The sequence below is a fragment of the Myxococcus sp. MISCRS1 genome (genome assembly GCF_026626605.1).
Classification (GTDB): domain Bacteria; phylum Myxococcota; class Myxococcia; order Myxococcales; family Myxococcaceae; genus Myxococcus; species Myxococcus fulvus.
Window position 1 is genome coordinate 5,314,654 of sequence record NZ_JAPNKB010000001.1, and the last position, 113,712, is coordinate 5,428,365.

95 protein-coding genes and 1 pseudogene (1 of these 96 only partly in view) are annotated in these 113,712 nt (G+C 70.4%); 42 read left to right on the plus strand and 54 right to left on the minus strand.

Annotated features, from left to right (window positions below; translation table 11 throughout):
- Window positions 1-1,194, minus strand: partial view of a tRNA uridine-5-carboxymethylaminomethyl(34) synthesis enzyme MnmG gene (mnmG, locus tag OWM54_RS21070; protein WP_267698625.1) — the 5' portion only. 657 nt of this gene lie to the left of the window's left edge; the window shows 1,194 of its 1,851 coding nt (coding positions 1-1,194); the start codon lies at window positions 1,192-1,194; its stop codon lies off the left edge, out of view.
- 823 nt (window positions 1,195-2,017) lie between these two features.
- On the opposite strand from mnmG, the gene OWM54_RS21075 reads away from it, so the two are divergent.
- Together OWM54_RS21075 and OWM54_RS21080 are read left to right on the plus strand one after the other, a co-directional pair.
- Window positions 2,018-3,238 carry a multidrug effflux MFS transporter gene (locus OWM54_RS21075; RefSeq protein WP_267698626.1) on the plus strand — a complete coding sequence of 407 codons (1,221 nt, stop codon included), beginning with the start codon at window positions 2,018-2,020 and terminating at the stop codon, window positions 3,236-3,238.
- 438 nt (window positions 3,239-3,676) lie between these two features.
- Window positions 3,677-3,832, plus strand: a pseudogene (locus OWM54_RS21080) (ClpX C4-type zinc finger protein); the annotation flags it as partial.
- Between the two features lie 129 nt (window positions 3,833-3,961).
- Here OWM54_RS21080 and OWM54_RS21085 read toward each other — a convergent pair.
- Window positions 3,962-6,790 carry a M16 family metallopeptidase gene (locus OWM54_RS21085; protein WP_267698627.1) on the minus strand — a complete coding sequence of 943 codons (2,829 nt, stop codon included), beginning with the start codon at window positions 6,788-6,790 and terminating at the stop codon, window positions 3,962-3,964.
- Between the two features lie 266 nt (window positions 6,791-7,056).
- Here OWM54_RS21085 and OWM54_RS21090 point away from each other — a divergent pair, with 266 nt between their 5' ends.
- The gene (locus tag OWM54_RS21090; RefSeq protein ID WP_267698628.1) at window positions 7,057-7,845 is read left to right on the plus strand and encodes a hypothetical protein; all 789 of its coding nucleotides are present in this window, start codon (window positions 7,057-7,059) and stop codon (window positions 7,843-7,845) included.
- An 86-nt stretch (window positions 7,846-7,931) separates the two neighbouring features.
- A complete protein-coding gene (locus tag OWM54_RS21095) occupies window positions 7,932-8,576 on the plus strand; it encodes a metallophosphoesterase family protein (RefSeq protein WP_223784200.1) in 645 nt (214 codons plus the stop codon).
- On the opposite strand, the gene OWM54_RS21100 is transcribed toward OWM54_RS21095, so the two are convergent.
- On the minus strand, window positions 8,573-9,538 hold the full coding sequence (locus tag OWM54_RS21100) for an aldo/keto reductase (protein WP_267698629.1): 966 nt from the start codon (window positions 9,536-9,538) through the stop codon (window positions 8,573-8,575). The two genes, OWM54_RS21095 and OWM54_RS21100, sit on opposite strands and share 4 nt — an antisense overlap.
- 254 nt (window positions 9,539-9,792) lie before the next feature.
- Between OWM54_RS21100 and sppA the strand changes: the two genes are divergently transcribed.
- Together sppA and OWM54_RS21110 are read left to right on the plus strand one after the other, a co-directional pair.
- The gene (sppA, locus tag OWM54_RS21105) at window positions 9,793-11,586 is read left to right on the plus strand and encodes a signal peptide peptidase SppA (protein WP_267698630.1); all 1,794 of its coding nucleotides are present in this window, start codon (window positions 9,793-9,795) and stop codon (window positions 11,584-11,586) included.
- Between the two features lie 347 nt (window positions 11,587-11,933).
- A complete protein-coding gene (locus OWM54_RS21110; RefSeq protein ID WP_223784202.1) occupies window positions 11,934-12,989 on the plus strand; it encodes a general secretion pathway protein GspE in 1,056 nt (351 codons plus the stop codon).
- 12 nt (window positions 12,990-13,001) lie between these two features.
- Here the strand turns inward: OWM54_RS21110 and OWM54_RS21115 are convergent, their stop codons facing one another.
- The 8 genes from OWM54_RS21115 to rpmH all read right to left on the minus strand — a co-directional run bounded on the left by OWM54_RS21115 (window position 13,002) and on the right by rpmH (window position 18,834).
- Window positions 13,002-13,613, minus strand: coding sequence for a Uma2 family endonuclease (locus OWM54_RS21115; protein ID WP_267698631.1), 612 nt, complete (start codon window positions 13,611-13,613; stop codon window positions 13,002-13,004).
- A 78-nt stretch (window positions 13,614-13,691) separates the two neighbouring features.
- Entirely contained in the window at window positions 13,692-15,086 is a 1,395-nt protein-coding gene (mnmE, locus tag OWM54_RS21120) for a tRNA uridine-5-carboxymethylaminomethyl(34) synthesis GTPase MnmE (RefSeq protein ID WP_267698632.1), read from the minus strand.
- Between the two features lie 70 nt (window positions 15,087-15,156).
- Entirely contained in the window at window positions 15,157-15,384 is a 228-nt protein-coding gene (locus OWM54_RS21125; protein ID WP_015353650.1) for a hypothetical protein, read from the minus strand.
- Window positions 15,385-15,392: 8 nt separating this feature from the next.
- Window positions 15,393-16,163, minus strand: coding sequence for a hypothetical protein (locus tag OWM54_RS21130; RefSeq protein ID WP_267698633.1), 771 nt, complete (start codon window positions 16,161-16,163; stop codon window positions 15,393-15,395).
- The gene (gene yidC, locus OWM54_RS21135; protein WP_267698634.1) at window positions 16,160-17,983 is read right to left on the minus strand and encodes a membrane protein insertase YidC; all 1,824 of its coding nucleotides are present in this window, start codon (window positions 17,981-17,983) and stop codon (window positions 16,160-16,162) included. Before yidC ends, OWM54_RS21130 begins: the two co-directional genes overlap by 4 nt.
- A gap of 48 nt (window positions 17,984-18,031) precedes the next feature.
- Window positions 18,032-18,250 (minus strand): membrane protein insertion efficiency factor YidD, encoded by a 219-nt coding sequence (yidD, locus tag OWM54_RS21140; protein ID WP_046717246.1) that lies wholly within the window; start codon window positions 18,248-18,250, stop codon window positions 18,032-18,034.
- The gene (gene rnpA / locus OWM54_RS21145) at window positions 18,247-18,669 is read right to left on the minus strand and encodes a ribonuclease P protein component (RefSeq protein WP_046717247.1); all 423 of its coding nucleotides are present in this window, start codon (window positions 18,667-18,669) and stop codon (window positions 18,247-18,249) included. Before rnpA ends, yidD begins: the two co-directional genes overlap by 4 nt.
- Window positions 18,670-18,681: 12 nt before the next feature.
- Complete coding sequence (gene rpmH / locus OWM54_RS21150) at window positions 18,682-18,834, minus strand: 50S ribosomal protein L34 (protein WP_015353655.1); 153 nt, start codon at window positions 18,832-18,834, stop codon at window positions 18,682-18,684.
- A gap of 521 nt (window positions 18,835-19,355) precedes the next feature.
- Between rpmH and dnaA the strand changes: the two genes are divergently transcribed.
- Together dnaA and OWM54_RS21160 are read left to right on the plus strand one after the other, a co-directional pair.
- Entirely contained in the window at window positions 19,356-20,708 is a 1,353-nt protein-coding gene (dnaA, locus tag OWM54_RS21155; protein ID WP_046710218.1) for a chromosomal replication initiator protein DnaA, read from the plus strand.
- A 78-nt stretch (window positions 20,709-20,786) separates the two neighbouring features.
- Window positions 20,787-22,523 (plus strand): HEAT repeat domain-containing protein, encoded by a 1,737-nt coding sequence (locus OWM54_RS21160; RefSeq protein ID WP_267698635.1) that lies wholly within the window; start codon window positions 20,787-20,789, stop codon window positions 22,521-22,523.
- An 11-nt stretch (window positions 22,524-22,534) separates the two neighbouring features.
- Here OWM54_RS21160 and OWM54_RS21165 read toward each other — a convergent pair whose 3' ends face one another.
- Window positions 22,535-23,014 (minus strand): DUF2267 domain-containing protein, encoded by a 480-nt coding sequence (locus OWM54_RS21165; RefSeq protein WP_267698636.1) that lies wholly within the window; start codon window positions 23,012-23,014, stop codon window positions 22,535-22,537.
- Between the two features lie 114 nt (window positions 23,015-23,128).
- Window positions 23,129-23,929 (minus strand): hypothetical protein, encoded by an 801-nt coding sequence (locus OWM54_RS21170; RefSeq protein WP_267698637.1) that lies wholly within the window; start codon window positions 23,927-23,929, stop codon window positions 23,129-23,131.
- A 198-nt stretch (window positions 23,930-24,127) separates the two neighbouring features.
- Between OWM54_RS21170 and OWM54_RS21175 the strand changes: the two genes are divergently transcribed.
- On the plus strand, window positions 24,128-25,534 hold the full coding sequence (locus OWM54_RS21175) for a M16 family metallopeptidase (RefSeq protein WP_267698638.1): 1,407 nt from the start codon (window positions 24,128-24,130) through the stop codon (window positions 25,532-25,534).
- Entirely contained in the window at window positions 25,534-27,048 is a 1,515-nt protein-coding gene (locus OWM54_RS21180; protein WP_267698639.1) for an insulinase family protein, read from the plus strand. Before OWM54_RS21175 ends, OWM54_RS21180 begins: the two co-directional genes overlap by 1 nt.
- A gap of 293 nt (window positions 27,049-27,341) precedes the next feature.
- On the opposite strand, the gene OWM54_RS21185 is transcribed toward OWM54_RS21180, so the two are convergent.
- From OWM54_RS21185 to OWM54_RS21250, 14 genes are all read right to left on the minus strand, one after another.
- Window positions 27,342-27,638, minus strand: a complete 297-nt coding sequence (locus OWM54_RS21185) for a hypothetical protein (protein WP_046710224.1) — start codon at window positions 27,636-27,638, stop codon at window positions 27,342-27,344.
- A gap of 143 nt (window positions 27,639-27,781) precedes the next feature.
- Complete coding sequence (locus tag OWM54_RS21190) at window positions 27,782-29,500, minus strand: alkaline phosphatase D family protein (RefSeq protein ID WP_267698640.1); 1,719 nt, start codon at window positions 29,498-29,500, stop codon at window positions 27,782-27,784.
- 122 nt (window positions 29,501-29,622) lie between these two features.
- A complete protein-coding gene (locus OWM54_RS21195; RefSeq protein ID WP_267698641.1) occupies window positions 29,623-30,627 on the minus strand; it encodes an alpha/beta fold hydrolase in 1,005 nt (334 codons plus the stop codon).
- A 152-nt stretch (window positions 30,628-30,779) separates the two neighbouring features.
- A complete protein-coding gene (locus OWM54_RS21200; protein ID WP_141325262.1) occupies window positions 30,780-32,015 on the minus strand; it encodes an MFS transporter in 1,236 nt (411 codons plus the stop codon).
- 538 nt (window positions 32,016-32,553) lie between these two features.
- The gene (locus tag OWM54_RS21205; RefSeq protein ID WP_267698642.1) at window positions 32,554-34,431 is read right to left on the minus strand and encodes a CapA family protein; all 1,878 of its coding nucleotides are present in this window, start codon (window positions 34,429-34,431) and stop codon (window positions 32,554-32,556) included.
- Between the two features lie 103 nt (window positions 34,432-34,534).
- Complete coding sequence (locus tag OWM54_RS21210; RefSeq protein WP_223749496.1) at window positions 34,535-35,041, minus strand: DoxX family protein; 507 nt, start codon at window positions 35,039-35,041, stop codon at window positions 34,535-34,537.
- Window positions 35,042-35,173: 132 nt separating this feature from the next.
- Window positions 35,174-35,746 carry an imm11 family protein gene (locus tag OWM54_RS21215; RefSeq protein WP_223749495.1) on the minus strand — a complete coding sequence of 191 codons (573 nt, stop codon included), beginning with the start codon at window positions 35,744-35,746 and terminating at the stop codon, window positions 35,174-35,176.
- A 17-nt stretch (window positions 35,747-35,763) separates the two neighbouring features.
- A complete protein-coding gene (locus tag OWM54_RS21220) occupies window positions 35,764-37,104 on the minus strand; it encodes an AHH domain-containing protein (protein WP_267698643.1) in 1,341 nt (446 codons plus the stop codon).
- 109 nt (window positions 37,105-37,213) lie between these two features.
- A complete protein-coding gene (locus OWM54_RS21225) occupies window positions 37,214-37,990 on the minus strand; it encodes a tRNA1(Val) (adenine(37)-N6)-methyltransferase (protein ID WP_223749493.1) in 777 nt (258 codons plus the stop codon).
- A gap of 60 nt (window positions 37,991-38,050) precedes the next feature.
- Window positions 38,051-39,919: a PHB depolymerase family esterase gene (locus OWM54_RS21230; protein WP_267698644.1), complete on the minus strand. Its 1,869-nt coding sequence runs from the start codon at window positions 39,917-39,919 to the stop codon at window positions 38,051-38,053.
- Window positions 39,920-40,400: 481 nt separating this feature from the next.
- Complete coding sequence (gene gshB, locus OWM54_RS21235; protein ID WP_267698645.1) at window positions 40,401-41,366, minus strand: glutathione synthase; 966 nt, start codon at window positions 41,364-41,366, stop codon at window positions 40,401-40,403.
- 72 nt (window positions 41,367-41,438) lie between these two features.
- A complete protein-coding gene (locus tag OWM54_RS21240) occupies window positions 41,439-43,067 on the minus strand; it encodes a protein kinase domain-containing protein (RefSeq protein WP_420715339.1) in 1,629 nt (542 codons plus the stop codon).
- A 663-nt stretch (window positions 43,068-43,730) separates the two neighbouring features.
- A complete protein-coding gene (locus tag OWM54_RS21245; RefSeq protein WP_141325271.1) occupies window positions 43,731-44,027 on the minus strand; it encodes a hypothetical protein in 297 nt (98 codons plus the stop codon).
- A gap of 21 nt (window positions 44,028-44,048) precedes the next feature.
- Window positions 44,049-44,339: a hypothetical protein gene (locus OWM54_RS21250; protein WP_141325272.1), complete on the minus strand. Its 291-nt coding sequence runs from the start codon at window positions 44,337-44,339 to the stop codon at window positions 44,049-44,051.
- Between the two features lie 462 nt (window positions 44,340-44,801).
- Here OWM54_RS21250 and OWM54_RS21255 point away from each other — a divergent pair, with 462 nt between their 5' ends.
- A complete protein-coding gene (locus OWM54_RS21255) occupies window positions 44,802-46,991 on the plus strand; it encodes a tenascin-X (RefSeq protein ID WP_223749489.1) in 2,190 nt (729 codons plus the stop codon).
- Here the strand turns inward: OWM54_RS21255 and OWM54_RS21260 are convergent.
- The 7 genes from OWM54_RS21260 to OWM54_RS21290 all read right to left on the minus strand — a co-directional run bounded on the left by OWM54_RS21260 (window position 46,970) and on the right by OWM54_RS21290 (window position 55,793).
- A complete protein-coding gene (locus tag OWM54_RS21260; RefSeq protein WP_267698646.1) occupies window positions 46,970-48,355 on the minus strand; it encodes a DUF4166 domain-containing protein in 1,386 nt (461 codons plus the stop codon). The genes OWM54_RS21255 and OWM54_RS21260 overlap by 22 nt on opposite strands.
- Window positions 48,356-48,564: 209 nt before the next feature.
- Window positions 48,565-49,770 carry an SRPBCC family protein gene (locus OWM54_RS21265; RefSeq protein ID WP_267698647.1) on the minus strand — a complete coding sequence of 402 codons (1,206 nt, stop codon included), beginning with the start codon at window positions 49,768-49,770 and terminating at the stop codon, window positions 48,565-48,567.
- Between the two features lie 583 nt (window positions 49,771-50,353).
- Complete coding sequence (locus OWM54_RS21270; RefSeq protein ID WP_267698648.1) at window positions 50,354-51,817, minus strand: tetratricopeptide repeat protein; 1,464 nt, start codon at window positions 51,815-51,817, stop codon at window positions 50,354-50,356.
- Window positions 51,818-51,964: 147 nt separating this feature from the next.
- Complete coding sequence (locus tag OWM54_RS21275) at window positions 51,965-52,666, minus strand: head GIN domain-containing protein (RefSeq protein ID WP_223749486.1); 702 nt, start codon at window positions 52,664-52,666, stop codon at window positions 51,965-51,967.
- A 76-nt stretch (window positions 52,667-52,742) separates the two neighbouring features.
- The gene (locus tag OWM54_RS21280) at window positions 52,743-53,057 is read right to left on the minus strand and encodes a PEGA domain-containing protein (protein ID WP_267698649.1); all 315 of its coding nucleotides are present in this window, start codon (window positions 53,055-53,057) and stop codon (window positions 52,743-52,745) included.
- Window positions 53,050-55,290, minus strand: coding sequence for a serine/threonine-protein kinase (locus OWM54_RS21285; RefSeq protein WP_267698650.1), 2,241 nt, complete (start codon window positions 55,288-55,290; stop codon window positions 53,050-53,052). Before OWM54_RS21285 ends, OWM54_RS21280 begins: the two co-directional genes overlap by 8 nt.
- A 77-nt stretch (window positions 55,291-55,367) precedes the next feature.
- Window positions 55,368-55,793: a helix-turn-helix domain-containing protein gene (locus OWM54_RS21290; RefSeq protein WP_267698651.1), complete on the minus strand. Its 426-nt coding sequence runs from the start codon at window positions 55,791-55,793 to the stop codon at window positions 55,368-55,370.
- 203 nt (window positions 55,794-55,996) lie between these two features.
- On the opposite strand from OWM54_RS21290, the gene OWM54_RS21295 reads away from it, so the two are divergent.
- Window positions 55,997-56,350: a hypothetical protein gene (locus OWM54_RS21295; RefSeq protein ID WP_267698652.1), complete on the plus strand. Its 354-nt coding sequence runs from the start codon at window positions 55,997-55,999 to the stop codon at window positions 56,348-56,350.
- A gap of 190 nt (window positions 56,351-56,540) precedes the next feature.
- Entirely contained in the window at window positions 56,541-58,436 is a 1,896-nt protein-coding gene (locus OWM54_RS21300; RefSeq protein WP_267698653.1) for a ribonuclease R family protein, read from the plus strand.
- A 14-nt stretch (window positions 58,437-58,450) separates the two neighbouring features.
- Here the strand turns inward: OWM54_RS21300 and OWM54_RS21305 are convergent, their stop codons facing one another.
- On the minus strand, window positions 58,451-59,209 hold the full coding sequence (locus tag OWM54_RS21305; protein WP_223749482.1) for a hypothetical protein: 759 nt from the start codon (window positions 59,207-59,209) through the stop codon (window positions 58,451-58,453).
- A 197-nt stretch (window positions 59,210-59,406) separates the two neighbouring features.
- Entirely contained in the window at window positions 59,407-59,904 is a 498-nt protein-coding gene (locus tag OWM54_RS21310) for a YkgJ family cysteine cluster protein (RefSeq protein ID WP_223784220.1), read from the minus strand.
- Window positions 59,905-60,488: 584 nt separating this feature from the next.
- Between OWM54_RS21310 and OWM54_RS21315 the strand changes: the two genes are divergently transcribed.
- Window positions 60,489-62,528, plus strand: a complete 2,040-nt coding sequence (locus tag OWM54_RS21315; protein WP_267698654.1) for a PilZ domain-containing protein — start codon at window positions 60,489-60,491, stop codon at window positions 62,526-62,528.
- An 84-nt stretch (window positions 62,529-62,612) separates the two neighbouring features.
- Here OWM54_RS21315 and OWM54_RS21320 read toward each other — a convergent pair whose 3' ends face one another.
- Complete coding sequence (locus tag OWM54_RS21320) at window positions 62,613-65,582, minus strand: M36 family metallopeptidase (RefSeq protein ID WP_267698655.1); 2,970 nt, start codon at window positions 65,580-65,582, stop codon at window positions 62,613-62,615.
- 280 nt (window positions 65,583-65,862) lie between these two features.
- Complete coding sequence (locus OWM54_RS21325) at window positions 65,863-66,846, minus strand: NYN domain-containing protein (RefSeq protein WP_223784221.1); 984 nt, start codon at window positions 66,844-66,846, stop codon at window positions 65,863-65,865.
- Between the two features lie 246 nt (window positions 66,847-67,092).
- Here OWM54_RS21325 and OWM54_RS21330 point away from each other — a divergent pair, with 246 nt between their 5' ends.
- Window positions 67,093-67,575: a hypothetical protein gene (locus OWM54_RS21330; RefSeq protein WP_267698656.1), complete on the plus strand. Its 483-nt coding sequence runs from the start codon at window positions 67,093-67,095 to the stop codon at window positions 67,573-67,575.
- Window positions 67,576-67,649: 74 nt separating this feature from the next.
- Here OWM54_RS21330 and fba read toward each other — a convergent pair whose 3' ends face one another.
- The gene (gene fba / locus OWM54_RS21335) at window positions 67,650-68,744 is read right to left on the minus strand and encodes a class II fructose-bisphosphate aldolase (protein WP_141326145.1); all 1,095 of its coding nucleotides are present in this window, start codon (window positions 68,742-68,744) and stop codon (window positions 67,650-67,652) included.
- Window positions 68,745-68,858: 114 nt separating this feature from the next.
- Window positions 68,859-69,635 (minus strand): HAD family hydrolase, encoded by a 777-nt coding sequence (locus tag OWM54_RS21340; RefSeq protein WP_267698657.1) that lies wholly within the window; start codon window positions 69,633-69,635, stop codon window positions 68,859-68,861.
- A 206-nt stretch (window positions 69,636-69,841) separates the two neighbouring features.
- Here OWM54_RS21340 and OWM54_RS21345 point away from each other — a divergent pair, with 206 nt between their 5' ends.
- The 6 genes from OWM54_RS21345 to OWM54_RS21370 all read left to right on the plus strand — a co-directional run bounded on the left by OWM54_RS21345 (window position 69,842) and on the right by OWM54_RS21370 (window position 75,805).
- On the plus strand, window positions 69,842-71,155 hold the full coding sequence (locus OWM54_RS21345; RefSeq protein WP_223749474.1) for an aspartate aminotransferase family protein: 1,314 nt from the start codon (window positions 69,842-69,844) through the stop codon (window positions 71,153-71,155).
- An 18-nt stretch (window positions 71,156-71,173) separates the two neighbouring features.
- Window positions 71,174-72,211 (plus strand): zinc-dependent alcohol dehydrogenase, encoded by a 1,038-nt coding sequence (locus tag OWM54_RS21350; protein WP_267698658.1) that lies wholly within the window; start codon window positions 71,174-71,176, stop codon window positions 72,209-72,211.
- Window positions 72,212-72,231: 20 nt separating this feature from the next.
- Window positions 72,232-72,870, plus strand: a complete 639-nt coding sequence (locus OWM54_RS21355; RefSeq protein ID WP_223784227.1) for a hypothetical protein — start codon at window positions 72,232-72,234, stop codon at window positions 72,868-72,870.
- Window positions 72,871-72,936: 66 nt separating this feature from the next.
- Window positions 72,937-73,854 (plus strand): carbohydrate kinase family protein, encoded by a 918-nt coding sequence (locus OWM54_RS21360; protein ID WP_223784228.1) that lies wholly within the window; start codon window positions 72,937-72,939, stop codon window positions 73,852-73,854.
- Window positions 73,855-73,880: 26 nt separating this feature from the next.
- Window positions 73,881-74,756 carry an SDR family oxidoreductase gene (locus tag OWM54_RS21365; RefSeq protein ID WP_267698659.1) on the plus strand — a complete coding sequence of 292 codons (876 nt, stop codon included), beginning with the start codon at window positions 73,881-73,883 and terminating at the stop codon, window positions 74,754-74,756.
- Window positions 74,757-74,764: 8 nt separating this feature from the next.
- Complete coding sequence (locus OWM54_RS21370; protein ID WP_267698660.1) at window positions 74,765-75,805, plus strand: hypothetical protein; 1,041 nt, start codon at window positions 74,765-74,767, stop codon at window positions 75,803-75,805.
- Between the two features lie 11 nt (window positions 75,806-75,816).
- Here the strand turns inward: OWM54_RS21370 and OWM54_RS21375 are convergent, their stop codons facing one another.
- On the minus strand, window positions 75,817-76,569 hold the full coding sequence (locus tag OWM54_RS21375) for a pyridoxine 5'-phosphate synthase (protein ID WP_267698661.1): 753 nt from the start codon (window positions 76,567-76,569) through the stop codon (window positions 75,817-75,819).
- Window positions 76,570-76,716: 147 nt separating this feature from the next.
- Here OWM54_RS21375 and OWM54_RS21380 point away from each other — a divergent pair, with 147 nt between their 5' ends.
- The 8 genes from OWM54_RS21380 (at window position 76,717) to OWM54_RS21415 (ending at window position 84,767) form a co-directional block, all read left to right on the plus strand.
- Window positions 76,717-76,896: a hypothetical protein gene (locus OWM54_RS21380; protein WP_267698662.1), complete on the plus strand. Its 180-nt coding sequence runs from the start codon at window positions 76,717-76,719 to the stop codon at window positions 76,894-76,896.
- A gap of 116 nt (window positions 76,897-77,012) precedes the next feature.
- Complete coding sequence (locus tag OWM54_RS21385; RefSeq protein ID WP_267698663.1) at window positions 77,013-77,834, plus strand: hypothetical protein; 822 nt, start codon at window positions 77,013-77,015, stop codon at window positions 77,832-77,834.
- Window positions 77,835-77,839: 5 nt separating this feature from the next.
- The gene (locus tag OWM54_RS21390; protein ID WP_267698664.1) at window positions 77,840-78,151 is read left to right on the plus strand and encodes a hypothetical protein; all 312 of its coding nucleotides are present in this window, start codon (window positions 77,840-77,842) and stop codon (window positions 78,149-78,151) included.
- Entirely contained in the window at window positions 78,144-79,205 is a 1,062-nt protein-coding gene (locus tag OWM54_RS21395; protein ID WP_223749465.1) for an iron-containing redox enzyme family protein, read from the plus strand. Before OWM54_RS21390 ends, OWM54_RS21395 begins: the two co-directional genes overlap by 8 nt.
- An 11-nt stretch (window positions 79,206-79,216) precedes the next feature.
- Complete coding sequence (locus tag OWM54_RS21400) at window positions 79,217-82,321, plus strand: peptidase domain-containing ABC transporter (protein ID WP_267698665.1); 3,105 nt, start codon at window positions 79,217-79,219, stop codon at window positions 82,319-82,321.
- Window positions 82,308-83,552 carry an HlyD family efflux transporter periplasmic adaptor subunit gene (locus OWM54_RS21405; RefSeq protein WP_267698666.1) on the plus strand — a complete coding sequence of 415 codons (1,245 nt, stop codon included), beginning with the start codon at window positions 82,308-82,310 and terminating at the stop codon, window positions 83,550-83,552. Before OWM54_RS21400 ends, OWM54_RS21405 begins: the two co-directional genes overlap by 14 nt.
- A 126-nt stretch (window positions 83,553-83,678) precedes the next feature.
- Window positions 83,679-84,140 (plus strand): helix-turn-helix domain-containing protein, encoded by a 462-nt coding sequence (locus OWM54_RS21410; protein ID WP_223749463.1) that lies wholly within the window; start codon window positions 83,679-83,681, stop codon window positions 84,138-84,140.
- Window positions 84,141-84,179: 39 nt separating this feature from the next.
- Complete coding sequence (locus OWM54_RS21415; protein ID WP_267698667.1) at window positions 84,180-84,767, plus strand: PIN domain-containing protein; 588 nt, start codon at window positions 84,180-84,182, stop codon at window positions 84,765-84,767.
- Window positions 84,768-84,776: 9 nt separating this feature from the next.
- Here OWM54_RS21415 and OWM54_RS21420 read toward each other — a convergent pair whose 3' ends face one another.
- The 3 genes from OWM54_RS21420 to OWM54_RS21430 form a co-directional block, all read right to left on the minus strand.
- Window positions 84,777-85,772, minus strand: coding sequence for an ABC transporter substrate-binding protein (locus tag OWM54_RS21420; RefSeq protein WP_267698668.1), 996 nt, complete (start codon window positions 85,770-85,772; stop codon window positions 84,777-84,779).
- Between the two features lie 67 nt (window positions 85,773-85,839).
- Window positions 85,840-86,619 carry an ABC transporter permease gene (locus OWM54_RS21425; RefSeq protein WP_223749460.1) on the minus strand — a complete coding sequence of 260 codons (780 nt, stop codon included), beginning with the start codon at window positions 86,617-86,619 and terminating at the stop codon, window positions 85,840-85,842.
- A 3-nt stretch (window positions 86,620-86,622) separates the two neighbouring features.
- On the minus strand, window positions 86,623-87,522 hold the full coding sequence (locus OWM54_RS21430) for an ABC transporter ATP-binding protein (protein WP_223749459.1): 900 nt from the start codon (window positions 87,520-87,522) through the stop codon (window positions 86,623-86,625).
- A gap of 214 nt (window positions 87,523-87,736) precedes the next feature.
- Here OWM54_RS21430 and OWM54_RS21435 point away from each other — a divergent pair, with 214 nt between their 5' ends.
- Window positions 87,737-88,087, plus strand: coding sequence for a hypothetical protein (locus tag OWM54_RS21435; protein ID WP_223749458.1), 351 nt, complete (start codon window positions 87,737-87,739; stop codon window positions 88,085-88,087).
- A gap of 55 nt (window positions 88,088-88,142) precedes the next feature.
- A complete protein-coding gene (locus OWM54_RS21440) occupies window positions 88,143-89,810 on the plus strand; it encodes a serine/threonine protein kinase (protein WP_267698669.1) in 1,668 nt (555 codons plus the stop codon).
- A gap of 118 nt (window positions 89,811-89,928) precedes the next feature.
- Here the strand turns inward: OWM54_RS21440 and OWM54_RS21445 are convergent, their stop codons facing one another.
- Entirely contained in the window at window positions 89,929-90,582 is a 654-nt protein-coding gene (locus tag OWM54_RS21445) for a tetratricopeptide repeat protein (RefSeq protein WP_267698670.1), read from the minus strand.
- Between the two features lie 113 nt (window positions 90,583-90,695).
- Window positions 90,696-91,268, minus strand: coding sequence for a hypothetical protein (locus OWM54_RS21450; protein ID WP_267698671.1), 573 nt, complete (start codon window positions 91,266-91,268; stop codon window positions 90,696-90,698).
- A 188-nt stretch (window positions 91,269-91,456) separates the two neighbouring features.
- On the opposite strand from OWM54_RS21450, the gene OWM54_RS21455 reads away from it, so the two are divergent.
- From OWM54_RS21455 to OWM54_RS21465, 3 genes are all read left to right on the plus strand, one after another.
- Entirely contained in the window at window positions 91,457-92,548 is a 1,092-nt protein-coding gene (locus OWM54_RS21455) for a glucose 1-dehydrogenase (protein WP_248543870.1), read from the plus strand.
- Between the two features lie 12 nt (window positions 92,549-92,560).
- On the plus strand, window positions 92,561-94,417 hold the full coding sequence (locus tag OWM54_RS21460; protein ID WP_223784239.1) for a glycoside hydrolase family 15 protein: 1,857 nt from the start codon (window positions 92,561-92,563) through the stop codon (window positions 94,415-94,417).
- A gap of 93 nt (window positions 94,418-94,510) precedes the next feature.
- Entirely contained in the window at window positions 94,511-95,698 is a 1,188-nt protein-coding gene (locus OWM54_RS21465; RefSeq protein ID WP_267698672.1) for an L-dopachrome tautomerase-related protein, read from the plus strand.
- A gap of 54 nt (window positions 95,699-95,752) precedes the next feature.
- Here OWM54_RS21465 and OWM54_RS21470 read toward each other — a convergent pair whose 3' ends face one another.
- Window positions 95,753-96,187, minus strand: a complete 435-nt coding sequence (locus OWM54_RS21470) for a DUF6209 family protein (RefSeq protein ID WP_141327666.1) — start codon at window positions 96,185-96,187, stop codon at window positions 95,753-95,755.
- Between the two features lie 134 nt (window positions 96,188-96,321).
- On the opposite strand from OWM54_RS21470, the gene OWM54_RS21475 reads away from it, so the two are divergent.
- Window positions 96,322-97,452: an App1 family protein gene (locus OWM54_RS21475; RefSeq protein ID WP_267698673.1), complete on the plus strand. Its 1,131-nt coding sequence runs from the start codon at window positions 96,322-96,324 to the stop codon at window positions 97,450-97,452.
- Between the two features lie 327 nt (window positions 97,453-97,779).
- Here OWM54_RS21475 and ppk1 read toward each other — a convergent pair whose 3' ends face one another.
- Window positions 97,780-99,936, minus strand: a complete 2,157-nt coding sequence (gene ppk1, locus OWM54_RS21480; RefSeq protein ID WP_223749447.1) for a polyphosphate kinase 1 — start codon at window positions 99,934-99,936, stop codon at window positions 97,780-97,782.
- 183 nt (window positions 99,937-100,119) lie between these two features.
- On the opposite strand from ppk1, the gene OWM54_RS21485 reads away from it, so the two are divergent.
- From OWM54_RS21485 to OWM54_RS21495, 3 genes are all read left to right on the plus strand, one after another.
- Window positions 100,120-100,653, plus strand: a complete 534-nt coding sequence (locus OWM54_RS21485) for a hypothetical protein (RefSeq protein ID WP_267698674.1) — start codon at window positions 100,120-100,122, stop codon at window positions 100,651-100,653.
- A 63-nt stretch (window positions 100,654-100,716) separates the two neighbouring features.
- On the plus strand, window positions 100,717-101,205 hold the full coding sequence (locus OWM54_RS21490; protein WP_223749445.1) for a Fur family transcriptional regulator: 489 nt from the start codon (window positions 100,717-100,719) through the stop codon (window positions 101,203-101,205).
- Between the two features lie 224 nt (window positions 101,206-101,429).
- The gene (locus OWM54_RS21495; protein ID WP_267698675.1) at window positions 101,430-102,983 is read left to right on the plus strand and encodes a sensor histidine kinase; all 1,554 of its coding nucleotides are present in this window, start codon (window positions 101,430-101,432) and stop codon (window positions 102,981-102,983) included.
- 6 nt (window positions 102,984-102,989) lie between these two features.
- On the opposite strand, the gene OWM54_RS21500 is transcribed toward OWM54_RS21495, so the two are convergent.
- The 4 genes from OWM54_RS21500 to OWM54_RS21515 all read right to left on the minus strand — a co-directional run bounded on the left by OWM54_RS21500 (window position 102,990) and on the right by OWM54_RS21515 (window position 107,005).
- Complete coding sequence (locus OWM54_RS21500) at window positions 102,990-103,895, minus strand: MBL fold metallo-hydrolase (RefSeq protein ID WP_267698676.1); 906 nt, start codon at window positions 103,893-103,895, stop codon at window positions 102,990-102,992.
- A gap of 155 nt (window positions 103,896-104,050) precedes the next feature.
- Window positions 104,051-104,530: a cupin domain-containing protein gene (locus tag OWM54_RS21505; RefSeq protein WP_267698677.1), complete on the minus strand. Its 480-nt coding sequence runs from the start codon at window positions 104,528-104,530 to the stop codon at window positions 104,051-104,053.
- Window positions 104,531-104,647: 117 nt separating this feature from the next.
- On the minus strand, window positions 104,648-105,583 hold the full coding sequence (locus tag OWM54_RS21510) for a TIGR02266 family protein (protein ID WP_267698678.1): 936 nt from the start codon (window positions 105,581-105,583) through the stop codon (window positions 104,648-104,650).
- A 69-nt stretch (window positions 105,584-105,652) separates the two neighbouring features.
- Window positions 105,653-107,005 (minus strand): RtcB family protein, encoded by a 1,353-nt coding sequence (locus OWM54_RS21515; RefSeq protein ID WP_267698679.1) that lies wholly within the window; start codon window positions 107,003-107,005, stop codon window positions 105,653-105,655.
- Between the two features lie 397 nt (window positions 107,006-107,402).
- On the opposite strand from OWM54_RS21515, the gene OWM54_RS21520 reads away from it, so the two are divergent.
- Complete coding sequence (locus OWM54_RS21520) at window positions 107,403-107,744, plus strand: hypothetical protein (protein ID WP_194869587.1); 342 nt, start codon at window positions 107,403-107,405, stop codon at window positions 107,742-107,744.
- Window positions 107,745-108,198: 454 nt separating this feature from the next.
- On the opposite strand, the gene OWM54_RS21525 is transcribed toward OWM54_RS21520, so the two are convergent.
- Window positions 108,199-109,767, minus strand: coding sequence for a tetratricopeptide repeat protein (locus OWM54_RS21525; RefSeq protein WP_267698680.1), 1,569 nt, complete (start codon window positions 109,765-109,767; stop codon window positions 108,199-108,201).
- Window positions 109,768-110,032: 265 nt separating this feature from the next.
- Here OWM54_RS21525 and OWM54_RS21530 point away from each other — a divergent pair, with 265 nt between their 5' ends.
- From OWM54_RS21530 to OWM54_RS21540, 3 genes are all read left to right on the plus strand, one after another.
- Window positions 110,033-110,947, plus strand: a complete 915-nt coding sequence (locus OWM54_RS21530) for a sigma-70 family RNA polymerase sigma factor (protein WP_267698681.1) — start codon at window positions 110,033-110,035, stop codon at window positions 110,945-110,947.
- 109 nt (window positions 110,948-111,056) lie between these two features.
- A complete protein-coding gene (locus tag OWM54_RS21535) occupies window positions 111,057-111,356 on the plus strand; it encodes a pilus assembly protein N-terminal domain-containing protein (protein ID WP_141333045.1) in 300 nt (99 codons plus the stop codon).
- 60 nt (window positions 111,357-111,416) lie between these two features.
- Window positions 111,417-112,877: a protein kinase domain-containing protein gene (locus OWM54_RS21540; RefSeq protein ID WP_267698682.1), complete on the plus strand. Its 1,461-nt coding sequence runs from the start codon at window positions 111,417-111,419 to the stop codon at window positions 112,875-112,877.
- A gap of 13 nt (window positions 112,878-112,890) precedes the next feature.
- Here the strand turns inward: OWM54_RS21540 and OWM54_RS21545 are convergent, their stop codons facing one another.
- Window positions 112,891-113,640, minus strand: coding sequence for a DUF4142 domain-containing protein (locus OWM54_RS21545; RefSeq protein ID WP_223784245.1), 750 nt, complete (start codon window positions 113,638-113,640; stop codon window positions 112,891-112,893).
- Between the last annotated feature and the right edge of the window lie 72 nt (window positions 113,641-113,712).

Genomic DNA, 113,712 nt, shown 5'->3' on the forward strand with positions numbered 1-113,712 from the left:
CAGCGCCGCGTTGAGCCCCGCCCACAGGCCCTGGAAGGCGGCCTCCTCGTAGCCGGAGGTGCCGTTGAGCTGCCCCGCGAAGTACAGGCCCGCGACGGACTTGGTCTCCAGCGTGGGGTGCAGCTGCGTGGGCGGCGAGTAGTCGTACTCCACCGCGTAGCCGAAGCGCACGACCTCCACCTTCTCCAGCCCGGGGATGGTGCGCAGGAAGTCGAGCTGCACGTCCGCGGGCAGGCTGGTGGACAGCCCCGCCGGGTACACGAGCGGGGAGTCCGGCCCCTCGGGCTCGAGGAACACCTGGTGCCGCTGGCGGTCCGCGAAGCGCACCACCTTGTCCTCCAGCGACGGGCAGTAGCGCGGGCCCCGGCCGACAATCTCCCCCTGGTACAGCGGCGAGCGGTGCAGGTTGTCGCGCAGCACCCGATGCGTCTCGAGCGTCGTCTGCGTCATGCCGCACGTCACCTCGCGCTGACGTGGGAACGGCACTCCGGAGGCCTGCTCCACGCGCGTGCGCCAGGAGAACGGGCGCGGCGGGAAGTCACCGGGCTGCGGCTCCACGCGGTCCCAGTCGATGCTCGCGCGAGCGAGCCTGGCCGGCGTCCCCGTCTTGAAGCGGCCCAGCGTGAAGCCCAGGCCGCGCAGCGAATCCGACAGGCCCTTGGCCGCGTCATCCCCGAGCCGTCCGCCGACCTCCTTCTTCTCGCCCACGTGCATCAGCGCCTGGAGGAACGTGCCCGTGGTGAGCACCACCGCGGACGCGGCCACGTCGGTGCCGTCGCCCATCCGCACGCCCGTCACCCGGCCACCCTCCGTCACCAGCGCGGAGACCTCTCCCTCGCGCACGGTCAGGTTCGGGGTGTGGAAGAGGACGTCCTGCATCAGCGCGGCGTACTGCTCGCGGTCGCAGAGGATGCGCGTGGCCTGGACCGCGGGGCCCTTGGAGGCGTTGAGTATCTTGAAGTGCGTGCCGGCCAGGTCCGCCACGCGGCCCATCTGTCCGCCGAGCGCGTCCAGCTCGCGCACCAGGTGGCCCTTGGCGGTGCCGCCCACGGCGGGGTTGCAGCTCATCACCGCGGAGCGCTCGCGCTTCAGGGTGACTGCCAGCGTCGAGAGGCCCAGCCGCGCGCACGCGAGCGCCGCCTCGCTGCCGGCATGGCCCAGGCCCACCACGATGACGTCGTACCGGAGTCCCATCGCTCACGAGGGTCGCCGGAGGGCCACCGGGCCTGACCGGGCCCGAGCATTCCGTCATGGCGCCCCGAGCACCCTGGCTCCGGGCGCGCCGCGACCGTGCGTGTCCGTATGTCTCCGGCGGACGCCCTTGGCAAGCAAAGGGAAGGTTTACGGGAGCGCGCGAGGCGGGCAGTGGGAGGGGTTGAGGAGCTGCCTGCCTCGCGCGCACCGGCCATCCTCCGTGAGGTTCAGTCCCGTACGACGGGCTTCCCCCCTCGGCCTGGATGGCGAATCCAAGAATGTCGGGCGGGCCTCCTCTCGGCACGCCGGTCCTGCTGCCAAAGCGCCTCGCGTCCCCGCGCGGTCGCTCCAAGTCCCCCTCTTCACGAGGCGGGCCCATGCCCCCTCGGTGGTTCGTCGCCCCTACTGGCGTCGCACACACGGAGGGCGGGCCTTGGCCGTGCGGTGAGGGCGCTACGGAGAGCTCGAGTCTCTTGGGAGGCCCTGCTCCCCCGTGTGCGCGACGGGGATATGAATAACCGGAGGGTCTGACATGCCGGCTTCCGCCGGGCGGGGCTCCTGGGGGTGGAGGTGGGAGGCGGGCGCTTCCCCGGAAGCCGGCCCTTGGGAGGCTGGGATTGTTCGCGGCGGGGAACACACCGTTGACGGTGGGGAGTGCTGGTCAGCCGACGTCCACGCCGCTATCCACACCGCTCACGATGAAGCCGCTCCGAAGTCCTCCCCGACACGTCGTCCCCCGCGCCGCGCGCGAGCGACCGTGCGAGGCCCGGAGCCCCGATGGACGCGCACGCCCCACGAGGGCGCGCCTCACGCTCGAGTTGGCATGAACCCGCTCACCAAGAAGTCGCCCCCTTCGGGCACGCTGTCGATGGAGCTGCTGCTGGGGACGCTCACCGCGTTCGCGCCGCTGTCCATCGACATGTACCTGCCGGCGCTGCCGCGCATCGCGGAGGACCTGCACTCGTCGGCCTCGGTCATCCAGCTCACGCTCGCCTCGTGCTTCGCGGGGCTGGCGCTGGGGCAGCTCTTCACGGGGCCGCTCATCGACCGATTCGGGCGCACGCGGCCCTTGTACGTGGGGCTGGCGGTGTACGTGCTGGGCTCGCTGGGCTGTGCGCTCGCGCCCTCGGCGACGGCGTTGGTGGCGATGCGCTTCTTCCAGGCGTTGGGTGGGGCGGTGGCGCTGGTGGCACCGCGCGCGGTGGTGCGCGACCTGTGGTCCGGCGCGGACGCGGCGCGGACGATGTCGCGGTTGATGTTGGTGGTGGGCGTGGCGCCGGTGCTCGCGCCGCTGTTGGGAGGGCTGGTGCTCCAGTACACGAGCTGGCGCGCCATCTTCGTGTTGCTGGCGGGCATCGGCGTGGTGGCGCTGGTGGCCACGATGCGGGTGTTGCCTGAGACGGCGCCCGCGCACTCGGGGCCGCGCAGCGTGCGCTCGCAGTTGGGGGCACTCTTGAAGGACGCGGACTTCGTCGGCCCGGCGCTCGCGGGCGGCTTCGCGTACGCGGGGATGTTCGCGTACATCGCCGGGTCGCCCTTCGTGTTCATCACGCTGCATGGTGTTCCGGAGCAGGACTTTGGTTGGTTCTTCGGCGCCAACGCGGTGGGGCTGGTGGCCATGGCGCAGCTCAATCGCAAGCTGCTCGGCGTCATCCCGTTGCACCGGATGCTGCGTCTGGCATTGACGTGGTGCTGGCTCACGGCGCTGGTCGTCCTCGCCGTGACGTGGAGCGGGGCAGGAGGCCTGTGGGGACTGGCGGCGGCGCTGTTCCTGTTCGTCCCGACGATTGGCCTGGTGGGACCCAACTCGGTGGCCATCGCGCTGGAGCGGCATGCCGCGCACGCGGGGCTCGCGTCCGCGCTCCTGGGCGCGCTCCAGTTCGCCGCGGCGGCCACGGCGTCGTGGGCGGTGAGCGCGCTCGATGACGGCACCGCGCGTCCCATGGGCGGGGTGCTGGCGGCGGCGGCGACGCTCGCGTGGCTGTGCGCGTTCCTGCGGCACCGCTCGGGCGCGGCGAAGCCCGAGCCCACCGTGGCGGCGTGAGCCCGTAGCCCGCACGGGACACGGGCCGCCCGAGAGAAAGCCTCACCTGAAAAGGCTAACGTCGCGTGTGGACCGCCGGGTTCCCGCACCGACGTGGGTCCGCTCCTCCATCCGCCTCGCGGGAAGAGGTGCCAGTTCATGGACAAGAAGGACAGGCTCGACCGCTCGTGTCTGCCGGAGGGCGTCTCATTCGACCGCAAGGAGGGGCTCTATGCGGTGCTCGGTCCGGAGGACCGGGTGGTGCATCTGGGAATCTACGAGGACGGGCAACGCAAGCCCGGGACCTGGGCCCTGGATGTGGCACCGGATGGGAGCTGGGCCCGCGTGGAGAGGAACACGGTCCACGAATGGGACCGCTCCGCTCCGGGCCTTCCCTATGACGAGGAGAAGTCACTGGCGGCCTGGGGTGTTCCGTGGCTCCGCACCATCGCCAGCGAAATGCAGGGACCGCGTCCCGGCATCAACCTCCAATGCTCGTTCTGCGAGAAGTACTTCCGCGAGGTGAGGCATCTCATCGCGGGCATCAACGTGAAGATCTGCGACGAGTGCGTGGGCCTGTGCAACGACATCATCCAGAAGGAGAAGCAAGACGCCTCGAAATAGGACGGTGTCGAGGTCCGACTCCACGCCGTTCCTGATTCACGCCACGCGGACATGAAAAACCCCGAGGCGCCGTGCTGGCACCTCGGGGCGGGTGACGCGAGAGAGCGCGTCGTCAGGTCATCACTGCGCGACCGGGACCTTGGCCTTCTTCTCCGCGCCGACGAAGTCACCGGACTTCACCTGGGTGACCTTGGTCCAGTCCACGTGGCGCGCCATGGCCTGGCGCACGTCCTCCGGCTTGAGCTTCGCGAGCTTCTGCTCCAGCTCCGCGTCGAACGCGAGCGTGCGGCCCAGGTACAGGTAGCTGGCGAGCCTGCGTGCCAGGCCCCCGTCCTGCGCGCGTCCCGCCTGACGGTACTCGAGCAGACCCGCGCGGGCCTTCTCGAGCTCCTCGGCGGAGTAGCCCTTCTGCAGCGCGCTGGTCACCTCTTCACGCATGGCCAGCTCCAGCCGCGACGCGTTCTCCGGCGCGTAGATGGCGTACGTGATGAACGTGCCCACCGCGTCGATGTCACCGGGGTTCAGGCTGCTGGCGACGCCGTAGGACAGGCCATCCTTCTGACGGATGCGCGTGGCCAGCCGCGAGTTGAGGAAGCCGCCGCCCAGCACGAAGTTGCCGAGCATGAGCGCGGGCCAGTCCTCGTCCTGGTCACGCAGTTGCAGCGTCTGTCCCGCGTAGTAGTACGCGTTCGCCTTGTCCGGCGTCTCCAGGACCAGGGCCTTGGCGCCCACGTCGTTGAACACCTCCGGCACGCGCTGGTACTGCGTGGGGCTCTTCCAGCCGCCGAAGAGCTTGCTCGCGACGCCCGTCAGCTCCTTCGGCTCGAAGTCACCCACCACGGCCAGCTCCGCGTTGGAGCCGCCATAGAACTGCTTGTGGAAGGCGCGCGCCTGCTCGAGCGTGGTGTTCTTCGCGCCCGCGATGCGCTCGTCGAGCGTGGGCACGTAGTACGGGTGGCCCTTCGGGTAGTGGCCCGACAGCGTGCGCCAGAAGGCGATGCTGCCCTGGGTCTCCGGCTCGCTGCGCTGGGCCTCCAGGTCCGCCAGGCGCTCCTGCTTGAGCAGCGCGAACTCCTTCGCGTCGAACGCGGGCTGGCGCAGCACCTCCGCCACCAGCTCCAGCACCTTGGGGAGGCTGGCGCGCGGGCACTCGATGTTGGCCGTGGCTCCGGACAGGCCACCGTCCACGCTCACGCGGGCCTTGAGCTTGTCGAGCTCGTCCTGCAGCTGCGAGCGCGTGCGCTTCTGGGTGCCGCGCATCAGCATGCGGCCCGTGTACGCCGCCGCGTCCGCCTTGCCGCGCAAGCTGGCCTCGGTGCCCCAGTGGAAGGACAGCGACGCGTTCACCATCTCGCCGCGCGTCTTCTTGGAGAGCAGCGCGTACTTCATGCCGCCGGGCAATTCACCGCGCTGCACGCGCGCCTCCACGTTGGCGGGGGAGGGGTCGAACGCCTCGCCCTGCGTCACGGCGGCGCGGCCCTTGTAGCCCTCCAGCACCTTCGCCAGGTCCACCGGCGCCGGCATCTCCGAGCGATCCGGCTTCGCCGTCGGCACGAACGAGCCCATCGTCCGGTTGGAGGACTTGAGGTACGTGGTGGCGACGCGGGTGACGTCCTCGGGCTTCACCGCCTCGATGCGGTCGCGGTGCAGGAACATCAGGCGCCAGTCGCCGGTGGCGGCCCACTCGGACAGGCCGATGGCGGCGCGCTCGGAGTTGTTGAGCGTCAGCTCCATGATTTTGAGGAGCGTCGTCTTCGCGCGGGTGACCTCCTCCTCGGTGAAGGGCTTGCGAGCGGCCTCCTCCACATTCTTGATGAGCGCCTCGCGCGCGGGGCCCAACGGCTGGCCTTCGCGCAGCTCCGCGCTGAAGCCGATGACGCCCGGGTCGCGGAACTGGAGGTTGTACGCGGACACCTTCGCGACCTTTTTGCCCTCCACCAGCGACTTGTAGAGCCGGCCCGAGGGGTTGTGCCCCATGGCGAGCGTCAGCACGTCGATGGCCGCGAAGTCCGGGTGGGCGCCCTCGGGTACGTGGTACACGCTGGCGAGCATGGGGTTGTCGCCCACGCGGCGCAGCGTCACCTCGCGCTCGCCGTCCTGGGTGGGCTCGGCGGTGTACGTGGCGGGCACGGGCTCGGCGGGCTTCTTCAGCTTGCCGAAGGTGTCCTGGATGTAGCCCAGCGCCTTGGCCTCGTCGAAGCGGCCGGCGACGACGAGCAGCGCGTTATCCGGGCGGTAGTACTTCCGGTAGAAGGCCTGGAGCCGGTCGATGGGGACGTTCTCCAAATCCGAGCGCGCGCCGATGGTCGACTTGCCGTAGCTGTGCCAGATGTACGCGGCGCTGAGCACGCGCTCCTGGAGGATGCTGCCCGGGTCGTTCTCACCGGACTCGAACTCGTTGCGGACGACCGTCATCTCGCTGTCGAGGTCCTTCTTCGCGATGAAGCTGTTGACCATGCGGTCGGCTTCGAACGAGAGCGCCCACTGGAGGTTCTCGTCGGTGGCGGGCAGGGTCTCGAAGTAGTTGGTGCGGTCCAGCCACGTGGTGCCGTTGGGCCGGGCGCCGCGCTCGGTGAGCGCCTGGGGCACGTTCTTCGTGGTGGGCGTGCCCTTGAACAGCAGGTGCTCGAGCAGGTGCGCCATGCCCGTCTCGCCGTAGCCCTCGTGCTTGCTGCCCACGAAGTACGTCACGTTCACGGTGACGTTGGGCTTGGTCGGGTCGGGGAAGAGCAGCACGCGCAGGCCGTTGGGCAGGCGGTACTCGGTGATGCCCTCCACGCTCGTCACGGGAGAGAGCGAGCCGGCCTTGGGGGCGGGGGCAGCGGCCTTCGCGGCGGGGGCGGGGGCCTTGGCGGCGGAAGGGGAGGGGGCAGGGGCTTGGGCCCAGACGGGCTGGCTGGCCACCAGCATCAGGGGCGCCAACAGGGAAAGCGGGGTACGACGCTTCATGCGGTCCTCGCGGGTCTTCAGGAAGTGCACGGCGCTTCTAACCCGGCACACCCCCTCCGCCATCCCGGAAGCCAGCACTTCCTCCAGGAAGGCGTCCTCGGTGTGACAGGCGAGGGGGCGCGCTCCGGGGGTTCGCGGCGGGTTCGTCGCGATTTCCGGTGACTACCCTTGAGGTTGTCTACCGCTTTTCCTCCATGTCAGGTTGGCTTGGTAGGGTGCCTTCCACCTGGAAAGCGACATGGGGTCGCTCGAAGGAGGACGTCGAGATGGCGCGCAATGACGGTGGGGGACTGGGGCCGATGTACCAACGGGAGATGGAGGAGTTGAGGGAGCGCCTGCGCAAGGCGCATGAGGAGTCGCTCGCGGCCATCGCGAAGCTGTCGCAGCACATGGACAGGACGCGGGTGAACCTGGACGCGCTGGACCGGAGCCACGCGGACTTCAGGCAGTCATTCCAGGCGGTGCAACGGGAGTACGGCGAGCTGAGGGAGATGGTCCACGAGCATCACGTGGTCATCGGGGAGACGCGACAGGAAGTCAGCGGACTGAAGGGCGACGTCGGCGGGCTGCAGCAGGACGTCAAGGAGATCCGGGTCGACGTCCATGAACTGAAACAAGACGTGGCTCTGCTCAAGCAGAGGGTGGAGGCCTTGGAGGTGAAGGTCCACGCCCTCGAGCGGAAGATGGAGGTCGTGCATGCACGACTGGAGGGCATCGACAGAAGGCTCGATGCCATCGACTCCCGACTCGGCATCCTGGAGACCGGGTGTCAGGCCATGGAGGTCAAGCTCCAGCGCTCGGACCGCCTCTTCGAGGAGATGAACGAGCGCATGGACCTCTTCTCCCGGGACCTCCGCGTCGTGCGCGCGGGCTTCGAGGAGTCCGTGGAGACGCTCGCGAAGCTCGCCGCGACCATGGGCATCAACGCCTCGGAGATGCGCCGGGGGTTGTTCCACGTCAACGAGAAGGTGTCCCGGCTCTCGGTGGAGCAGGACACCACCAACAAGCGCCTCCAGGCGCACGAGAGCATCCTGACGAAGCTGCTCAAGAACTGACCCCGCGATGACACCGTGAGGGGAACTCCACGCGGTTCCCCTCACGTCGGTGTAGCGTCGCCCCTCAGGTCCGCAAGGGGCGACGCATGAAGCTGGTGCTCATCTCCGATACGCATCGACGACACGAGGAGCTCGAGGTCCCCGTGTGCGACGTGCTCATCCACGCGGGTGACTTCTCCCGCCGAGGCAAGCAGGAGGAGCTGGAGTCCTTCCTCGGCTGGTTCTCCCGCTGTCCGGCACGAGAGAAGGTGTTCGTCGCCGGCAACCATGACTTCATCTGCGAGCGCGACCCGCAGCTGACGCGGAGGCTCGCGCACGAGGCGGGAGTGCACTACCTCGACGACGAGGAGGTGCTCGTCCGAGGCCTGCGCGTCTGGGGCTCACCGGTGACGCCCCGCTTCGGCGGCATGGCCTTCAACCGCGAGCGCGGCGCCGACATCCGCACGCACTGGGACCTCATCCCCGAGGGACTCGACGTGCTCGTCACGCACGGTCCTCCCAAGTGCCTGGGGGACCGCACGTTCCTCGGCGCGCACGTGGGCTGCGAGGACCTGCTCGCCCGCGTGAAGCAGGTCCGTCCGCGCCTCCACGTCTACGGCCACATCCACGAGTCCCCAGGCGAGCAGTCCCTGCCCGACGTGCCGACTCGCTTCCTCAACGTGTCCAACTGCCACCTGCACCCCTTCGGCATCCGTCCACCCGTCGAGGTGGAACTCGACGCGCTGTCCTAGGACGCGCGCTGTCCTCGGAAGAAGTCCTCGATTTCGCGCACCTCGTCCGTGGTGAGGCGGAAGTCCCCGGCCTGGATGAAGCCATCCACCTGCCCGGCGCTGCGCGCGCCGACGATGGCGCCCGTGACGACGGGGTTTCGCAGCGTCCACGCGATGGCCACCTCCGCGGGCGAGCGTTCATGTCGCGCTCCCACCTTCCGGAGCAGCTCCACCAGCTCCAGGTTGCGCGTCAGCTTCGGCTCCTGGAAGTCGGAGCTCTTGCGGCGCCAGTCGTCCTGGGGGAAGGCCGCCACGCGCTCGCGGGTCATCGCACCCGTCAGCAGGCCGGAGGCCATGGGCGAATAGGCGATGACGCCGATGCCGTGCTGCTCACAGAAGGGCAGGGTGTCCTTCTCGATGTCGCGGTGGATGAGGGAGTAGGGCGGCTGGAGCGACGTCGGCGGCGCGATGCCCCGGATGCGCTCGAGCTGCTTCGCATCGAAGTTGCTCACGCCCGCCCAGCGAATCTTCCCCTCGCGCTTCAGGGCCTCCATCGCCTTCCAGCCCTCTTCAATCTCCTCCAGCGACTCCACCGGCCAGTGGAACTGGTACAGGTCGATGGCGTCCACCTTCAGCCGGCGCAGCGAGGCCTCACACTCGCGGCGCACCGAGTCCGCCTTGAGCACCTTGGAGATGCGCCCCTGCGCGTCCCAGACCATGCCGCACTTGGTGAAGACATACGGCCGCTGACCCCGGCCCTCGAGGGCGCGCGCGACCACCTCTTCCGAGTGCCCCAGTCCATACACCGCGGCGGTGTCTATCCAGTTGATGCCCGAGTCCAGCGCGCGCCGGATGGCCTCTATGGACTTCGCGTCGTCCTGCGAGCCCCAGCCGAACTGCCAACCGCCCCCTCCAATGGCCCAGGCCCCGAAGCCCAGGGGGGTGATGTCCAGGTCGGATGACCCCAGCTTCCGCGTCCGCATGCGCTCCTCCCATTCTCGTACGGGCCCACACCCGAGGCTGGGCAGCCTGTCACCTCGGGGCCCCTGGAAGAATGGGGATGCGCGGCCCGGGACGCGCGGGTCCGGGACGAGCGCCCCGTCGCCCGGCCCCTGGAATGTCGCTCGGACGGCGGGGTGACACGAAGCGGCGTGCAAGCATCGGCGCGCTGGCCCGTTAAGTAGTAAGGACCGCTGCAGGATTCGAGTCCCTTGCGCGGACCAGGAGCTTCCCTCGGATGAAACGCTTTCTCATCGGCGCGCTGGCCTTCATCGGCGCGATGTCCGTCCTCTTCGTGATGGGCCTGGTGGCCCTGGTGGTGCTCGCGTCCTCGAGCCGCCCCAGCGTGCCGTCCAACCTCGTGCTGGAGCTGGACCTGTCGCAACCGCTCGCGGAGAACGTCTCCGCCGACTCGCTGGCCGGGGCCTTCGGCGAGGACCCGCTCACCGTGCGCGACGTGGTGGACGCGCTGGAGAAGGCGGGCGAGGACTCGCGGGTGAAGTCGCTGGTGGTGCGCGTGGGCACCAGCCCCGGCAGCCCCGCGACGACGCAGGAGGTGCGCGACGCGGTGAAGGCGTTCCGCGCCAAGGGCAAGAAGGCCATCGCCTACACGGACTCGTTCGGCGAGGAGGGCAACGCGACGGGCGCGTACTACTTCGCGTCGGCCTTCGATGAAATCTACATGCAGCCGTCCGGCAGCGTGAATGTCATCGGCCTCGCGTTCGAGACGCCCTTCGCGCGCGACGCGCTGGCGAAGCTGGGCGTCAAGCCGCGCTTCGACAAGCGCTACGAGTTCAAGAACGCGGTCAACAGCTACACGGAGCAGGGCTACACGCCCGAGCACCTGCTGGCCACGGAGCGCTTCGCGGGCAGCCTCTACGGGCAGATGGTGCGCGGCATCGCCGAGGGGCGCGGGCTGAAGGAGGAGGAGGTGCGCGCGCTCATCGACCGGGCGCCGCTGCTCGCGCCGGAGGCGGTGGACGGCAAGCTGCTCAACGGGCTGCTCTACCGCGACGAGGTCTACGCCGCGCAGAAGGCCGCCGCGGGCGAGGGCGCGGAGCTGTTGTACGTGAAGAAGTACCTGGAGCGCGCGGGCCGGCCGAACACCACGGGCGACACCATCGCGCTCGTCTACGGCGTGGGCACCATCTCGCGCGGCCGGAGCGACTCCAGCCCGTTCGGGGAGCAGGCGCTCGGCGGCGACAGCGTGGCGGCGGCGCTGCGCAAGGCGGCGCAGGACTCGCAGGTGAAGGCCATCATCTTCCGCGTGGACAGCCCGGGCGGCAGCTACGTGGCCAGCGACACGGTGCGCCGCGAGGTGCAGCGCGCTCGCGAGGCGGGCAAGCCCGTCATCGCCACCATGGGCACGTACGCGGCCAGCGGCGGCTACTACTTCGCCATGGACGCGGACAAGATTGTCGCCCAGCCCGGCACGCTCACGGGCAGCATCGGCGTGTACACGGGCAAGTTCGTCACCGACGGCTTCTGGGAGAAGCTGGGCGTCAACTTCGACACGGTGGCCTTCGGGAAGAACGCCACGCTGGCCAGCTCGGACGCCGACTACACGCCGGAGCAGCAGGCGCGCGTGGACGCGGAGCTGGACCGCATCTACACGGACTTCACCACGCGCGCGGCGAGCGCCCGGAAGATGCCGGTGGAGAAGCTGCAGGGCCTGGCCAAGGGCCGCGTGTGGACGGGCGAGGACGCGCTGGAGAACGGGCTGGTGGACGCGCTCGGCGGCTACCCCAAGGCGCTGGAGCTGGCGCGCGAGGCCGCGAAGCTCCCCGCGGACGCCAAGGTCCGGGTCGAGGAGTACCCGCGCAAGAAGAGCCCCGCGGAGGTGCTGTCCTCCATGCTGGGGGAGACGGGCGACAACAGCGACGACGACGCCTCCGCCACCACGTCACTCTCGACGCCGTGGGCGCCGCTGGTGGAGGCCACGCGCGTGGTGCACGAGGTGGGCGTGCGCATGGGTGTCTTCGCACCCAAGCGTGGCTCGCTCCACGCGCCGATGCCCCAGACGCGCTGGTAGTCGTCCGCGACACGTCAGGACATGTCCGCGCGTGCCTCATGGACGCGCGGGCGTGATGCCTGGACGCCTGGCCCCGAGGTGCGTGAGTCCTTCCCGCCTCGGCGCGTCTGCCCGTCACCGCGACAGACCTTTCGTGGACGTGCTCCGTTTCAATTCGAGACGTGACGGCGCGTCATGACAGGTGGGGCATCGGGCCCCTTCCTTGCAGATGTCGCGGACGTGGAACCATCTGTCGCGGCGGAGGAAGCCGCCCGGGTGGTGCGGGCGTAGAGAACACTCAAGTTTCCGGGACGCATGCGTTCCCAGGGGCAGGGGGCCGCCGTGGGGGGCCTGAGGAGCAAGGCATCATGAAGAAGCGACTGGGGGACATCCTGCTCGAGCGCGGGATGATGGATGCGCTGCAGCTCCACTCCGCGTTGGCGTACCAGCGCAAGTGGGGAGTTCCGCTCGGGCAGGTGGTGGTGGACCAGCGCTTCTGCACGGCGCGGCAGGTGTTGGAGGCGCTGGCGGAGCAGGTGGGGATGCAGACGGTGGATTTGGACGCGCAGCCTCCCGAGGCGGCCCTGGCGCGCCTGATTCCCGAGCGCGTGGCGGAGACACACCGCGTGGTGCCGCTGCGGCTGGAGGGACACGCGCCCCGGGACACGCTGGTGGTGGCCATCGCCGCGCCGGCGAGCCTCGCGTCGGTGGACGCGGTGAAGAGCGTGACGGGGCGGACGCGGGTGGTGGCGAGGCTGGCCACGGACGCATCCATCCGCCGCGCCATCGGCCGGATGTACCGGGGTGAGACGGAGAACGCGCCCCGTCGTCCTGGCATGGAGGGCTTCTCCCTGCCGGAGGCGGACGAGCAGATGCCCATGGTGCTCAGCGGCAGCATGGCGGAGCTGACGAACATGGCGCCGCCGGTGGTGCCCTCCGAGGGTGAGCTGCCCTTGTTGTCCTCGCTGGAGGAGGAGACGGCGCGGCCCCGGCCCGTGGTGGCGGCGGTGCCCCGGCCTCGCACGCCGTCCCAGACGAAGCTGCCCACGGTGACGGCGGCGCCCGCGGAGGCGCTGGCGCAGGTGCTGGTGTACGGCTGGGGCGCTCAGGCGGCGTCGGGGCTGGTGCGGGTGCTGACGGGGGCGGGCTTCACCGCGCGGGTGGCGAGCACCGAGGAGCTCCTGGCGTCGAGCGAGGCGCAGGTGGTGGTGGCGCCGCTGCCGTCGCTGGAGGCGCTGGGCCGGAGGGTGGGCGCGCAGGTGGTGGCCGCGGGCAAGACGCCCGAGGTGGACCTGCCCCGGGCGCAGGCGGTGGGAGCGCGGGGCTTCGTGGCCGCGCCCGTGGACGCGGAGCTGCTGCTCAGGACGGTGCGTCGACTGGCCAGTGCGCCCGTCGACGCCACGTTTCTCAGGCGCGCCAGCTGAGGCGCGCGGACCTCACGGCACCGCGGAGAACATCGCGGAGACGTTGCCCAGGGAGGACTCGGGGAGCCACAGCGACTCGAGCTCCACGGGGGCGGAGGTGAAGGGCTCGGCGCGCACGAGCGCGTCCGAGTCGTAGCAGCCGGTGAGGAGCCAGCCTCGCTTGACGCGCTGGTAGGTCTCCAGCGTGCGCGCGGCCGGGTCCACCAGCCAGACGTGGGAGACGCCCTGGCGCGCGTAGAGGGGCAGCTTGCGCGTGCGGTCCAGGGCGACGGTGGACGGGGCGAGCACCTCGCAGACCCAGTCCGGCGCCAGGGTGAGGAAGGGCACGTCCGGGTCGAGGGGGGACGACACCCGGTCGCGACGCCAACCCGCCACATCGGGCACGAGCACGTCGGGCCCCAGGCGCAGCTCGGGGGCGCGCAGGAAGCACCAGCGTCCGCTGCCACCCCGGCGCCGGTCGAGTTGCTCACCCAGCTCCACGCCCAGCATGAAGGCAGCGCGGGTTTGAGCGGGCGTCAGCCTGGGAGAAGCCACGAGCTCCTCGTCCAGTATCTCTCCGACCCAGCCCGCGGGCAGGGCCTGGAGCATGGAGTGGTTCGCCAGGTGGATGATGCCTTCCGTCACAGCGCCTCCGAAAGTGCGGCGGTTGAGGGCGGCATTCTAGGGAGGGGTCTGACACGGCCTGGGCCGTGCGCCGGTGCGTCACTTTCCGATGCAGAACCGCTGGAAGATTGCGTCGATGAGCGCCTCGGAAGCGGAGGTTCCGGACACTTCACCGAGGGCTTCCAGGGACAGGGCCACCTCGCCGGAGACGACCTCCAGGGTGGACAGGCGCGACGCGGACTCCGCGCGGGACAGCGCCTCGGAGGCGCGACGCAGGGCATCGGCGTGACGCTCCGACACGAGGGCGACCGCCGAGGGCGTGCCGCCGCCCCACAGTCGTGAGAGGAGCGCTTCACGCAGGGTGTCCACGCCCTCGCCCGTGAGTCCGCTGACGCGGAGGCGGGGTGGGGTGCCCTGCGACGTGGACCTCGAATCGTCCGAGCGCCCATCCACGACGCGCACCTCGGGCATCGCCGAGGACCGCGCCTCGACATCGCACTTGCCGTCGACGCGCAGCACGGGCGTGGCACCGGTCTCCGCGAGCCAGCGCTCCGCATCGGCCTCGGCCGTCCCCGGCGGAAGCACGAGCACCGCCAGGTCCACGCCCGAGAGCAGCTCCCGCGTGCGCGCGATGCCGAGCGCTTCCACGCGCCCCGGCGTCTCTCGCAGGCCCGCGGTGTCGAACAGCGTCACGCCCAGGCCGCTCCACTCGACACGGGCCTCCAGCGCATCGCGCGTCGTCCCGGGCTCGTCGTCCACGAGCGCACGCGCCTCGCCCACCAGCCGGTTGAACAGCGTGGACTTGCCCGCGTTCACCGGCCCGAACAGCGCCACGCGCGCGCCACGTCGCACCAGTCGGCCATGGCCCGCCTCGGCCATCAGCGCGTCCGCCTGCGCGCGCAGCGCCTGGACGCGCGAACCCGCGTCCTCGTCCGCGCCCTCGGCCTCGTCCGGGAAGTTGAGCACGCCCTCCAGGTCCGCGTGCAGCGCGCGCAGCGGCTCCTCCAACGCACGAACCCGCTCACTCAGCGCCCCGGACAACCCAGCCGCGGCCGCGCGCACGGCGGACTCCGAGTCCGCGGCCACCAGGTCCGCCACCGCCTCCGCACGCGTCAGGTCGATGCGCCCATTCAAGAACGCCCGCCGGGTGAACTCCCCCGGCGTCGCCAGCCGCGCGAGCCCATCCTCCAGCGCGCGCGCCAGCAGCAGCTGCAACAGACGCGGACTCCCATGCGCCTGCAGCTCCACCACGTCCTCGCCCGTGAACGACGCCGGCCCGCGGAAGTACAGGAAGAGCCCCTCGTCCAGCGCCCGCCCTGCCGCGTCCACGAAGGCCGCGAGGTACGCGTGGCGCGGCGTCGGCTCCGCGGGGATGCCCGGCGCCAGCCGACGGCCCACTTCCAGCGCGGCGGGACCCGACAACCGGAGGATGCCCACGGCCCCCGCGGTGGGCGCGGTGGCCAGGGCGACGATGGTGGGGGAGACGGACGTCATGTCAGCGGAAAACCGGCGCCGTTCGGCACGCTGACGGGGACTCGCATCCCCGGCAGCGCTCGAGCCAGACCTACCGAGGCCCCATCGGGGGCGTGGAGCCACGGGCGGCCTTCTCGACGGCCTCGCGGTTCTCCTCGATGTACTTCTCCACGGCCGCGTCCTCGATGTCCAGGTCCCGGAGCACGCCCGGGTAGACGAAGCGGAAGGCGGGGGACTCCTCATCGCCGCGCAGGCGGAAGCTCATCTTCAGCACCGCCGCGCCGTACAGCTTGTCCTTGAGACCCTTCGCCTTGCCCATGCACGCCCTCACTCGTCGAAGTCGTCCTCGTCATCGTCCGGCAGCAGGCTCCGCTTGGGCAGCGGCGCGGGCTTCTCCGGCGTGAACACCACTCGGCGGTTGCGGCCCTCACCCTCGGCCGCGACCTTCAACCCCACCACTCCTTCTACCGCCTTCAGCACCCGCGCGCGGTCGTCCTGCTTCATCGCGGCGAGCGCGTAGAAGCGCCCCAGGCTGGCGGACTTCTCCGCGAGCTTGCGGACCGCCTCTCGCAGCGCGGCATCCTCTTCGACCGCCAGCGTCCGCTCGTCCCCGTCCGCCTGCGCCTTGGGCGCCGCCCCACGCTGCGCCGGAGCCTGCTTGTCCGCCCCACGCTGCTTGGCGGGAGGGGGAGGCTGCGCCGCCTGCGCCTTGGGCGCTGGAGCCGCCGCCTGCTGCGCGGGGGCCTTCTCCGCCGCGGCCTGAGCCTGCTGCGGCTCGCGACGCTGCCGGGGCTCCGGGTGCGCGCCACAGCCCAGCACCACCCAGCGCCGGTCGACGCCCGGGCGGTGCAGCATCTTGTTGAGCAGGAACTGGAGCGAATCCAGCACCTGGCTGCGGCGGCCCTGCTCGACGCCGGGCGGAGGCCCCGCTTCGAAGTGCAGCGCGACGGACAGGCTGCCGTCCGCCGCGTCCTGCATGTCCAGGCGGGCCGGGAAGCCCATCAGGCCCAGGATGTCACCGAGGAGCTTCTCCACGCGGGGGCGCAAATCCGCGCCCCCGGCGACGGGAGCCTGCTGGGAAACCGGCTGCTCGCTCACTTGCGCTTTCCTCCCGCTGTCGCCACCGCCGGCGTACCACCCCCGGCCTGCGGCTTGTTGCGGTCCAACCACTTCCTCAGCCCGTACTGCTGCGCGATGGAGAAGATGTTGTTGGTGAAGATGTAGAGCGACAGACCCGCCGGGTACTGCAGCAGCGTCAGCGTGAAGATGCCGGGCACGAACCAGGTCATGATTTTCGCCTGGGTCGCATCCATCATCTGCGGCTGCATCTTCTGGGTGATGATCATCGACACGCCCAGCGCCAGGGGCAGCAGGTACGTGGGGTCCTTGTAGGTCAGGTCCCGCCAGATGGGGCCGAAGAAGGGCTCACCGTACAGGTCGAAGCTGTTGCGCAGCGCCGTGAAGAGGGCGATCCAGACCGGCATCTGGATGAGCAGCGGGAGGCAGCCGCCGAGCGGGTTCACCTTCGCCTCCTGGTACAGCTTCATGATTTCGAGGTTCTGCTGCTCGCGGTTGTCCGCGAACTTCTTGCGAATCTCGTCCATGCGCGGCTGGAGCTTCTTCACCTCTTCCATGCTGACCATGGAGCGGTAGGTGAGCGGCAGCAGCACCAGCTTCACCACCACGGTCAGCAGGATGATGGCCACGCCCCAGTTGCCGGTGAGGCCGTGGAAGAACTTCATGATGCCGAGCAGGATTTTGCAGATGACGGCCCAGATGCCGAAGTCGACGGTGTCCTCGAGCTTCGGGTGGAAGGTCGCCTCACCCAGGCCCACGGCCTTGCGCAGCTCCGGCCCGGGCACCACGGCCATCAGGTCCGGGTCCTTGGGGCCCAGGTAGCCGCCGAGCTTCAGCGTCACCGTCTCACCCGCGGCCGCGCTCAGCGGGAAGGCCACGGAGACCTGACGCGCGGTGGGCGTGGCGGCCAGGATGCAGCGGCCGGGGCGAGGCCCCTCCAGCGGATAGAGCGCGGACAGGAAGTACTGCTGGTTGATGCCGAAGAAGTGAATCTGACCCTTGCTCTTCTCCACGTCGAGCGCGTCGTCGCCCGGGTTCATGTTGTGGAGCGTGTCATCCACCCAGCACGCGGAGCGGCTCAGGTTGCCCACGCCGCCGAAGAAGGATGGCGCGTGCTCGAAGTTCGGGTCGATGGCGCGGCCGTAGTGCACCAGCAGCTCGCCGTTCTGCGCCTGACCGGACGTGTTCTTCACCTGCACGGTGTACGTGAGCTCGAAGCCCTCCTTCGGCCACTGCAGCACCTTCACCACCTCCCACGGGCCCTGGCGGCCGGTGAAGGTGAGGGACTCCACGTCGCCGCCCGTCTTCTCGTCGACGGCGTAGGGGACGCCGGCGCCCAGCGGGCTCTGGCCCTCGATGGTGACGGACAGGGGCAGCGGCTGGTTGGGCACCGGCTGCGCCAGGTTCATCTGCGGCGCGGGGGGCACCTCCTTGCCGAACAGCTGCTGGTAGCCCTGGGCAAGGGTCAGCGAGTGCTGCTCGCGCATCTTCACGCCCTGCAGCTCGGCGGACGTCAGGCCCGCGCCCACGGAGGAGAACCGGTACACGGACTCCTTGCGGTGCGAGTCCACCTGCCTGGCGGGCGGCGGCGGGGTGGCCTCGGCGACGGTGCCGCCCGGGGGAGGCGGGGTGCCATCGCCCGGGGAGGGCTGCGCGGCCTGTGCGGGGGTGCCAGCGTCCTGCGTGCCTGCGGCCGCCACACCCGCGTCATCGGCGCCAGGGGCGGCCGGCGGGGGCGGGAACAGGAACATCCATCCGGCGGTGACCGCGAAGGAGAGCAGCAGGGCGACCAGCAGCCGCTTCTGGGAGTCGTTCGACTGGGGCGAGAGCGGATCGTTCATAAGTGTCCCTCCCCGCGGGGGAGGGTGCGGCAAGGGGTGAAGACCCCGTCAGGGCACCGGGTCGATGCCACCGGGGTGGAAGGGCTGGCAGCGCATCAGGCGCCACACGGTGAGCCAGGAACCCTTGAACCCTCCGTGCTTTTCCAGCGCCTCCATGGCGTAGGTGGAGCACGAGGGATGGAAGCGGCACACCTTCGGGAGCAGCGGCCCCAGGAACCTCCGGTAGAACCGGATGGGCAGCGAGATGACGAAGGCGAGCGGGCTCATCGGGGAGGCTCCTTCGGCTTCGGCTCGGCGGCCGGCGGGAGCCGCTGCAGCTTACGGGTGACACCGTCGAAGGCGCGCGACAGCGCCACGAAAGAGGCCTCCTTCGCGGATGAGCGCGCCACCAACACTACGTCCAGGCCCTGGGGCCATTGCGTGCGCCGCTTGCGGAACAGCTCCCGCAGCACACGCCTCAGGCGCGCTCGCACCACCGCGTTTCCCACCTTGCTCGACACGGTGAGGCCAACACGGGAGTACGCCCGGCCATTGCGCTTGTAGAGGGCGAGGAGGCAGTCGGAAGGGAGCTTCTGCCCGCCGTCCTGCACCTCGAGGAACTCACGCCTGCTGAGCAGGCGAAGGGCCTTGGGGAAGCGCTGGTCTGCCGGGCCCTCTCGGCCCGGCGTCGCACCCTCGGCCCTCACACGCGGACTCGCTTACTTCTTCGCGGCCGACACGACCAGCCGCTTGCGGCCCTTCGCGCGGCGGCGCTTGAGGACATCGCGGCCGGACTTGGTTCCATTGCGCTTGCGGAACCCGTGGGTGCGGTTGCGGCGCAGCTTCGACGGCTGATACGTGCGCTTGGACACGGCTCGAACTCCTTGATGAGGGGTGGCGCCTCCTACGGCTTCGGCGCGACCTGAACTAGGGAAAGGGCCGGGTCCGTAGCCCCATTTTTGGGGCAAGTCAACGAAGGACCACCTGGACCACCCCCATTTTCCAGATCCAGGGAACGGATTCCAGTCCTCCGAATCCTCCCGGGGGCGTCCGTCCGCCCGGGTGGATCCATATGGAGCGGCCGAGCATGCCTTCTTTCGATCCACGTCGAAGCGGATCCGCGCGCACCGCTTGGAGGGCTCGCGACAGGGCTCCTGCGCGTTTTGCGTTCCGTACTCCCAGTCAACCCGGGAGAGCGGGGCCCCAGCGGTTGGGGGGAGGGGAGCGGATCCCCACAACAGCCCTGACCCGGCACGTCCGTTGCCGATTCGTGAGGTCCGGAAAAGATCCTTCAGCGGCGCCACTTTGGGCCGATAGCTTGATCCACCTGGACCCCTCTGTTAGCACCGCCGGACGCTCGCAGTCCCGCCCGCTTTGCACGGTTGAGACACACTTGAACGCCCTCGCCCAGGCCTCCGCCCCCCTTCCAAGCGCTGGAATTCTCTGGAACAAGTTGCTGGAGGCCGTCCGTCAGGAGGGCCGTCAGTACGCGCTCCAGTGGTTGGACCGGGTGCGCGCGCTGGAGGTCCGCGACAACGCCCTGGTCCTGGGTGTCCCCGACCGCTTCTTCCGCGACTGGGTGGACGACCACTACCGCGGTCTGCTCGAGGGACACCTGGCCCGGATGGACAACGGCCTGTCCTCCGTGACCTATGAAGTCGTCGAGGGACTCGTCCCCGACCCCCAGTTCCCGCCCACACCCACCGTGAAGGTCAATGTGGGCCGGCCCTCGCGCCTGAACAGCCGGTTCACGTTCAGCACCTTCGTGGTGGCGGACAGCAACCAGCTGCCGGCGGCGGCGGCGCAGGCGGTGTCGGACAAGCCGGGCCACCACTACAACCCGCTCTACATCTATGGCGGCACGGGGCTGGGCAAGACGCACCTGCTCCAGGCGGTGGGCAACCACATCTGGGAGAAGGACCCCTCGCAGCGCGTGGTGTTCCTCTCCAGCGAGCAGTTCACCAACGAGTACGTGGAGAGCGTGCGCGAGCACCGCATGACGGACTTCCGGCGCAAGTTCCGGGAGGAGTGCGACGTGCTGCTCATCGACGACATCCAGTTCCTGGGCAAGCGCGAGGAGACGCAGAAGGAGTTCTTCTACACCTTCAACACGCTCTACGAGCTGGGCAAGGCCATCATCCTCACCAGCGACACGGTGCCCGCGGAGATTCCGGGCCTGGAGGAGCGGCTGCGCAGCCGCTTCACCATGGGCCTGATGACGGACATCCGCGAGCCCACGTACGAGACGCGCGTGGCCATCCTCCAGAAGAAGGCGGTGGCGGAGAACCTGGACCTGCCGGACTCCGTCGCGCACTTCATCGCCAAGCACATCCAGAAGAACGTGCGCGAGCTCGAGGGCGCGCTGGTGAAGCTGTCCGCGGTGCACAGCCTGACGCGCCAGCCGGTGACGGAGGAGTTCGCCGCCGAGGTCCTCCGCGACATCCTCCCCGCCCAGCACGTGGTGGACGTGGAGGCCATCCAGCGCGAGGTGGCCCGCTTCTACAAAGTCACGGTGGAGTCGCTGAAGGAGGACCGCCGTCACAAGGCCCTGGCGCACGCGCGCCAGGTGGCCATGTACCTGAGCCGCAAGCTGACCAAGAGCTCCTTCCCTGAAATCGCGGCGCGCTTCAGCAAGGACCACTCGACGGTCATCTCCGCGGTGCGCAAGGTGGAGGGCCTGCGTGAGTCGGACCCCACCGTGAAGCGCGAGCTGGCGGAGCTGGAGCTGCGGCTCGGCGGGCACTGAGCGCCCACCCACCGTCGGCCACCGCGTCATACCCACGGTACAACCAGGAACGGGCCGCGCGCCCGTATCCCAGGTGCCGTGACCCCTCGACTCAAAGGCCTGCTGACCCTGCTCGCCCTGTTGGCGGTGGTGGGACTGTGGAGTCTCGAGTCCGCGAGGGACGTTCCTCGCGCGAAGCCCTCGCTCGCACCCCTCCAGCCCGCACCGCGCTTCCCGCCGCCCCCCGTGCTGACGCCGCCCGTCATCCCGTTCGGGGTGAAGGGGGTGCGGCGGGTGCTGAAGGCGGGGCTGACGCACCGCTACCGCTTCGACCTGGACACGCGCACGGCGGAGCAGCTCCCCGGCGCGGAGGCGGGACGCACCTGGCGCCACTCGGGTTGGAGCGGAGAGGTCGCCGTGGCCTACGCGGGCATGGAGGGAGGGCAGCACTTCTTCGTGGCGCGGGTGAGGCCCACATGGGTGGAGGACGCGGAGCCGCTCGTGGAAGAAGCGCTGCGTGACTTCCGCGCCAGCTTCGAGCGGCCCGTGTACGTGACGCAGGACGAGCGCGGACGGGTGGTGGCCGTGCACTTCGACCCGTCGGTGGGTGCGCGGGCCCGGAGCTTCATGCGGCGTCTGGTGGCGGCGACCCAGTTCGTGGCGGAGGAGGGGCGCGCGTGGACCACGGAGGAGGAGGACACCACCGGCGACTTCGAGGCGGAGTACCGCGCCGGAGGCAGCGCCCACACGTACGTGAAGACGAAGCGGCGCTACCTGCGCACGGCGGTGCCCGTGTGGGCGCCCTCGGGACCTCACGGACCGGGGCTCGTCGTTCCGAGGCCGCGAGGGCACTGGGACTTCACGCTCGACGCGGACGGGCTCGTGCGCGAGGTGACGGGCTCGGACGTGGTGGAGTCCGGGGGTGGCGCGACGGGGCTACCGCTGGTGCGCATGGAGACGCGGGTGGCGATGACGCACCTGGGCTCGGAGCAGCGCGCGGAGAGCACGCTGAAGGACTTCCATGCCGCGCGGTGGAGCGCCGAGGTCCTCTCCGCGCCGGAGACCTCTCGGCCTGTTCCACCGGTGATGACGGCGGGCGGCGTGGAGCCACCCTCGTCGAAGTTGATTCAGATGCTGGCACGCGCCCTGGCGAAGCGGGAGCCACCCTCACCAGAGCTGACCCACGCGTTGGCGCGGGACCTGACCTCGACGGCGGGGAGGGTGGAGCGTCCTTCCCTCGAGCTCGCACGGGCACTCGCCCAGGCCGTGGGGATGACGACGGAGCCCGCGTTGAAGGACGCGGTGGGACGGGCGTTCGGCACCGTGGCGCGAGGACTCGAGCGCACCGAGCCCGCTCGCGCCGCCGAGCTCGTCGATGGATTGCTTCGTCGCTGCGAAGCCAGTCGATTGGATGCACGGGAGTGTCTGCACGTGCTGGCCCAGACAGGCTCCTCCCGAGGAGAAGGCTACGCTCGCAAGTCGCTCGCGAACACCTCGCCCGAGGTGCGCGCCGCGGCGACTCGGGCCCTGGGCGCCATGAAGGGCGCGAGCGTGGAGGCCCTGCTGGACGAGGTCCTCCTGACGGACAAGGACGCCGCTGTCCGCGAGCAGGCCGCCGTGGTGCTCTCCCAGCGCGTCTTGGGCCCTCATCTGCGCACGGTGGCGCAGTGCCTGCGCACGGAGCCCGAGCCCCGCGTCCGCGCCGAGTTGGTGCGGATGCTGGGCCAGGTGCTCACCGTGGAGCCCCTGGCCCCCGAGCTGCTCCGCGACGTGGCCGCGCGCGATGACTCCGAGGACCTCCGCCGGCTGGCCTCGTCACTGCTCGCGAAGCAGTAACCCCCAGTCCCTCACACGTCCGGAATCCACAGCGCGCGCAGGTCCGCGGGGAGCTGGCCCATCACATCGTCGGCCTCGCCCTCGGAGATGTGCTCGCGCACCGTGACGAACACCGCGCGACACAGCCGCTCCGCCTCGTTCGGCGTGGTGTCCAGGTCGTCCGCGACCATCTGGACGAACTCCAGCATCTTGAACTTGCGAGGAGGCAGGCCCTCGTGACGCGGGCACCGCTGCAGCATGTCCCGGACCTTCTGGGGAAGCTGCGCCTCCAGGTGCTTCACCTCTCCGCCCATCAGCCGCTGCTCCAGCGTACAGAGCACCGACTCCGCCGCCCGCTCGGCGAGCGCCCGGTCGACGCCCGCCCTCGCCTCCAGGTCGCGGATGAAGAACGCATACGTGCGCGATGTCCGCGACTCGTGCCGCTTCGCACGCAGCTCCTCGCTCGCACGCCCGTCCGCCTGCTGCTGTTGCCCCTCGGTTTCATTCGCCATGTCGTGGCCCTCCCTTCCTCCTCACCGTGACCACCGGCGGAGAGGAAGACACGGGACCTCCGCCCTTCGCCGGGGCGACATGCCGGGGCCCGGACGCATGCCGCGCCCGCTTCCTCAGGGCCCGTCGGAGAACAGCCTGCCGAACACGGCCTGCGTCACCGGTCGCCACAACACCAGCCCCCACAGCGCAATCGCACCCAACCCCAGCGCGATGCCCGCCAGCGCCTGCCCCTTGCGTCCGATGGGCGGCCTCGCCTGGGCATCCACCGCCCGCAGGCCGAGGAAGCCGAGCACCAACGCCACGGGCACCATCAACGGGAAGAACACCGACGAAATCCCCGCGGACAGCGCATGCCGCGCCAGCGGGTTGTTCACCTGGAGGTTCCACAGCCGCCGCAGGTCCTTCTCGGACACCTCCACGCGGAAGAAGAGCCGGGTGCGCGTGTCGAGGAAGATCTGCAGCGAGGAGATGAACATCAGGAACGCGGCCACCAGCGCTCCCGGGCCATACAGCGACGTGGCCCAGAGCCCTTCCACGACGGGCGTGAGCACCAGGCCCGGCCTCGCCCACGACTGCCCCAGGAAGAACGCCACACCCACGCCCACGGCGCCGAGCAGCAACGGCACCAGCCTCCACTCCTCCAGGTACACGGCCAGCGCCGCCAGGCCGACGAGCAGCAGCGTGCCGGCCGCCACCGTCCACGCATTCGCGTCACGCCGGCCCCAGCGCTCCTGGCGGAAGACCTCCAGGTAGTTCACCTCCGGCCGGGCCGCGCAGGTGGCGCAATACAGCACGCCCATCACCCACGTCGCGCACGTGTCACAGGTGAACGCGCCGCAGCGCTGACAGGTCGCCCCCGCTTCCTCCTCGGGATGGACCGCGCAGCGGGGCACGACACCGACGGAGGAGACCATGGCCCCAGTGTGACACGACGGGCCGGGCAGCGCGGCCACGAGTCACGCCGCACCTCGCCCCTCCCGAGCGCGGCCCTCAACAGTTGCGGCCTTCCCCCCATTCCCCCGGTCATTCCTTGCCCACGCCCCGAGGCACGCGTGCTAAGCGCGAGAGGTGATTCCCTGGCACGAAAAGCCCCCGGAGGAACCTTGTCCCGAATGAAGGCCCTCGTCGCCGCAGCCCTCGTCCTGTTCGGGCTCCCGGCGCTCGCCCAATCCCCTCAAGAGGCGAAGCCGTTGGAGCCCGGGCGCGAAGCGCTCGCCATCCCCTACGAGAAATACACCCTGCCCAACGGACTGGAGGTCATCCTGTCCGTGGACCGCAAGCTGCCCGTCGTCTCCGTCAACGTCTGGTACCACGTGGGCGCCTACCACGAGCAGGCCGGCCGCACCGGCTTCGCCCACCTGTTCGAGCACATGATGTTCCAGGGCTCGCGCAACGTGGCCGACGACGTGCACATCTCCATGCTGGAGCAGCTGGGCGCCACCGACCTCAACGGCACCACCAGCTTCGACCGCACCAACTACTTCGAGACGGTGCCCACCCACCACCTGGAGACCGCCCTCTGGCTGGAGAGCGACCGCATGGGCTTCCTGCTCGATGCGATGACGCCCGAGAAGCTGGCCACCCAGAAGGAGGTGGTGAAGAACGAGCGCCGCCAGGGCACCGAGGCCGCGCCGTATGGCCTGGCCCGCGAGGCCGCGTGGCACGCGCTCTTTCCGCTGCCGCACCCGTACCACGGGGACGTCATCGGCTCGATGAAGGACCTGGACGCCGCCACGCTGGACGACGTGAAGGACTTCTTCCGCAAGTGGTACGCGCCCTCCAACGCCACGCTCGCCGTCGTGGGTGACTTCGACGTGGCGAAGACGAAGGCCCTCATCGAGAAGTACTTCGGCTCGCTGCCCAGCCACCCCAAGCCCACGCGCCCCACCGTCGCGTCGGTGAAGCTCACCAAGCCCGTGGTCATCCGTCACGAGGAGCGCATCGCGCAGCTGCCGCTGCTCTCCATGCAGTGGCTGACGCCCGCGTACTTCGAGCAGGGCGACGCCACCGCGGACGTGCTCGCCACCGCCCTGGGCACGGGCAAGGCCAGCCGGCTGTACCGCCGGCTCGTGCTGGACAAGCAGCTGGCGCAGAGCGTGGACGTGACGCAGCAGAGCCAGGGCGCGCAGTCGGTCTTCACGCTCAACGTGGTGGCCCGGCCCGGTGTGTCCACGGACACGATTCAGAAGGAAGTGGACGCGGTGCTGGACGACGTGCGCAAGAACGGCATCTCCGCCGAGGAGATTCAGCGCGCGCGCACCCGCTTCGACACGCGCACGCTCGCGGGGCTGCAGTCCATCGGCGGCTTCGGCGGCAAGGCGGACGTGCTCCAGAGCTACAACCACTTCGTCGGCGAGCCCAGCTACGTGGCGCAGGATTTGTCGCGCTACGAGACGGTGACGCCGGAGGCGGTGAAGCAGTTCGCCCAAGAGACCCTGAGCCCTGATTCACGCGTCATCCTCCACGCCGTGCCGCCCGCCCGGAAGCAGGCACCCGTCGAACCGAAGGAGCGCCGCTGATGCGCCGCCTCATCACCACCCTCGTCACCGTCTCCCTCGCCGGCTGCGCCAGCCAGCAGAAGCCCGCCGCCAGCGAGAATCCGGCCACCCCGCCCCAGGCCACGCAGCCCACGGCACCGGCGGACGCCGAGGCCTTCCGCGCGACGAAGCCCGAGCCGGGCAAGCCGCCGGAGCTGGTGCTGCCCAGCTTCCAGAAGGCCACGCTCGACAACGGGCTCACCGTGCTGGTGAGCACCCGGCGCGAGCTGCCGCTGGTGTTCGCGGGCATCACCTTCGCGGCGGGCAGCGCTCAGGACCCCGCGGGCAAGCAGGGCCTGGCGGACCTGACGTACCGCATGCTGCTGGAGGGCGCGGGCAGCCGCGACACCGTGGCGCTGGACAACGCCTTCGGTGATTTGGGCGTGTCGCCCTTCCAGGATGTCGCCGCGGACGGCGCCCAGGTGGGCGTGCGCGTGCTGACGCGCAACGTGGACGCTGCGCTGGGGCTCTTGTCGGACGTGACGCTGCGGCCCACCTTCGCGCCCAAGGCCTTCGAGCGCAGGAAGAAGCAGCAGCTGGCGGACCTGGTGCGCCGGCTGGGGCAGCCCACCGCGCTGGGGCAGATTGTCTTCCTGTCGTCCGCCTTCGGCAGCGCGCACCCGTACGGGCACTCCGCGGCGGGCATGCCGGACACCGTGCAGGCGCTGTCGCTGGAGGACGTGCAGGGCTTCTACAAGAAGCACGTCGGCCCGGCCGCCGCGGCGCTGGTGATGACGGGCGACGTCACGCTGGACGAGGCGGTGGCCTACGCCAAGAAGCACTTCGGCACCTGGAAGTCGCAGGCCACGCTGCCGGCCGCGCCGCCCACGCCGAAGCTCGTGAACCGCGAGCAGGTGAACGTGGTGCCCAAGCCGGGCCTGGACCAGACGGTGGTCATCATGGGTCGGCCGGCCATCGCCGCGGGCAACCCGGATGAGTTCTCGCTGGAGCTGGCCACCACCGTGTTCGGCGGCTTCTTCGGCAGCCGGCTCAACATGAACCTGCGCGAGGACAAGGGCTACAGCTACGGCGCGGGCGCCAGCCTGGACCCGCGGCTGGGCGTGGGACCGCTCACGTCATATGCGTCGGTGCGCTCGGACGTGACGGGGCCCGCGGTGAAGGAGGCGATGGGTGAGGTGACGGGGCTGAAGTCGCGGCCCATCACCGAGAAGGAGCTGGAGGCCGCGCGCGAGGGCCTCATCCGCGCCTTCCCCGGCGCCTTCGAGTCGGTGGAGGGCCTGGGCTCCAGCGCGTCGCAGCTGTTCCGCAAGCGCCGGCCGATGGACGAGTTCAATCGCACCGTGGAGGGGCTGCGCACCGCCACCGCCGCGGACGTGCAGCGCGCGGCCGAGAAGTACCTGGACCCGGCCACGCTGCAAATCGTGCTCGTGGGTGACCCGCTCCTCATCCAGGAGCAGGTGACGCCGCTCAACCTGGGCAAGCTCGTGCCCGTGGAGCCGGACACCCAGCCCGGCGTGACGCGCGCGGGGCCGTAGTCTCCAAGGTCGCTTCGCTCCGCCCGGTGGGCCTTCCGGGCGGAGTACGGCTCACGCGACGCGGCCTCGCTCGCGTGAGCGGTCGTCCCGCCCGGCGTGAAGCTCGCGGGGACGTAGTCCTCGAGAGCCGCTTCGCTCCACCCCGCGTGTCCTCCGGGCGGAGTACGGCCCACGCGATGCGGCCTCGCTCGCGTGAGCGACCGTCCCGCACGGCGCGCTTCACAGTCGAGCCTGTCTCGTCAGCGCCGCGCGACGCCTCCGCGAACCTCGGGCGAAGAGGCGCTGACGCCGCGTCAGTCGCCCTCCTCGATTTGTCGCTCCAGCGAGCGCTCACGACCGCGCCGCTCGCGCTCCAGCTCGTCCGCCTCGTCGATGGGGCTGCGGATGTCGGGCACGTCGCCGCCCACGGGCGCGTCACTGTCGAGCGCGAACTTCGCCTCCTGGGTGCTGTGGATGGAGTCCGCCGCGTAGAGCGGCCGGGTGTCATCCGCCTCCAGACCGCGCTCCACGCGGTCCTTCGCGAAGGTGGGCCGATGTCCCGAGGCCTTGCCACCCTTCGAGGGGTCGTTCTTCTTGTTGTCGGTGCCCATGTGGCGCTCCTCGCGCGAAGGGCGCGAGGTGCATCCCCGCGCCCACTCCCCATGGGCTCAATGTCGGAGCGACCCGGGCACACACCAAGCTCCGGCCAACGACAGCGGGGCCCGGCCGCATGCCCGGTGGACGGGCCGGCGCTTCACGTCCCCGTCATCAAAGCGAGCGGCGGAGGCTCCACCACCACCTGCATGGACAGCGTGGTGTGCTCGGCCTCCCAGCGCAGCCACAGCTTGGGACGCGACGTCTTCGAGCGCGCGGGCTCCACCCTCAACGACAGCCAGTTGCGCTCGCGCAGGTAGCGGCTCTTGCCCACCGGCAGCATCTCCGTCTGCATGTACGAGGGCAAATCATCCACGGACTCCTCGGCCAGCATCCGCATGCCCATGAACTGGAGCATGCTCGGCGGCGGGTGGACGATGCCCGACGACGTCACCTGCTCGATGGCCGCCTCCGCGAGCCCCGCCGGCACGTGCTCCGGGTTGCGCGAGCGGATGAGCCCTCGCGCCCCCACGTGCACGTCCCCGGACACCACCGTCACCGCGCAGCACGACGCCTTCGCCAGCTGGAGCAGGTCCACCATCAACCGGATGCGCTCGCCCCGGTGCGCCACCGACTCCCACTGGTCCAGCATGTCGTCGTGCATCTCGGTGTCCCCGCCCATCGTCTCCACCGAGGGCCCGAAGCGCAGGTGCACCAGCGGCACCGACGACAGCACCAGCACGTGCCGGGGCTTGTTCGCGCCCCGCCTCGCGTGCTCCTGGCGCCACGCATCCAGCGTGTGCCACTGCTCCGGGCTCATCACCTCGTGCGCCATCTTCCCGTTCGTCTGCCGCCGGTACGTGCGCCCGCTGCGCAGGTCCAACGCGAGCACGTCCACGTCGCACTCGGCGCCCGCGAAGCGCACGGACTGCAGATAGTGCCCCTCGCAGGGCCTGCGACGCGTCGGCTTCTCGGAGCCTCGCAGCGCGCCCAGCTGGAACGCCTCGAACGCGAGCGCGGCGGCGCTGTAGATGGACTCGAACCACTCGCAGGACTGCAGGGACTCGTGCGAGCCCCAGCCGTCGAAGATGTCGTGGTCATCCCACGTGAAGAGGCCCGGCACCCGCGCCAGCATGGGGGCGATGCCCGCCGAGCCTCCCCACCGCTCGCAGTACAGCTCCACGTAGCGCGCGAGCATCTGCTCGTGGAAGCCCTTGGGCGGACCGAAGTCGCGGTTGAGCTTCTGCTCCAGCTCGCGCTTGCGGAACTCCAAGAGCGGCTCATGGTCCAGCAGCGAGTCCGCGTACACCTGGTCGCCGCCACCCAGCAGCAGCTCGAAGCCGCCCTCCGTGGGCTCCTCGTGCTGGGCGAGCATGTCCATCCAGCAGCCGAAGGGCCGCTTCATCCGCATCACCGAGCTCCACGTCTTCGCGTCGCTCGCGCCGTTGCAGGAGAAGAAGGCCGCCTTGGGCAGCGCGCCCCTCGCGGGCACCACCACCGTCCCCAGCGAGTCCTGGTTCCACGGCCGGGGCGGCTGGTGCGGCGCGGAGAAGTCCACCTCCTCCAGCGCCTCGCCCGCGTCCACCGGCTCGAAGCGGTACGTCACCCGCCGGGCCTTGTCCTCACGCGCGAGCGTCACCTCCCAGCGCCACAGCAGGCCCGCCGCCCGGCCCTCCAGCGCGGAGAAGTCCGCCACCCGCCGGGGAGGGGCCACGACGGTGTCCGGCAGCACCGTGCCGTCCGAGGCGCGCAGGCGCAGCCGGGGGAGCTTTGCCGCGTCCACCGCGTCCGCCGACAGGTACAGGTTCACGAAGAACGACCACTGGTCCTGCGACGGCTGGGTGGTCGTGTACAGCATCGGCCCGAGCAGCTTCTTCATCCACGCCCCCTCGAGATGCGTCAGGGCCGTGAGCCCCGGATTCACGGACTTTAACCCGTGAACCCGAGGAGGGTGCGCTCATGCGGGGAGTGTGTCCCGCGTCCCCAAGTTGCCCACAGGGGCTACTTCGCGAGGAAGTCGAGCACGGCGGCGTGGAACTTCTCGGGGGCCTCGATGTGGGGGATGTGGCCCACGCCGGGCAGCTCCACGAGGGTGGCCTGGGGGATGGCCTGGGCGGTCTTCTTCCCGAGCTGGGGGTACTGGCCCATCGTCGCGGCGACGTCGGCGGGCACCTTGCCTCGGCCGATGAAGGTGCGGTCCTCCTGGCCGATGACGACGAGGGCGCGCGGCTTGACCCACGGGAACTCGTGGACGACGGGCTGCTCGTAGATCATCTGCGACGTCCGGGCGGCGACCTGGGCCAGGCGCGGGTAGTCACCGCCGAGCGTCTGGCGGTAGAGGACCTGGACCCAGACGTCGTACTCGGGCTTCCACTTCACGTAGTACGTGTGGTGGTACTTGCGGGTGGACTCCTCCGTCACCGCGAGCTGCTCCTTGTAATAGGCCTCGGTGGGCTGCCAGGGGGCCTTCTCGCGGTAGTCCTCGAGGCCGATGGGGTTCTCGAGGATGAGGCGCTCGGTGGCCTGCGGGTACATGAGGGCGAAGCGGGTGGCGAGCATGCCGCCCATGGAGTGGCCGAGGATGACGGCCTGCTTGATGCCGAGCGAGTCGAGCACCTGCTTCGTGAGCGACGCGAGCGTGTGGAAGCTGTAGTGGACGTCGGGCTTGGACGAGCGGCCGAAGCCGAGCTGGTCCGGGGCGACGACGCGGAAGCCCGCGGCGGTGAGCGCGCGAATCGTCGGCTCCCAGTAGGCGCCGAAGAAGTTCTTGCCGTGCAGGAGCACCACGGTGCGGTGGTTGGCGCGCGCGGTGGGCTTCACGTCCAGGTAGGCGAGGCGGACGTCCTGACCTTCCACCTGGGTGGACAGGTACTGCACGGGGAACGCGGAGGGCAGGCCCTCCAGCGCGGTGCCGAGCGGCTCGACGGGGGCCTTGGACTGGGCGAGGGCGGGAGGGGCCACCCAGAGCAGGGCGGACAGGGCCAGGACGGATGGACGGATGGGCATGCGCTCCTCGGGAGGGGGTCGTCAGCGTCCGTGTGTAGCGCGCGCGTCGCCAGGACGCAGGCCCTTCGGCACCTGAACCGCCATTCATGTCCAGAGGTGGACCCCGGGCACGGCCTCATCGTGGAGCGGGCGGGCACCCGGGGTGCGGGGGCTCAGGCGCGCGAGTCGTCGAAGCTGCGCGGGCTGAGCAGGCGCAGCGTCAGCACCAGGGCCAGGAAGATGACGCTGGCGGTGACGGTGACGAAGCGCACGCCCACGCGGTCCGCGAGCGCGCCCAGGGCCCAGACGCCCGCGGCGTACCCTCCGCCGAGCACCATGCTGTAGAGGCTGCTGACGCGCGCCTGCATGTCGCGGGGCACTCGCGAGGTGGCGAAGGCGTGCAGGCCGCTCATCAGCGTGAGGTAGTTGGCGCCGAGCAGGAAGATGACGGCCGCGGCCACGGTGAGCGTGGGCGACATCCAGTACACCGCGGACACCACGCCGATGGACATGGCGGCGAAGCCCAGGAGCTTGCGGTGGCCCAGCGCATCCGCGAGCGTGCCCACGACGACGGCGGCCACCACCGCGCCCGCGCCCTGGCAGGCGACGAGCAGCGACGTCGCGGCGGCGCCCTGGCCGAAGACGTTGATGGCGAAGACGGGCACCAGGCCGATGAACGGCGCCACGAGCGCGGCCACGAACAGCGTGCCCCAGAGCACGCGGGAGATGTCCTCGTCCGCGCGGGCGACGGAGACGCCTCGGGTGATGCCGGCCCACAGGCTCTCCTTCGTGCGCGGCGTGTCGCGCGAGGGCAGCGTCACGCGGGACAGGGCGATGAGGCTCGCGACGAAGGACAGCGTGTTGATGAGCAGCGCCCACGACGCGCCGCCCATCTGGAGCACCAGCGCCGCGAGCAGCGGGCCCACGATGCGCCCCAGGTTGTACTGCGCCGAGTTGAGGCTCATGGCGCTGTGCAAATCACGGGGCGGGACGAGCTCCGCGAGCATCGCGGAGAAGGCCGGGTTCGTCAGCGTGCTCGCGCAGCCGTTGAGCAGCGTGACGACACCGACGATGGGCACGGTGAGCTCGCCGATGAAGGCGAGCACGGTGAGCACCGCGGCCAGCACCAGTTGCACGGCGATGCCCAGCGCCACGTAGACGCGGCGGTCGAAGCGGTCCGCGAGCGCGCCGCCGAGCGGCGACAGGATGACGGAGGGCAGGAAGGCGAGGGCGACGATGCCGCCGGTCCACTCGGCGCGGCCCGTCTCCTGCGTGACGTACACGCCCATCGCCACCGTCTCCATCCAGGTGCCGATGTTGGAGATGAGGGCGCCCAGCCAGACCGCGAGATAGCCGGGGTGCTCGAAGGCGCGAAGCGAGGAGAGATGGGGCAGTCGAAGTGCGCGCACGGCGAGTTCCTTGTACCGCACGCGCCGACGACGCGCTCTCGCGAGCCGCGTCATCATTGGGGCCGCAATCACGCGGGTGGCAGAGGGGCCAGCAGCCAGGCTTCAGCGTGCGGTGGATGACGAAACCACCGACGACGCTCGCCGCGTCTTCGTGACACACAGTTCGCGCGCGGCGCGGGCGGCACAGTGCCTGTGTACGGGTTCACTCAGTGTTTTTCGAGGAAGCTCCGTGAGTTTCCGCGTGCGCGAGAGTGCGCGCCTGTCGGGACAGCGGGGCTCGCGTGCGGAGACGGGCGCGCAGTGACACCGTGGCTTCGATGAGGAGCAACGAGTCACACGGATTGCACGTTGCGAGGATGACGAGGCCTCGTGCCGCCCATGCGCTCCATTCATCGAGCAAAGCGGGACGTTCGTCGTGACACGGTGCCGGGCCTCCACCACCCGCGGTCGGCACGCGGAGCAACGCGCGACTCGTCGCGGCGGAGGACGGCGCCGAGCCTCCGAAGGGCTCGGCCTCGCGACACGACCTGGAACGCGCTCAGCGACGCACGGGAGCGGAGCGCGCGGAGACGGGACCCTTCCCGCTCGGGAGGATGGTGCCGTCCTCGGAGATGCGCGCCGCCGAGCCGGGGAAGTCCTCGGCGGACAAATCCCTCAGCAGCTTGATGACGGCACCCTTCTCGTCGGGGACCGCGATGCCCTTGTCCACCTGCTTCGTGGCCAGCACGCGACCGCCGGTGAAGGCACCCTCGCGGTCCAGTTCCACCTCGAGCACCATGCCGAGCCCCTGCGGACCCTTCAGGTTGAACCGCCCATAGGTCGCGAAGTTCCCCAGCGAGTACGCGATGAGGCGGCCCTTGTAGAACTCCATGCCGCGCACGACGTGGGGACCGTGGCCGATGACCACGTGCGCACCCGCGTCCACCATCGCGTGCGTGAAGAGCCTCAAGTCACCTCGGTCCTCGCCGAAGAACATCTCACGGCCCTGCGGGACATGCAGCGCCTTGCCACCCTCCGCGCCACCGTGGAAGGAGACGATGACGATGTCGTGCTCGACGGCCGCCGCGCGCACCAGCGCCGTGGCGGTCTCCGTGTTGTTGAGGTGGTTGCACGAGGGCGACGTGTGGAACGCCACCATGCCGATGCGCAGCCCGTTGCGCTCCACCGTCGCCACCGAGCCCGGCGGCCCGCTCCACGCGATGCCGAGCGCATCGAGCGTGGCCTCCGTCTCGCGACGGCACAGCTCGCCGAAGTCACCCGAGTGGTTGTTCGCCGTGGACGCGAGGTCCACGCCCGCGTCCTTGAACACCTGGCCGTAGGCCGTGGGCGAACGGAACGCGTAGCAGTTCCTGGACGAGCGGCACTTCTTCGTCGAGCCGTTGTCGCACAGCGGGCCCTCGACGTTCGCGAAGGTGACGTCCGCGTCCTCCATCAGCGAGCGCACACCGGCAATCACGCTGCTGGCGCCATCCGGTGGCAGGTTTCCCTCGGGGACGGTGGTGCCGAGCATCATGTCGCCCACGGCGCGGATGCGGACCTTGGCATCGAGCGGCGGGGGAGGGCGGTTGCTGGCGGCGGGTGACTGGTTGAGCTTCGCCTGGAGCGCGGCCTGCCCTCGGGCCTGGGCCAGCGCGGTCTCGAGGTCCGGGTGCTCGGGCGCGAGCTTCTGGACCTCGGTCCACTGCGTGAGCGAGTCCGCCCAGCGGCCTTCCACCGAGTAGGCCCAGCCCAGCTCCCAGCGGCAGTCCACGCGCGTGGGCAGGGCCTTCACGCACGAGGACAGCTCCTGGATGGCGACGGGGGTGTTCTTCTGCTGGAGGGCCTCGAGGCCACGGGCGTAGTGCAGCTCGGCGGCCTCGGGGTTCGGGGCGAACGAGTCACCCGAGCTCAAGGCCAGGACCGCGGCCTGGAGCGCACCGGCACCGGCTCGCGCGGCCGCGTTCCCGATGTCCGAGAGACCTCCCGCCGCAGCGGGCTGCACCGTGGAATCGGTCGACGAGGGGGTCGAGGAAGCCAGGGCCACCGGAGCTCGCGAGGTCGTCGAGACCATGACCGAGCGTGCTCCCGCGCTCATCACGTCGGCCACGCTCGACGCGCTCAGTCCGGAGCGCACCGCATGCGCTCCCACGCTCATCACGGCGGAGGACGCGCTCGGTCCCGGGCTCGCCATCCTGGCGCCCACGGCCATGCCCCTCACCACCGCGCGCGCTGACTCCTCACCGGCGCGCTGAGCGGCGTTGGCGAGCGCCTCCACCTCCCACGCGCTGCGCACGGACCGTGAGCCGGCCGAGGACAACAGCTCGGCGCTCCGGCCCATGGGCGTTGTGGAGAACTTGTGGGCGACGTCGGGCACGAGCTCCGAGGAGGGGCCCGATGAGGTGGCGAGCGCGAGCAGGACGAAAGCGGACGGGAGCATGGCTCGGGCATCTTACGAGCCTTGGGGCCCTCCAGGGACAGCCCCCGTGTGCCTGTGACTTCAGCGGGCAGGCGGGCAGCCCCGCCGACCCACCCGCCCACGCCTAACCCAGCAGGTCCAGGAGCCTGGAGCCCCGGCGCTGACGTGGCAGCAGCTTGAATCGCCGGAGCTCCTTTCGCTTCACCTTCGACTCCACGGCGCTGTGCACGGACAGCCGACCTGGACCCCGCAGGAGCAACCCGAGGGCGATGGCGCACAGGGCGAGGTTGAACTCGAAGCCGCCCTTGGTGTTGTCGAAGCCCTTGGAGCCATGGACCTTCGCGATGGCGAACGCCTGGGTGACGAGCACGGCCACCGCCGCGGGTCGGGTCGCGATGCCCAGGATGGCGCCCACGCCCGCGAGGACTTCGGTCACGCCCGTGGCCAGCACCAGGGGCCTGGCCGGCTTGAGGCCGAGCTGTTCGAAGAAGCCCGCGTGCTGCTCGGTGCCCTCCTTGCGCAGCTTGGCGATGCCATGCACCACCATGGTCGAGCCCAATGACAGTCGAGGAGGCAGCAAGGCCGCCGCCTTGAGGAGGTCCGGTTGCTCGGTCAGCGTCACGGAGTTCATTCCCTGTTCTCCTTGCTCGGGGGGCCACGGGCCCGTCCGGGAAACCTGAGTACGTTGGGAACGCTCCATGCCCCCGGCACCCGTGCGCCGGCGCACCTCCCTCGGTGGACGACCGGGCCTTCGACCGCTCCGTCACACGGGAGTGAACTTCGCGCCCGTGGGCTTCAGCCGCTCCAGGGACTCCTTGATGTCCTCTGAGACGATGAGGGCGATGTCCCAACCTTCCGTGCGGAAGATCTTGGCATCGCCCACCTTGGAGGGGTCGATGCGAAGCCCCATCACGGATTTGTAGTCACCCACACGGTCTGGCTGGCCATGTTCGGGCAGCCAGTAACGCACCTCTTCGGACGCTTCGTCGTCGATACAGCGAAAGCGCTTCGTGACAACCAGGATGAGGTACTGGTCCGGCTTCCCCTGGATGTCGACTGGGATGAGTTGCACGTCGTCCGGAGCCAACTCCGCGAAGAGCGAAGCCATCTTGATATGGACGACGGGCACCGCACCTGTGCCCGCGATGCAGAAATCCAACGCCTTGCCTGGCTCGTTGATTGGCATCGAGAGACGACCCTCGACTCGGACAGGCTGTCCCGCCGTGAAGACATAAGGGTCCTCGATCTCATGACCCTGCGCGTCCTGGGGATCTCCCAGGTACCAGTACCCAGCTCGGACGTCCTCGTTCAGCCTGAAGTAGCGCACCCGTGGCATGGTGAAGGCTGTCTACCTCACTTCCCCTCCGTCACGAGCCTGTGGAGTTTCGTTCCCTGGGTCGAGACCTCGCTCGCCAGCTCCTTGAGTGTAGCGGTGAGTGACTCACGACAGGCCACCACGGTGCGGCACCTGCGCGTCGCATCCCGGAGTCTTTCGTGGACGGCCATGTGGTACTCCTCCGGGTGAGGCCCTTTGTGCCCCTCGACACGCACGATGTTCTCGGGGTCCTTCAACTCCATCCCCGCCTTCTTGAAGATGTCCCTGAACCTCGGGGTCCATGGGCCTCCACGAGCAGCGGACTTGCTGTTCTTGTTCGTCGCGAGGTGATGCTTCTCGGTGCGCCCGCTCCTCGACTCCGAGGACGCCATGGCGACCGCGTGAGGCGCCAGCACCACCGTGAAGCCCTCGGCCGACATCGCCACCGAGCGCACGCTGCCCACCGCCATGTACCGATAGCCCGCCTGCGCCTCCACCGCGACCGCCGCCTGCGCCGAGCCCGGCAGCCCTGACGCCTTCGCCGCCAACCCCGCCGTGCTCCCAATCGCCGCCGTCGCGAGCATCATGAAGACTCGCGCCGAGTTCTCTCCGAGCACCTCGCCGTACGCCTCTCCCGCCGCGCTGAGCTCCTCGAAGCTCCGCGCCCGGTCCGCCGCGCGCACCAGCACCACCCAGCCATCCAGCACCCGCCACACCGTGTCCACGCCCAGGTACGCAATCGCTGTCGCCGTCAGCAGCGCCGCCAGCCCCTTGGACACGGGCTCGGGCAGCGCCCACAAGAGCAAGTACATGCTCACGGACGCCGTCACTGTCGCCAGCAACGCCTGGGGGTCCGTCGCATCCTCCAGCGCCTCCGCGGTCTCCTCCCACACCGCGTCCATCGCGATGGCCAGCGCCAACGAGTACCGGCCGTCACTCCCCAGCAACGGTCCCTCTTCCAGCAGGCGCAGACAGTCTCCAGGCTGCGACTTGCGCTCGCACCAGCGCCCGTAGTCCCGTGTCAGCGCGTCATCGGCGTACGTCTCCAGCAACCGGAGTCCTCCGACGTCCCCGTCCCCGCGCGGGATGAGCTTGAGGCTCTGCGGCTGGTATTCGTACACGCCACTTCGCTCCGGCACGCCGAAGCGCTCGCGGGCCTCTCTCAACGGATGCTCGAAGGGCCTCACGTCCCGAGCGAGCACCACCAGGGCCTCTTCGAACTCATCGTCGTCCAACTCCACCGGCCCCGCGTCCTTGTCCTCGAAGGGCACGTGGACCTCTGGCGCGCCCTCGCCTGAGTCCAGTCGGACGACCCGCGTGCTCGAACAACCCACCAGGGTCAGTGCCAACAGCCACACGATGAAGCGATGCGCGCTCATCCAGCCCCCGTGCACATGACGTCGCGAGACTCGCGACGCAATAGCAGGGCGGTCCGACGTGCCATCGCACCGTCGGTCTCGGAATCACAGCCTCGGCCACCAGGTGGAGCTACGCCTGCTCCGAGAGCGGCGGATCCATGAGCGCGGCCACCTCCGCCGAGTAACCCCCGGGTCCCTCTCCGTGGACCACGAGTGGCGGACGCACGGTGAGGCCCCGGTCCCTGTCTCGCACGGCCTGCACCAGGAAGCGCGTGGCCGGTGCCTCCACCCTCGAGTGCACGAAGCGCAACACGCGCGGATGCAGCTTCGACTGCGCCAGCAACCCGAGCACCTCCGCCGCTCGCGCCGCCGGATACACCAGGCTCACCAGTCCCCCAGGAGCCAACGCATACCGCGCCGCCGCGACCACGTCCCGGGCATCACACGCCACCTCTGACTTGGAGATGGCGCGCTCGTCATCCGGACTGCGCACCCCCGCATCCGCCACCCGGAACGGCGGGTTCGACACGACCTGCACATACCCTCCACCCGTCACCTGCTCACGGATGCGCCGCAAATCCCCGAGCACAGGCCGCACCCGGGACTCACAGTCATTGAGCGCCACGGCCCGCGTCAGCCGCGCATGCACCGCGGGCTGCACCTCCAGCGCATCCACGGGCCCCAGCCCGAACTGCTTCACGAGCAGCAGCGACACCACGCCGCTGCCCGCACCCAGCTCCAATATCCGCCCCGAGCCCTGCGGGGACTCCGTGGCCGCGAAGGCCGCGAGCAGCACCGCGTCCAGCGTGAACCGATACCCATCCCGTCGCTGGAAGACGCGCACGCCCGAGGTGCCGATGGAGTCGAGCGTCTCGTCCGGGCCGGGCTGTGAGGCGGAGTCAGTCACGGGGGAACGCCATGCTCGCATCCTCGTCGAACAGGCGTCCACCCCGGGGACCGCCTCACGTCACGGTGTGTACACGACGGTCAGCACCGCGTTCGCCGAGTCCCGCACGAACAAGTACTGCGTCGCCGTCTGCTCCTGGCTGAAGCGCAGCCGCAGCTGCGTCCTGCCCGCCACGTTGATGGCCCCCAGGCCCGCCCCGCTGAAGTCCGCCGAGGCCCGCGCTCCACTGGTGAAACGCTCGATGCTCGCCACCGCGCTCGCGTCCGCCGCCGCCGCCCAGTCCGCGCCTTCCGTGGACGCTGCGTTGAACGTGCCGGACTTCACGTCGATGACCAACGTGTTCCCCGCCGGCGTGGACCAGGGGTCCCCCGAGCCCGACGAGTAGCTCACCGTGAGGAACGCCCGCGTCACCGTGGCCCCGTCCGGAAGCGCCGACGTGTCGAACGAGAGGAAGGAGCGGTTGTACTTCCCATCCGTCCCACGCCCGAGCGCCAGGTTCGTCAGCGTCCCGAGCACCGCGCCGCTGCCATCCGCGTTCGCCTTCAGGTAGCCGTCCTCCGCCGCGATGCTCGTGAAGCTCACGGTGACGGGCGCGGGAGGCACGCCGGCGTTGTCCACCGTGACGCTCGTGTCGTTGTCCGTCGCCGCATTCCCCGCGGCGTCATAGGCCCGGGCCCCCAGCGTGTGCGCGCCGTTCGCCACCGTCCGGCTGTCCCACGCAAGCTCGTACGGCGCCACCGTGTCCGTCGCCACCGGAGCGCCGTCCACCAGCAGCTCCACGCGGGCCACGCCCACCGCGTCCGTGGCGCTCACCTTCACCGTCACCGTGCCGCTCACTGTGGCACCCCTCGCCGGAGACGTCACATCCACCGTGGGAGGCGTGGTGTCACCGCCCGGCTCGCCGCCGCCCCCCGTGAGGCCGAAGAACTTCGCCTGGTGGTACACGGAGCACAGGTTCACATCCGTCACGTACGCGCCCACCGAGCCGCAGGCCGTGGTGCTGCCCGGGAAGTTGAACTGCGCGTCGAACGCCACCGCGTGCCCCATGCCGGTGAGCTCCCACGTCTCCACCAGGGCCCGACCCGCGCCGTCGCGATAGACCTTGTGGGGAAAGCCGCCCACCGTCTCCGTGGTGTCCGGCGTCTGGTCGATGCCGTGCACGTTCGTCCACTGCTCCATCGCCTCGGTGCCGTTCATCGGCCGCACCGTGAAGTCACTGGTGCCGTACCAGATGGACACCGGAGGCCGCGGGCCCGCGTAGCTCGGGTAGCCACCGCGCGCCAGGTCCCCCCAGGCCGCGGGCGTCTTGTCCAGGCCGCTCATGCACGTGAAGGCCGCGTTCACCGACGTGGAGCAGCGGTGGGGTCCGCCCGCGTTGATGGCGCCGGCGCTGAAGACATCCGGGTAGACGGCGAGCAGCGAGGACGCCATGTAGCCGCCCGCGGAGAAGCCCGTCACGTACACCCGCGACGCGTCGATGGAGTAGGTGGTCTTCATCGCGTCCACCATCTGCTTGATGGACAGCGCCTCGCCCGCCTCGCGCGTGGTGTCTCCGATTTCGTACCAGTTGAAGCAGCTGGTCCCGCTGTTGGCGCTCTGCTGCTGCGGATACACCGCGTAGAACTTGTAGACGTTGGCCGCCGCCGTCCAGCCGCCCAGCTCCATGCCCGTCGCGTTCTGCGTGCAGCCGTGGAGCACCACCACCAGCGGCGCGTTGGCCGGCATGTCCGAGGGCACGTGCCGGAACATCAGCAGGTTGCCCGGGTTGCTACCGAAGCCCGTCACCTGGGTGAGCGCCTGCTCGGAACTTTCGAGCACCGAGTCACCCGAGAGGCCGACCTCGGTTCCGCCACAGCCGAGCGCGCCCAGGCCCAGCGCCACGGTGAAGGTGAAACACGTCGAGGAGAGTCGAGAACGCCACGACGACATGGTGCCTCCCGGGCCGTCGAGGGGAAGGGGGATGACGGCCGCGAGCGGCAACGTGACTCCCCCGCACAACCCTGATTCAAGGCGCGCCGCGTCGCCCAGGCCCTGAAACCTGAACCAGGGTTCATTTCAGCGCACCGCGTCGGGCCCCGGGAACCTGAACCGTCCTTCAGCTCACCTTCACTCGGAGAATCGGTCCGGACGGGCCCGTCGACGGATTGTTCTCCCGACGTCAGCGGTCACCCGCGAAGAAGACGACCTCACCAACGTCGATTCAGGGCCGGGGCCATCCGCGATGGACAGGGCGGGGTCGCAGGAGCCCGCCCCGGTGGGCTGCTGTCATCCCGTCACACCCGTAACCCGCGCCCGGCATGAGGCTCTCCGCACGTCCCACGGAGGCACGCGCCCCGCCCTCCCGAACGATGGCGCGGACAGGGCCGGGGCATCCACCACGAGCCCCGGCCCAGCACACCGCGCCCGGACCTCAGGCCTTCGGGCGCCGTGCCGCCAGTCGCTCGGCCACGTCGAGGACGCGGGCCTCGATGCACACGTCGTCCAGGTGGTTCGCCTCCACCAGGCCCGTGGGGCTCGTCACGTTCACCTCGGTGAGGTAGTCGCCGAGCACGTCGATGCCCACGAGCAGGAGCCCGCGCTTGCGCAGCTCCGGCTTGAGCCGCTCGCAGATCTCCAAATCGCGCGCCGACAGCACCGCCTTGTGGGGCGTCCCCCCGGCGGCCATGTTCCCTCGGTGGTCATCCCCGGACGGCACGCGCAGCACGCCGCCCACGGGCTCACCGTCCACCAGGATGATGCGCTTGTCGCCCTGTCGGCTCTCCGGGATGTACGCCTGCGCGACGACGGCCTCGCGGCCTCCGCTGGTGAGCAGCTCCGCGGCGGAGCGCGCGTTGCGGTCCCCCGGCGCGAGGAAGAGGATGCCCTTGCCACCGAAGCCATCCACCGGCTTGAGGATGGTGCCCTGCGCGTTCCTCGCGATGAAGTCCAGGAGCACCGGCAGCTCCCTCGTGATTCGCGTGTCCGGCATCAGGTCCGGGTAGCGCAGACTGAAGAGCTTCTCGTTCGCGTCGCGGATGCCCGCCGGGTCGTTGATGTAGACGGGCGGGCGGTCCCCACACAGCTCCACCAGCTGCGTGGCGTGCAGGAACTCCGCGTCCACCGGCGGGTCCTTGCGCAGGAACAACACGTCCACCGTCGACAGCTCGCGCGGCGCCTCGTCCAGCACGTCGAAGTGCCGTCCCAGCTCCCGGCGCACCGTGACGTGGCGCATGCGCGCCTCCGCCACCCGACCGTTGAAGCGCAGCCACCCTTGCTCGAAGTAGACCACCCGGTGGCCCCGCTTCTGCGCCTCCAGCATCAGCGCGAAGGTGGAGTCGTGGTCCACCCTCACCGTCTCGAGGGGGTCCATCAGGAAGCCAAGGGTGAGCGGGGCCATGGGTCTCGAAAGGAAGGATGAGGGGGCGCGAAGATAACAGGCCCCCTCGTCATCGCAGCGGATTCACACCCCTCAGGGCAGGTCCTGCCAGCTCTCGAATTTGCTCACCGTCGTCTCCCCGGCGCTGATGACCACGGGCAGGGAGCGCGACTTGCCCTGGGGGTCGACGATTCTCAGCGTGTGCTTGCCCACCGGCACGGAGACCCCCAAGAGCGGCGTCACGCCGAGCTTCTTGCCTCCCAGATACACGGGCGCCGACTGCCCCGTGATGTTGAAGGTCAGCTTGCCCGTGGCTCGCGAGGGCCTGGTGCGCTCCGGCTTCGAGCCCTCGTCCGGCGACTCCCCCGGCGCGGCGACGTTCTTCGGCGCGGGCTCCGGCTTCGCGCCCGGAACAGGTTCATCGGGCCCCGGTCCCAGATTCCCCGCCATGCCCCCCGGCTGGATGGGACGCAGCCTGGCGTCCTGCGGCTCCTCCTCCCGCACGGGCACCATCGTCGCCGAGTCATCCAGCGCGCGGCTCAGCTTCACCGCGCCATAGATGCCTCCGCCGAGGATGCTCAGCAGCACCAGCCCCCAGAGCACATTGGACCGGAGCTTCTGCGCGGGCGTGAGCTCGTCACCGTCCAGCGGCGGCAACGGCGCCTCGGTCTTCACCGTCGACACCTTGCGCGAGGGCTTCTTGCCGCCCTTCATCGGCGTGTTGCCCGACCGGGGCGTGGCCATCTCCTCGCGCACCGGCAGGTACGGCCCGTCATCCCCGCGCAGGGCGCGCTTCGCGGAGTCCACCATGAGCGAGCTGGCCGTGCCGTCCACGCTCTCCAGCAGCGCGCGCGTGGCCGCCATCCGCTCCGCGAACATCTCCTTCATCAGGGTGGCGCGGTGCTCCGCGTCCTGCATCAGCGTCCCCGCCGCCGCCTCCAGCGCCCGCGCCATGTCCCGCCCGTTGGCGAAGCGCTTCTCACGGCTGCGCTCCAGCGCCTGCATCACCACCTTGGAGATCTGCTCCGACACGTGCGGCGTGACGTGTGAGGGCCAGGGGATGGGCGCCTCGAGGATCTTCATCATCTCGTCGCGCTCCGTCCTGCCCGCGAACAGGCGCGCGCCGGTGAGCATCTCGTGCAGCATCACCCCCACGGAGAACAGGTCGCTGCGCCCATCCAGCTTCTCGCCGCGCACCTGCTCCGGGGACATGTAGCCGGTGGTGCCCTTCACCGTGCCCGCGTGCGTGCGCTCCAGGCTGTTCTTCGCCTTGGCGATGCCGAAGTCGAGCAGCTTCACCATGCCGTCGTACGTCACCATGATGTTCTTCTGGGCGACGTCGCGGTGGATGACGGGGCTGGGCTCGCCCGAGGGCGCGGTGAAGGTGTGCGCGTAGTGCAGCGCCATGCAGACGTCGCGCGCCACCGACAGCGTGAAGCCCAGCGGCACCGGGCGATGGTGGCGCAGGCACGCGCTCGTTATCTGGTTCAGGTTCTGCCCGGCGATGAACTCCATCGCCAGGAAGAGGCCGTCCTCCTCCTGCCCCAGGTCGAACACCTGCGCGATGTTCGGGTGGTTGAAGGCCGCGGTGATGCGCGCCTCGTCCAGGAACATCCGCTCGAACTGCTCGTTGTCCCGAGCGTCCGGCAGGATGCGCTTCACCACCACGTACTTGCGGAAGCCACCCGGACCCGAGGTGAAGCCGAGGAACAGCTCGGCCATGCCACCCACGGACAGCTGCGTGACGACCTCGTACTTCCCGATGCGCTCGCCCCGATAGAAATCGATGGGTCAACCCTCCTCGCCAGCGCCCCGCCACCGGAGCCGCAACGCCGCCGAGGATAACAGGCTTGTATGGCGCGGACCTGCGGTGAGAACACGCCGTCACCCACCGTCTTCCCGTCATCCACCACGAGCCTGTGGATGGCCTGTGGACAGCGGGGGGATGGCTGTGGAGAAACCCCGGCGTGGATCAACCCCTGTGGGTGGCCGGGGGAAACCGCCAATTTACCCACATGTAGCATCGCGCGAATTCGTCAGTCATCCCGCGAGCTTGCTGACTTGTCCCCAACTCCGTGCCCTCTACTTCTTCCACCACTTGATCAATACCCCATCTCCCTTTTGAAGAAGCAGACGGTGCCTGTGACTTGCGCCTGTGGATGAGCGCCACACGGCTGTAACACCCTGGCATCCGGGCACGCGGGCGGCGCCCACGGCGGCACGCGGGCCTCCAGGCGCGAAGCCATCAGGAGCCCACGCCGGCAGGCCTCGCCAGGCGGCCGTGGAGGGCCCTGGGGCGCGCGCCGGGCCTTCGCGGGCACACCGGGAGCTTCCCAGGTCGGAACAGGGCGCCAGCAGGCGCTGGGGGCCTTGGGCCTTGGACGCTCAGGTCAGCGCGGCGCGCAGACGCTCGAGGAGGCCGGGCAGGGCCGTGAGCAGTTCACGGTCCGTGTGCTCCAGGGCATTGCGGAGGATTTCGAGGTCCTCGGCCGAGCGCTCCGCGTTCACCATCCGCTGGAGCATGCGCAGCCGCTGGTTGCGCAGCACGAGGCGCGCGAGGGTGTCCTCCAGCTCCTCGCCGAGCGCGTCATCCAGCTGCAGGTCGCGGCTGATGAGCTCGCGCAGCTGCTCGACCAGATAGGTCAGGTCCCAGGATTCTTCGTAGCCGGCCCGTCGAGACATTGCTTCCACGCATCACCGGGCTCAGCCCAGCGCTCGAGCCCGGGAGAGCCCGGCCAGGGTCAGCCGGGCACGGGACGGGTCCATCTCCACGGTGACGTGGCACTCGTCGAAGTCCAGGTTCAGCGCATACGGCTCCGACGCGGGCAAAAGGCCGCGCTCCTGGTGCGCCAGCGCGGCCATGCGGAAGAGCTCCGACAGCAGCGCCTGCCGCGTCTTGGGCGTCAGCCCGTCCACGGTGCCTTGCAGGCTGCGTGGGATGAGCACGGTGAAGGCCTGGGAGGACGTAGAGCCCGTGTCGGCGACGGAGGTCATGCCCGCGCCGATTGCGAGAACCGTACCTTTCCTGGATCCAACCATTCCGCGCGGTTGGAGTGGGTCGGCCGCGACCGTCTGAAAAAATCACAGGGTGTTCGTGGCCGCGGTCTGAAGTGTCTTCGGGAAGGCGCGCCTTCCGGGCCTCCACCGGCTTCCATTACCCGAGTGGATGAGGATTCCGTCCGACGTTCATCTCTGCGGCGAGCTTGCGACTTCAGGGTGCTGGTGGCGCGGCGTCCGCCGCGGTGTCCGGTGAGGGCCCTGGGGAGGTCCTGGAAGTCGTCACGCAGGGAACGTGTGTCGCCACGTGCTGGCGTGAGCGCGCCGTGACGCGAGCGTTCAGCAGCCGAAACGCGCGGGCAGCGTGAGAGGCGGTGGCGGACAGGCGCGAGGTGCTCACCCCTCGCATCACGGGGAGCCCGGGGCTATACGCGGAGGGCTGGAGTCCGGGAGGCACCCATGGCGCGCGCGACGAGCACAGGCGGGGCGGGGTGGGCCGTCATCGTGATGGCGGTGGTGTTGGGCACGGGGCTTGTCGCGTGCCGCGAGGACCCGTCGCTGGTGGGCGCGCAGGGTCGGCTGCGGTTGTCCGTCGACCGGCTCGACTTTCCCTTCGCGTATCCGGGTGGCACGCGTGAGGCGGAGGTGCGCGTGCTCAACGCGGGGCGCGCGCCGCTGGACGTGACGTGGACCGCGGTGGAGGCCCCGTTCTCGCTGGTGGAGGGGCTGCCCTCGCGCGTGGGGATGGAGGAGGTGCCCGTGCGGGTGCGCTTCGGTCCCCGGGCCATCGGCACTTTCGAGTCGCGGCTGGTGGGCACCGCGTCGGATGGAGGGCGCGTGGAGCTGGTGCTGGCGGGCGAGGCGCGGCCGACGCCCGACTGTGTCCCGGTGGTCTGCGCGACCTCGACGTTCGACCCCGTCACCGAGCGCTGCGTGGAGACGGTGTCGCCGGACGGCACCGCGTGCAACCCGGGCAGCGCGTGTCTCACCATGGCCACCTGTCAGCAGGGGCGGTGTCGGGGGCAGGAGCGGCCGTGTGACGACGGGAACGCGTGCACCACGGATGCGTGCCATGCGCTGGATGGGTGCCGCTCGGTGCCGGCGCCGCCGTGTCCCGGGGGTGGGCCGTGCCAGGTGGGCACGTGCGACCCGAAGCTCGGGTGCGGCCTGGCGGACGCGCCCGATGGCACCTTCTGCGGGACGGAGCGCGGCTGCGACGCGGCGGACGTGTGCATCGAGGGCGCGTGCGCGCGGAGGGACTTGCCGGACGGCTTCGTCTGCGCGTCGGCCAGTCCGTGTCAGGCGGAGGGCCGGTGTCGCGGGCCCGTGTGCGAGCGCCCCGCCGCGGTGACGCTGGCGCCGGACTGGAGCCTCGACGCGGCGGCGTACCCGCGCAACCTGCATGATTTGCTGGTGGGGCCCGAGGGGGACGTGACGCTGTCGGGCTTCTACGAGTCGGCGCTGCTGGACGCGGCGGCGCCGACGCCCATGCTGAGCCGGGACGCGGCCCGGCGGTGCATGCTGTGGAATGACCGGCTGTTGTGCATGGATTTGCCCGAGGACGGCACGGTGTCGCTGATGGAGCGGTACACGGGGGTGCCTCGGTGGACCTTCACGCTGGGGGACGCGCGGCCGGACATCCGTCAGCGCACGGAGACGCTCTTCCTGGCGCGGCTGGCGGTGATGGCGCCGGACCGGCTGGCGGCGCTCTTCGAGGCGTATCCCGCGGGGGAGCGGCGCGAGACGTTGTGCCGCATGTACTTCCTGGTGGTGTTGGACGCGTTCGGACAGATGGTGTCCGCGCAGGAGCTGACGGACCCGCTGTTGTCCGAGTGCAACCACCCGCACCCTTTCGGCGTCGTGTCCGACGCGGCGGGGGATTTGTATGTGTCCTTCTCGCAGACGCTGAACGTGGGGGCGCCGCTGCATGCGGGCGCGCCTTCGTTGTTGATGGCGTTCTCGTCGGACGGGGTGCCGCGCTGGCGCAAGTCCCAGGGGCAGCGCGCCGGAGAGCTGGCGGTGGTCGACGGGCTGCTCTTCGCGGAGCGGGGCGGGCAGGCGCTGCGCACGGCGGATGGCTCGGTGGCAGGGACGATTCCGCAGGTCTTCGGCCGCGTGGTGGCCACGCGCGAGCGACTGGTGCCGAGCGCGCCGGGCACGACGGTGAATGTCGGCGACGAGGGCAACGCGCCCGCGCCCACGCAGCTGCGGGGCTTCGCGCTGCCGTCACTGAGCCCCGTGTGGACGTACTCGCTTCGCTCGGGACAGTCGCTCACCACGAAGGAGCTGCGGCTGGCGACGTGGCCGGAGACGCCGGGGCTGCCACCGAGGACGCTGGTGCTCACCACGGCGACGGATGCGGACGACGCGCAGCTGCTCGTGGGCGTGCGGGTCTCCGACGGCAGCGAGGCGTTCCAGTGCCGGTTGGACTACCAGGCGCGCACCATGCCCCAGTTGCTGGAGCTGGCGCCGGGCGCGCTGCTGATGATGGATGGGGCCGAGACGTGCGGCGAGTGCGACCCGCCGTTCGCCTCCAGCCAGGCGCGCTTCCAGCGCTTCCCGATGCCGGGATTGCTGCCCGCGAACGAGCCCTGGCCCGGGACCTTTGGTGGGCCGGGACACGACCATCACGAGGGCGCGGCCCACTGAGCCTCGTAGTGGATGCAGCCCAGGGGCGCGCGGGACGACGAGCTCCAGCGGAAGGTGCCGATGATGTCCACGCGGGTGGGGTCCACGCGTGAGGGGAGGATGCGGAACTCCACGCCGCGTCCCACGGGGGGCAGCACCAGCCCGTGCCACCTCAGCGTGCCGCCTCGCAGCCGGATGCCGCCGTCGTCGAGCACCGACACGTCCAGCGCCAGGTCGAGGCCGTGCTCGACGAAGACCTCGTGGAGCTGGTTGCCTCGCAGGACGAAGTCCGAGTCGAAGCTGCGCAGGGCTCCGTCGCAGTACAGCTCGCGGACGAAGTGCATCGAGCCATCGGCGCGGCGGAAGGTCCGGAAGCGTCCGGGGAACGTGCGTGCCCCGTGCTCGAAGAGGCCCTGGCCCGACAGTCGCGTCGCGACCCAGGCCAACACCCGCGCGGTGCGCGAGGAGAACGTCACCGAGGCGCGCACGTTCCAGGCGCCGGGGTTGGCGTAGAAGCGGATGACCCGCTCGTCCACGCGGGACACCTCCGGGCCCATCGCGCTCGCGAGCAGGGACCAGGCATCCGAGGGTCTCGTGCGCTGTCCCCGATGCAGCGCCTTCACGCCCCGCCGGTACACTCCCGCCGCCGTCCACGCGGTGAGGAAGCTCGAGAGCAGCAGCCACGCCGCGTGGCGCTCGCCGACGAGGCCCGGGGCCCGATGCCAGCGCGGCAGGCACAGCGCGCGCAGCGTGGCCCAGGCGTAGTGACGCAGGAGCACCCAGCCCGCGCTCGTCAGTCGCACCACCGAGAGCGCGAGCCCGTGCGCGATGGCGCTCTCCCCGGGCACCGCGCCCGCCAGCGCGTGCTGGTCGAAGAAGCGCGCGCCCAGCGTCATCTCCACGTGCTGGACGAGCAGGCGCCACAGCGGCTCGCGCTCATGGGCTCGAGCCTCCTCGAGGAACGCCGCCTCATGACCGAGCTCGCGTCCGCGCGCGACATCGACCATGTGGGCTTCAATCCATCGCTCGTCGCGCACCTCCATCGGCAGGCCCTCGGCGCATGCGCTCGCATAGGCGCTCCACTCCGGCGTGCGAGGCAGCCCGGTCTCATCCACCGGCATGACCGCGGCGCCCAGACGGGCGAAGGGCTCGGACACGCCCCAGAAGCGGCCCAGCGTCACGGCGCTGGCCGCGAGCAGGTGCACCTGGGCCATGCGGCATGGATTCACCCGGTAGAAGTCCGCGAGCAGCCCGAGCGACAGTCGACAGGCGCGCTGACGCAGGACGAAGCCGTGCAGTGCCTCAAGCGACGAGTGGGGGAGAGCGTCACGGGCCTCGTCGAGCTCCTCCACGTGGAACGTGTCCTTCCACGAGGCTGCTTCCATGGCATGAGACAGCACTTCGCGTGCCTCGGCAATCGCCGCCGCTTGGAGCGCGCCTTCTCGCGACGTGGCCTCCGTGGCATGAGGCATGGCTTCGCGTGCCTCCGCGAGAGCCGCCGCTGCCCGGAGCACCCCCTCTCTCATCGGCTCACGGGCGTCGGCGTGACGCGCCAGACTCGCCACCCGCGCCTCGAACGTCCTGGCTCCCACGCTCACGGCGACACCTCCACGAGCCGCGCCCCCGGAGCCGGCGCCGTGCCACGCGCCCCCCCACCCAGCCAGCTCCGTGCCGCGTCCGGCGCAGGCTGCCTGCCCAGCGTCCGTGCGAGCACGAACAGCGCGAACCGCCACCGCGAACGCCCTCGCTTCGTGGCCTGTTCATCTCCCGCGCACCACCGCCGCAGCGTCTCGAATCCCCACTCCGTCCCCAGCCGCATGATGGGACGGAAGAGCACCGCATCGAGCACCTCGCCCAGCACCCCATGCCGCGTCTGGTAGTCGAACACCGTCTTGAAGAACGTCCCCTCGGGACGGCGCTCGTACAGCCACACCCCGCGCCCCCGCAGGATGGGGCTGCGCCAGTCCTCCGAGCCGAACTCGAACGTCGAGCGCACGTTCGGCGTGTTCGCCAGGTAGCGCCCCCACCCCACGATTTCGAGCCCGAAGCCCAGGTGCGTCCGGTAGTCCATCCAGTGGAACCCCCGAGCGTCCTGCTCCGGCAGATACCGGATGGAGGTGAAGCGCACGTCCCAGGCCACATGCAGCGCCGGCTCCTGCGTCCGCTCCCACACCACCTCCACCGGCGCGGGGATGAGCACCTCCGCGACAATCCTTTGGAGCGCAGGTCGACGCGTTGGCACCCCCGTGGCTCGACGCATCGCCCACCACCGGCCCGCGTCCCGGGTGAAGGTGATGAGCGCCGTCACCCCCATCACCGTCATCAGCGCGCGCAGCGCCACCAGCACGTCGGCAGGCTCCCACCGCACCCCCGTGGGCAGCAGCCGGTCCCCCCACACCGCCTGGAACGTGGCCATGAGGTACAGCCCCACCAGCACGCTCAACACCACGTGCGCGAAGTACTCCCCCCGGGGCAGGCCCCCCTGCGGCGCGCGGCTGTCCTTCTCCTCCCAGACGTCCGCGAAGGCGACCCCGACGTCCGCCGCGTACAGCACGACCAGCGCCCCCAGCGCCCACCCCTGGAAGCGCACGTGCGGCACCCAGAGGAACTGCAGCGCGTAGATGAGGTGCCGCGCCGTGTGCCAGAAGACCTCCCGCTGGCACTCGGCGCGCTCGTGCAGCCGGCCGCGCCAGTGGTGGAAGTAGACGACGTCGAAGGCTCCCAACCATCCGATGACGAGCAGCAGGTAGAAGGCGACGTGCATGCCCACGCCCCGGTGCAACGCCGTGGCCAGGGCCACCCGCCCTCGCAAACCTCGGAAACGTCAGGGATTCAGAGGATTCAAAGCGAAGGTCCGTCAACAGCGTGGACAGCGCCGACAACGGGCGTTGTCATCCCCAACTTCTCCACAACGCTTCCGGGTGTGGGCGGCCTTCACCCGGGCTCCGTGCCGGCGCGTCATGAACGGCGCTTCAGGTGTCGGCGGTCCGCGACCCGCGTCGCCAGAGAGGGTCCGGGTCCGCTGTCAATCGCCGACCTGGGGTCTCCGCGCGATTTTCCCGGACGGATGGTGAACGAGGGCCCGTTCAGCGCCCGTCCTGACACGACACCCCCCGCGTCACCGACCCTGCGGGTGGACATGCCGCGCGTACCCGATATTCTTCGCCCCATCGTTGCGTTGAAAGACGTGGACGTGTTCCACCTTGCCCACGCGAGGCCTGACCGGAAATGCCCCCCTGGGTTCCGGCGCTGGTGTGGAAGGAGTGCGGTTGCCCGGACGACCTTGGAGGTCCGGCGTGCGGCGGCTCCGTTGCAGTGTGGGGGGTCTGCTCGGGCCCCGGGGGGAAGAGATTTCCCTGGGGCCCGAGTCACCTCGTCCCTGCCTACGGCCGCGCCTTCGCCGTGCCCGCGGGCGCCTTCGCCACGAAGGCCTCCAGCCAGGTCACCTCGTCGCGGGTGATTTCCATCAGCAGCTCCTCCGTCAACGCCGCCACCGGCCAGCGCTCCAGCGCCGTCTGGTTGAACGTCTTCAGGGTCTGCTCCAGCGCCTCGATTTGCTTCAACGTCAGCGCCCGGCCCGCCTCGTCCCCCATGTCCTGCGCCCCGCCGCGCACCAGTTGGAAGCCCGCCATCCGCTCCACCAACGTGGGCTGCCGCACCAGGCTGGCGCCGATGTCCCGGGTGATGCGACCCAGGCGCTTGAGCCCCTCGGGTGACAGCGAGCCCCGCGTGCCCACGTTGCGCGTGCGCAGGATCCACGTGCCCCGCTCGCCCAGCACGCGCTTGGACACCGCCATCGCCGCCGCGCTGGCGTCCGGCACCCCCACCTCGCGCAGCAGCTCGCGCGAGCGCACGTAGCCGTCGTGGAAGGACGTCTCCCGCCAGGCCGGCAGCGTGGACAGCTTCTCCAGCGCGTCGATCTCCGCCGCCGTCAGCTCGCTGCCGGACTCCGTGTCACCCAGCAGCAGCAGCAGCTGGAGCTGCATCGAGCGCGGGTGCGCCCGGACCAGCGCCTCCAGCTTCTCGCGGAAGATGGTCCGCGCCCGCTCGTGCTCGGACTCCGGCAGCGCCTCGCCGCGCAGCGCGTCCCGCACCGCCACATAGAGGTCCGGGTCCTCCAGCCGGGGCACCTGGTTCAAGAGGAACAGGGCCTGCTCCGGCTCCAGCTTGCGCATGGCCAGCGCCAGCCTCAGCCGGGTGTCGTCGGACGTGGCGCGCGCCCACGCGGCCTTCTCCCAGTCCGCCAGGGCCGGGTCCGGCGGCAGGGGCGTGGCTCCCGGCAACAGCTCGCTCTGCCGGAAGTCGGGACGGCCCAGCTTGTCCCACGCGTCGCGGAAGGCCTGCTGCCAGGTGCCGGCGTCGGGCGCGCGCCGTCGCTCACGCAGCGCCTCCAGCAGCGCCACCTCGGGGCTCCCAGGGGCCTCGGCCTTCAGGCGCTCCAGGACCTCGGCGGCTTCCGGGTCATTGCCCTCCTGCAGCGCCAGACACACGTGCACCAGCAGCGCGGGCGCGAAGCTCGGGGCGAGCATCGTCGCCTCGCCGAGCGACTCGCGGGCCTTCTTCGAGTCACCACTGGCGGCGAAGCGCGCGGCCCGGTCCGTGTGGCGGAGGACCTCCGGCGACGCGGTGTACTTCACGGCGCGCGGGCCCTTGGGCGCGGGGAGCTCCGGGTGCGCATGCCCGTCATGCGGCCCGTGTTCGTCATGCGCGGGGCTCGGCGCGCGGGCGCTCCGGACATAGAGCGCGCCTCCCGCGGCCAGCGCCACCGCCAGCCCCACGCCACTCCACACCGCGGCTCTGCGTCCCGAGGTGCCCTGCGAGGAAGGTGGAGGAATCGGGTCCGTCATGGCGCGGCTTCTCCGGGGGTGGGGGAGGCCGCATTCCAATCGGCCCCGCCCCGTCGGAGCAAGGTGGCCCTCTTCCCAGGTGGGAGTGTCCTTCCCTACCCAGGTGGAAGACGCCGCGCTTCGCGCGGGCGCAAGGCCCGCCGCGCCTCAGTCCTTCGCGTAGAGGACGCGGCTGCCGCCGCTGGCCTGGACCTGGGTGCGGTCGGGACGGGAGACGCACTTCACGGTGGTGCCGCCGCTGGCCTGGACCTCAAGGCTCTCTGACGGGTCCGCCTCCACCTGCGCGCCGCCGCTGGCCTCCACCTCCAAATCCTTCAGGCCCGCGAGCTTCATCGCCTTGACCACCGCCCCGCCGCTGGCCTCGATGTCCAGCTGCTTCGCGCGCCCCTCCAGCTGGACGGTGCCCCCGCCGCTGGCCTCCAGGTCCAGCTTGCGCGTGTCGATGCCCCGCAGGTCGATGGTGGCGCCGCCGCTGGCCTCGATGGAGAAGTCCTCCGAGGTGGCCACCTCACCCTGCGCCGAGCCGCCGCCGCTGACGGAGACCTCCTCCAGCCGCGGCACGGTGATGAAGAGGCGAACCTTGCCGCCGTTGAACGCGTCGCGGAGGCCCTTGCGCTCCACCTTCGTGGCGAGCTCGCCGTCCTCCACCTCGAGCTCCAGGCGGGACAGCAGGTCCGCGGGGCCCTCGACGCGCACGGACTTGGGGCCCACCTTGAGCTCGGCCTTGATGCCGTGGCCCACCTCGATGCTGTGGAAGTCGGGGACGTCCCGCGTCTGCGCGTCCCCGGCCCAGGCGGCTCCGGCGAACATCATCAGGGGGACGAGCAGGGACATCCGGGCGGTCTTCATGGCGTGCTCCCAAAGGGCCGTGGAGCCCGGCAGGGGCTCCGTCATGCCGGGCTACGCACCATGCCGGGAACGATTGCTACTGACGGGACAACATCTCGAGCGGCACCCTCATGGAGGTGGTGTCGCCGGGCTTGATTTCGACCGTCAGCTTGAGTGCCCTGCCTTCCTCGTCCACCAGCTTCAGGGTGTGCTTGCCCGAGGGCACGTTCACCTTGAACAGCGGCGTCTCCCCCAGCAACTGCCCGCCCAGGAACACCTGGGCCTGGGGCTCGGTGCTCAGCGTGAGGAAGCCCGGCTCGCCGGTGGCCAGGGGAGCGGAGTCCCGGGGCTGGGCGCGCTTGTTGGGGGTGCGCGGCGCCTTGGCGCGCGGCGAGGACTTCTCCTCACTCACCGGGCTGGCGGTGTCCGCGACCTCCGTCTCGGCGGGAGCCTCCGGCGCGGCCTCTTCCGGCGCGGAAGCGGGGGGCCCCACCGGTTCGGGCGGTGGCTCCACGGGCCTGCCGGCGAGGGCACCCTGGGTGGGAGCGCTCTCCACCTTGGGTGGGGGTGGAGGCCCGGGCGTCTTCACCTGCGCTGGAGGCAGCGGCGTCACGCGGGGCGCGAGCCCCAGGAGGGGCCGTACCCGGTTGGAGACGACTCCACCGTCGAGCCCCAGTCCCACCACGGCGGTCCCCACCGCGAGCAGCACCAGCACGGTGGCCAGGACCTTGAGGCCGACCCGGGAGCGCGCCGCGGAGACGCCGTTCAGCGTGTGGACATGGGAGTCGTTGTCCTCGGCCTCCGCGAGTGGGGGGGTCCGCCGGTTCTCCTGGAAGGAGCGCGCGGGCTTGGTGGTGGCCTCCAGGTTCGGGTCCGGCGTCTGTAAGGACGCGGGCAGCTGGGCCTGGGTCCTGCGACGAGGAGCCGGGGCGCGGCGGGACGGGCCCGAGTCGGAGGAGGAGAGCGAGGCCACGCGGACCATGGCGGTCTCCTCGTTCCGGGCGGGCGGCATCGGAGCGGGCACCTGGGCGCGCGGGGCCTCCATCGTCCGGCCCGAGCGGGGACGCGAGTCGTTGCGCAGCGTGGTGTCGTCCCCTGCCGAGGGGCGCGAGGGCGGGAGGCGGCGTGCGCGCGGGCCCGGGGGACGGCGCGGCGGAGCGCGTGGAGCCCGAGGTCGTCAGCGCGGCCGGCGGAGGCGGCGTGCGCGCGGGCCCGGGAGACGTCAGCGCGGGGCGCCCCGGCTGGGTGCGGGCCGTGTGCGTCTCATCGTCGGGAGGCCGCGAGGGCAGCGTCTCCGAGGGCGGCGGCGGACGCGAGGGCTCCTGACCGGCGCCCCGGCTGCCCAGCTTCTTCTGGGGCGGCGCCCGGAGCACGGCCTTGCGAGGAGGCTCCGGGTCCGGGGGCGGCGGCGGTGGAGGCGTCGTGGGGAGCGCCGTCGTGGTGGCCCGGCGCGGCGTGGGCTGGGCGCTGGACTGCGGGCCGGACGACTTCACCGTGGGAATCGTCCCCGAGGCCCGACGCGGCATCGGCGCCGAGTCCGGGGGGCCGGAGGTGGTGTTGACGGTGGGAGGCTCGGGGACGTCGGGCGCGGTGGGGGGACTGCCGCCCATGGCCAGCATCTGCGCGACGTTCGTCTCGCCGGTGACGTCGCCCGAGGCGGGGCCGGCGATGAGGAGCTGACGGGTCTGCTCGCGCCGGTCGGCGAAGAGGCGGCGCATCACCTCGCTGCTCTGCTCGGGGTGCCAGATGAGCGGGCCCACCGCGCGCTCCAGGGCGCGGGCGAACTCCAGCGTGGAGGCGTAGCGGTCCTCGCGCCGCCTCGACAGCGCGCGCAGGACGATGGCGTCCAGCTCCGGCGGTATCTGCTTGTTGGCGCGAGAGGGCGGCGTCACCTCGCACTTCAACACCGCGTTCATCATCGCCTCGGCCTGCTTGGCGTAGAACAGCCGCATGCCGGTGAGCAGCTCGTGCAGCACCACGCCCAGGCTGAAAAGGTCGCTGCGCGCGTCCAGCGGGTCGCCCATGATCTGCTCGGGCGACATGTAGCCGCTGGTGCCCTTCACCATGCCCACCGCGGTGCGGCTGGCGCGCGCCAGGCTCTTGGCGATGCCGAAGTCCAACAGCTTGGTGACGCCCTCGTACGTCACCATGATGTTCTTCTCGGCCACGTCCCGGTGGATGACGGGCGAGGGGTGGCCGAGCGGGTCCGTGAAGGTGTGCGCGTAGTGCAGCGCGACGGCCGTGTCGCGCACCGCCATCAGGCTGAAGCCCATGGGGATGGGGTGGTTGGCCTGCCGGCACGCGCGCGCCACCTCCACCAGCGTGGCCCCGGGCACGAACTCCATCGCCAGGAACAGCTCGCCCTCGGCGATGTCCAGGTCGAAGACCTGGGCGATGTGCGGATGGTTGAACGCGGCCGTGACCTTGGCCTCGTCCAGGAACATCCGGATGAACTCTTCCTCACCCCGGATGTCCGGCAGGATCTGCTTGAGCACCACCAGCTTGCGGAAGCCCGCGAGCCCACGCTGCGACGCGAGGAAGATCTCCGCCATCCCGCCCGTGGACAGGCGGCTGAGCACCTCGTACTTGCCCAGCGACCGGCCCCTGGAGGCATCCGGCGCGAGCGGCAGCGTCGTCCCACTCATCGGAAGGCGCCGAATCTACACCGGCAGCCGGACGGACGCGAAAGTCGCGGTCGAAGAAAAGTCCACGAATATCGACATCACGCCGACTTCAACGAATTCTTGATGTCGGGTTCAGGTGCGGCGTGCCTGCGGGGAGCGGCTGCGGGAAGGGTGGCGGCGAGGGCGTTGAGCAGGCGCAGGTCCGAGCGGGACAGGCCGCGCAGCGTCTTGCGGAGGTCCACCAGGGCGGTGGACTCGACGCGCGGGGTGGGTGGAGGGCGCTTGCGACCCGGGGGTGTCTCGATGCTCGCGTCCAGGGCGAGCAGCTGATGGGGCGGCACGCGCAGCACGGTGCACAGGCCCTTGAGGGTGTGGAGGCTGGGGAGCATGTGGCCGCGCTCCAGGCGCGCGTACACCTCGCGGGCCACGCCGAGCCGCTCGGCCACCACTGCCTGCGTCAGTCCCATGTTCCTCCGGGCCGTGCGCGCGGACATGCCCAGATGGATTCCAAGCTCGGTCTTCATTCTTCGTCCGTCGTCAGGAAGGACGCGGAGGCCCCCTCGCCACCGCGAAGGGGCGACCCTACTCCGCGCCGCTCGCGGGACGCACCCACCGTGAAGACTTCCAGGGTGTGCCGTGATGTGTGTCCATGCGGCGCGGGTGGTGTTGGCGCGAGCGGCTGTGTGAAAACCGAGGGGCGATTCGCGCTGGCTGAGGAGGGTGGGGCATGGCGATGAAGACGGTGTGGTTCGACTTCGAGAACACGCGGGACACACCCGTGGAGCTCGTCATGGAGCCCTGGGGGATGCCGCACACCGTGCAGCCTGGCGGCCGGCTCGACATCGCCTGTGAGGGACCAGAGGAGGGAGAGCTCCAGGTGGAGCGTCACGCGGAGGGGCACGTCACCCTGTTCGCCTGGGCGGGGGCCACGTACCGGGTTCTGGAGGGAGGCAAGGAGGTCTACGCCGAGAGCCTGACCTTCCCCGGCATGCCTCCGGGGGTCTCCGCGAAGCGGATGGTGGAGACGCTGTTCGGTTCGGTCGAGCAGCGCCGGGCGATGCGCGACGAGCCCGAGGACTAGGGCGTCAGGAGAACGGGTCGCCCCGCGTCCGGGCCACCGTTCTCATCGTGTTTCGCGCGCTGTTCCCAGCGAGCCCAGGCTCCCCTCGTGAGCCGGCCTCCGGACAGCGCCCTCCTTCCCACTTCACATTCCGCGCGTCCGCATCGCCCGTCCCCGCTGGGACCTGGGCTAAGACGCGCTCCAAGGTTCCATGGATACTCCTGTTTCTCCCCGCACCGTCACCGGCCGCATCGATGTCCACCCGCGAGGCTTCGGCTTCCTCACCGTGCAGGCCCCGGGCTCGCACGAGGTGCTGTCCGCCTTCATCCCGCCCCCGGACCTCAACCCGCTCTTCGCCGGCGACATCGTCACCGGCACCGTGACGGCCGCCGCGGACGGCCGCTGGACGGCGAGCCACCTGTCGCTGGTGGAGCGCCCCCGCACCCGCGTCTATGGCGAGGTCGTCTCGCGCAAGGGCGCCCTGTTCCTGCGCATCGACCGCGAGGTGGGCAACGCGGACTGGGTGCTCGACGCCGGCGCCACCCGCGTGCAGCACGGCGACGCGGTGGTCGCCTCCATCGCCGACGGCAAGGTCGTGCTGCTCTACAAGGTCGAGGCCGGCGAGGACCGCTCGCTCGAGCGCATCATCGCGCGCCATGGCCTGAGCAAGGACTTCTCCCCGCAGGCCCTGGAGGACGCGCGGCTCGCGCGCGAGGTGCCCCACGCCGTGGGCTCCCGACGCGACTTGCGCGACGTTCCCACCGTCACGGTGGACGCGCCGTCCACGCGGGACATCGACGACGCCATCTCCGTGCTGCCCGCGGGTCCCGACGGCGCGCTGCGCCTGCTGGTCTCCATCGCCGACGTGGCCGAGCGCGTGAAGGAGGGCACCACGCTCGACGCGGAGGCCCGTGAGCGCGCCACCAGCGTGTACATGGCGGGCCGCGTGCTGCCGATGCTGCCCGAGTCACTGTCTTCGGACTGGCTGAGCCTGGTGCCGGGACAGGAGCGGCACTGCCTCACGGTGGAGCTGCGCATCGACCCGCAGGGCCGGGTGACGGCGGCGGACGTGTACGAGAGCGTCATCCGCTCCTGGGCGCGGCTCAACTACGACGAGGTGGGCGCCTTCCTCGACCGGGGCGAGGTGTCTCCGCCCATGGAGCCGGTGCGCGAGGTCATGCCGTGGTTCCGCCTGGCCTCGGCGCGACTGGCCGTGGCCCGTGGCGCGCGCGGCGGCATGGAGTTCGCGCGAGATGAAGCGCGGTTCACCTTCGACGCGTCCACCGGCGCGGTCTCCGGCCTCGTCTCCGAGCGCCCCACGTCCGCGCACGGGATGATTGAGCGCTTCATGGTCGCGGCGAACGAGGCCATCGCCACGTGGATGCTGGCGCGCGGCCTGCCCGGTGTCTTCCGCGTGCACGAGCAGCCGGACCCGGAGCGGGTCGCGGACCTCAACGCGTTCGCGGAGCACTCGGGCTTCGCCGCGGGCTTCGGACGGGAGCTGACGCCGCTCGCGCTGGCCGCGTTCGACCGGCAGATTGTGGGCGCCGCCGCGGAGCCGGCGCTGCGCTCGGTGCTGCGCCGCTCGCTGGGCCCGTCGCGCTACACCGTGAAGCCGGGGCCGCACTTCGGCCTCGCGGCGCCCCTGTACCTGCACTTCACCTCGCCCATCCGTCGGTACGCGGACCTGGCGGTGCACCGCACGCTGAAGGGCTACCTGCACGGGCGCCGCGACTACCTGGACGAGGACCCGACGGTGGAGTCGCTCGCCGCGCACATCAACATGCGGGCGCGCTCGGCCAACCGCGCGGAGACGGACCGGCACCATGTGCTGGAGGCGCGGTGGCTGGCGGGCCACGTGGGCAAGGAGTTCTCCGCGCGCATCGTCCGCGTGAAGCCCTTCGGCCTGGTGGCGCAGCTCGACGGCATGCTCGCGGAGGGGACGCTCCCCGCGGAGGGACTGCCCGGCGGCCCGTTCCGTCCGGACGCGCGCGAGCTGTCGCTGGTGGGCAAGGAGCGCGCCTTCACCGTGGGCATGCCGGTGACGGTGAAGGTGGCCTCCACCGACGAGCAGCTCGGACGCGTGGAGCTGGCGCTCGTCGGTTAGACACGGGGGGCGCCTCAGCCGGCGAACGGGAGCCCCTCTGTCTTGGACGAGAGGACGCTCTCGCTCACCCAGCCGACGAGGCCCGTGGAGGACTTCACCAGGAAGGCGTGGGCCTTGACCTTCTGGTTGCCCTTCACTCCGCTGGGCACGGTGACGGGCACGGCGAGCAGCACCTGGATGGCGGAGCCCGTGGCCAGCTGGGCGACGGGCTTCGACGTCGTGCGCTGCTGGAAGATGGGGAAGGACTCGCGCACCTTGGCCTCCTGCCCCACGAAGTAGAACTCCTGGGGCACGTGGTCGAGCTTGCCGGCCTTCGCGTCGAGCACGTACTTGTCGACGCGCGTCCAGAACGACTGCCACGTGCTGGAGAGGATGATGTTGTTGCCCTTCGCCTCGATGGGCGAGCGCACCGAGCCCAGCGACTTGAGCGCCTTGCCATCGAACGCGTAGAGCGTGCTGGCGCTGTCGTGGTCCGTCATGCCGGTGTGCACGGCGACCTCCTTGCGCGGGTCCCCGCTGTCGATGTCGATGATGACGAAGCCGTGCACCTCCGCGTCCGAGCGGACGTTGACGGTGGCGGCGCCGACCTTGAGCACGTAGCCGAACCCCTTGGGGCCCTCCTGGGTCTCCAGCGAGATGTCCTCCGGCTTCCCGTCGCCGTTCAGGTCGACGGACGCGGCCTTCACCAGCGGTTCGTCCCCCGCGAGCGCGAGCGGGGCGTGCAGCAGCGCGAAGGACGACAGGGCGATGGTGGGGAGGAGCGACGTCTTCATGATGGAGATGACCTCGTGAGGACCTGGGCGTCGGGTGAAGGTGCCGCGCGGCGCGCATCGTAGCCTCGCCCGTCCTTCCCGAAGGGCTCCATGCGCCGGTGTCACACCCACGCGCGCCGGAGCGGATTCACCCGCGCTTGTTGAAGCGGGCAGCGTTGAAGGGATTCCAGCTCACGTCCACGCGCGCTGGAGCGGACTCACCCGCGCCGGCCGAAGCGTCCCCGGAAGTGCTTGTCGAGGAAGGCCTCCGTGCTCGCGTAGGCATCCTGCGCGCGCTGGGACAGGGGCCGCGCCGGGTGGGCCTGGGCCGCGCGCCGCGCCCGCTGCATCACCGAGCGGGGCGCGTCCGGCGTCGTGCCCTCCGGCAGCTCGCGCTCCAGGGTCGCCCTCAGCGCATGGGCCTGGTCGACCACGCCGAGCGCCTCCTCCAGGGAGACCTCCTTCTCGGCGAGCGCGGCGAAGAGCTGGCAGTGGTACCGGCGGCAGCTGGCGGGCCGGTCCGCGTACACGGCGCAGGTCCGGCCCTCCAGGGCGCCGCAGTGCTGGGCGAGCGCCTGGGTGCCGTCCTCACGGCGCGCGAGCGGGACCCCGCGCCGCTCAAGCGCGGTGGCCTCGTCGGGCTGGAGCGAGACGTGGGTGAAGAGGCTCCCGTCACAGCACATGCCGCAACGGAGGCAGAGGGTGGACAGGGGCATCGTCTCCCCCTAACGCGTCCGGGCACGTCGTTCCATCTCGACGAGGCGCGGAAGGTGCCCCCGCACGCCTGCCCGTGGGTCGGGGTGCTACCTCCAGGGTGGCCAGGTACGTCCCCCTCCTCCGAGGGAGCCATGCGCGGACCCGGGCCCACACCGGACCGGGTCGAGAACCTGTTCAGGCGGGCGACGAAACAGTGTCCATCGAGCCCGGGAAGCGCCCTGTGCCGCACGGTTCATCCGAGCCCCTCGGGGATCCGCGACCCCGGCGCCGATGTCGAGGAGGCGACGGGGAGCCTGCCCTCGTGGGCGGACAAGACTCGATACGTGCCGGGATGGGTGAAAGCGGACCCGACGGCGAAGCGGTGGGTGTGTCTGGCTTCCGCGAGGCGACTTGTCCCTGAATCCCAGGGGGTTGGCGCGCCGGATGTGGTTCCGCCACGCCTGTACTGTCGAACAAGTTCCCCGCCCCGCAGGAGTGGGCAGGCTATATGAACCCCGGTTCACCCAGGTGGTATCCGTACCGGGGGACTGCTTCCTTTCGCGCGAAGTCGTACAATCGACTCCCTTCTCACAACGGAGCTGGCATGCAGGCGGACACACGGGACGGGACGCGCGGCCGGGAGTCGGTGCTCGGCTACCGGGTGGGGACGGAGCTGACCGCGGTCGCCTCGTTCGGCGACGGTGACGCGCCGGGCCGCCTGGTGCAGCTCTCGCTCGAGCACCTGACATTGCACCTGGACTCCAGGTCCTTGCCGAGCCCCGGACAGGCCGCGTCGGTGGTGCTGGGCCAGGGTGAGCGCTGGGCCACGTCGCTGGCCGCGGAGGTGACGGAGGTGCGCGGCGGCAAGCCGGAGGTGAGCCTGCGCTTCGTGTCGCCGCCGCTCGACGCGGGCCGGCGCATCGTCACGGTGCTGGAGGCGCTGCGCGACAACGGCCTGCTGTTGCCGCCCGAGACGCGGCCCGTGTGGAAGGAGCGCATCGACCGCAAGGAGCGCGTGCTGCGCATCTGCGAGGCGCTGGTGGGACGCCAGGCGCGCGGAGTCGCCCGCACGCCGCAGGGCCAGAAGGTCCCCGTCACCGCCGTCCACTTCGACGCGCACAACGGCCGCATGGGCTGGCGCTTCGAGGGGCCGCTGCCGCAGGGGCCCTTCGTGCTGGAGGCCTTCGGCTACAGCAGCGTCGTCCACCTGGAGATCCACGACGCGCGCGAGGAGGCCGGCTGGGTGATGATGTCCGTGCCCACGGAGGTGGTGCGCTACCGCCACCGCTGGCTGCGCCGCGCCCCGCCGAGCAGCCCGTGCACGCTGTCCTTCGACCACCCGCTGTGGCCCCAGGTGCACGTGCGCCGGCCGGTGTTGGATTTGTCCTACGAGGGCCTGGCCTTCATGACGGAGCCGGGCGAGGACCTGCTCTATCCCGGGCTGCGCCAGCCGGTGCTGGAGGTGGCCATGGAGGGCATGGCGCCGGTGCGGCTGCGCGCGGAGGTGCGCAACATCTCCGGCACCGCGGCGGGCCGTCGGTGCGGCATGTCCGTGCGGCCGCTGGACGCCGAGGGCGCCCGCGCGTGGCGCGCGCTGGTGGAGGCGCAGATGCATCCGTCCACCCGCGTGGAGGGTGACTGGGGCGACGCCACGTGGAAGCTCTTCCAGGGCTCGGGCTACTTCGGGCTGCCGGGCAAGTCGCCCGAGGACTTCACCGAGGAGCGCCCCTGGTTCGACGCCACGCAGGAGCGGCTGGAGGGCCGCACGCGCCTGGGCTACCGCGTGGTGCGTCCGGCGGGTGAGTCGCTGGAGGCCACGCTGTCCGTGGTGAAGCCGTACGAGGGCACGTGGATGGCGCACCAGCTGGCGCGTCAGGCGGTGCCCGGTCAGCGCAGCTCCGCGCGCGAGGCGCTGCGCGACATCTACCTGCGCGGCTACGAGCCCACCCAGGTGGACCCCGACGTGAAGTGGTTCATCGCCTACTGCGAGGCGAACGTGCGCTGGGTGCGCTTCACCAAGTTCGACTTCGCCAGCTGGTACGAGCACACCGGGCAGGCCAGCCTCACGCCCTTCCGCCTGATGGAGGCGGAGGTGGAGCGCGACTGGGACCACCCCGAGGACGTGGACGTCGCCGTGCCCACCGAGGCCGAGCAGGCCCGGTTCTTCCAGGAGGTCGAGCGCACCCGCCCCGTGGCGTACCGCGAGGCGCTGGACCTGGTGCCCGAGAGATTCGAGCTGTCGCGCGCGCGCACCAAGTGGGGCGAGGCGGGCCTGGGCCGCGAGCGCGAGCTGCGCGTGGCCCGCGTGGACGGCAAGGCCGTGGCCTTCGCGGTGATGGAGTCCGCGCAGCCGGGCCTCAACCTCTTCAACGTGCTGGACGGCGTGCGGCTGGTGACGCTCACCGACGACGCGCAGCCGGAGACGCAGCGGGCCATGCTCGCGCTGCTGGCGCACGCTGCGGAGTGGTACCGCCCGCGCGGCCGCCGCGTCTTCGTGCACTACGTGGAGTCGGCGTGCGTGGAGTACGTCGAGCGCGCCGCCCTGGCGGATTTGGGCGAGGGCAAGCTGTGGATCATCTCCTCCGCGCTCCTGCCCGAGTTCCTCGAGCACCTGTGCGAGGCCACCACGCCCCGCGTCGCCTGAGACGACGAAGGCCGGGTGGCCCGAGATGGCTCCACCCGGCCCTGTGTGTGCTTCAGGTCGGCCTCACGTGAGGCCGACAAGGGCCTACTGCACGGACATGCGCACGTAGTACGTCACGCCGCCGATGTCCTGCGTCTTGGCCTCCTCGTGCTTCGGGTCCTCGAGCACGGCCGCGAACTCGTACTGGACGAAGTCGTCGGTCTGCTTTCCTTCCTTCCACTCGCGGTCCCGGAACTGGAGGCCCACGGGGAACTCCTGCTCGGGCTCCAGCCGGATGGCGATGCGGGCCTTGGTCGGGTCCGTGACTTCGAAGCGCGTCTCGCCCACCTGCTCCAGGCCCTCGATTTCGCCGCCCTGCGCCTTCAGGTGCTCCATCAGCTCGCGGCCCAGGTCCACCACGATTCCGCCGCGCTCGAGCAGCGGGCGCTTGGCCTGCACGGTGCGGTCCTGGAAGCGCAGGTTGAACAGGCGGCCTTCCGTCAGCGTGTTGCGCAGGATGAACGTGGCCTCGGAGAAGCCGAACGGGATGAGGTTCACCACGTTGGTGTTGCGCCAGATGATGTTGTTGTTCTGGCGGGTGTTGTGGTCGGGGTTGCCCAGCTCCGGGTGCGTCATCGGGTCCTGCCGCGTCACCAGGCGCGCCAGCAGGCAGTAGTGGCCCGCGGCGGCCGGGTTCCACTGCACCACCACCTCGTCATCCGCGCCGGCCGGCAGGTGCACCACCTTGGCCTCGCCAATCTCCACCCAGAGGTTGGGCCACGAGGTGCTGGTGGCCGCGGCGGTGCCGTACACCTTCACCATCACGTTGTGCGCGTCCACCGTGCTGCGGTTGCGCACCTTCACGTGCACGAAGTTCGGCTGGCCGGCCTCCGGGTTCTCGTGCGGACCGGGCGTCGCCGTGGTGCGCACCCAGATGTCCTCGCTCTCCCACATGCCGTTGGCCGCGGTGGCGGCGTCCGGCTCGGCGCCCGTGTCCCACGGCTTGTCCTTGCCCCACACGTCCGTCTTGCACGCGGCCGGCACGTTGAAGCCGTTGACGGGCGCGGTGCTGGCGGGGCCCACCGAGTTGGCGTCCACGCCCAGGCCGAAGTCGGCGAAGGCCGTCCACAGCCGGCACACGTCCTCGCCGTTGTTCAGCGCCGTCGCGGCCGTGATGATGCCGTCGCGCACCTGGGTGAAGGTGGGGCCGCAGGGCGTGTTCTTCAGGCCCTCGTTGAAGTACAGCATCATGCGCTGGTTACCGGCGCCGCCCGCGGCGTTGTACAGGTTGGTGCTGAAGCCCCAGCGGTCCACCAGCGACCAGTAGGCCTCCCACATCGCCTGCGCGAAGACGGAGCCCACGCCGTGCGGCACGGCCATGCCGTTGATGCTGGCGTAGGTCCAGTTGTTCACCGTCTGGTTGGTGCTGTAGCGCTTGGTGCGGATGCCCAGGCCCGTGGTGGGCTGGCCCATGGCGTAGGTGCCCATGCCGCGGCCCTGCGGCCCGGTGTCCGTGGGGCGCGCGGTGTACATCAGCGCCAGGAAGTCGCTGATGCCCTCGCCCGGCTGCTGGTTGTTCTGCAGGCAGTTGGCGTTGCTGGGGCCACCCACCTGCCGGTTGGAGATGCCGTGCCCGTACTCGTGCACGATGATGCCGCTGTCCAAATCACCGTCGCGGCGGGGGAAGGTCTGGTTCCAGACGAACATCTCCATGCGCGGGCGCTGCCCGTCCGGCGGAGACGTGAAGTAGGCGTTGTTGAGGCCGTAGCCGTCCTGCGCCTCGGCGCGCACGGAGTCGTTGCCCAGGCCCCCATTGCCGTAGGTGTTGTGCTGGAAGTTGCCGGCCGCCTCGTCGAACCCGTACTGGTACTGGATGTCGTGGATGATGTTGTTCCAGTAGAACAGGTTGGTGATGGCCGCCGGCTTGTACGTGGACGGGTCCTGCGTCAGGTCCAGCAGGAAGCTGCAGGTGAGGCCGGGGCCGCAGTCGGGCTGCAAGAGGGGCGGCACGTCGGCGTTGGCCGAGTCGTCGTAGGCGTGGACGTTGTTGCCGCGGTGGAGGGTGTACTCGGCCCCCGGGATGCCGTTGGTGTCGTGCCAGCCGTAGGGTGACGCGATGAGGTTTGCGGGGTTGAGCAGGCTCAGCCGGCCGTCCATGGGCGGCAGCGGCGTGTTGTGGATGGGGCTCTCCACCGGGCGCCGGTAGACGGAGTACGCGTCCGACGCGGTCCAGTCGAAGCGCGTCCACACCTCGCCGGTGTTGGCGTCCACGGTCAGGTCGTAGACGTGCTTGCTGTCGGGCGTGTGGACCTGGAAGTTCCACACCAGGCGGGCGTCACCGGGGCGGATGGGCAGCAGCGCGAGCTCGGCGTCGATGGGCTCGGTGGACAGGCCGGACTGCTCCACGCGGGTGCGCTGACGGGGGCCGTCCTGCTTCTCCAGCGCGCGGGGCGCGGTGGCCAGCTTCAGGCCGAGGTGACGCGCGGCGCCGGTGACGGCGGCGGCGGCGCCCAGGCGCGGCTGGATGCTGGCGACGCTCCGGGCGAGCGACGGCAGGAAGTCGCTGTGCACGCTGAGCACGCGGCCCTGGCTGTCGACGTTGATCTGCAGCTGGCCGTTGTAGAGGGGCAGGCCCTCGTGCGTCTGGCGCAGGTAGAGGTGGGTGATGCCCGTCTGGCGCGAGTAGACGCGGTCGGTGACCTCCAGGCTGGCCAGGTCCTTGAGCTCCAGGCCGAGCAGCTCGTACTGGTTCTGGACGAAGGTGAGGCCGACGGCGAGCGCGTCACCCTTGAGGGGGAAGGTGAGCGCGCCCACGGGGTTGACCAGCGAGCGCACCAGGCCCGTGGTGGCGTCGTGCTCCACGCGCAGCTCGGGCACGCTCTTGCGGAGCTGGGCCGCCTTGTCCTGCTGCTTCGCGCTGAGGCCCTGGCGCAGGCCCTGGTTGTGGGCGACGCGGGCGTCGTGGCTGCGCACGCCCTCCGAGCCTTGGACGACGGCGAACGCCGAGGGCGCGCTGCAGACGCCCATCAGCACCAACGCCTGGGTGAGGCGTCGGCGGAAATGACCCTGTGACATGTTGGAATGCTCCGCGGTGAGGGCCGGTGGGGGATTTGAAAACCCGGCGAGCCCGCACAGAGCAGTGGACGTGCCAACGACGTCTTCCGGGCCAACACCGGAAGCGCTGTAGCGTGGGCCGTCACAAAAACGGCGGATTCGTAGCGGAAGGCGTCACGGATGACGGCGGTGACTTCGCCGTAACTTCTGGAGATTCCTGGGGTCCAGGTCGAACCCCCCCCCGTTTCATGCGACGACCTGGGGGCGTGGAGCCGCTGAGCGGCCCCACTGCGCCACGGTGTTACAGCCCGTCGTCCTCGTCCGGGTCGGGATAGGACTCCAGCTCCTCCTCGACCTCCTCGACGCGGCCCTTGCCGTGCTTCTTGCCCTTGGACTCCTTGGGCTCCTTGGTGTCGCCAGTGTGGCCCAGGTCCGCGTCGGCGCCGACCACGTACCACTGGCGGCCCTGCTGGATGCGGCGCAGCACGCCCTCCTGCTCCAGCGCGGCGAGCAGCTTGGCGAAGGTGGCGAAGCCGTACTCGCTCTCGTCGAAGTCCGGCTCCTTGCGGACGATGGTCTCCTTGATGAGCGAGGGGTTCACCGGGCCCGTCGCGCGGGCCAGCAGGTTCTGCACCACCTCGCGGGCAATCTGCGGCACGTCCGACTTGGCGTGGCCCTTGTTGCCCGACGGCGCCTGCTTGTCGGCCTCCGCCTTGCCGCCCTTGCCCCCGGCATCGCGCCCATGGCGGCCGCGCTTGCCGTGCCCCGCCTCCTCGGACGCTCCACCGTGACGGCCCTTCTCACCCTTCTCCGAGCGCTGACGGGTGCGCAGGTAGATGAACTCGTCACACGCGTTGACGAACAGGGGGGAGGTGGACTCCTTCACCGCCAGCCCGATGACGGTGCGGCCGTTCTCGCGCAGCTTGTACGCCAGCGGGCAGAAATCACTGTCGCCGGAGGCGATGACGAACGTGTCGATGCTCTCGCGCGCGTAGCACAGCTCCAGCGCGTCGATGACCAGGCGCATGTCCGCGCCGTTCTTCCCCGCGCGCGTGGAGGGCGGCACGTCGATGAGCTCCACGCCGAACCGGTGCAGCCCAATCTTCGCGTCGCTGAAGCGCGACCAGTCACAGTAGGCGCGGCGGAAGACCACCTTGCCCTTCTCCAGCAGTCGGTCGAGCGAGGGCTGGAGGTCGAAGTTGGAGGCGCTGATGCCTGTATTGGTGACGAGGTTCTCGAAGTCGAGAAAGAGGGCGATGCGGTGCTCGTTGGTCCGACCGTTCACGTGAGGCCTCTGCGGTATGGCGCCCCGGCGCGTCTTCCGTCCGGAAGGGCGCCCGCCGGGCCTTGCGGGTGCACCCTAGCCTGTTCCCACCGGCATGGGGCGCGGGTGTTCGCCGGCTGAACACTCGGGCCACAGCGTCGGCCTGTCCTTCCGGGAGGTGGCCGGGGCGCCCTCCAGGCGTGAGCGCCGGGGCGTGACCTAGCTTCGGGCAAACGGGTCGAGGACCCCCCAGCCGGAGCATGCGTCATGACACGAACGAGGTGGAGTCGCTGGAAGAGTTGGGCCCTGGCGGTACCCGCCATGGGCGCGCTGCTGGTGCCCGCCGTGGGCGCCGCGGAGATACCCAACCATGACTCGCGAGAGTTCCAGCAGAGCCAGATTGAGACGGACAACACCACCACGCGGGCCTCCGTCCTGCCGCCCCTCAACCTGGGCGGCATGATTGGCGTGGACGTCACGCCCACGCAGGGCCAGGTGCCCATCGTCCAGGGGCCCAAGGTGGACACGCTGCCGGACCCCAAGCGCACGAAGCAGATCTCGGGCGAGGTGGTGGAGCTGGGCAACGACGTCCTCTACATCCAGGAGGACCAGCAGGGCGCCGTCATCCCGCTGGACCTGCAGGCGCTGCGCCTGACGCAGACGCCCCGGGAGGGCCAGAAGGTGGTGGCCGACTACCAGGTGGAGAACGAGACGCAGAACCTGGCGACGGCGCTCCAGGGAGAGAAGTGAGCGCCGCCTGCTTCAGGCACCACTCCGGGGGAGCCGCCATCCAGCGCGCTCCTCCCCCGGAAGGAACGGTGTGACTACTTCGCCTTCTTGCCGACGACGGTGTCCGGGCGCGCGTTGTCGCCGTACTTGCCCGCCGCGTAGTCGCGCGCCATCTGCTCCAGCGTGACGTGCGGCACCTTCTTCGCGTGGCCCGCCTGACCGAACTGCTTCATGCGCTCCTCGCACACGGCCTGCATCGCCGCGCGCGCGGGCGTCAGGTAGTAGCGCGGGTCGAACTCCTCCGGCTTCGCGGTGAACGCCTTGCGGATGGCGCCGGTGATGGCCAGGCGGTTGTCCGTGTCGACGTTGATCTTCCGCACGCCCGCGCGGATGCCGCGCTGGATCTCCTCCACCGGCACGCCGTAGGTCTCCTTGATGCGCCCGCCGTTGGCGTTGATGATGTCGCACAGCTCCTTGGGCACGGAGCTGGAGCCGTGCATCACCAGGTGGCAGTTGGGGATCTTCTTGTGGATCTCCTCGATGCGGCTCATCGCGAGCACGTCACCGCTGGGCTTGCGCGAGAACTTGTAGGCGCCGTGGCTGGTCCCCATGGCGACGGCGAGCGCGTCGATGCCCGTGCGGTTGACGAAGTCCACCGCCTGGTCCGGGTCGGTGAGCAGCTGGTCCAGCGTCAGCTTGCCCTCGGCGCCGTGGCCGTCCTCCTTCTCGCCCATGCCGTGCTCCAGCGAGCCCAGCACGCCCAGCTCACCCTCCACGGACACGCCGAAGCGGTGCGCCACGTTCACCACCTCGCGCGTGACGGCCACGTTGTACTCGTAGCTGGACGGCGTCTTGCCGTCGTCCTCGAGCGAGCCGTCCATCATCACGCTGGTGAAGCCCATGCGGATGGCGCTGATACACGTCTCCGGCGAGTTGCCGTGGTCCTGGTGCATGACCACCGGAATCTCCGGGTACAGCTCCACCGCGGCCTGCATCAGGTTCCGCAGGAACAAGTCGTTGGTGTACTTCCGCGCACCGCGCGACGCCTGGATGATGGCCGGGCTCTGGGTGGCGCGCGCGGCCTCCATGATGGCCTGGATCTGCTCCATGTTGTTGACGTTGAGCGCGGCGACCCCGAAGTTGTTGGCGGCGGCGTAGTCGAGCAGGGGACGCAGGGCGATGAGCGGCATGACTGTGTCTCTCCGTGGCGGATTGGAAGAAGTGAGTGAGGGCGCCTGAGTTAGCACGGACGCGGCGGCGGACGCCCCCAAAAGCTCGCCGGCCGCGTTCCCCAGCGGACGCTGTCAGCGACTGGCCACCGGGTGCAATTGGACCAGCAAGGGGAGGCTCGCCGCGCGCTCCATCAGCCGGGGCTTGGGACGCACCGCCACCGGCACCCGGGACGCACCGAGCATTTCCAGGTCGAACACGTTGTCGCCGAAGGCCGCGTACAGGGGGCGCTGGGTGCGGGCCCTGAGGCACGTCACCTTGCCGGGACCATAAGGGATGGGCGACACCACGTCCGTCCACACCACGCCGTCGCGGGACTGGGGCGTGCTCGCCACCACCTGCTCCGGGGGGATGCCGACGACGCGCGCGGCGGCCTGCACGACGGCGAGCGGCGAGGCGCTCACCACATAACAGGGCACGTCGTGCGCTCGTGCCCACTCCAGGACACGGTGGACCTCCGGGTGGACGCGCTCGGCCACGCCGTGTGACTCCACCACGCCGCGAGCGAAGGCGGACAGCGCCTCGAGCGTCCAGCCCGCGGCCACCCACGTGGCCATCTCGCAGATGTCCTTCTCCGGAATGCGGCCGGCCTGAAAGGCGGAGAACATGCGGCGGGCCAGCGTGCTGGGGCTGCCCTCGGTCTCCAGGCCGTAGTGGGTGGCGACGGCCGTGAGGCGGGGCCGCACGTCCTCTCGCACGGCGTCGTGCCCCGTCATGCTCATGAACAGGTCATCGCCGACGTCGCCGCTCCACAGCGTGCCGTCTCCGTCGAAGGCCAGCACTCCGCCCGGCGTGGCCTCCCGCTCGCGGGCGATGCGCTCCAGCGTCTGCTCCACGTGCTCCGTCTTCATGGCGGACATCCTGGCCGCCCATGCGCGCGCGGCCAACCCCTGTCTTTGTTTTCACGCGGAGGTGACGCGTCCTGCGAGCTGCCCGCGCGAAAAGCGCCGGGAAATGGTGACTCACCGACGGATTTTCAAGACCCCCGTTGAGACACCAGCAGCGGGGATTCGAAACGTCCAAGGGGGGACGTTTCATGCCGTTCGGGGGAGCGCGCATGTCCGGTCTCAATCTGAAGGTCCTTCCAGGGGAAGGCCCGGATGTACGAGAGGGTGCGTCCGAAGTCGCGACGGAGGGCGTCTCGAGGGCAGAGGACTTCGTCCGGGGACGCGGCATCCGGTTGGTGCGCGAGGACGGCACGGCGTTCCTCGACGCGGCGTCGGGCACCTTCAACGTGCCGCTCGGCTATGACCACCCGGAGGTGGTGGAGGCCGTCGTCGAGCAGCTGCGCCGCATGGCGCACGCCAGCTCCTCGCTGATGGCGGCGCAGGCGAAGCAGGTGCTCTCGGAGCTCCTCGCGCATGCCCCGAGTCACCTCACGGCCGGATGGATGCGCGACATCACCGGCTCCACCGCCAACGAGTGCGCGGTGCAGGTGGCCCAGAAGGCTACGGGAAAGACAGACGTGCTGAGCCTGTTCCTGTCGCATCATGGGCAGACACAGTTCACCACGGCGATTTCGGGCAACGCCTTCCGGCGCAAGGGCTTCCCGGAGGCGGTGTCACCGCACTCGGTGAAGGTGCCGGCGCCCTACTGCTACCGGTGCTTCTACAAGGCGAAGTACCCCGGCTGCGGGATGCTGTGCGTGGAGCGCATCAGCGACTTCGTGGAGTACGCGAGCAGCGGCTCGGTGGCGTGCATGCTGGTGGAGCCGGTGCTGGGCAACGGCGGCAACGTGGTGCCGCCGCCGGGCTACTTCCAGGCACTCAACAAGCTGTGTGAGGAGAAGGGCATCCTCCTCATCGCGGACGAGGTGCAGACGGGCATGGGGCGCACCGGGCACCTGTTCGCCTCGGAGGCGCTGGGCTTCAAGCCGAACATCGTCACGCTGGCCAAGGGGCTGGGCGGCATCGGAGTGCCGGTGGCGGCGGTGCTCTTCGAGGGCGCGCTGGACGTGCTGGAGAGCCACGAGCACTCCTTCACCTCGGGGTGCAATCCGGTGGCGCTCACCGCGGCGTCCGCCACGCTGAAGGCGATGACGTCCGGTCACCTGCTGGCGAACGTGCGTCGCAACGGAATCATCCTGGGCGAACTCTTGCACACCCTGGCCACGCGTCATCCGTGCGTCGGGGACGTGCGGGGGCTCGGGTACATGTGGGGGCTGGAAATCGTCCGGGAGGATGGCTCGCCGGACGTGGAGAAGACGCTGGCGCTCATCCGCGTGGCGCAGGAGCGCCACCAGCTGGTGCTGCGCGGCTCGCGCTACAGCTTCGGCAACGTGGTGAAGGTGCGTCCGCCGCTCATCGCGACGCAGGACGACCTGGAAGAAATCGTCGCGCGGTTGGGCCGCGCGCTCGCGGACGTGGGCTGACTCGAGGGGGCGTGTCACATGCGGGCATTGGTGTATTCAGCGGCCTGGGAGCTGTCGCTCCAGGAGCGCGCGGAGCCGGCGGCGCCGGTGCGGGACGAGGTGCTGGTGCGCGTGCGCGCCACCGGCATCTGCGGCACGGACCTGGGCATCATCGGCGGCGAGTACGCGGCGAAGCCCGGGGTGGTGCTGGGCCACGAGTCCTCGGGTGAGGTCGTCGCCGTGGGCCCCGCCGTGCGCGACGTGCGGGTGGGGGACCGCGTCGTCATCGACCCGACCTTCTTCTGCGGCCAGTGCCGGCTGTGTCGCTCGGGTCGACAGAACCACTGCGAGCGCAAGGGCGAGACGGAGACGGGCGTCAGCGCGGACGGGACGATGGCGCCCCTGCACAGGACGACGGAGCGCTTCCTCTACACGCTGCCCGCGCACGTGGGCTTCGAGGAGGCGAGCCTCACCGAGCCCTTGAGCTGCGCCGTCACGGGCGCGAACCAGCTGCGCCTGCGGCCCTCACTGCGCGCGGTGGTGCTGGGGGGCGGACCCATGGGCGTGCTGTACGCGTGGGTGCTGTCGAGCCTGGGGCTGACGGGCACGTTGGTGGAGCGCGCGCCGGGGCGGCGGGAGCTGTGCCGCGAGGTGGTGGACCGACGCTGGGCGGTGGCCGAGTCACTGGACGAGGTGTGCGCGCGCTACGCGAGGGACGCGGCGCCGCTCGACCTGGTGGTGGACACCACGGGCCGCGTGGCGGGGGACGTGCTGCCCAGGCTCTCGCGCGGCGGACAGCTGTTGCTGGTGGGGCTCAAGCGTCACGAGGTGCCGCTGGACGTGGGCGCCATCGCGGACCGGAGCCTGTCCGTGCAGGGCTCCATCGATTCGTTGGACGGCAGCTTCGCCACCGCGCTGCACCTCATCGGCTCGGGCGTCATCCCCGCGCGCCGATTGGTGTCGCACCAGCTTCCGCTGACGCGCTTCCGGGAGGGATTGGCGCTGGTGGGCTGCGACGTGGACGCGCGGCGCCAGGGCGCTCCCGCGGGCGCGCTGAAGGTCGTCCTCCAACCCTGATGCGAGCGAGGCCCACGCACATGATTCACGGACTGCTGATTGAAGGCACGGACTACGCGGGCAAGACGACGGTGTGCAAGCTGTTGGGCGCGAGCCTGTCGGCGGCGGGGCTGCCCGCGCGGCTGGGGCACTGCTACGTGCACGACCTGCCCATCCTCGACCACTTCCTGGCCGAGGCGAAGCTCACGCCGGACCTGCTGCGGATTGATTGGTTCTACTCGGCGAACATCCTGCTGGACCTGGCGCGGTGTCATCGCGGGCTGCCGTCGGGGTTCCTGGTGCAGGACCGGCACTGGCTCAGCCAGGTGGGGCGCAACCGCTTCTTCCATCCGGAGGCGGCGGGGTTGCCGAGTCAGCTCATCTGGGATGAGCACCTCCCGTTCGCGTTCAACTACTACCTGACGTCCACGCCGAAGGCGAAGCGTGAGCGCTCGCTGCTGCGTCCCTCCAAGTCGGTGCGGGACACGTACCTGCGCGACAACCCCGAGCGTCACCAGGCCTACGACGAGTTCCTCGTGTCGCTGCTGCCGCCCGAGGAGCGCTGGGTGGTGGTGGACACGAGCGAACTGCGGCCGGAGCAGGTGGCCGAGCGCATCGCGACGGACGTGCTGCGGCGGCTGCATGCGGAGGCACCGGTGCGTCCGGTGGTGGCGCGCTAGGTGGCGACGGCGGGGGAGCGACGAGGCCCGAGGGGCGGGCAGGCAATGCGGACACGGGGTGGAGACATGGAAGTGCTCGTCATCGGCAACAACACGGTGGACATCGTCTTCTCCACGCGCGAGGCGCTGGTGACGGACGGGAAGGTGCAGGCGGACGGCCTGCGCTTCTTCGGCGGCGGGCAGGGCGCCAACGTGGCGGCGATGCTGGGCGCGCTGGGGGTCACCACGCGCTACTTCGGTGTCTTCGGTGGGGGGGACTTCGGGAGGCTCGCGCGCGGCTCGCTGGTGGAGGCGGGCGTGCGGGTGGAGGGCAGCCTCACGGTGGCGGACTGTCCGCAGCACACGGCGGCCATCGTGGTGGACACGACGCACGGCACGCGCTCGCTGGTGATGCACAAGGACGCGCGGCTGCGGATGGACGGTGTCCCGGTGGAGGCCGCGCCGATGGATGCGTGTGGCCTGGTGTACCTGGACGGGCACGAGCCCGCCTTCTCGCTGGCGCTGGCGAAGCACGCGCGGGCGCGGGGGCTGCCGGTGTTGGCGGACGCGGAGGTGGCCGACGAGGCCCGGCCGCTGTTGCCGCACCTCACGAGCCTGGTGGCGCCTGGGAAGGTGCTGCGCGAACTGACGGGGGAGCGGGAGCTGGCCTCGGCCGCGCGGGCGCTGCTGGCTGGAGGGCTGCGCGTGGTGGTGGGCACGCTGGGCGCGGAGGGGTGCGAGGGGTGGACGTCGGATGGAGAGCACCACCGCGTGTCGGCGGAGTCCTGCGAGGTGGTGGACACGACGGGTGCGGGGGATGCGTTCCACGCGGGCTACATCGCGGCGGTGCTCGCGGGGCAGGGCTTCGGTGAGGCGCTGCGCTTCGCGACGAAGGTGGCGGCGGTGAAGTGCGGCGCGCCGGGACCCCGCGCGGGAGCGGACCGGCTGGCGCTGCTGGGCACGGCACTGGGCGCGAGCGGGGGCGCGTCCTCTTCGCTGCTGTAGCGGCGAGGCGGACACGAGGCAGGGTCATGAAAGTCATTGTCACGGGAGCGAGTGGGTTCCTGGGCCGTCGCCTGATGCGCGCTCTGCGCACGAGCGGAGCCCAGGCCGTGGGGACCTGGAGCACGACGCCGCGCGAGGGCCTGGAGCGCCTGGACATCACCGACGCACGCGCCGTGGACGAGGCCTTCGCGGCGGGACGCTTCGACGTGTGCATCCACGCGGCGGCGCGATGCAATCTCGATGACTGCGAGCGAAACCGGACGCTCGCGTCGACCACCAACGTGGTCGGCACGGGCCACGTGGTGGAGGCCTGCCGACGCACGCGCACCCGTCTGCTCTACGTGTCCACGGACCACGTCTTCGACGGCGCACCCACGAGCGCGTACGTGGAGACGGACGCACCCCGACCCTTGCAGCACTACGGCGTCACCAAGCGGGAAGGAGAACTGCTCGCGCTGACACTCGAGGACGCGCTGGTGCTGCGCGTGCCCCTGCTCTACGGCCTCGCGGGGCCGGACGAGAAGGCCACCTTCGTCACGTCCACGCTGGAGCGACTCGCGGCGGGCCAGCCCGTGTACGCGGACGGCGAACAGGTCCGTTACCCGGTGCTCGTGGACGAGGTGGCGGCGATTCTCGCGCGCCTCGCGGGGGGAGGCGTGCACGGCGTGCTGCACTTCAGCGGCGCCGAGGCCACCACGAAGTACTCGTGGGCGCGCCGACTGGCGCATGCCTTCAACCTGGACGTGACGCTGGTGCACGCGCGCAAGGAGTCGTCGCTCGCGGCGCGTCCTCGCGACAACCGGTTGGGCTCCACGCGGCTGTCCGCGCTCGGGTTCGAACCGCCGCTCACGCTCACGGAGGGACTGGACGTCCTCCGTCACCAGCGGGAGACGGCGCGATGAGGGGGCCCGTGTCGGAAGGAGACTGGCGCGGCGTCGTGCGCGACGTGCGGGTGAACGGCCACCGCGTCACCAAGCGCGCCACGCACGGCCGGGACAAGCTCCTGCGCGAGGTGGCGTGGCTGAAGGCGCTTCCACCCAGGGCCGTCGGGTACTTCCCGCGGGTGTTGGAGGTGCGCACGGGGGAGGACTGGGCCGAGTACGACATGGACTTCTGCCCGTGGCCGGACATGTCGCGTGTGCTGGTGGATGGCACGCTGACGGTGGACGAGGCCATCTCGGGGACGCGGAGTCTCCTCGGCTTCGCCTTCGACGTGCTCTACGCGGACCATCACCGGCCGGCGCCGGAGGACTTCTTCCACGTCAGCTACGTGGACAAGTTCTGGCGCAGGGCGAGCGCGGGTCGTGGCATGTCCGAGCGCTTCGACCGGCTGTGCTCAGCGGAGCAACTGGACATCCACGGCCGGGTATACCCGAGCGCGGCGTCCCTGATGCGCGAGCTGCAACGCGACACCGTGTTGCTCGCGCGACTGCGTCCACCGTGCCTCGGTCGGTTCCACGGGGACTTCAAGTACGACAACGTGCTGTTCGAGCCGGCCACGGGGCGCTTCCTGTTGCTGGACCCGCGCGGCTCCACCGTCACCGGGGACTCCGACAGCGACTACATGGAGGACCTGGCCAAGCTGCGCACGTGCACGCGGGGGCTCTACGACCTGGTGCGCGCGGGCGCGGCGCGGGTGAGCGAGGACGAGGGACGCATCTCCTGGGAGTGGGCCGCGTGGGCCGGGCCCGCGTTGCAGCGCTTCGCCGCGCTGGACGCATGGCTGGTCGACGAGCTGTCCGTGAAGGCCCGCACGCGCGGGGACGCGGACTGGCGCGTGCGCCTGGACGTGCTCATGCCGCTGCTGCTCCTGGCGAACGCCCCGTTCCAACTCGCGCCCGTGAATCCACGGACCGAGGACATCGCGCTGGTGCTGCACGCCACGGGCGTGCGGTTGCTCGCGGAGGCGCTGGAGCTGCACGGCACCCGGGACCTGGGGGTGTCGCCATGACGGCGAGCGAATCACTCCTCCGAGGCCGCCTGGAGGAAGCCGGGCAGCACTTCACGCAGCCCCGCGATGACCGCCGCGGCCACGAAGGCATGTCCCACGGACACGAGCGTGGGGCGCACCGCGCGGATGAGCGGCGGCAGGTGACGCCGGTCCAGGTCATGCGCGGCGTTGACCTCCAGCCCGAGCTGACGCGCGCGATCCGCCGCGAGCGCGAGGGCCTCCAGCGCACGCTCCCGCGTGGGGGTCTCGAAGCCCTCGACATACTCACGGCAGTTGAGCTCCACCGCGGCGGCGCCCGCGCGCGCGACGAGGTCCACGGCCGCTGGCTCCGGGTCCACGAACACGGAGATGCGCGTGCGTCCCTGGAGCGAGCGCACCCAGTGCGCCAGCCGTGCCTGGTCATCCTCCGCGCGCCAGCCGCGCTGCGTGGTGAGGTGCTGGGCCTCGAACGGTGTCACCACCCAGCAGCCGACGCCGGGTGTCCGCTCGAGCAGCGCGCCCAGGTCCTCGCGCAGGTCTCCGCCCACGTGCAGCGAGGCGCGCTCGTCACGGATGACCTCCAGTCGCGCGAGCGCGGAGATGTCCTCGGGCTTCACGTGCCGATGGTCCGGCCACTGGTGCACGAGCAGCGCGCGGCAGCCGCCGTCGACGAGCACCCGCGCGGCCTCGCCGAGGTCGGGGACGGCGCTGCCTCGCGACGAGCGCAGCAGCGCGACCTTGTTGAGTCCCACGCGAAGCACGGGTGTCGAGGCAGCGGCACGCATCCACGGTCCTCCGGATTCCAGGGGACCCATCCTCGCACGGTCCTCGCGCGGGGACTCATTCGATTCAGGCGGTGGGGTGTGGCCGCCACAGGTGCAGCACGCAGCACGTAGCACGCAGTCACAACCGACACATCAAGGAGCATCACCATGAACAAGCCCCGCAGCGTTGCCATCAAGCTGTCCGCCGACACCATGAAGTGCGTCGTCGGTGGCGCCATCACCGTCTCCACCATCCCGGTCGTCACCCTGCCCGGGCCCATCGTCACGGGCCCGGTGGTGACGGGTCCCATCCTCGAGGGGCCGGGCCGCGTCTTCCCGGTGCTGTGATTTCGCCGGTGAAGGCTGACCGCGTGGGCCGTTGAGGCTCATGCAGGGGGGCGCGGGCCGCCTGGAAACGGGCCCGCGTCGTCCTTCCTCTTCTTTTTTCCGATGTGGCGGCCCTCATGACGCAGCCTTCGCGTGACGACCTGGTGGACCTCCTGGGTGTGGACCTGGGCCAGCTGTTGGCGCTCGAGTCCCTGACGCCCGCGCTGGAGGCCGCGGTGTTCCTGTCCGGCTCCCTGGTGGAGGGCATGGGCAACGCCTTCTCCGACATCGACGTGTTCATCGTCGGCGGGGGGGAGCCGAAGGGCACCAGCCTGCACAAGGCGGGGGAGGCGCTCTTCTCCGTGCACATGCTCGGCAAGCGGCGCGTGGACTTCGAGTACTGGAGTGACGCGGCCGTGGAGCGGCTCGCCGCGAAGCTGGCCTCGCTCGACCTGAAGGAGGGGGGGCCGGACAACGTGATGATGGAGCGGCGGATGACGGAGGACGAAATCGTCTTCCTCCACCGCGTGCGCACCGGCGTCGCGCTGATGCACGACAGCCGCCTGGAGCGGCTCCGCGCCCGCTTCGACTTCCCTCGACTGTCGCGGTGGTTGCAGGAGGTGAAGATTCGCGAGGTCGACGACGCGCTCGAGGACCTCTACGGGATGATGGAGCAGCCGGACGTGGCGCTGATGCGCGCGCGGGAGCTGCTCAACTCCACCTGCGACGCCTTCTGTCACGCGCGGGGCAGCACGAACATCCGCCGCAAGTGGCGCACGCGAATCCTGGGGCAGCTCGCCGCGGGCGGTGACGCGGAGGCGCGCGCGTTCGAGCAGCGCTTCTGGGAGCTCCAGTTCCCCGACGGCGCGCGGTTGAGGGCGCAACCGGAGGCGCTCAAGGCGTACTTGGAGACGTGCATCCGGCTGTGCAACCAGCTCACGGATGTCATCGAGGGATGAGCTCCATGGACCTGCTCGTTCCGGTCACCCATCTGCGCGTGCGGCGGCGCCGCGCGGAGGGCCAGGTGCACCTCATCCTGGACAACTACTACTTCGACCTGGACGAGGGCACCGATGCCGTCTGGCGCGCCTGTGACGGCGTGAGGACGGTGGCCCAGGTGGCGGAGGTGCTGCATCGCGAGCGGGGCTGGGACCTGGAGCTCGCGCTCGCCGTCACGCGCCACACGTTGGGCGCCTTCGTTCAGCAGGAGCTCGTCTCGCTCGTGGCTCCTGCTTCTTCTTCCAACCCTTCAGCAAGCGGTGAGAACCATGAGTGACAGCAACGGCCACCTTCCCATCATCGGACGTGCCTGGCATCCCTCGACGCGTGAGCCCGGGCCGCTGCATCCCGCGATGCGGCTGTCCCTGGCGAGCTGGGTCCGTCCCGACGGGCTCGCGCGGCGCGAGCTGGTGCTCGGTGGGGCGCAGGGCGAGCCCTGGGAGGTGATGACCATCGACAGCGAGAGCGCGGAGAAGGCCTGGCGCGTGATTCCGCTGTTCGACGGGCAGCGCACGCTCTCGGAGCTGGCGCGGGAGACGAAGCTGGGTCTGGAGCTGGTGTCGTCGGTGGCGCAGGACCTGTATCACCGCGCGGTGTTGGTGCAGACGAGCGCGTTCGAGGTGGACGCGCTGGCGTACTACGAGCACCTGCGCTCGCTGGCGGGCATCGCGCAGCAGCGCTGGGGGCCGTCGGCGATGTTGCACCGGTTCTGGACGGGGCCGGTGTCGCGGCGCCTGGCGGTGGGGTACCTGCTGGAGAACTACCACTTCGCGCTGGCGGCCTCGTCGCACCAGAGCGCGGCGGTGGCGTCGCAGCCGACGGAGCGGCTGAAGACCATCCTGAGCGAGCACCTGTCGTTCGAGTACTGGCACCACGCGTGGTTGAAGCGAGGGTTGCTCGCGGCGGGGTTGACGGAGGTGGATTTGGAGCGGGCGTCTCCGCTCATCTCGATGCAGGCGCTCATCAACCACCTGCGGTGGTTGGGCATGGCGGATCCGCTGTCGTACTCGGCCTGTATCGGCGTGGGGGAGGGAGACCCGACGGCGCTGGCCACGGTGGGGAAGTTCTGGGAGCGCTTCACCGAGCACGGGGTGTTGCCGGTGGAGGCGTACGGGCCCTTCCGGGACCATGACGTGGGGGACTGCAGTGATGACCACGACCAGTTCGGGCGGGAGCCATTCGCGGACTCGGGGCCGTTGACCGCGGCGGACCAGGCGCGCATCCGTCGCAGGCTCATCACGTTCTGCAGATTGACGATGGCGTACCACCGCGAGCTGCTCGACTTCTACGGTCCGGACGAGGGGCCGCTCGTCTTCACCGTGGAGGACTGAGTGGCGGCGCCATGAGCGTGCTCGCGGACAGCGTCGAGACGTTCTCCCTGGATGCACGACGTGTGTCCGGAGTGCTGCGCATCCTGCCGCAAGAGGTCCGTCGACATCTGGAGCGCGCGGGGCGCATCCGTGTCTTCGCGCCGCAGGAGCTGGTGGCGACGCACGGACAGCCTTGTGACTCGGTGCTCCTGGTGCTCGAGGGGATGCTCGTGATGGGGCACCTGGGCGCGAGCCACGGTGCGTTCCTCCGGGTGACCCACGTGGCGGCGGGCGAGCTGTACGGCACGCACGCGCGTGACGCGGGGGCGACGCACGGGTTCGATGTGGTGGCGAGCGGTGGCGCGAGAGTGCTGGAGGTCCCTGGCGCAGCCTTCACGGAGGCGCTGGCCCTCGACGAGACGGGCGGACTGAAGGCGCTGCTGTGCCCCGCGCTGCGCCGGGCGTTGCTGGACCTGTTCGTGGAGGACGTGGAGCCGGAGGGCGCGCTGCGGCTCGCGGCGTGCTTCCGGGAGAGCACGGTGGCGGAGGGCACGGTGCTCATGCCCGCGGGGGCCACGGCGGCGGAGTGGTGGGTGCTGCGCCAGGGCTCGGTGCGCTACGGCGAGCGGGCCCTCGGGCCGGGCGAGGACTTCGCGCTGGATGCGCTGCTCCTAGATGCGCCTGTCTTCGCCGCGGCGACGGCGCTGGAGCCGAGCACGCTGTTGTCCGCGCCCCGAGGTGCCACGGCGGAGGTGCTGCTGCGCTACCCGGGAGTCCGCCGGGCGCTGGGGCGGCGGGTGGCTCGCAGCAGCGCGCAGTTCAACCGGTGGCCGCACGTGGTGCTCACGGACGTGAGCGCGGCACCCGAGGTGCCCCCGGAGGAGGAGTCCTCCCTGGAACTCCCCGAGCGACCCGGCTCCGCGCCGAGCTGGAAGCCCGTGCCGTTCTACCGACAGCAGGAGCACATGGACTGTGGGGCCGCGTGCCTGCGCATGGTGGCGCGGTACCACGGCCACGAGCTGGACTACCCCTCGCTGATGAAGCTGGCGGGCGTGAGCCGCTACGGCACCAGCCTGTTGGACCTGTCGCGCACGGGGGAGCAGCTCGGGTTCATCACCACGGGCATCCAGGCGGATTGGGAGCTGTTGCGCTCGGTGGACCTGCCGGCCATCGCGCACCTGCAGGACCGGCACCACTTCGTCGTGGTGTGGCGGGTGACGCGCAAGGGTGTCGTGGTGGGGGACCCGTCGTTCGCGACGCGCACGATTCCGCGAGAGGCGTTCGAGCGTTCGTGGAAGGGGATGTTGCTGCTGCTCAAGCCGTCGGACCGGATGACGACGGCGGTGGCGCCGCTGGCCCCGAAGCAGCGCGAGCAGTCCGCGCTCGGGCGCTTCTCGGTGCTGCTGCGCCCCTATCGCTGGGCCATCGCGGAGCTGGTGGGACTGTCGCTGTTGTTGCAGGTGCTGGCGCTGGCGTTCCCGCTGGGGAGTCAGGTCGTCATCGACCGGGTGTTGATGCGAGCGGACACGGCGTTGCTCGACGTGCTGCTCGTGGGGTTGCTCGGGACGGCGGTGGTGTCCGGGGTGTTGTCCTATGCGCGCAGCTATCTGGTGCTGGAGGCGTCCACGCGCATCGAGCGCGACGTGGTGGAGACGCTGTACCGGCGCATCCTGGATGGGGCCTCGGGCCTCTTCCAGCGCTTCACGACGAGCGACATCCTCAACCGGTTCCTCGAGGTGGGGTTGGTGCGCGGGTTCATCGTCGACAACGCCATCGCCATCACCATTGACGTGGCGTTGGTGTTGAGCACGGCGGCGGTGCTGACGCTGTACTCGCCGGTGCTGGCGGTGCTGGCGTTGGCGCTCATGCCGTTGCACCTGTTGGTGTCGGCGGTGGTGGGGCGGCAGGTGCGCAACCACACGGTGGCGTATCTGTCACAGCATGACCTGTACCAGACGCACCTGATGGACTCGTTCAAGGGCTTCGAGTCGCTCAAGGCGCACGCGTTGGAGCTGCCCTTCCTGCGCACGATGCAGCGCCTGTTGGCGCCGTCGCTGCAGCACGGCTTCAAGGCGGCGATGCACGGGGCGATTGGCGCGAGTGTGTCGCAGACGTTGGACCTGATGGGTAGCGCGCTGGTGCTGTGGGTGGGCTCGAAGGCGGTGCTGCGAGGAGAGCTGACGGTGGGAGCGCTCATCGCGGCGACGCTGTTCGCGCGGCAGATGAGCGGGCCGTTGGTGCGACTGGCGACGCAGTGGCGGGACTACCAGCGGGTGCGAGCGCACCTGGAGCGGGTGGGGGCGGTGCAGGACGTGGCGGGGGAGGGGGACAAGCGGGCCTCGGCGGTGTTGGAGCTGCCGAGGGTGAAGGGGCACCTGCGGTTTCGCGGGGTGAGCTTCCGCTATGGGAGTGGCAGGGAGTCCAACACGTTGGAGCGGTTGGACTTGGAGTTCGCGCCGGGCGAGGTGGTGGCGCTGGTGGGGCCGTCGGGGTGTGGGAAGAGCACGCTGGTGCGGCTGCTGTTGCGGTTGCATGACCCGAGCGAGGGGACGGTCTCGATTGACGGCTACAACCTGCGGGACGTGACGCCCGAGTCGGTGCGTGGGCAGATAGGGATGGTGACGCAGGAGACGCAGCTGTTCTCCGGCACGGTGTTCGACAACATCGCCTGTGGGCGTCCGGTGACGGAGCAGGCGGTGGTGAGGGCGGCGCAGCTCGCGGGGGCGTACGACTTCGTCACGGAGCTGCCGTACGGGTTCCAGACGCTGGTGGGGGAGCGCGGGTTGACGTTGTCGGGAGGGCAGCGGCAGCGGGTCATCATCGCGAGGGCGTTGGTGACGGACCCGCGCATCCTCATCTTCGACGAGGCGACGGCGGCGCTGGACCCGCTGGCCGAGCAGGCGATTCACGACCGGCTGCGAGACATCGTGCGAGGGCGGACGACGCTCATCATCAGCCATCGGCTCCAGACGTTGCAGCACGCGGACCGCATCGTGGTGATGAACGAGGGGCGCATCTCGCAGATGGGGACGCACGAGTCGCTGATGTCGGCGCAGGGCAAGCTGTACAGCGCGCTCGCGCAGGCGACGCCGAACTGGAAGCGCCATGGCACGGAGGTGGGTCATGGCGGTGAGTGAGGACACCTATCGCGAGCTGCTGCCGGTGCTCGACTTCCCGAGAACACGGCACGTGTTGCGGACGCTGTACCTGGTGTGCGCGGGGCTGGCGTTGCTGGGCTTCGGCGCGTTGTTCTTCATCGAGCTGGACGTGGTGGTGCGAGCGCAGGCGGTGGTGGCGCCGGTGGGGGAGACAGCGCGAGTGCAGGCGCAGCGCTCGGGGGTGGTGGCGGACATCTCGGTGAGGGAGGGGCAGCAGGTGGAGCAGGGGGCGGTGCTGCTGCGCCTGGATGACGCGCAGGTGCGGACGCGCTTGAAGCTGCTGGAGCAGCAGGTGGCGGAGGCGCGAGGACGGGTGTCGATGTTGGAGGCGCTGGTGGCCTCGCGAGCGGACGCGTACGGGGTGCAGGTTCGCGTGCGGAAGGCGACGGCTGTGGAGACGGTGGCGAGGCTGGAGGCGGCGCGAGCGCAGGTGAGCGCGAAGGAGCGAGAGGCGGAGGCGCGAGCGAGGGATGCGCGGCAGGCCGAGCAGCTGAAAGCGAAGGAGTTCGTGGCGCCGGTGGAGGCGGAGAACGCGGCGATGGAGGCGGAGGTCGCGCGCTCCCAGGTGGAAGCGGCGAGAGCGGCGGCGCGCGAGCTGGAGGCGAGCCTGGGGCGGCTGGAGTTGGAGCAGCGGGGGTTGGAGGGGGACGCGAGGGTGGCGTCGTTGGCGGACGGGGCCGCGTTGGCGGCGGCGAAGGTGGAGTTGGAGCGGTACGAGGGGGAGCTGGAAGAGACGCGGCTGGAGGTGGCGAGGTGGGAGGTGGTGGCGCCGCGAGCGGGGACGGTGCAGGGGCTGACGGTGTTCGACCGGGGAGACGTGGTGCAGGCAGGGAGTGTGTTGGGGTTGGTGGTGCCGTCGGAGGATGCGTTGGTGGTGCGCGCGGCGGTGACGTCGGAGGGAATCACGTTCCTGCGAGAGGGGCAGGCGGTGCGCATCAAGCTGGACGGCTATCCGTTCCAGGATTTCGGTGTGTTGTTGGGGGAGCTGTCACGCGTCGCGGGGGACACGACGCGGAGGCAGGACGACACGCTGGGGGTCTCGCCCTATCGAGTGGACGTGAGGGTGCCGCAGGCGCCGCGTTCCACGGCGGGAGTGCCCGTGAAGCTGCGTCCAGGGATGACGGGCACAGCGGAGTTCGTGGTGCGCCGCGAGCGACTCGTCTCCGCGCTGATGCGCCCGCTGCGGGGCGTGGACAGCCTGGGGCACTGACGGGTTTGACAGATGTCATACGGCTGTTTAAATCAGGTTGGCGAATTTAGCGATTTTGAATCGAGTCGAGTGATTCAAACCCCTGAATAAACAGGGATTCCTTTGCTGCTGTAGCGGAGTGCCCGCATGCTGACCAACCTCGACGACCCCGTCGCGCTTCCTCCCGAGAAGCGCCCTATCGCCGAGCAGATCCATCGGCAGCTCACCCAGGGAAAGGCCGCGTCAGGGGCTCGCCCGAAGTCGCCGGTCCTGCTCTTCCCGAACGGCGCTCAGGTCGAACTGCCGCCAGAGGCCGCGGAGTTGCTGCGCACGCTCTTCGCCGCGCTTGCCAAGGGAGAGCCGGTGAGCATCGTGCCTTCGAGGAAAGCGCTGACCACGCAGCAAGCAGCGGACTTTCTCAACATCTCACGCCAGGGACTCGTCAATCTGTGTGAGTCCGGGAAAATCAAATACACCCGAAGCGTCAAGCATCGACGCATCCTTTTCGAGGACCTCCTGCGCTATAAGCAGCAGCGGGACGAGGCAAGGGCGAGTGGTCTTCGAGAGCTCACGCAGCTCAGTGAAGACGACGAGGATTACTACAGCTAGGGCCGGTCGAAGCACGCCGGCCCGCTGCGGGGTGGGGGCGTGTTCCCAGCGGTCTTTCGGGTGTTCATCGACGCGAACGTGTTCTTCTCGGGAGTGACGCGCGACACCCTGTTGCGCGTCGCTTCGGCCGGTCTCATCCAACCGTATTGGAGTGACCGCGTCCTCGAAGAGTTCCGACGGAGCCTGATAGCGAAGAGGAACCGCACCCCGGAGTCGATCGACAGGACGCTCGCCCTGTTGGAGCTGCATTTCCCCGACTCGAGGGTGACAGGCTACGAGCACCTGGAGCCCAGCATGAGAAATCATCCGGGGGACAGGCATGTCGCCGCCGCGGCCTTCAAGGCGCAGGCGCAGGTCCTGGTGACCAACAATCTGAAGCACTTCCAGAAGGAAGACCTGCCCGACTTCATGGAGGCGCAGTCCGCTGACGGCTTCCTGCGGAATCTCTTCGACCTTGATAGTGAGACGCTGCTCCAGATTCTCCGACAGCACTCCGAGGAGAAGAAAAAACCTCCGCAGACCTTCGAGCAGCACCTCAATGCGCTGTCGAAGCCGCTCCCGGGTTTTGTTCAGGACGTGCGCGACTATCTGCGCTTGCTCGACTCCGACCCGGATGGAAGCGCATAGCGCGCTGCCTCAATCCCTCGCCCTGCGAGCCTCCTCGAGCAGGCTCAAGTCCACCAGCCCGCTGATGTCCGACGCGGGGATGAAGTGCAGCTCCTGCGCATGCCGCGCGGCCGCCGCCAGCGCGGAGCCCACCGGGTCCAGGCTCGGCTCCAGCCGTGAGAACGCCCCCTGCAGAATCGGCGGCTTCAACGGCTTCTTCGTCAACTGCCCGAACGCCGCGTTCACCGCCGTGGCGAACGCCTCCGGCTCCTGCTCCCACCGCTCCGTCAGCTTCACGTGCGCGCGCAACAGCGCGACGATGCGCGGCCGCTGCGTCTCGATGGCCTTCCGCGTCGTCACCACCACCGTCGTCGGATACCGCCCACCCGGCCACAGCGACTTCTCATCCACCAGAACCTGCCCGCCGCCCCCCGGCTCCAGCAGCATGCGCGTGCCCCACGGCTCGGGCACCCACGCACCCTCGATTCCCCCGCGCAGGTACTGCACCAGGATGTCCGAGTTGCTCAGCGGCACGATCTGCAAATCCCCCGTGCCGTCCAGGTTCGTCTCGATGCCCTGCTGCTTCAGCCAGTAGCGCAGCGCGATGTCCTGCGTGTTCCCCAACTGCGGCGTGGCCAGCTTCTTCCCCTTCAGCTCCGCCGCGCTCTTCGCCGTGCGCGTCACCAACACCGCGCCCCCGTTCACCGCGCCCGCGATGACCCGCAGCTCGCGCCCCGCCTTGAGGAACGTGTTGATGGACGGCCCCGTGCCCACGTAGGACACATCCAACGAGCCCGCCACCAACGCCTCCATCGCCGCGGGCCCCGCGTTGAACTGCTTCACCTCCAGCTTCCCCACCCCAGGCTCCGACGCGAACGTCCCCTCCGCGTTCCCCACCAGCGCCTGCGCATGCGTGATGTTCGGGAAGAACCCCAGCCGCAGCGCATCGTCAGGCCCTCGCGCCGACTCGCGCTTGCACCCGACGCCCATCAACACCACGACCGCCAGGAAACGAAGAAGACGCATAGGCACCCAGCAGAAGGACGCGAAGCCAGCACTGGCAACACGTGTCACGACACGAGCGTCGGGCGCTTCACATCGCCGGCTGCAAACCCCAGCGCCGGCGCAGCCGCCCCTCCACCGTCTGGAAGAAGACACGGTCCACCGTCACGCCGATGAGCACGATGGCCACCATCACCGCCATCACCTGCGGCACGTCCATCAGCTCGCGCCCCACCGTGAGCAGCTGCCCCAATCCCCCGGACACGAACAGCAGCTCCCCCGCGAGCAGCGCGCGCCACGCGAAGCTCCACCCCAGCTTCAACCCCGTCACGATGCCCGGCAGCGCCGCCGGCAGCAGCACCCCGAACTGGAAGCGCAGCCCGCGCACCCCCAACGTGCTCGCCACACGCAACAGCTGCGGGTCCACTCCCTGGATGCTGTCCTCCGTCGCGATGGCGATGCCCAGCACGCTGCCCATCACCACCACGAACAGGATGGCCCCGTCCGTCAGCCCGAACCACAGGAGCGCCAAGGGCAACCAGCAGATGGACGGCAGCGCCTGCAGCCCCATCACCACCGGCTTCACCGCGTTGCGGAAGAACGCCAGCCTGGCCATCAGCAGGCCCAGCGGCACGCCGATGCCCACCGACATCACGTACGCGCGCCCCAACCGTCCCAATGAGCGCAGCGTCGCGCCCCACAGCTGCCCGCCGGACGCCAGCCGCCAGAGGCTCTCGGCCACCGTCATCGGCCCGGGGAACAGGTACGAGGACCAGATGCCCATCCGGGCCACGCCCTCCCACACGCCGAGCAGCAACAACACCAGCCCCAGCTTCTGGGAGTAGTTCTTGAGCGCCGAATCACGCTTCATGGCTCACCTCACCGGACGAGGCAGTCCCGCCACGGGCAGCGCGGCGGAAGGCTCCTGGGCGCGCGGGGGCTCGGGCTCGGGCTCGCTCTCGCGCTCCACCTCGCGCAAGAGCCCCTGGATGTGGCGCACCATCTCCGTGAGGGCCGCGTCGTCCGGATGACGCGGCATGGGCAGGTGGACCTCCAAATCCCTCACGATGCGCCCGGGCCGCGGAGCCATGAGCACCACGCGCGAGCCCAGCATCAGGGCCTCGTGCACGTCGTGCGTCACGAACACCACCGTCTTGTGCGTGCGCATCCAGATGGACTGCAACAGCTCCTGCATGTGGATGCGCGTCTGCGCGTCCAGCGAGCCGAACGGCTCGTCCATCAGCAGCACCGTCGGGTCCACCGCGAGCGCCCGCGCCAGGCTCGCGCGCATCTTCATGCCGCCGGAGAGCTGGTGGGGCAGCGTGTCCTCGAACCCCTGGAGCTGCACGCGGCGGATGTACTGGTCCGCGCGCTCCTTGCGCTCGGCGCGAGGCACCCCCCGGGCCGCCAGGGCGAAGGTGATGTTCCCCCGCACCGTGAGCCACGGGAACAGCGCCGCCTCCTGGAACATCAGCAGCCGGTCCGGACCCGGTCCGCCGATGCTCTGTCCATCAATGGACACCGTGCCGCCAGTGGGGCGCACGTGGCCCGCGAGCGCGTAGAGCAGCGTGGACTTGCCGCAGCCGGACGGGCCCAGGAGGCAGACGAACTCACCCGAGCGGACGTTCAGGTCCACGTCCTTCAAGGCCACGACCTTGTTGCCGTAGCGATGCCCCAGCTGGGTGACGGAAATCTTCGCGCGCGCGGCGCTGACGTCGGCCGGACGCAAGAAGCGCAGCGAGCTTCGCCATCGGCCGAGGAGGGCACGCAGCATCGGCCACAAGCTAGGCACATGTACGCAAGACGGAAGGGGGTGTGGGCTGCCTCGGGGGCACCCGTCACCCTGCTTCCTCGCTCGCCGGGAGGGGAGTGTCGTCTCCTCCACACTCCGTCATCGGCCTCCGGACCTCTTCGCCGGACGTCCGAAAACTAGGGATGCCTCCGCCGCTTGCTTTCCGCGCCTGCTCGACCGCCTTAGACCCGGGGGCATGCTGAGTGTCGTGACCGATGTGCTGGGGGACCTGGTGGTCGGGGTGCTGTCGGTCTTCGCGAAGGACAAGCGCGGCGGCGCATGGGCCCTGGTGCTCTACCTGCTCCTGGGGTTGGGGCTGGGGGGCCTCAGCGCGATGTTCTGGCCGGAGCCGCTCGTCGACGACTTCGAGGGCGCGCTGCTGCTGGGGTTGGCGTCACCCATCCTGGCGGGCGCGCTGGTGGCGGGCTTTGGGGGCGTGAGCGTCTGGGATTGGCGCTATGCGTTCGACCGGGCGCGGTTCGGCCTGGGCTTCGGCGTGACGCTGGGCGTGGGGCTGGGGCGCGTCATCGGGTTGCTGGTGTCCTAGCGTCCGGAACGAGGGGGGTTCCTTTCCCGGGGGAAGCTGGGGGAACCTGCGCGCAATGCACGTGGGGAGATATCAGCTCGTCCGCAAGCTGGCGACGGGCGGCATGGCGGAGGTGTTCCTGGCGAAGGTGGCCGGGCCCGGGGGCTTCGAGAAGACGCTGGTGCTCAAGCGCATCCTCCCGCACCTGGTGGAGGACCCGTCCTTCGTGGAGATGTTCCTGGAGGAGGCGCGGCTGGTCGCGCAGCTCAACCATCCCCACATCGTCCAGATCTTCGACTTCGGTGAGGCCGAGGGCAGCTACTTCCTGGCGATGGAGCTCATCGACGGGCCGAACCTGCGCCGCTGGCAGCGACAGGCCGCGTCGAGAGGACGCGGGCTTGCGCCCAACATCTGCGCGAAGGTGGTGGCGCTCGCGGCGGAGGGGCTCGCGTACGCGCATGACTTCGCGGACCCGGGCACGGGGCAGCCGCTCGGGTTGATTCACCGGGATGTGAGCCCGGACAACATCCTGGTGTCGCGGCAGGGCGCGGTGAAGGTGGTGGACTTCGGCATCGCGAAGGTGGCGGGGCAGAAGCACCGCACGCAGACGGGCATCGTGAAGGGCAAGGTGGCGTACATGCCACCCGAGCAATGTCAGGCGGACCCGCTGGACCGGCGCGTGGATGTGTATGCGCTGGGGGTCGTCCTGTATGAGCTGCTCACGGGGCGGCTGCCCTTCGAGGGGGCCACGGAGCTGGCGATGATGCAGGCCATCGTCTCGCGTCCGCCGGTGCCGGTGAGTCGCCACCGCGCCGATGTCCCGAGCGCCTTGCAGGCCATCCTCTCCACCGCGCTCGAGAAGGACCGGGAGAAGCGCTATCCCGACTGTCGCGCGCTCCAGGCGGACCTCGAGCGCTTCGTGTTGTCGACGGGCGAGCCCGTGGGCGCGTATCAGATTGCGCAGTCCGTGGAGCAGGTGGTGGAGGAGCGCGCCACCGCGACGCCCGCGCCCATCACGAACCGCGAGGCCGAGCGCACCGCGCCCTCGGGCCCCGCGCGCGAGAAGCGGGCCGAGGCGAGAGACGCGGCCGTGTTCGAGCAGCCGACCCAGCGGCGGCCTCACAAGGACGTGGGCGCGACGCGCGGGAAGAAGCGCGTGCCGGCGGCTGTCGCGGGCGCGGTGCTGCTCGTCGCCGGTGGTGGCTATGCGCTGCTCGGGAGAGCGCCGTCCGGGCCCGTGGCGCCCGAGGTCTCGGTGAACAGGGGTGTCACGACGGAGGCACTGCCCGTTCCCTCCGACGCGAGGCTCGCCGAGACGACGCCCACGCAGGGAGCGCGACCCGTGCCTTCCGAGGTGAAGCCCACGCAAGGAGAACAGCCCGCGCCCTCCGACGTGGAGCTCGCCCAAGCCGAGGAGGTCGCGCCACGGCCGACGCAGCCCTCCGCGCCCGAGGCGGACGATGGCCTCCTCGCACCCGTGACAGGCAACACCGAGGGCACGCAGCGCAAGGGCGGCTCCGCGCGAGCGGTGACAGGGACGGTGGAGTTCCGCATCCGCCCCTATGCCGTCGTGTATCTCGATGGCAAGAAGCTGGGCGAGACGCCACTCGGCATCATCGATGTGGCCGAGGGCAACCACACCATCACCGCCGTGAACTCACGGCTGGGCAAGCGCGTGACGCGCAGCTTCGAGGTGAAGGCGGGGACCGCGAACGTCTTCAAGCTGAACCTGACGCAGGAGTGAGCGACGTCGAGGCCTGTCGAGTGCTCGGGCGAAGTCCCCGCTCGTGGACCCGCCGTGGAAGGTCTCGACGCGCGCCGGAGTCGCGCATCGCCCTCCCGCCAGCGCACGCCACCCCGCGCTACGGCTCGTCCTTCTTCGCCACATCCGGGGACGCGGGAGGAGGCTCCTCGGGCTTCTTCTTCGAGCCCATCACCGAGTCGAGCGCCGAGCCCAGCGCGTTGCCGACGTTCTTCCCCAGCGTGGACCCGGCGGCGCCCAGCTTCGAGCGCAGGTCCTTCTTCTGCGGCGCCTCCGGCTCCGGCTCGGGCGCGACGGGGGCGGGGGCTGGCGTCTCCTGGACCGCGACGGCTGGGGGCACCTCGGTTTTCGCAGGGGCCTCGGGCTCCTCCACCTTCGCGGGAGGCGCGGCCGCGGAGGCCGTGCCCCGCTGTTGCCGCACCTGCTTGCGCACCGACTCGAAGTCCCGCTCCACCTTGGGGCCCGTGGCGGCGGGCAGCACGGCATCGGGCTTCAGGGACAGGCCCGCGCGGAACTCCTCCAGCGCCTGCTTCCTGCGTCCCAGGTCCGACAGGACCAGACCCCGGTAGAGCGCCACCTCGACCTGCTCGTCGGGGGTGGAGGCCACCTGCCTCGCCTGGGTCAGCCAGTGGAGGGCCTTCTCGTACTCCAGCGCTTCGTACTGCGCGCCCGCGCGCTCCATGCGGCGGCGGAACGGGCCCACGTCCTCCGCCAGGGCCAGCCCCGGCGCGAACCAGGCCCACAGCACCATCACCCATGCCCCCCAGCTTCTCAGGGTTCTAGACGCTTCCATGTCTGGCAACGCTAACACGGAGTCCCCGGACAGGAACCGGCCCGCCCCCGGGGCGATGTCCACCCGTGCTCACGTCATTCCGAGACGCGGGCTGCTTCCAGGCGTCGGTGCATCCGCGTGCGCCACGCGAGCCACAGGCTGAACACGAGCAATCCCACGCCCACGCCCGTGAAGGCGCCGCCCACGCGCAGCGAGGAGCGCCGGTCATCCCGCGTCACCTCCAGCGACTGCGAGGCGGGCGAGGCGAGGTAGCGCTCCACCTGCTCCTTCACCGCGGTGGCCTCGCTCTCGACGGTGGCCCACTGGGCGAACAGGGGCAGCTTGCCCTGCGTCGTCATCAGCTCCGGCCGGAAGATGGGCACGGACTTGCGGCGGGCGCTCTTGGTGCGCTCCACCTTCACGGACTGAATCGCGTCCAGCGGCAGCGTGGCCACCGGCTCGCGCGTGAGCCAACCGGACTTCGTGAGCGTGCAGGGGCCGCCCGGCGCGCAGCGCAAATCCATCCGCGACTTCCCATCCAGCAGCCACAGGCCGAGCACCAGGAACGGCAGCGCGAGGATGAGGAACGCCACCGTCCCAATCGCCGTGGAGCGGCTGGCCAGGGGCTTGTCGTCGTCGATGGGGATGGCGGGGGTGGGCTCGCTCACAAGCTCCACTCATAGACCCGCGGGCCTCCGGCTGGCAGCGGTTTCGTGCATCCCTCGCGTCGGAAACAAGCCCCCAGGCGGCGAGCGAGCGGGCGCACCGCGCCTTCCACCCCGAGCCCCCTGGTGTCACGGCCTCCGGGTGAACACCTCACACAGGATTCCGCACCCGCCTGTCGCAGGAGCCGCGCATGAAGGCCGTCGCCGTCTTTCCCGGGAAGCGAGAGGTGCGCGTCATCAACGACGCGCCCGAGCCCCAGCTCCAATCGCCGACACAGGTGAAGGTGCGCACCCACGAGGTGGGCGTGTGCGGCACGGACAAGGACATCGTCTCCTTCACCTACGGCTCGCCGCCGCCCGGCCTGGACTACCTCATCCTCGGCCACGAGTGCCTGGGTGAGGTCATCGAGGTCGGCTCCGCCGTGAAGGGCGTGCGGAAGGGCGACCTGGTGGTGCCCCGCGTGCGCAGGCCCTGTCCCCACGCCATCTGCACCGCCTGCCGTGGCGGCCACCCCGACTACTGCATCACCGGCGACTTCACCGAGCGCGGCATCAAGGAGGCGCACGGCTTCTGCTCGGAGTTCTTTGTCGAGGACGTGGCCTACGTGCACCGCGTCCCCTCGGAGCTGCGTCAAATCGCGGTCCTCACCGAGCCCCTCACCATCGCCCAGAAGGGCCTGCGCCAGCTGGGCCACATCCAGGAGCGCCTGCCCTGGAGGCCCGCGCCGGGGCGCGCGGTGGTGCTCGGCGGCGGACCGGTGGGCCTCTTGGGCATGCTGGCCCTGATACGGCGGGGCTTCGCCACCACGGTGTACTCGCACAAGCGGCCGCCCAACCCGAAGGAGGCCATCGCGGGCGAGGTGGGCGCGCCCTACCTGTCCACCCAGGACGTGTCCGCCCAGGAGCTGGTCCGCCGCGTCGGCGCCGCGGACGTCATCTACGAGGCCACGGGCGTGGCGAAGGCCGCCGTGGACGTGCTCGGGGCGCTGGCGCCCAACGGCGTGCTCATCCTCACGGGGGTGCCGTCGCACGGCGAGGAGCTGACGGTGGACGGGGCCGCGCTGCTCAAGCAACTGGTGCTCCACAACCAGGTGGTGTCCGGCACGGTGAACGCGGCGGCGCTGGACTTCGACATGGCGCTCGAGGACCTGAGCCACTTCCGGGCGACGTGGCCCGGCGCGGTGGAGCGGCTGCTCACCGGACGGTATCCTCCCGAGGCCTTCGTCGACGTGGTGACCGGCAAGGTGTCGGGCGGCATCAAGAACGTCATTTCCTTCCGTTGAAGCGAGGTGCGCATGGGGGTGGGAAGAAAGGCGGTGGCGGGGGATTCGGTTCCCATCGAGGACCACGGCGTCATCGGCGACCTGCGCACGGTGGCGTTGGTCGGGAACGAGGGCACCATCGACTGGCTGTGCTACCCGCACTTCGACAGTCCCAGCATCTTCGCGTCGCTGCTGGACCCGAAGAAGGGCGGCCACTGGAGCATCCGCCCCGAGCGGGACGGCGTGCTGCACAAGCAGTTCTACTGGCCGGACACCAACGTGCTGGTGACGCGCTTCTACACGGCGGAGGGCGTGGGGGAGCTGGTCGACTTCATGCCCATGGAGCACAAGGGCATCAAGCAGGTGCGCGAGGTCATCCGCCGCGTGCGCGTGGTGCGCGGTGAGCTGTCGTTCGAGATGGAGTGCTTTCCGGCCTTCAACTACGCCCGGGACTCGCACCAGACGCACCTCATCGGCGGAGGGGCGGCCTTCGAGTCGAGCTCGCTGCAGATGACGCTGTCGTCCTCGGTGAAGCTCGAGCGGGCGGAGCGGGGCGTCACCGCGCGCTTCAAGCTCAAGGAGAACCAGTCCGCGGTCTTCTCGTTGCGCGAGGGCCTGCGCAAGTCGTGCGAGGACCTGGTGCACGACCACGCGTCCTCGGAGTCGCTGTTCCGCGACACGGTGGACTACTGGCGCCACTGGCTGTCGAGCTGTCAGTACACGGGCCGCTGGCGGGAGACGGTGCAGCGCTCGGCGCTGGCGCTCAAGCTGATGACCTTCGAGCCGACGGGGGCCATCGTCGCGGCGCCCACGTGCAGCCTGCCCGAGTCACCCGGTGGCAGTCGCAACTGGGACTACCGTTTCTGCTGGCTGCGCGACGCGGCCTTCACCGTCTACGCGTTCCTGCGCATCGGCTTCAAGAAGGAGGCGGCGGCCTTCATGCGGTGGGTGGAGGCGCGGTGCGCGGAGCACGGGGACGGGCCCCTGCCGCTGATGTTCTCGCTGGACGGCAGCCCGGTGCCCCAGGAAGAGGAGCTGTCGCACCTGGAGGGCTACGGCGGCGCCAGGCCGGTGCGCATCGGCAACGCGGCGGCGGACCAGCTCCAACTGGACATCTACGGCGAGCTGATGGACTCGGTGTACCTGTCCAACAAGTACGCGGCGCCCATCTCCTACGACTTCTGGATGCACCTGCGCCGGTTGGTGGATTGGGTGTGCGAGCACTGGAACCAGCCGGACGAGGGCATCTGGGAGATACGCGGAGGCCGGCGGCACTTCGTGTACTCGAAGCTGATGTGCTGGGTGGCGCTGGACCGGGCCATCCGGCTGGCGGACAAGCGCAGCTTCCCGGCGGACCGGGCGCGGTGGCTCGCGACGCGTGACGCCATCTTCGAGGAGATCATGGTCCAGGGCTGGAGCGAGAAGCGCGGCTCCTTCATCCAGGCCTATGGGAAGGACACGCTGGACGCGGCGAACCTGTTGATGCCGCTGGTCTTCTTCCTGTCGCCGGTGGACCCCCGGATGTTGTCCATGCTGGACCACCTGCGTCAGCCGCCGTCGCAGGGGGGCCTCGCGTCGGACGGGCTGGTGTACCGCTACGACGTGGAGGCGACGCTGGACGGCATCCCCGGCAGCGAGGGGACGTTCAACCTGTGCAGCTTCTGGTTGGTGGAGGCGATGACGCGGGCGAACTCGGCGCGGCCGGACCTGCTGGAGGAGGCGCGGCTGATGTTCGAGCGGATGCTCGGCTACGCCAACCACGTGGGGCTGTACGCGGAGCAGACGGGCATGGGGGGCGAGTCGCTCGGCAACTTCCCCCAGGCGCTCACCCACCTGTCGCTCATCAGCGCCGCCTACAACCTGGACCGGACGCTGGGGCGCAAGGACTGACGGCGAAGAGAACCACTCGTCGGCGGCCTCCGTATTGAGGGAGAGTGCCCCCCCACCGCGTCTGGTGGGTGTCCCTCTCCCCAATCCTTGCTCATGGCCGAACCGACCGTCTCCGCTCCCTCGTCGTCCCCCGCACCCCGCGCGCTCGTCGCCCGGGGGCTCAAGGCCGTCATCGCCGTGGTGGGCCTGGTGGCGCTCGCGCTGGTCGGCGTGCGGCTGCGCTACGGGGGAGGCGAACCGTACCCGGACGTGACGGGCATGCCCCTGCTCCCGGACAGCGCGCTGGAAGAGGTGGTGCGCAGCCCCGAGCCCATCGGCAACGTCGCGGTCTCCTCCACGGGCCGCGTCTTCTACACGCTGCATCCGGAGAGCCGGCCCCAGGGCGCGAAGCTGTTCGAGTGGGTGGACGGCAAGGCGGTGCCTTTCCCCTCGGAGGCGGTGCAGGCGCGGCTGTTCGACACGGTGCTCGGCATCACCATCGACCGGCGCGGCTGGCTGTGGACCATCGACCACGGCAACCACGGGCTCGGTGTCCCCCGGCTGCTCGCCTTCGAGCTGGCCACCGGCCACCTGGCGCACGAGTACGACGTCCCGCCGCAAATCGCCCCGCCGGGCTCGTTCCTCCAGGACCTGCGCGTGGACGCGCGTGGCCAGACGGTGTTCATCGCGGACGTGGGCTTCTGGCGGCGCTCCCCGGCGCTCATCGTCCACGACGTGGCGACGAAGGAGTCGCGCCGCGTGCTGGAGAAGCACGACGCCGTGTTCCCCAAGGACTTCATCATCCGAAACCCCATCAAGGACATGGTGTTCTTCGGGGGGCTCGCCGCGCTCAAGTGCGGCGTGGACGGCATCGCGCTGGACCCCAGCGACGAATGGCTGTGGTTCGGCGCGATGAACCACGACACGATGTACCGCGTGCGCACCGCGGACCTGAAGGACCGCGCGCTCGATGACGAGGCCCTCGGCACGCGCCTCCAAGCCGTGGGCAGAAAGCCGCTCAACGACGGGCTCAGCGCGGACACCGAGGGCAACGTGCTGGTGACGGACGTGGAGCACGGCGCGGTGCTGCGCATGAGCCCGGATGGCCGGTTGGAGACGCTGGTGAAGTCCCCGCGCCTGCGCTGGGCGGACGCGCTCAACCACGGGCCGGACGGCTGGCTCTACGTGGCCGACAGCGCCATCCCCCACCACATGCTCCAGTCCAAGGCACACATCGCCGCGAACGCGCCGTACTTCATCTACCGCTTCAAGCCCGGCATCGGCGGCATCGCGGGCATGTGAGCCGCCAGGCAAGGGGGGCCCGGAGCTCGCGCGGCCTCCGGGCCTCCTCGCGAATCACTGCACGTTGAAGTGGTAGTTGTTGCCGAAGTTGGAGTCCCACGCCTGGCAGCCCCAGCGGCTGGTGTTCTCGAACCAGATGGCCAGGTCTCCGCGCGTGTTGAGCGGGATGGACGGCGCGGGCGGGTTGGGCGTGGAGGAGAACCCCGCCACCCAGAAGCTCTGCACCGGCCCGTTGTTGAACTGGTAGTGGCCCGTAATGGTCCACCCCGGCGTGGTGGCGTTGATGTTGCCCCGGCACTGCGTCAGGCGCGACACGTCGAAGACGATGCTCGCCGTGGCGCCGAAGGGCAGGGGGTTGGATGACGCGAACACGTTCCAGCCCTGCGAGGGCGACTGGAAGGTGATGCTCGGCGTGGACTGCGACCAGGCCACCGAGGCGACGAGCAGGGAAGCGGCGGCCAGCAACCAGCGGACATGACGACGCAGCAAGGCGTGACTCCTTGTCGAGTGGGGGACGGCACCTTGGGATACGGAGCGCGCCCGCGACCTGGCGCGCGGCTTTGCTCCGCCTCGGGCCCCGGAGTCTTCTACAGTCCCCCCTCCCACTCCTTACGCTCCGCGCCATGGCCGACTTCAGACCCGCCTTCTACCGACTCGCCGTCCGCGTCGACGCCCGCTATGACGCAATGAGCCGGAGCCTCCGCCGCTCGCTGGGCATCGCCCCGCCGCTGCGCATCCTCCCGTACCGGGGCCACGGCACCCCCGAGCGCGCGGTCATCAAGGCGCGCGTGCTGGAGGACCGCCACATCCAGCCGCAGCAGCGACGCCACACGGTGTGGAGCAGCGCGGTGGCCTCCTACAAGCGCTACATGACGCGCGAAATCGCCGGCGCGAAGGTGGCGGTGCGCTGGGGCGACAAGCGCTGGGAGGGCACCACCGACGAGGAGGGCTTCCTGGAGCTGTTGGTGCCCCCGCCCGAGGGCGTGCGCTCGGGCTGGCACATGGTGGAGCTGGAGCTGCTGTCGCCCGAGCCGGAGGGCGTGCCCCGCGTGGCCGCCCCCGTGCGCGTGGCCGGGACGAGCGCGCGCTACGGCGTCATCAGCGACATCGACGACACCGTCATCGTCACCGGCGTGACGGACCTGCTCAAGCGCGCCTGGGCCCTGTTCCTCACCGAGCACCGCGTGCGCCTGCCCTTCCCGGGCGTGGACGCCTTCTACGCGGCGCTCCAGGCGGGCGCGGACGGCCAGGGCGACAACCCCATCTTCTACGTCTCCAGCAGCCCCTGGAACCTGTACGAGCACCTGGACGAGTTCCTCGCCCTGCACCACATCCCCACCGGGCCGCTGCTCCTGCGCGACTGGGGCCTGTCCAGCACGGGCTTCGCCCCCGGCGGCGGCCACGGCCACAAGCTGGAGAAGATTCGCGGGCTGCTCACGGACCTGGACCACCTGCCCTTCATCCTCATCGGCGACAGCGGCCAGGAGGACGCCGAGCACTACCGCACCATCGTCCGCGAGTTCCCCGGCCGCATCCTCGGCGTCTACATCCGCAACGTGCCCGGCCACCCCCGCCGCGCCCGGGAGCTGGAGGCCATCGCCGCCGACATCCGCGACGCGGGCAGCCAGATGCTCGCCGTGGACGACACCACCAGCGCGGCGCGTCACGCCGCCCGCTCCGGGTGGATTCAGTGGAAGGAGGTCCTCGAGGTGGAGGCCCACCGCCGCGAGGACTCCGAGCGGGGCCCGGGGTGAGTCAATTTCAGCTCTGACGGCAAATTGTCGTTAAGGCTTGAATTCGGGCCTGCAACTGTGGCAGAGGCGCGCCTGATTCTCCGGTCTTTCCTCTGTTTCCACACCCCTGAAGGAAGCGAGGCCCCCGTGGCCAGCAGGTCCATTCGTTTCGCCGGACGCTCCCCGCGTTGGTACCGGGTGCGCGCCATCGCCCGGAGTCCGAAGCCCCCCAGGCTCCTCTCCTGCGCCCCGCGCGCGCGCCCACGCCCTCCGGCGCGCCCTCCGCGCGGCAAGGCCCGGTGCTCCTGGTGGACGGCGAGGTCCACCTCGGCGCGCTGAGTCGGGGCCTCAGGGCAGGGGACGGGCCCCGGGGAACTGGGCGGCCCGCGTGGCGCGCTCCATGATTTCGCCCTGGGCCCAGCGCTTCTCTCCGCCGGCCGGTGGCACCAGGCGCTTCCAGGTGCCATCGGCTTGCAGCTCCCACGCGTGGGTGTTGTCCGCGAGGCTGCGCTCCAGCGAGTCGCGCACCTGCGCGGCCAGCGTGGGGTCCTCCACCGGCGCGAGAATCTCCACCCGGTGGTCCAGGTTTCGAGGCATCAGGTCCGCGGAGCCGATGTAGCAGCGCAATTCCTGTCCCCGCTCGAAGAGGTACAGGCGCGCGTGCTCCAGGAAGCGGCCCAGCGTGGACACCACGCGGATGTTCTCGGAGACGCCGGGCACGCCCGGGCGCAGGCAGCAGATGCCGCGCACGTTGAGGTCCACCTTCACGCCCGCGCGGGACGCGTCGTAGAGCGCGCGGATGATGATGGGGTCCACCAGCGCGTTCATCTTCATCTGGATGCGCGCGGGGCGCTCCAGCGTGTGCGCGACGACGGTGGCCTTGATGTGCTCGAGCAGCCCCTCGCGCATGGTGAGCGGCGCCACCAGGAGCTTGCGGAAGCTCTTGGGCCGGCCGAAGCCGGTGAGGTAGTTGAACAGGTCCGCCACGTCCGCGCCGATGTCCGGGTCCGTGGTGAACAGGCCCATGTCCGTGTAGAGCCGGGCCGTCTTCGGGTTGTAGTTGCCCGTGCCCACGTGCACGTAGTGCCGCACCCGCTCTCCCTCGCGCCGCACGATGAGGATGGCCTTCGCGTGCGTCTTGAGCGACGGAATCCCATACACCACGTGCACGCCCGCCTCTTCCAGCGCGTTGGCCCACTTGATGTTGGTGCGCTCGTCGAAGCGCGCCTTGAGCTCCACCATGCACACGGCCTGCTTGCCGTTCTCCGTCGCGGTAATCAGCGCGGGCACCAGCGGGGAGCTGTCCGACGTGCGGTACACCGTCTGCTTGATGGCGAGCACGTCCGGGTCCGCCACCGCCTCCGTGACGAAGCGCTCCACCGACGAGCCGAATGAGTCGTAGGGGTGGTGCACCAGCAAATCCCCCCGCCGCATCGCCGCCATCACCGTCGTCCCCTCGGGCGCGTCCGAGTCCGGGCGCAGCCGGGGCTGGGTGACGGGCGTCCACGGCGGGTCCTTCAGCTCCGGGAAGCCGGGCGCGAAGGCGATGGCCTGCAAGTCCCCCAGCCCCAGGAGCCCCTGCTCCTCGTACACCTGCCGCGACTCCAGCCCCAGCGCCTCCACCAGCGGCTCCAGCAGCTTGGGGCTCATCCCCGCCTGCACCTCCAGCCGGATGACGTCCCCGAAGCGCCGCTGCCGCAGCTCCGTCTCCACCGCCTTGAGCAGGTCCTCCGCGTCCTCGGACACGGTGAAGTCCGCGTCGCGGGTGACGCGGAACAGGCTCCAGCTGAGCACCTCCATGCCCGGGAACAAATCTCCCAGGTGCTGGGCGATGACCTCCTCCAGCGGCACGAAGACGTTGTTCTTCAGGGGCAGGAAGCGCGGCAACAGCTCCTTGGGCACCTTCACCCGCGCCACGCTCTCCTCGCCCGCGTCCGGGTCCCTCAGGAGCACCGCGAGGCTGAGCGACAGGTTGGAGATGTACGGGAAGTGTCGGCCCAGGCCGATGGCCAGCGGCGTGAGCACGGGAAAAATCTGTTCCTTGAAGCGCTGGTCCACCTGCGCGCGCTGCTCGGCGTCCAGGTCCTTGGCGGAGAGGATGCGCAGGCCCTTCTCCGCGAGCGCGGGCCGCAGGAGCTTCTCGAAGATGGCGCTGTGGCGCTTGCTCTGCTCGAAGATGCCCTCGTGCAGCTTGTCCAGCGTCTGGCCCGGGGACGCGCCGTCGGGGACCAGCCGGGCCACGTTGCCGCGCACCTGCTCGTGCAGGCGGGCGACGCGAATCATGAAGAACTCATCCAGGTTGCGCGCGTAGATGGCCACGAACTTCAGCCGCTCGAGCAGCGGCTCGTCCGCCGACTCGGCCAGCTGGAGCACCCGGTCGTTGAAGGCCAACCAGGACAGCTCGCGGTTGAAGAAGAGCCCCTCCTCCGGGTCGGTCCCCGCGGGCAGGACGTCTCGCTCCAACGGCTTCTGGGTGCTGCGTCCGGCGGCCCCTCGCTTCGCCATCTCTCACGGCTCCTGGGTTCCTACCTCGGCGGGGGATGTAGCAGGACGGCAACCCCCGGATTGTGAACTTCCGTGTCACGAAGGGCAGCCCCTCCACCCCCGATGTAAGGCCTGGGAAGGCGCCGGGCAGGCGTTACCGGACAGGACGCGTGGAGTTTCTTGCATCCGGGCTGTTGGAACGGCATGTCAGTCGACGTGAGCCCGACAGAGAACCCGCCGAACGCCGCCCTGGTTGCCGAGCCAACGGATTCGAGCAACCTCTTCACGGCCTTCCAGAAGGAAGGCAAGGCCTCCAAGGGCCGCTGGGCCGTGGCGCTCGTCGCGGCCCTCATCCCCGTCACGCTGGCGGTGGGCTTCTGGGGGCTGGCCCGCGAGCAGGAGAACACCTTCCGCGTCGTCACGCCCCATGGCTTCAAGTCCATGCACGGGGGCATGACGTCGGACCAGGTGGTGGCGCTCCTGGGCCGGCCCATGACGCGCGAGCAGGACGCCACGGGCGCGGACTGCTACCGCCACGGCACGCCGTCGATGGAGAAGGAGTTCTTCCTCGTCTATTCCGTCTGCTACCAGGACGGGAAGCTGAAGGACGTGAAGCAGCAGAAGTTCTCCGCCTGGTCCGTGGACCCGGAGACGGGCAGCTTCGAGGCGCCCTCCGGTGGCGAGGCCCCGTCCTCCCCCGCGCAGGCGCCCGCCGCCCCGGGGACGACCCAGGGCTGAGCGCCCACGCCCGGGGTGTCGCCTGACTGGACGTGAAGTGCGACCCAGTCGCATGATGCGGCCATGCGTCGGGCGTCTCATCCATCCATGCTGGGCCCCGAGGGGCTGAACCGTGCGCTGGAGCATCTTCGCGCCTTCGTGCGGCGCAAGGGGCTCAAGAGCTCGCTGGTGCGCGAGTCGGTGGCTCGCGCGGCGTTGGAGCACGTGGGGCACTTCACGGCGGAGGAGCTGGTGCGCTCCGTGCGGGAGCGGGGCGCGGAGGACGTGCATCCCGCCACCGTGTACCGGGTGCTGCCGCTGCTGGTGGAGGCGGAGCTCATCCACCAGACGCTGGTCTCCGGTGGGGAGGGCCAGCGCTACGAGCGCGCCTTCGAGCGCGAGCACCACGACCACATCATCTGCTCCTCGTGCGGCAAGGTGGTGGAGTTCCACTTCGAGGCCATCGAGCTGCTCCAGAACGACGTGGCGAAGAGCCTCGGCTTCCGGCTCACCGGGCACATCCACGAGCTGTTCGGGGTGTGCTCGGCTTGCGAGCCCCTCGCCAGGACGTGAGCCGGCGCCTCCCGGATTGACGGCCCCGGGCTTCTATGCGACTGATTCGCAAGATTGCCCCCAGCATCGATGCTGACGCTCCGTTCATGGATGGGCTCTCCCACGTGAGTGATATCCGGAGCCGCTGAGACTGTTCACGCGTGAGCGCGTCGGCGCTCCTCGGGTGGGGGTGTAGGCGCGACCTGCGTGTCCTCACCTTAGGGCCTGTCCGGAGGGGGGCGGGTGTGGGGCGGCCGTGGACGTTCTTCCAGCGCGTGGGCGCTGGTTTCATCGCGGCCCTGCTCGTCGCGCTGGTGCTGACGTGCACGTTGGCCGTGGAGCTCGTGTCCGCGCGCTCCAATCGCAGGGCGAACCTCCTGGCGATGTCGATGGACCGGCTGGAGGTGGAGCGCCTGCGCAGGGCCTTCACCGACAAGGTCTCCAGCGAGCGGAGCGTCGTCCTGTCCGATGACGCGTTCTTCGCCGAGGACCGGGTGCGCTCTCGCGAGCGCTTCATCGTCACGCACGAGCGGCTGGTGTCTCGAGGGGTGACCCCGCCCGCCGCGGCGCTGCTCGCGTCGGTGCTGCGAGCGGAGCAGGAGCACGAGCAGGCCGTGCGGGAGTGGGTCGCCATCCACGCCACGCGCGCCGCGCACTCACGACGCGAGGCCCTGTTCGAGGAGCGGGCCCGGGACACACGGCTAGCCACCTACGCGACGCTCCAGCAACTCTCGACCCGGATGGAGTCGCAGGTGGGCACGAGCCTCCAGTCCGTGGTGGAGACGGACGAGCAGGTCCTGCTGCTCTCCCTGGTGACGATGAGCCTGGTCCTCGTGCTGGCCGCGACCTCGGGGGGACTGTTGCTGTCCCGGCTGCCACCGCCACGTGCCGAGGCCAGCCCCCCGCGAATCAAGCCGCGCGCCGAGAGCGTGCAGGCCGCGAATGGCGTCTCGGAGAGAGTCGACGAGGCCGCGCGTCCACGCACCAGGGCCGGCACCTTCTTCTTCGCGGAGGCGCTCATCGACTCATTGCTCGACGAAGACAGTCCCTCGCGCGGTGAGGCCGCGAGACCCGGCGATGGCTCCAAGACCCCACCGCGCGGAAGCCCGGAGGTGGACCCCCGGGCCGCGCTGACGGTGGAAGAGGCCACGCTCCGCAGCGACGCGCACGAGATGATGGCGCGCATCGGCGTGAGGGCGCACGACCTGGGCATCCCGTTCGACACCTTGCAGTGGCTCCTGCGCGGCCTGGAGCGGGTGGACCCCTCCTCGGAGCCGGACCGCGTGAGGGACGGAGTCGGCCGTGCGCTCGAACAATCCCGCCGCCTGGGTCAGTTGCTCTTGAACCTGTGGGACGTGTCGAGCCAGCTCACGGGTCGCCAGGTCGCGGAGCCGGTGGACCTGTCACACCTGGCGCGCGAGGTGATGGAGCGCTTCACCGAGTCCGCGACCCGGGCAGGCAGCCCGTTCCTCCTCGACGCGGAGCCGGGGCTCGTGGGGCGATGGGACCGACTGGGCTTGGAGCAGGTGCTGACCCACCTCATCTCCCACGCGCTGGAGCTCGGAGCGGGGCACCCGGTGCGGCTCCGCGTCGAGCGCGTGGGGCGCACCCGCGCGCGAATCGTGGTCGAGGGCATGCCCCTTCCCGACGGTGGCGCCGGGCTGGGCCGCCACCTGGTCCAACAGTGGGTGGACGCCCACGGAGGCACCCTGCGCATGGAGGGCACACCCGGTGACGGCGCCACCTGCACGGTGGAGCTGCCGCTGCTCGAACAGCCCCTGGAATCGGCCCCCGCCTGAGTCCCCTCAGAACGGGTGGACGTGCTCCTCGGGCGGCGTGACGAACGCGCGGAAGGCGGAGGTCTCCGTGTGCTTCTCGCGCGACTCCAGCCGCTCGAACTCCAGCGAGTCGTGCGCGCAGAACACCGTCACCTCGTCCTCGTGCAGGCGCTTGAGCTGACGCAGCCGTCGCTGGTTGTGCAGCCGCATGGGCCGGTCCTTCTCCATGAGCCGTTGATACGCGCGCAGCCCCGGCGTGCAGCGATAGCGCCCCGAGTCCATCTCCCCGTGGAAGAAGTACGCGTCGCCCGCGTGCAACAGCCACCCGCTCCCCGAGCGCACCGCCACACCCGCGTGCCCCAGCGTGTGCCCCACCAGCGGCACCAGCAGGATTTCGGGCGGCAACCCCTTCAGGTCGCGCACGCAGTCGAACCCGAACCAACGCTCACCCACCTGTCCCGTGGGGTACGTCACCCAGTGCGACTCGTGCATCCACTGCTCGGGGCGGTAGCGCTGCCGGTCCAGCGGTGACGTCCGCGCGGTGGCCGCCAGGTACTCGTCCGCGAGCAGGTGCACGCGCGCATGCGGGAAGTCATCGAGCCCACCCGCATGGTCGAAGTCGAGGTGGGTGAGGACGATGTCGCGCACGTCCTGCGCCTTGAAGCCCATCCGCTCGATTTGCCGGATGGCCGTGGCGCCCTCGTGCAGTTGGGGCCGACACAGCATGTCCAGGAAGAGCGGGCTCTGACGGACCTGGGGATGGAGCACGTCCTGCAGGCCGAAGCCGGTGTCCACGAGGATGAGCCCGTTCGCTCCCTCCACCAGCAGGCAATGGCAGGTCAGCGCCGCGGGACCTCGGAAGCCCCGGCGCCCGTCCATGAGGCGGCCCCCGGGTGGACACAGGGTGGTGCAGTTCAGGTGATGGATGCGCATGCCGACACGTCCCAGGCCGCGAGGCCGCTCGAGTCCGTGTCTAAGGTGGGACGTGCTTCACGGACGAGGAGCCCGGGCTGCTCGCCGCCTGGAGCGCTCGCTCGTCCGGGAGACCTGCGGCCATGAGCCCGGCGCACCTCACGGGCGACCGGCCCCTACAGGTGCTCCAGTGGGTCCGCCGTGCACTCCTCGCGCACGTTGCCCGTGTGGAGCGTGGAGGCGGGCTCGAAGAGCAGCACGTGGACCTCCTCCTCCGCCACGGGCCGATGCTCCACGCCGCGCGGGATGATGATGAGCTCGCCGGGCGCCACCTCCACCGTGCGCTCGCGCAGCTCCATGCGCAGCTGGCCCTGCAGCACGAGGAACAACACGTCCTCGTGCTCATGGTGGCGCCACGCACACGGGCCCGACAGCTTCGCCAGCCGAACGTGCCGCCCGTTGAGCTCACCGATGGGCCCGTGCTCGGAGAACAGCGCCAGCTGCTGCGCCAGGTTCACCTTGCCGACGGACGGCATCGAGGGCGCGTCGCCCACCTGCTCACCGTCCGCCACGTTGGCGGGCTCCACGCGGCGGCGCGAGTCCCACCGGGGCGGGCGGGCAACGGGGACGGTGGGGCTTCGGGTGGGCGCGCTCATGAGGACGAAACCTTTGCATCCTCCCCATGGGATGTCTGTCTTCATCCCCGGGCATTGCCTCTCACGGACACCCCGCGCCCGCTGGGGTTGGGTATCCGACGAAGCGAGGCCGCCGCTTCAGTCGGGATAGAACATCGGGTCGCGCGTGGTGACGAACGAGGAGATGACGGACGCGACCTCCTCGGGCAGGCCGGTGAACTGCACGCCCACGCCCGGCATCAGCTCCGGCATCTTCGGGTTGGCCTCGCGCACCCAGCGCACCACGCCCGTCACCTTCATGGGGCGTCCACCAGGCAGCGTGAAGTCCAGCTCCACCTGCGTGCCGCGCGGCACCGCGTCCACCGTGGCGATGAAGACGCCGCCCTCGCTGATGTCCATCGAGAAGCCGGTGAAGAAGTTGGAGTCGCTGCGCATGTCGATGGACGTGTGCATGCGCACCCGACCGTTGCGCCGCGCGTCCGCGCCCTCCGAGCCGGAGGTCCGCGAGGGCGCCGAGGGCAGCGGCTGTCCCTTCTCGCGCGCGGCCTGGGCCGCCTTCGCCAGCTCCGCCTGCCGGGCCTTCGCGGCCTCCTGCTGACGCGCCTTCGCCCGAGCCTGGGTGGCCTCCTGCTGCTTCAGCGCGGCCTCCGCGTCCGCCACCGCGCGCGCCACCCGGGCCGTCTGCTCCTGCTGGATGCGCAGCGCCGCCTGCACCTCCACGCCCATCCGCTTGCGCGCCTCCAGCGCCTTCTCCCGCGCCTCCAGCGCCTTCTCCCGCGCCTCCAGCGCCTTCTCCCGCGCGGCCTCCACGTCGAGTGAGGGCACGGAGGATGCCTGGAGCCTGGACGCCTGCTCGCCCAGCTGGGGGTCGGCGTCGGGCTCCTGGTGGGCGCGGGCCAGCGCGGCGCGCACGGCGTCCAGACGACTGGAGAGCAGGGCCGCGTCGGCCAGGGCGCGCGTCACCTGCTCGGCGAGTCGGGACTCCTGGGTGGACAGCTCGCTCTCGGCGCGAGCCAGCTCGGCCTCACGGAGGCCCGAGGCGGGCGCGCGGGAGGCAGGGGACGACGAGGTCATGTCGTGGGACTCCGGAGGGGGGCCACTGTAGCAGGCCCCCCGGAAAGTCCACGTGCCACGGCGTGTGGGTCAATCCGCGCCCTTGATGCAGGCGACCGGCTTGAGTCGGTGCGCCACCCGGGCGAGCCCCGCCATCTCCACCGTCTCCAGCACGTCATCCAGGTTCTTGTAGCAGGGGCCGGACTCGTCCAGCGGTGTCTGCCGGGTGTTGAGGATGATGCCGGCCTCGGCCATGCGCGCGTCGGTGGCGTCCTGCTTCAGCACCCGCCGCGCCTCGCCTCGGGACAGCCGCCGCCCCGAGCCGTGGTTCACCGAGTAGATGGACTTGGACGCGCCCTCCTCGGCGAAGAGGATGGCGCTGCCGGTCTCCATGGAGCCGGGAATCAGGATGGGGTGGCCGGTGCCCTCCCAGGCCGTGCGCTTGAGCGCGGGGTGGCCGGCGGGGAACGCGCGCGTGGCGCCCTTGCGGGCCACGAACCTGCCGGCCTCCTTCTGGATGAGATTGTGCGAAATCTCGTAGTAGACGCTCGCCGTCCCGCCGAACACGTCCTCGAGCGCGGCGCACACGGCCTCGCCGATGATGAGCCGGTTGGCCACGGCGAAGTTGGCCGCCATGTTGTGCAGGTTCCAGTACTCGCGGCCCAGCGCGCTGTCGGCGTCCAGCCAGACGAAGTCCTCGCTGCGGCTCTTGAGGCCCAGGTGCGCGGCGCCCTGCACGAAGAAGTGCTTGGCGATGTTCCAGCCGAAGCCGCGGCTGCCGGTGTGGAGCATCACCCAGACGCGGCCGCTCTCGTCCACCTGCATCTCGGTGAAGTGGTTGCCGCCGCCCAGGCTGCCCAACTGCCCGCGCTTCTCGTAGGCGCGGTCGGGGATGTCCACCCGGTCATCCTCCACGGGGATGAAGTCGCGCTCGGTGACGGCGGAGCCCCGGCCCAGGGCCTTGGCGCCGTGGCGCACCACCTCCGCGAACGAGCGATCCGACACCTTGCGCTGGTGCTGCGCGCGGCTGGCGCCCACGCCCACGGCGATGCGGCGGGTGACCTGGTCGATCCACTGGCGGCGCTTGGCGGGGTCGGCGACGTCCTCGGCCATGAGGGAGGTCTGCAACTGCACCATGCCGCAGCCGATGTCATAGCCGGCGGCGGTGGGGAGCAGGACGCCGTCGGTCTCCACGACGGTGCCGATGGGCACGCCGTAGCCCACGTGACAGTCGGGGGTGACGGCGACGCGGGTGACGCCGGGGAACGACGCGGCGTTGACCACCTGGTCGAAGACGGTGTCCTCCAGCCCGGGGACCTCGGGGCCCTCGCCCCACAGCAGCTTGTCCGAGAGGAACAGGTCCGCGTCGACCCGCATGCTCTTGGTCTTGGGCAGGACGTAATGGCCCTCGGCGGCCTTCTCCAGACGTTGCTTCCAACTCATGGCTTTCCTCCCCGGACAGGGGTGAACACGCGCGAGCGACGCAAACGTCCGGAACAAGCTGACTGTCCGGACCGGGTACGCCAGGGACCACCGAGGATGAGGGTGGAGCGGGCGGGAAGGCGAGCGAAATCCGGGGGTTTCCCTCGGGAGGAGCGGGACGCGACGCGGCGCGTGGGAGGGGCCTGCCCCGGACCTGGGGACGAGGTGAGGGGGGTGGTGTTGTTGCCGTGCTGACGTCCTGGACGCAGCTTGGAGGGGTGTTGCGGCGGGTGCGCGCACACGCGGACGTCCGAGCGAAAGTCGGCTCGCGTGCGATGCGCGGCAATTGGATCCGCTCGGGGCTTGCCTCATTCCCTCTTCAGTCCCATCCATTTCCCATCCAGGTAGGGGGTGGGTGATGGGTTTCCTCGGCGGGGTGTTCCTGGCGATGGCGTTGCAGGCGGTGCCGGCGGATACGGTGGCGGGTCCGGTGTTCAATCCGTCGATTTGCGCCAAGAAGCGGGTGGACGCGTGTGGTTGTCACCACGTGTATGGGATTCGGCACTGCCACCCGAACCGGAAGGGTGAGCACTGCGAGGCGCCGGTGAAGGCGCAGGTGTCGGAGGAGAAGGCGGAGGCGCAGGCGGCGGTGGAGGGCCGCGAGCCGGAAGCCACGCCGACGGAGCAGGTCCAGCCTGTCCAGGTGCAGCCGGCTCCCGAGAAGAAGCGCTTCGACCCGAAGAAGTCCGTGCCGATGTGAGGCGGGACGGGCAGGGCCTCCGGACGTGAGGCCCTCCCCCGCGTCCAGTGACGGTGAGCCAGGAGGCTCGGGCCCGTGGGGCTCGAGCGGTCCGGCGCGGCTGTGCGCGTACTCGGGGTGGGACGGGAGCTCGGGCGGTGGAGTGCTCCAGTGAGTCCGACTCGTGAAGGGGCTCCGGAGTGCGCCGAGGTCCAGGTCCGCCCGATGTGGAGAACTTGTGGAGCGCGAGCGGACCTGAAGCCGCGATGTCGCGAGCGTGCGCATCCGCATGCGTGATGCGAGAGCCCGCGCGAGGCTGTGCATGCACGCGTCCACGACAGGCGTGAGGCCGCGTCAGCGCATGGGCGCCACGGAGGTCAAGGCCAGGTCCGAGCATGCGTGAGGCCGCGTCGGCGCATGGGCGCCACGGAGTTCACGGAGGTCGCGGCCAGGTCCGACCAGGCGTGGGGCCGCGTCAGCGCGTGGGCGCTACGGAGGCCACGGCCAGGTCCGACGCGGTCAGACGGGAGTCCTCGAGTGACTCGGTCGCGAGGGTCTCCGCGCGGCTCAACGACAACGGACCCTCGGAGCGGATGATGACCCAGCGGGACTGAGGCGAGACCCTCAGCGCCACCGCGTTGGGACTGAGCCAGCGCAGCTCGGGTCGATACGCCGTCACGGGATTCACCGTCACCGGTCCCCCCGTGGTCCACAGGCTCGCGCTCACCTCGACCCGCTGTGGCTCGCGAGAATCCCGCGCGCTCAGCGCCTGCGCCGGAGGCGAGATCCGTGCCGTGGCCTGAAGCGCCTGCGCGGGTGACGCGGTCGGGGGCGACTTCGCCCGAGCGCATGAAGGGTCGGGAGCCCCGGCCGTGCGAGGCGCGGTGCCCGTCTGCGTCCACCGAGGCTCGAGCGTGGGCGGGGCCTTCGTCGTGCTTTCGTGACCGTCGGGCTGACGCGGAGCAGACGCAGCCTGGGGAGCCGAAGGCGCACCGGCCTGCCGTGAAGCGGTACCCGCGCCCATCGGCCGCGCCTGATTGCGTTCCGTGGACGGAGCACGAACAGCGCCGCCCGTGTTCTGCGCCGCGCCGCGCGAAGGCGTCACAGGCGCGGGAACAGTCCGCGGAGCCTCCACCTGCCGAGGCGCCACGGCACCCCGAGGAGGAAACGACGTCAGCGTCCGCGCGGGAGCCGCGGGCACGGGCAACCGCTCCCCCACGAGGGCGAGCTCATATCCACGCGGCGAGGAGACCTCGGGAGCCCGTGTCTCCGGAACAGGAGGAGACGACTTCGGCGACCGTGACGCGGGTAGCTGGATGGGCGTCGACGCCAGCAGCTCCGCGAGGAAGTCCGCGGTAGGCACCTCATCGAGCAGAATCCCCATCACGGTGGTGGGCGCGGGCATCGCCACGGGCTCCACGTCGATGTCGATGGACACCTCGTCGACCAGGTCGAGAACAGACGACTCATCGTCATCGGGCACCGGCGGAGCGCTGGGCGCCACCAGGGCGCGCACGCTCACCGGAGCGATGGAAGGAACCGAAGGCAGCGGTCCTCGGACCCGAGCCTCCTCCGCCGCGCGCAACACGAACGCGGGAGGAGGAGGCGGCGGAGTGCGCGTCCTCGACTCCACCCGAGGCGCCTCCTTCTCCACGGCGAGCCCGGCCACATCCCGATAGAGCCGCTCATCCTCCAGCGCCGTCGAGGGAGGCACCGGCGCCTGTCCCAGCCGCGCGAAGTCCGAGGTCAGCTCCGCATCCCGAGGGTCCAGCTCCAGCGCGGCGCGCAGGGCCGCGCGGGCCCGGGCCTCACATCCCTGCGCGAGCAGCAGCGACGCCGCTGTCCGATAGGAGGCGATGGCCGCGCGCAGGTTCCCCGCGCGACGACACGTCTCCGCGTGTTGCACGCGCGCATTCGGGTCCTTGGGCACCAGGCGGAGGATGCGCTCCAGCTCCTGTGCACACTCGCCATACCGTTCCTGGAGGAACAACGACCGCGCGGATTCCTTCAACGCTCTCAACTGGGCCCGCGCGTGCTCGCTCATCGTCCTGTCCTCCGGAACGGATGCCCTGCGGGGGAAAGCAGGGCCCATGCCGAGGTGCGCGCACGGCCGCGTTGAATCCAGTGCTCATCGGAGACACTGGCCCATGGCGCGAAAGCCCGTCTTCGGGCGAGCATCACCCCCGGACTCCAGGCAGGCCCGTCAGGCCTGGAGACGCGCGAGGACTCCGAGCGAGCCTGTAGAAAAGGCGCCCCGCGCTGTAACAAGGAAAGCCACCGCACCGGTGGGTGTTCATCCCGAGGCGTGCATGTCGAAGCAGCCGAGTCGCTCCCACCTCTTCCTCCAGCACCTGCCGCCCCAGGCGCGGTGCTACGCGGAGGTGCCCGGGCTCGACGCGCTGTTGGACTCCTGGCTGTCCATCACGAGACAGGCGTGGCCGGACGTCATGCTTCCGGAAGAGGACTTCCTGCGCCACGTCGCGACCCGGCTGAACCCCAGCGACGAGCCCGCCGCGATGCTCGCCGCGCTGCCCGTGGCGGACCTCTATCTGGCCTGCGCGTGTGCACGAGGACTGCCCACCGCGCACGCCGCGCTGGAGCGACATCTGCTCCCTCGTGTGGCCAGCGCGCTGACGCGGGTGCGAGGTGGCGGCCTGGACACCGCGGAGGTCCTCCAGCAATTGCGTCAGCGGCTCCTCGTCCCCCAGGGTGACGCCGAGCCGAGAATCGCCGAGTACCAGGGCACGGGCCCGCTGGCCGCGTGGCTGCGCGCGGCGGTGGTGCGCACGGCCTTCAACCTCCAGCGCGCGGAGGGCCGACGCGCCAGGGCCGAGGAGGACGCGGAGGCGGAGGGCTCCGCGTGGGTGGAGCGAGGCGGAGCGGGCGGTGACGTCGAGCTCGACTACCTGCGCCGCCGCCACCAGCAGGACTTCCGCGAGGCCCTGGCGGGAGCGTTGGGGAGCCTGTCCCCGCGCGAGCGCACCGTGCTGCGGCTGCACGTGGTGGAGGGCGTGAGCCTGGAGCGCATCGGCGCGATGTACCAGACGCACAAGTCCACGGTGTCGCGCTGGATTTCACAGACGCGGAGGACGGTGCTGGAGGGCGCGCGCGAGCGGCTGGCCGAGCGCCTCCAGCTGTCCGCGGACGAGCTGCGAAGCCTGATGCGGGTGGTGCACAGTCAGCTCGACGTGAGCCTCCTGGGGCTGTTGAAGGAACCCGGTTAGCCCCCCGCGAACTTTTTCGCGGCCCGCGTGCAACACGTCCTGGTGGCCGGTGTCACCCCGATGAAGGCAGGCGAGGACGCCTCGCTCTCATCCTGAAAGGACCCGAATCATGCGGAACGCACTGAAGAAGCTGGCCCTGGTGGCGCTGACGGTGGTGGGCACGACGGCGCTGGCGGAGGAGCGCATCGAGCTGAAGGTGGGGGACAAGCACGTCATCACCGTGAAGGACCTGACCCGCGTGGCGCTGGGGAACAGGGAGACGGCGGAGGTGAAGACGCTGGGGGGCGGGAAGCTCGAAATCACGGGGCTGGAGGCGGGCACCACGCGGCTGCTGACCTGGACGCGCGGTGGGCAGCAGGGTGACTACGCCGTGGTGGTGACGGACCCCGAGCAGGCGGCCGCGAAGTAGCCCGAGGGACCCGCTGCCTTCCCACCAATGAGGGCAGCGGGGATGATGTGACACGCGCCCATGAACCCACCCGCCTCTCCCATGCCCGAGGTGTGCCCGGACGAGAACGTGCTCGCCGGCTTCGTGAGCGGTGTGCTGTCGGGCGCGCGGGTGCCGGAGGTGGCGGCGCACCTGGATTCGTGTGAGGACTGTCGGGCCCTGGTCGCGGTGGTCGCGGCCGAGGCCTCCTCACCGGGCGCGGGCCCGCTCACGCGTCCAGACTCGGAGGGGATGTCGACCCGGGGAGCACGCCCGTCCCCAGCAGAGCGATTGCCGGAGGGCACGAAGCTGGGGAGCTACGTGCTGCGCGAGCTGTTGGGCGAGGGCGGCATGGGCGTGGTGTACGCGGCGGAGGACCCGAGGCTGGGGCGCAAGGTGGCGGTGAAGCTGCTGCGTCCCATGCGCGAGGGTGTCGAGACGGAGAGCCGCGCCCGACTGCTGCGCGAGGCGCAGGCGATGGCGCGCCTGTCCCATCCCAATGTGTTGCCCATCTTCGAGCTCGGCTCCGCGGAGGGGCGGGACTTCCTTGCGATGGAGTGGGTGGAGGGCCCGACGCTCGCGGGTTGGCTGCGCGAGCAGAAGCGTCCCTGGCGCGAGGTGCTGGAGATGTTCCACGCGGCGGGCCTGGGGCTCGCGGCCGCGCATCAGCGAGGGCTGGTGCACCGGGACTTCAAGCCCGCCAACGTGCTGGTGGGCCGGGACGGACGTCCACGCGTCACGGACTTCGGGCTCGCGAGGAGGTGGCGGGAGCCAGCGGCGTCGAACCCCACGACGGGCGACCTCACCACCGCGCCGCTCGGCGTGGAGGCGGAGGAGACCGCGCTCACCCGCGAGGGCACCGCGCTGGGAACCCCCGCGTACATGTCACCCGAGCAGCGGCGCGGGCAGCCCGTGGACGCGAGGAGCGACCAGTACAGCTTCTGCGTCGCGCTGCACGAAGCGCTGTACGGCGAGCGGCCCGGACCTCCGACGAAGCACGGCGCATCGGTGAAGAAGCCGCCCCGACTGCCAGGCCACGTGCGCGCGGCCGTGGCGAAGGGGCTCGCGAGTGAGCCCGAGGCCCGTCATCCCTCGATGGAGGCGCTGCTCCAGGCGCTCTCGAAACAGACACCTCGCGAGAGGGTGTGGTTGGGCTGGGTCGCGGTGCTGGGCGTGGGGGTGCTGGGCGGGGCCGGGGCCCTCTGGTGGAAGCCGGGTACAAAGCCGCCACCATCGGTGCAGGACGCGACCTTCATGGCGCAGGTCGAGGAGGCGAGGAGGACGGGCGGCAACACGTTCTTCCCCATGGTGATGGGCACGCCGCGCGAGCTGAGAATCGAGGGACTCTCACGCATCGCCATCGGTCGCACGGACCTGGTCGACATCAAGTCGGAGCCCGGCGTGTTGCTGCTTACACCGCTCGATGTCGGCGCGGGCCAACTGCTGGTGTGGACCCGCGACGGAGAGCGAAAGCTCTACACCGTGTCCGTCACCCGCGACTGAAGCACGGTGTCACTCAGCGCGCGCCGCGAGGGGCCTGCCTCGCCTGACGCGGCGTCTCCTGTCCGAGCAGCCGGTACGCGGCCTGACGATGTTGCTGGAGCTGGGGCAGCAGGTTGTCGAGCAGCGCCTTCAGCGACGTGTTGCTCGCGAACTGCTGCTGCGCGGCCATCACCTTGGCGATGTCCATGTCGTGGTCCCCGACCATGTCGGCCAGGTACGCGCGGTCGAACGGGGTGCCCTGGAGCGCCTCCAGCTTCTTCATCGTCGCGTGCTCGGCCTCCTGCATCGCCTGGGCGAGCGTGGAGTCCGCCTTGGGCTCCTCGAGCGTGAGGTTCTTCGACTTCGCATACGCCAGCAGGTTCTCGTCCGCCTGGCCGTGCTCGCGCTCCATGCGCGCGCCGAAGTCCTTCACCGCCTGGGACTCGCCGTTCTTCTGGGCGAGCCGTCCCATCTGGACCTCCATCTGGTTCGCGTGGTGCAGCTCCGCCAGGAACGCCTTCTCCTCGGTGGGCACGGGCAACAGGCCCCGCTGCATCCACTTCGCCGCCTGGGCGTCGCCCTGCCCCGAGCCGCCCGTGCCGGGCTGTTCATCCCCCAGCTTCTGGAGGTCCTCACCGTGGTCGATGGCCTCCGATTCGCCCATGCGAATCATTCCCTGACTGTCACCGGTGCCATCCTGGGTGGCGACATCGTCATCCTGTGCGCCCGCGGCGCCGCCCAGCACCAGCGAGCCGACCAGCATCCAACCGCTCCATCGCTTCATCGCCTGCCTCCGAGAAGTGTGAATCCGAACCTCTCGAAGGTGGCGACGGCGAAGCAGGCGCGGCCAGGGCAC

Coding starts and splice junctions, on each gene's coding strand:
- OWM54_RS21075 (WP_267698626.1), top strand. CDS start 2,018: ATGAACCCGCTCACCAAGAAGTCGCCCCCTTCGGGCACGCTGTCGATG.
- OWM54_RS21085 (WP_267698627.1), bottom strand. CDS start 6,790: ATGAAGCGTCGTACCCCGCTTTCCCTGTTGGCGCCCCTGATGCTGGTG.
- OWM54_RS21090 (WP_267698628.1), top strand. CDS start 7,057: ATGGCGCGCAATGACGGTGGGGGACTGGGGCCGATGTACCAACGGGAG.
- OWM54_RS21095 (WP_223784200.1), top strand. CDS start 7,932: ATGAAGCTGGTGCTCATCTCCGATACGCATCGACGACACGAGGAGCTC.
- OWM54_RS21100 (WP_267698629.1), bottom strand. CDS start 9,538: ATGCGGACGCGGAAGCTGGGGTCATCCGACCTGGACATCACCCCCCTG.
- sppA (WP_267698630.1), top strand. CDS start 9,793: ATGAAACGCTTTCTCATCGGCGCGCTGGCCTTCATCGGCGCGATGTCC.
- OWM54_RS21110 (WP_223784202.1), top strand. CDS start 11,934: ATGAAGAAGCGACTGGGGGACATCCTGCTCGAGCGCGGGATGATGGAT.
- mnmE (WP_267698632.1), bottom strand. CDS start 15,086: ATGACGTCCGTCTCCCCCACCATCGTCGCCCTGGCCACCGCGCCCACC.
- OWM54_RS21125 (WP_015353650.1), bottom strand. CDS start 15,384: ATGGGCAAGGCGAAGGGTCTCAAGGACAAGCTGTACGGCGCGGCGGTG.
- yidC (WP_267698634.1), bottom strand. CDS start 17,983: ATGAACGATCCGCTCTCGCCCCAGTCGAACGACTCCCAGAAGCGGCTG.
- yidD (WP_046717246.1), bottom strand. CDS start 18,250: ATGAGCCCGCTCGCCTTCGTCATCTCGCTGCCCATCCGGTTCTACCGG.
- OWM54_RS21165 (WP_267698636.1), bottom strand. CDS start 23,014: ATGGCGAATGAAACCGAGGGGCAACAGCAGCAGGCGGACGGGCGTGCG.
- OWM54_RS21170 (WP_267698637.1), bottom strand. CDS start 23,929: ATGGTCTCCTCCGTCGGTGTCGTGCCCCGCTGCGCGGTCCATCCCGAG.
- OWM54_RS21175 (WP_267698638.1), top strand. CDS start 24,128: ATGAAGGCCCTCGTCGCCGCAGCCCTCGTCCTGTTCGGGCTCCCGGCG.
- OWM54_RS21180 (WP_267698639.1), top strand. CDS start 25,534: ATGCGCCGCCTCATCACCACCCTCGTCACCGTCTCCCTCGCCGGCTGC.
- OWM54_RS21185 (WP_046710224.1), bottom strand. CDS start 27,638: ATGGGCACCGACAACAAGAAGAACGACCCCTCGAAGGGTGGCAAGGCC.
- OWM54_RS21190 (WP_267698640.1), bottom strand. CDS start 29,500: ATGAAGAAGCTGCTCGGGCCGATGCTGTACACGACCACCCAGCCGTCG.
- OWM54_RS21195 (WP_267698641.1), bottom strand. CDS start 30,627: ATGCCCATCCGTCCATCCGTCCTGGCCCTGTCCGCCCTGCTCTGGGTG.
- OWM54_RS21205 (WP_267698642.1), bottom strand. CDS start 34,431: ATGCTCCCGTCCGCTTTCGTCCTGCTCGCGCTCGCCACCTCATCGGGC.
- OWM54_RS21210 (WP_223749496.1), bottom strand. CDS start 35,041: ATGAACTCCGTGACGCTGACCGAGCAACCGGACCTCCTCAAGGCGGCG.
- OWM54_RS21215 (WP_223749495.1), bottom strand. CDS start 35,746: ATGCCACGGGTGCGCTACTTCAGGCTGAACGAGGACGTCCGAGCTGGG.
- OWM54_RS21220 (WP_267698643.1), bottom strand. CDS start 37,104: ATGAGCGCGCATCGCTTCATCGTGTGGCTGTTGGCACTGACCCTGGTG.
- OWM54_RS21230 (WP_267698644.1), bottom strand. CDS start 39,919: ATGTCGTCGTGGCGTTCTCGACTCTCCTCGACGTGTTTCACCTTCACC.
- gshB (WP_267698645.1), bottom strand. CDS start 41,366: ATGGCCCCGCTCACCCTTGGCTTCCTGATGGACCCCCTCGAGACGGTG.
- OWM54_RS21240 (WP_420715339.1), bottom strand. CDS start 43,067: ATGGCCGAGCTGTTCCTCGGCTTCACCTCGGGTCCGGGTGGCTTCCGC.
- OWM54_RS21245 (WP_141325271.1), bottom strand. CDS start 44,027: ATGTCTCGACGGGCCGGCTACGAAGAATCCTGGGACCTGACCTATCTG.
- OWM54_RS21250 (WP_141325272.1), bottom strand. CDS start 44,339: ATGACCTCCGTCGCCGACACGGGCTCTACGTCCTCCCAGGCCTTCACC.
- OWM54_RS21255 (WP_223749489.1), top strand. CDS start 44,802: ATGGCGCGCGCGACGAGCACAGGCGGGGCGGGGTGGGCCGTCATCGTG.
- OWM54_RS21260 (WP_267698646.1), bottom strand. CDS start 48,355: ATGGAAGCAGCCTCGTGGAAGGACACGTTCCACGTGGAGGAGCTCGAC.
- OWM54_RS21270 (WP_267698648.1), bottom strand. CDS start 51,817: ATGACGGACCCGATTCCTCCACCTTCCTCGCAGGGCACCTCGGGACGC.
- OWM54_RS21275 (WP_223749486.1), bottom strand. CDS start 52,666: ATGAAGACCGCCCGGATGTCCCTGCTCGTCCCCCTGATGATGTTCGCC.
- OWM54_RS21285 (WP_267698650.1), bottom strand. CDS start 55,290: ATGAGTGGGACGACGCTGCCGCTCGCGCCGGATGCCTCCAGGGGCCGG.
- OWM54_RS21290 (WP_267698651.1), bottom strand. CDS start 55,793: ATGAAGACCGAGCTTGGAATCCATCTGGGCATGTCCGCGCGCACGGCC.
- OWM54_RS21295 (WP_267698652.1), top strand. CDS start 55,997: ATGGCGATGAAGACGGTGTGGTTCGACTTCGAGAACACGCGGGACACA.
- OWM54_RS21300 (WP_267698653.1), top strand. CDS start 56,541: ATGGATACTCCTGTTTCTCCCCGCACCGTCACCGGCCGCATCGATGTC.
- OWM54_RS21305 (WP_223749482.1), bottom strand. CDS start 59,209: ATGAAGACGTCGCTCCTCCCCACCATCGCCCTGTCGTCCTTCGCGCTG.
- OWM54_RS21310 (WP_223784220.1), bottom strand. CDS start 59,904: ATGCCCCTGTCCACCCTCTGCCTCCGTTGCGGCATGTGCTGTGACGGG.
- OWM54_RS21315 (WP_267698654.1), top strand. CDS start 60,489: ATGCAGGCGGACACACGGGACGGGACGCGCGGCCGGGAGTCGGTGCTC.
- OWM54_RS21320 (WP_267698655.1), bottom strand. CDS start 65,582: ATGTCACAGGGTCATTTCCGCCGACGCCTCACCCAGGCGTTGGTGCTG.
- OWM54_RS21330 (WP_267698656.1), top strand. CDS start 67,093: ATGACACGAACGAGGTGGAGTCGCTGGAAGAGTTGGGCCCTGGCGGTA.
- fba (WP_141326145.1), bottom strand. CDS start 68,744: ATGCCGCTCATCGCCCTGCGTCCCCTGCTCGACTACGCCGCCGCCAAC.
- OWM54_RS21340 (WP_267698657.1), bottom strand. CDS start 69,635: ATGAAGACGGAGCACGTGGAGCAGACGCTGGAGCGCATCGCCCGCGAG.
- OWM54_RS21345 (WP_223749474.1), top strand. CDS start 69,842: ATGTCCGGTCTCAATCTGAAGGTCCTTCCAGGGGAAGGCCCGGATGTA.
- OWM54_RS21350 (WP_267698658.1), top strand. CDS start 71,174: ATGCGGGCATTGGTGTATTCAGCGGCCTGGGAGCTGTCGCTCCAGGAG.
- OWM54_RS21355 (WP_223784227.1), top strand. CDS start 72,232: ATGATTCACGGACTGCTGATTGAAGGCACGGACTACGCGGGCAAGACG.
- OWM54_RS21360 (WP_223784228.1), top strand. CDS start 72,937: ATGGAAGTGCTCGTCATCGGCAACAACACGGTGGACATCGTCTTCTCC.
- OWM54_RS21365 (WP_267698659.1), top strand. CDS start 73,881: ATGAAAGTCATTGTCACGGGAGCGAGTGGGTTCCTGGGCCGTCGCCTG.
- OWM54_RS21375 (WP_267698661.1), bottom strand. CDS start 76,569: ATGCGTGCCGCTGCCTCGACACCCGTGCTTCGCGTGGGACTCAACAAG.
- OWM54_RS21380 (WP_267698662.1), top strand. CDS start 76,717: ATGAACAAGCCCCGCAGCGTTGCCATCAAGCTGTCCGCCGACACCATG.
- OWM54_RS21385 (WP_267698663.1), top strand. CDS start 77,013: ATGACGCAGCCTTCGCGTGACGACCTGGTGGACCTCCTGGGTGTGGAC.
- OWM54_RS21390 (WP_267698664.1), top strand. CDS start 77,840: ATGGACCTGCTCGTTCCGGTCACCCATCTGCGCGTGCGGCGGCGCCGC.
- OWM54_RS21395 (WP_223749465.1), top strand. CDS start 78,144: ATGAGTGACAGCAACGGCCACCTTCCCATCATCGGACGTGCCTGGCAT.
- OWM54_RS21400 (WP_267698665.1), top strand. CDS start 79,217: ATGAGCGTGCTCGCGGACAGCGTCGAGACGTTCTCCCTGGATGCACGA.
- OWM54_RS21405 (WP_267698666.1), top strand. CDS start 82,308: ATGGCGGTGAGTGAGGACACCTATCGCGAGCTGCTGCCGGTGCTCGAC.
- OWM54_RS21410 (WP_223749463.1), top strand. CDS start 83,679: ATGCTGACCAACCTCGACGACCCCGTCGCGCTTCCTCCCGAGAAGCGC.
- OWM54_RS21420 (WP_267698668.1), bottom strand. CDS start 85,772: ATGCGTCTTCTTCGTTTCCTGGCGGTCGTGGTGTTGATGGGCGTCGGG.
- OWM54_RS21425 (WP_223749460.1), bottom strand. CDS start 86,619: ATGAAGCGTGATTCGGCGCTCAAGAACTACTCCCAGAAGCTGGGGCTG.
- OWM54_RS21430 (WP_223749459.1), bottom strand. CDS start 87,522: ATGCTGCGTGCCCTCCTCGGCCGATGGCGAAGCTCGCTGCGCTTCTTG.
- OWM54_RS21435 (WP_223749458.1), top strand. CDS start 87,737: ATGCTGAGTGTCGTGACCGATGTGCTGGGGGACCTGGTGGTCGGGGTG.
- OWM54_RS21440 (WP_267698669.1), top strand. CDS start 88,143: ATGCACGTGGGGAGATATCAGCTCGTCCGCAAGCTGGCGACGGGCGGC.
- OWM54_RS21455 (WP_248543870.1), top strand. CDS start 91,457: ATGAAGGCCGTCGCCGTCTTTCCCGGGAAGCGAGAGGTGCGCGTCATC.
- OWM54_RS21460 (WP_223784239.1), top strand. CDS start 92,561: ATGGGGGTGGGAAGAAAGGCGGTGGCGGGGGATTCGGTTCCCATCGAG.
- OWM54_RS21465 (WP_267698672.1), top strand. CDS start 94,511: ATGGCCGAACCGACCGTCTCCGCTCCCTCGTCGTCCCCCGCACCCCGC.
- OWM54_RS21475 (WP_267698673.1), top strand. CDS start 96,322: ATGGCCGACTTCAGACCCGCCTTCTACCGACTCGCCGTCCGCGTCGAC.
- ppk1 (WP_223749447.1), bottom strand. CDS start 99,936: ATGGCGAAGCGAGGGGCCGCCGGACGCAGCACCCAGAAGCCGTTGGAG.
- OWM54_RS21485 (WP_267698674.1), top strand. CDS start 100,120: ATGTCAGTCGACGTGAGCCCGACAGAGAACCCGCCGAACGCCGCCCTG.
- OWM54_RS21490 (WP_223749445.1), top strand. CDS start 100,717: ATGCGTCGGGCGTCTCATCCATCCATGCTGGGCCCCGAGGGGCTGAAC.
- OWM54_RS21500 (WP_267698676.1), bottom strand. CDS start 103,895: ATGCGCATCCATCACCTGAACTGCACCACCCTGTGTCCACCCGGGGGC.
- OWM54_RS21505 (WP_267698677.1), bottom strand. CDS start 104,530: ATGAGCGCGCCCACCCGAAGCCCCACCGTCCCCGTTGCCCGCCCGCCC.
- OWM54_RS21510 (WP_267698678.1), bottom strand. CDS start 105,583: ATGACCTCGTCGTCCCCTGCCTCCCGCGCGCCCGCCTCGGGCCTCCGT.
- OWM54_RS21515 (WP_267698679.1), bottom strand. CDS start 107,005: ATGAGTTGGAAGCAACGTCTGGAGAAGGCCGCCGAGGGCCATTACGTC.
- OWM54_RS21520 (WP_194869587.1), top strand. CDS start 107,403: ATGGGTTTCCTCGGCGGGGTGTTCCTGGCGATGGCGTTGCAGGCGGTG.
- OWM54_RS21525 (WP_267698680.1), bottom strand. CDS start 109,767: ATGAGCGAGCACGCGCGGGCCCAGTTGAGAGCGTTGAAGGAATCCGCG.
- OWM54_RS21530 (WP_267698681.1), top strand. CDS start 110,033: ATGTCGAAGCAGCCGAGTCGCTCCCACCTCTTCCTCCAGCACCTGCCG.
- OWM54_RS21535 (WP_141333045.1), top strand. CDS start 111,057: ATGCGGAACGCACTGAAGAAGCTGGCCCTGGTGGCGCTGACGGTGGTG.
- OWM54_RS21540 (WP_267698682.1), top strand. CDS start 111,417: ATGAACCCACCCGCCTCTCCCATGCCCGAGGTGTGCCCGGACGAGAAC.
- OWM54_RS21545 (WP_223784245.1), bottom strand. CDS start 113,640: ATGAAGCGATGGAGCGGTTGGATGCTGGTCGGCTCGCTGGTGCTGGGC.